Annotated in this window: 87 protein-coding genes (1 of these 87 running past the window's edge); 36 read left to right on the top strand and 51 right to left on the bottom strand. The window is 56.6% G+C overall.

Annotation, left to right across the window (positions count from 1 at the left end):
- On the top strand, positions 1–1,301 hold the 3' portion of the coding sequence (locus GOW40_RS17710; protein WP_171133142.1) for an O-antigen ligase. The gene continues 40 nt to the left of window position 1, outside the view; 1,301 of the gene's 1,341 nt are visible here — the last part of the coding sequence; its start codon lies off the left edge, out of view; its stop codon occupies positions 1,299–1,301.
- On the opposite strand, the gene GOW40_RS17705 is transcribed toward GOW40_RS17710, so the two are convergent.
- From GOW40_RS17705 to GOW40_RS17685, 5 genes are all read right to left on the bottom strand, one after another.
- Positions 1,292–2,212, bottom strand: a complete 921-nt coding sequence (locus GOW40_RS17705; protein ID WP_171231110.1) for a sulfotransferase — start codon at positions 2,210–2,212, stop codon at positions 1,292–1,294. The genes GOW40_RS17710 and GOW40_RS17705 overlap by 10 nt on opposite strands.
- Positions 2,213–2,215: 3 nt before the next feature.
- Positions 2,216–3,619 (bottom strand): oligosaccharide flippase family protein, encoded by a 1,404-nt coding sequence (locus GOW40_RS17700; RefSeq protein ID WP_171136734.1) that lies wholly within the window; start codon positions 3,617–3,619, stop codon positions 2,216–2,218.
- A 164-nt stretch (positions 3,620–3,783) separates the two neighbouring features.
- Positions 3,784–5,046, bottom strand: a complete 1,263-nt coding sequence (locus GOW40_RS17695; protein ID WP_171133145.1) for a hypothetical protein — start codon at positions 5,044–5,046, stop codon at positions 3,784–3,786.
- Positions 5,047–5,213: 167 nt separating this feature from the next.
- Complete coding sequence (locus GOW40_RS17690; RefSeq protein WP_171102136.1) at positions 5,214–5,756, bottom strand: polysaccharide biosynthesis/export family protein; 543 nt, start codon at positions 5,754–5,756, stop codon at positions 5,214–5,216.
- A gap of 239 nt (positions 5,757–5,995) precedes the next feature.
- A complete protein-coding gene (locus GOW40_RS17685) occupies positions 5,996–6,682 on the bottom strand; it encodes a sugar transferase (RefSeq protein ID WP_171133146.1) in 687 nt (228 codons plus the stop codon).
- Between the two features lie 790 nt (positions 6,683–7,472).
- Here GOW40_RS17685 and GOW40_RS17680 point away from each other — a divergent pair.
- From GOW40_RS17680 to GOW40_RS17630, 11 genes are all read left to right on the top strand, one after another.
- Positions 7,473–8,432 carry an ExeA family protein gene (locus tag GOW40_RS17680; protein ID WP_171102138.1) on the top strand — a complete coding sequence of 320 codons (960 nt, stop codon included), beginning with the start codon at positions 7,473–7,475 and terminating at the stop codon, positions 8,430–8,432.
- A gap of 49 nt (positions 8,433–8,481) precedes the next feature.
- Entirely contained in the window at positions 8,482–10,008 is a 1,527-nt protein-coding gene (locus GOW40_RS17675; protein WP_171133147.1) for a hypothetical protein, read from the top strand.
- A 38-nt stretch (positions 10,009–10,046) separates the two neighbouring features.
- Positions 10,047–10,874 (top strand): CpsD/CapB family tyrosine-protein kinase, encoded by an 828-nt coding sequence (locus GOW40_RS17670; protein WP_171136735.1) that lies wholly within the window; start codon positions 10,047–10,049, stop codon positions 10,872–10,874.
- The gene (locus GOW40_RS17665) at positions 10,864–11,751 is read left to right on the top strand and encodes a glycosyltransferase family 2 protein (protein WP_171133149.1); all 888 of its coding nucleotides are present in this window, start codon (positions 10,864–10,866) and stop codon (positions 11,749–11,751) included. Before GOW40_RS17670 ends, GOW40_RS17665 begins: the two co-directional genes overlap by 11 nt.
- 22 nt (positions 11,752–11,773) lie before the next feature.
- A complete protein-coding gene (locus tag GOW40_RS17660) occupies positions 11,774–12,256 on the top strand; it encodes a UDP-N-acetylglucosamine--LPS N-acetylglucosamine transferase (protein ID WP_217352324.1) in 483 nt (160 codons plus the stop codon).
- Positions 12,253–12,810, top strand: a complete 558-nt coding sequence (locus GOW40_RS17655) for a glycosyltransferase (protein WP_171136736.1) — start codon at positions 12,253–12,255, stop codon at positions 12,808–12,810. The genes GOW40_RS17660 and GOW40_RS17655 overlap by 4 nt, the downstream gene beginning before the upstream one ends.
- The gene (locus tag GOW40_RS17650) at positions 12,800–14,137 is read left to right on the top strand and encodes a nucleotide sugar dehydrogenase (RefSeq protein WP_254444493.1); all 1,338 of its coding nucleotides are present in this window, start codon (positions 12,800–12,802) and stop codon (positions 14,135–14,137) included. Before GOW40_RS17655 ends, GOW40_RS17650 begins: the two co-directional genes overlap by 11 nt.
- 450 nt (positions 14,138–14,587) lie before the next feature.
- Positions 14,588–24,931 (top strand): non-ribosomal peptide synthetase/type I polyketide synthase, encoded by a 10,344-nt coding sequence (locus GOW40_RS17645; RefSeq protein ID WP_171133152.1) that lies wholly within the window; start codon positions 14,588–14,590, stop codon positions 24,929–24,931.
- Between the two features lie 2 nt (positions 24,932–24,933).
- Positions 24,934–25,590, top strand: a complete 657-nt coding sequence (locus tag GOW40_RS17640) for a 4'-phosphopantetheinyl transferase superfamily protein (protein WP_171133153.1) — start codon at positions 24,934–24,936, stop codon at positions 25,588–25,590.
- Positions 25,591–25,607: 17 nt separating this feature from the next.
- Positions 25,608–26,414: a class I SAM-dependent methyltransferase gene (locus tag GOW40_RS17635; protein ID WP_171133154.1), complete on the top strand. Its 807-nt coding sequence runs from the start codon at positions 25,608–25,610 to the stop codon at positions 26,412–26,414.
- Between the two features lie 22 nt (positions 26,415–26,436).
- A complete protein-coding gene (locus tag GOW40_RS17630) occupies positions 26,437–27,258 on the top strand; it encodes an alpha/beta hydrolase (RefSeq protein WP_171133155.1) in 822 nt (273 codons plus the stop codon).
- Between the two features lie 3 nt (positions 27,259–27,261).
- Here GOW40_RS17630 and GOW40_RS17625 read toward each other — a convergent pair whose 3' ends face one another.
- The 10 genes from GOW40_RS17625 to GOW40_RS17580 all read right to left on the bottom strand — a co-directional run bounded on the left by GOW40_RS17625 (position 27,262) and on the right by GOW40_RS17580 (position 46,107).
- Complete coding sequence (locus GOW40_RS17625; protein ID WP_171133156.1) at positions 27,262–33,387, bottom strand: type I polyketide synthase; 6,126 nt, start codon at positions 33,385–33,387, stop codon at positions 27,262–27,264.
- A gap of 35 nt (positions 33,388–33,422) precedes the next feature.
- A complete protein-coding gene (locus tag GOW40_RS17620; RefSeq protein ID WP_171133157.1) occupies positions 33,423–37,895 on the bottom strand; it encodes a MupA/Atu3671 family FMN-dependent luciferase-like monooxygenase in 4,473 nt (1,490 codons plus the stop codon).
- 231 nt (positions 37,896–38,126) lie between these two features.
- Complete coding sequence (locus tag GOW40_RS17615) at positions 38,127–39,332, bottom strand: glycosyltransferase family 4 protein (RefSeq protein WP_171133158.1); 1,206 nt, start codon at positions 39,330–39,332, stop codon at positions 38,127–38,129.
- 5 nt (positions 39,333–39,337) lie between these two features.
- Entirely contained in the window at positions 39,338–40,072 is a 735-nt protein-coding gene (locus tag GOW40_RS17610) for a glycosyltransferase family 2 protein (protein WP_171133159.1), read from the bottom strand.
- Positions 40,065–41,924 carry a hypothetical protein gene (locus tag GOW40_RS17605; protein WP_171133160.1) on the bottom strand — a complete coding sequence of 620 codons (1,860 nt, stop codon included), beginning with the start codon at positions 41,922–41,924 and terminating at the stop codon, positions 40,065–40,067. Before GOW40_RS17605 ends, GOW40_RS17610 begins: the two co-directional genes overlap by 8 nt.
- A complete protein-coding gene (locus GOW40_RS17600) occupies positions 41,924–42,358 on the bottom strand; it encodes a GtrA family protein (RefSeq protein ID WP_171133161.1) in 435 nt (144 codons plus the stop codon). The genes GOW40_RS17605 and GOW40_RS17600 overlap by 1 nt, the downstream gene beginning before the upstream one ends.
- Positions 42,355–43,488: an FAD-binding oxidoreductase gene (locus GOW40_RS17595; RefSeq protein WP_171133162.1), complete on the bottom strand. Its 1,134-nt coding sequence runs from the start codon at positions 43,486–43,488 to the stop codon at positions 42,355–42,357. The genes GOW40_RS17600 and GOW40_RS17595 overlap by 4 nt, the downstream gene beginning before the upstream one ends.
- Entirely contained in the window at positions 43,485–44,297 is an 813-nt protein-coding gene (locus tag GOW40_RS17590; protein ID WP_171133163.1) for a sugar phosphate isomerase/epimerase, read from the bottom strand. The genes GOW40_RS17595 and GOW40_RS17590 overlap by 4 nt, the downstream gene beginning before the upstream one ends.
- Positions 44,294–45,067: an NAD(P)-dependent oxidoreductase gene (locus GOW40_RS17585; RefSeq protein ID WP_171133164.1), complete on the bottom strand. Its 774-nt coding sequence runs from the start codon at positions 45,065–45,067 to the stop codon at positions 44,294–44,296. Before GOW40_RS17585 ends, GOW40_RS17590 begins: the two co-directional genes overlap by 4 nt.
- Positions 45,064–46,107, bottom strand: coding sequence for a hypothetical protein (locus GOW40_RS17580; protein ID WP_171133165.1), 1,044 nt, complete (start codon positions 46,105–46,107; stop codon positions 45,064–45,066). Before GOW40_RS17580 ends, GOW40_RS17585 begins: the two co-directional genes overlap by 4 nt.
- 325 nt (positions 46,108–46,432) lie before the next feature.
- Here GOW40_RS17580 and GOW40_RS17575 point away from each other — a divergent pair, with 325 nt between their 5' ends.
- The 7 genes from GOW40_RS17575 (at position 46,433) to GOW40_RS17545 (ending at position 54,578) form a co-directional block, all read left to right on the top strand.
- Positions 46,433–47,755: a Rieske 2Fe-2S domain-containing protein gene (locus tag GOW40_RS17575; RefSeq protein ID WP_171133166.1), complete on the top strand. Its 1,323-nt coding sequence runs from the start codon at positions 46,433–46,435 to the stop codon at positions 47,753–47,755.
- Positions 47,756–47,826: 71 nt separating this feature from the next.
- Positions 47,827–49,878, top strand: coding sequence for a radical SAM protein (locus GOW40_RS17570; protein WP_171133167.1), 2,052 nt, complete (start codon positions 47,827–47,829; stop codon positions 49,876–49,878).
- A gap of 295 nt (positions 49,879–50,173) precedes the next feature.
- Positions 50,174–50,947 (top strand): glucose-1-phosphate cytidylyltransferase, encoded by a 774-nt coding sequence (gene rfbF, locus GOW40_RS17565; protein ID WP_171133168.1) that lies wholly within the window; start codon positions 50,174–50,176, stop codon positions 50,945–50,947.
- Positions 50,948–50,949: 2 nt separating this feature from the next.
- A complete protein-coding gene (gene rfbG / locus GOW40_RS17560) occupies positions 50,950–52,041 on the top strand; it encodes a CDP-glucose 4,6-dehydratase (protein ID WP_171133169.1) in 1,092 nt (363 codons plus the stop codon).
- On the top strand, positions 52,041–53,282 hold the full coding sequence (locus tag GOW40_RS17555; RefSeq protein WP_171133170.1) for a class I SAM-dependent methyltransferase: 1,242 nt from the start codon (positions 52,041–52,043) through the stop codon (positions 53,280–53,282). Before rfbG ends, GOW40_RS17555 begins: the two co-directional genes overlap by 1 nt.
- Complete coding sequence (locus tag GOW40_RS17550) at positions 53,279–54,196, top strand: NAD(P)-dependent oxidoreductase (RefSeq protein ID WP_171133171.1); 918 nt, start codon at positions 53,279–53,281, stop codon at positions 54,194–54,196. Before GOW40_RS17555 ends, GOW40_RS17550 begins: the two co-directional genes overlap by 4 nt.
- Positions 54,186–54,578, top strand: a complete 393-nt coding sequence (locus GOW40_RS17545; protein ID WP_171133172.1) for a GtrA family protein — start codon at positions 54,186–54,188, stop codon at positions 54,576–54,578. The genes GOW40_RS17550 and GOW40_RS17545 overlap by 11 nt, the downstream gene beginning before the upstream one ends.
- Here the strand turns inward: GOW40_RS17545 and GOW40_RS17540 are convergent.
- Positions 54,575–55,525 (bottom strand): glycosyltransferase family 2 protein, encoded by a 951-nt coding sequence (locus GOW40_RS17540; RefSeq protein WP_171102164.1) that lies wholly within the window; start codon positions 55,523–55,525, stop codon positions 54,575–54,577. The two genes, GOW40_RS17545 and GOW40_RS17540, sit on opposite strands and share 4 nt — an antisense overlap.
- A gap of 237 nt (positions 55,526–55,762) precedes the next feature.
- On the opposite strand from GOW40_RS17540, the gene GOW40_RS17535 reads away from it, so the two are divergent.
- Positions 55,763–57,607 (top strand): DUF6798 domain-containing protein, encoded by a 1,845-nt coding sequence (locus tag GOW40_RS17535; protein WP_171133173.1) that lies wholly within the window; start codon positions 55,763–55,765, stop codon positions 57,605–57,607.
- Positions 57,608–57,610: 3 nt separating this feature from the next.
- Here the strand turns inward: GOW40_RS17535 and GOW40_RS17530 are convergent, their stop codons facing one another.
- Positions 57,611–59,035, bottom strand: coding sequence for a hypothetical protein (locus GOW40_RS17530; protein WP_171133174.1), 1,425 nt, complete (start codon positions 59,033–59,035; stop codon positions 57,611–57,613).
- Positions 59,036–59,196: 161 nt separating this feature from the next.
- On the opposite strand from GOW40_RS17530, the gene GOW40_RS17525 reads away from it, so the two are divergent.
- From GOW40_RS17525 to GOW40_RS17515, 3 genes are all read left to right on the top strand, one after another.
- Positions 59,197–60,720: a glycosyltransferase family 39 protein gene (locus GOW40_RS17525; RefSeq protein WP_171231109.1), complete on the top strand. Its 1,524-nt coding sequence runs from the start codon at positions 59,197–59,199 to the stop codon at positions 60,718–60,720.
- Positions 60,707–62,179, top strand: coding sequence for an oligosaccharide flippase family protein (locus GOW40_RS17520; protein WP_171133176.1), 1,473 nt, complete (start codon positions 60,707–60,709; stop codon positions 62,177–62,179). The genes GOW40_RS17525 and GOW40_RS17520 overlap by 14 nt, the downstream gene beginning before the upstream one ends.
- 96 nt (positions 62,180–62,275) lie before the next feature.
- The gene (locus tag GOW40_RS17515; protein WP_171133177.1) at positions 62,276–63,787 is read left to right on the top strand and encodes a PepSY domain-containing protein; all 1,512 of its coding nucleotides are present in this window, start codon (positions 62,276–62,278) and stop codon (positions 63,785–63,787) included.
- Between the two features lie 9 nt (positions 63,788–63,796).
- On the opposite strand, the gene GOW40_RS17510 is transcribed toward GOW40_RS17515, so the two are convergent.
- Genes GOW40_RS17510 through GOW40_RS17460 form a run of 11 tightly spaced genes read right to left on the bottom strand, consistent with a single transcriptional unit; the run spans position 63,797 to position 75,897 of the window.
- Positions 63,797–64,507 carry a methyltransferase domain-containing protein gene (locus GOW40_RS17510; protein ID WP_171102170.1) on the bottom strand — a complete coding sequence of 237 codons (711 nt, stop codon included), beginning with the start codon at positions 64,505–64,507 and terminating at the stop codon, positions 63,797–63,799.
- Between the two features lie 12 nt (positions 64,508–64,519).
- Positions 64,520–66,058: a polysaccharide pyruvyl transferase family protein gene (locus GOW40_RS17505; protein ID WP_171133178.1), complete on the bottom strand. Its 1,539-nt coding sequence runs from the start codon at positions 66,056–66,058 to the stop codon at positions 64,520–64,522.
- Positions 66,055–66,810 carry a methyltransferase domain-containing protein gene (locus GOW40_RS17500; protein ID WP_171136741.1) on the bottom strand — a complete coding sequence of 252 codons (756 nt, stop codon included), beginning with the start codon at positions 66,808–66,810 and terminating at the stop codon, positions 66,055–66,057. The genes GOW40_RS17505 and GOW40_RS17500 overlap by 4 nt, the downstream gene beginning before the upstream one ends.
- Positions 66,807–67,565, bottom strand: coding sequence for a polysaccharide deacetylase family protein (locus GOW40_RS17495; RefSeq protein WP_171133180.1), 759 nt, complete (start codon positions 67,563–67,565; stop codon positions 66,807–66,809). Before GOW40_RS17495 ends, GOW40_RS17500 begins: the two co-directional genes overlap by 4 nt.
- A 4-nt stretch (positions 67,566–67,569) precedes the next feature.
- Complete coding sequence (locus tag GOW40_RS17490) at positions 67,570–68,997, bottom strand: FAD-dependent oxidoreductase (protein ID WP_171231108.1); 1,428 nt, start codon at positions 68,995–68,997, stop codon at positions 67,570–67,572.
- A gap of 4 nt (positions 68,998–69,001) precedes the next feature.
- A complete protein-coding gene (locus tag GOW40_RS17485) occupies positions 69,002–69,976 on the bottom strand; it encodes a lysylphosphatidylglycerol synthase transmembrane domain-containing protein (RefSeq protein WP_171133182.1) in 975 nt (324 codons plus the stop codon).
- A 1-nt stretch (position 69,977) separates the two neighbouring features.
- Positions 69,978–70,880 (bottom strand): glycosyltransferase family 2 protein, encoded by a 903-nt coding sequence (locus GOW40_RS17480; RefSeq protein ID WP_171133183.1) that lies wholly within the window; start codon positions 70,878–70,880, stop codon positions 69,978–69,980.
- A 27-nt stretch (positions 70,881–70,907) separates the two neighbouring features.
- The gene (locus GOW40_RS17475; RefSeq protein WP_171133184.1) at positions 70,908–71,849 is read right to left on the bottom strand and encodes an NAD-dependent epimerase/dehydratase family protein; all 942 of its coding nucleotides are present in this window, start codon (positions 71,847–71,849) and stop codon (positions 70,908–70,910) included.
- 36 nt (positions 71,850–71,885) lie between these two features.
- A complete protein-coding gene (locus tag GOW40_RS17470; RefSeq protein WP_171231107.1) occupies positions 71,886–72,893 on the bottom strand; it encodes a glycosyltransferase family 2 protein in 1,008 nt (335 codons plus the stop codon).
- Positions 72,890–74,377: a hypothetical protein gene (locus tag GOW40_RS17465; RefSeq protein WP_171133186.1), complete on the bottom strand. Its 1,488-nt coding sequence runs from the start codon at positions 74,375–74,377 to the stop codon at positions 72,890–72,892. Before GOW40_RS17465 ends, GOW40_RS17470 begins: the two co-directional genes overlap by 4 nt.
- Positions 74,378–74,424: 47 nt before the next feature.
- On the bottom strand, positions 74,425–75,897 hold the full coding sequence (locus tag GOW40_RS17460) for an NAD(P)/FAD-dependent oxidoreductase (protein ID WP_171133187.1): 1,473 nt from the start codon (positions 75,895–75,897) through the stop codon (positions 74,425–74,427).
- Between the two features lie 299 nt (positions 75,898–76,196).
- Between GOW40_RS17460 and GOW40_RS17455 the strand changes: the two genes are divergently transcribed.
- The 4 genes from GOW40_RS17455 (at position 76,197) to GOW40_RS17440 (ending at position 80,685) form a co-directional block, all read left to right on the top strand.
- Positions 76,197–77,159, top strand: coding sequence for a UDP-glucuronic acid decarboxylase family protein (locus GOW40_RS17455; protein WP_371731865.1), 963 nt, complete (start codon positions 76,197–76,199; stop codon positions 77,157–77,159).
- 182 nt (positions 77,160–77,341) lie between these two features.
- Positions 77,342–78,706 (top strand): MBOAT family protein, encoded by a 1,365-nt coding sequence (locus GOW40_RS17450; protein ID WP_171231106.1) that lies wholly within the window; start codon positions 77,342–77,344, stop codon positions 78,704–78,706.
- Positions 78,678–79,748, top strand: coding sequence for a hypothetical protein (locus GOW40_RS17445; protein ID WP_171136743.1), 1,071 nt, complete (start codon positions 78,678–78,680; stop codon positions 79,746–79,748). Before GOW40_RS17450 ends, GOW40_RS17445 begins: the two co-directional genes overlap by 29 nt.
- Positions 79,749–79,890: 142 nt before the next feature.
- Positions 79,891–80,685, top strand: a complete 795-nt coding sequence (locus GOW40_RS17440; protein WP_171133190.1) for a sulfotransferase family 2 domain-containing protein — start codon at positions 79,891–79,893, stop codon at positions 80,683–80,685.
- A gap of 720 nt (positions 80,686–81,405) precedes the next feature.
- On the opposite strand, the gene GOW40_RS17435 is transcribed toward GOW40_RS17440, so the two are convergent.
- Complete coding sequence (locus GOW40_RS17435) at positions 81,406–82,176, bottom strand: transporter substrate-binding domain-containing protein (protein ID WP_171133191.1); 771 nt, start codon at positions 82,174–82,176, stop codon at positions 81,406–81,408.
- Positions 82,177–82,294: 118 nt separating this feature from the next.
- On the opposite strand from GOW40_RS17435, the gene GOW40_RS17430 reads away from it, so the two are divergent.
- Genes GOW40_RS17430 through GOW40_RS17420 form a run of 3 tightly spaced genes read left to right on the top strand, consistent with a single transcriptional unit; the run spans position 82,295 to position 84,153 of the window.
- A complete protein-coding gene (locus tag GOW40_RS17430; protein WP_171133192.1) occupies positions 82,295–83,035 on the top strand; it encodes an amino acid ABC transporter ATP-binding protein in 741 nt (246 codons plus the stop codon).
- A 9-nt stretch (positions 83,036–83,044) separates the two neighbouring features.
- Entirely contained in the window at positions 83,045–83,803 is a 759-nt protein-coding gene (locus tag GOW40_RS17425) for an amino acid ABC transporter permease (RefSeq protein ID WP_171133193.1), read from the top strand.
- Between the two features lie 11 nt (positions 83,804–83,814).
- Positions 83,815–84,153, top strand: a complete 339-nt coding sequence (locus GOW40_RS17420) for a carboxymuconolactone decarboxylase family protein (RefSeq protein WP_171102187.1) — start codon at positions 83,815–83,817, stop codon at positions 84,151–84,153.
- On the opposite strand, the gene iolG is transcribed toward GOW40_RS17420, so the two are convergent.
- The 5 genes from iolG to iolD are packed head-to-tail and all read right to left on the bottom strand — an operon-like array spanning position 84,150 to position 89,672.
- Positions 84,150–85,139, bottom strand: a complete 990-nt coding sequence (iolG, locus tag GOW40_RS17415; protein ID WP_171133194.1) for an inositol 2-dehydrogenase — start codon at positions 85,137–85,139, stop codon at positions 84,150–84,152. The genes GOW40_RS17420 and iolG overlap by 4 nt on opposite strands.
- 3 nt (positions 85,140–85,142) lie before the next feature.
- Positions 85,143–85,970, bottom strand: a complete 828-nt coding sequence (locus GOW40_RS17410; RefSeq protein ID WP_171133195.1) for a class II fructose-bisphosphate aldolase — start codon at positions 85,968–85,970, stop codon at positions 85,143–85,145.
- Complete coding sequence (locus GOW40_RS17405; RefSeq protein ID WP_171133196.1) at positions 85,967–86,809, bottom strand: 5-deoxy-glucuronate isomerase; 843 nt, start codon at positions 86,807–86,809, stop codon at positions 85,967–85,969. Before GOW40_RS17405 ends, GOW40_RS17410 begins: the two co-directional genes overlap by 4 nt.
- An 11-nt stretch (positions 86,810–86,820) precedes the next feature.
- Positions 86,821–87,801 (bottom strand): PfkB family carbohydrate kinase, encoded by a 981-nt coding sequence (locus GOW40_RS17400; protein WP_171133197.1) that lies wholly within the window; start codon positions 87,799–87,801, stop codon positions 86,821–86,823.
- Positions 87,801–89,672 (bottom strand): 3D-(3,5/4)-trihydroxycyclohexane-1,2-dione acylhydrolase (decyclizing), encoded by a 1,872-nt coding sequence (iolD, locus tag GOW40_RS17395; protein WP_171231105.1) that lies wholly within the window; start codon positions 89,670–89,672, stop codon positions 87,801–87,803. The genes GOW40_RS17400 and iolD overlap by 1 nt, the downstream gene beginning before the upstream one ends.
- Before the next feature lie 123 nt (positions 89,673–89,795).
- Between iolD and GOW40_RS17390 the strand changes: the two genes are divergently transcribed.
- From GOW40_RS17390 to GOW40_RS17380, 3 genes are read left to right on the top strand one after another with little or no spacing between them, the layout of a single operon-like run.
- Entirely contained in the window at positions 89,796–90,899 is a 1,104-nt protein-coding gene (locus GOW40_RS17390) for a Gfo/Idh/MocA family protein (RefSeq protein ID WP_171133199.1), read from the top strand.
- A gap of 13 nt (positions 90,900–90,912) precedes the next feature.
- Positions 90,913–91,800 (top strand): sugar phosphate isomerase/epimerase, encoded by an 888-nt coding sequence (locus tag GOW40_RS17385; RefSeq protein WP_171133200.1) that lies wholly within the window; start codon positions 90,913–90,915, stop codon positions 91,798–91,800.
- Positions 91,801–91,825: 25 nt separating this feature from the next.
- On the top strand, positions 91,826–92,959 hold the full coding sequence (locus GOW40_RS17380; protein WP_171133201.1) for a Gfo/Idh/MocA family protein: 1,134 nt from the start codon (positions 91,826–91,828) through the stop codon (positions 92,957–92,959).
- Between the two features lie 6 nt (positions 92,960–92,965).
- Here the strand turns inward: GOW40_RS17380 and GOW40_RS17375 are convergent, their stop codons facing one another.
- The 15 genes from GOW40_RS17375 to GOW40_RS17305 all read right to left on the bottom strand — a co-directional run bounded on the left by GOW40_RS17375 (position 92,966) and on the right by GOW40_RS17305 (position 107,793).
- A complete protein-coding gene (locus GOW40_RS17375; RefSeq protein ID WP_171133202.1) occupies positions 92,966–93,964 on the bottom strand; it encodes a LacI family DNA-binding transcriptional regulator in 999 nt (332 codons plus the stop codon).
- A 17-nt stretch (positions 93,965–93,981) separates the two neighbouring features.
- Positions 93,982–94,218: a hypothetical protein gene (locus tag GOW40_RS17370; RefSeq protein ID WP_171133203.1), complete on the bottom strand. Its 237-nt coding sequence runs from the start codon at positions 94,216–94,218 to the stop codon at positions 93,982–93,984.
- Positions 94,208–94,981 carry an ATP-binding cassette domain-containing protein gene (locus GOW40_RS17365; protein ID WP_171133204.1) on the bottom strand — a complete coding sequence of 258 codons (774 nt, stop codon included), beginning with the start codon at positions 94,979–94,981 and terminating at the stop codon, positions 94,208–94,210. Before GOW40_RS17365 ends, GOW40_RS17370 begins: the two co-directional genes overlap by 11 nt.
- 10 nt (positions 94,982–94,991) lie before the next feature.
- Positions 94,992–96,074, bottom strand: a complete 1,083-nt coding sequence (locus GOW40_RS17360) for an ABC transporter permease (protein ID WP_171102199.1) — start codon at positions 96,072–96,074, stop codon at positions 94,992–94,994.
- Between the two features lie 94 nt (positions 96,075–96,168).
- Positions 96,169–97,107 carry a sugar ABC transporter substrate-binding protein gene (locus GOW40_RS17355; RefSeq protein WP_171133205.1) on the bottom strand — a complete coding sequence of 313 codons (939 nt, stop codon included), beginning with the start codon at positions 97,105–97,107 and terminating at the stop codon, positions 96,169–96,171.
- 412 nt (positions 97,108–97,519) lie between these two features.
- Entirely contained in the window at positions 97,520–98,809 is a 1,290-nt protein-coding gene (locus GOW40_RS17350; RefSeq protein ID WP_171133206.1) for an MFS transporter, read from the bottom strand.
- A gap of 1,027 nt (positions 98,810–99,836) precedes the next feature.
- Positions 99,837–100,082 carry a CcdB family protein gene (locus GOW40_RS17345; protein ID WP_254444491.1) on the bottom strand — a complete coding sequence of 82 codons (246 nt, stop codon included), beginning with the start codon at positions 100,080–100,082 and terminating at the stop codon, positions 99,837–99,839.
- Between the two features lie 126 nt (positions 100,083–100,208).
- Positions 100,209–101,015, bottom strand: coding sequence for a 5-deoxy-glucuronate isomerase (gene iolB / locus GOW40_RS17340; RefSeq protein ID WP_171133207.1), 807 nt, complete (start codon positions 101,013–101,015; stop codon positions 100,209–100,211).
- Between the two features lie 22 nt (positions 101,016–101,037).
- Positions 101,038–101,820 carry an aldolase/citrate lyase family protein gene (locus tag GOW40_RS17335; RefSeq protein WP_171133208.1) on the bottom strand — a complete coding sequence of 261 codons (783 nt, stop codon included), beginning with the start codon at positions 101,818–101,820 and terminating at the stop codon, positions 101,038–101,040.
- Positions 101,821–101,827: 7 nt separating this feature from the next.
- The gene (hpaH, locus tag GOW40_RS17330; protein ID WP_171133209.1) at positions 101,828–102,628 is read right to left on the bottom strand and encodes a 2-oxo-hept-4-ene-1,7-dioate hydratase; all 801 of its coding nucleotides are present in this window, start codon (positions 102,626–102,628) and stop codon (positions 101,828–101,830) included.
- Entirely contained in the window at positions 102,625–103,479 is an 855-nt protein-coding gene (locus tag GOW40_RS17325) for a fumarylacetoacetate hydrolase family protein (RefSeq protein ID WP_171133210.1), read from the bottom strand. Before GOW40_RS17325 ends, hpaH begins: the two co-directional genes overlap by 4 nt.
- Positions 103,476–104,873: a pyridoxal-dependent decarboxylase gene (locus GOW40_RS17320; RefSeq protein WP_171231104.1), complete on the bottom strand. Its 1,398-nt coding sequence runs from the start codon at positions 104,871–104,873 to the stop codon at positions 103,476–103,478. The genes GOW40_RS17325 and GOW40_RS17320 overlap by 4 nt, the downstream gene beginning before the upstream one ends.
- A 9-nt stretch (positions 104,874–104,882) precedes the next feature.
- On the bottom strand, positions 104,883–105,866 hold the full coding sequence (hpaD, locus tag GOW40_RS17315) for a 3,4-dihydroxyphenylacetate 2,3-dioxygenase (protein ID WP_171133212.1): 984 nt from the start codon (positions 105,864–105,866) through the stop codon (positions 104,883–104,885).
- A gap of 33 nt (positions 105,867–105,899) precedes the next feature.
- Positions 105,900–107,408 carry a 5-carboxymethyl-2-hydroxymuconate semialdehyde dehydrogenase gene (hpaE, locus tag GOW40_RS17310; protein ID WP_171133213.1) on the bottom strand — a complete coding sequence of 503 codons (1,509 nt, stop codon included), beginning with the start codon at positions 107,406–107,408 and terminating at the stop codon, positions 105,900–105,902.
- 4 nt (positions 107,409–107,412) lie between these two features.
- Complete coding sequence (locus GOW40_RS17305; RefSeq protein WP_171133214.1) at positions 107,413–107,793, bottom strand: 5-carboxymethyl-2-hydroxymuconate isomerase; 381 nt, start codon at positions 107,791–107,793, stop codon at positions 107,413–107,415.
- Positions 107,794–107,897: 104 nt separating this feature from the next.
- On the opposite strand from GOW40_RS17305, the gene GOW40_RS17300 reads away from it, so the two are divergent.
- On the top strand, positions 107,898–108,371 hold the full coding sequence (locus GOW40_RS17300; RefSeq protein WP_171231103.1) for a MarR family transcriptional regulator: 474 nt from the start codon (positions 107,898–107,900) through the stop codon (positions 108,369–108,371).
- Here GOW40_RS17300 and GOW40_RS17295 read toward each other — a convergent pair.
- Positions 108,368–110,455, bottom strand: coding sequence for a tetratricopeptide repeat-containing sulfotransferase family protein (locus GOW40_RS17295; protein WP_171133216.1), 2,088 nt, complete (start codon positions 110,453–110,455; stop codon positions 108,368–108,370). The genes GOW40_RS17300 and GOW40_RS17295 overlap by 4 nt on opposite strands.
- A gap of 292 nt (positions 110,456–110,747) precedes the next feature.
- On the opposite strand from GOW40_RS17295, the gene GOW40_RS22480 reads away from it, so the two are divergent.
- Positions 110,748–114,023, top strand: a complete 3,276-nt coding sequence (locus GOW40_RS22480) for an autotransporter outer membrane beta-barrel domain-containing protein (protein ID WP_171133217.1) — start codon at positions 110,748–110,750, stop codon at positions 114,021–114,023.
- A gap of 174 nt (positions 114,024–114,197) precedes the next feature.
- On the opposite strand, the gene GOW40_RS17285 is transcribed toward GOW40_RS22480, so the two are convergent.
- Positions 114,198–114,611 carry a hypothetical protein gene (locus tag GOW40_RS17285; protein WP_171133218.1) on the bottom strand — a complete coding sequence of 138 codons (414 nt, stop codon included), beginning with the start codon at positions 114,609–114,611 and terminating at the stop codon, positions 114,198–114,200.
- Between the two features lie 119 nt (positions 114,612–114,730).
- On the opposite strand from GOW40_RS17285, the gene GOW40_RS17280 reads away from it, so the two are divergent.
- A complete protein-coding gene (locus GOW40_RS17280; RefSeq protein ID WP_171133219.1) occupies positions 114,731–115,300 on the top strand; it encodes a hypothetical protein in 570 nt (189 codons plus the stop codon).
- The last annotated feature ends 43 nt before the right edge of the window (positions 115,301–115,343 follow it).

Genomic DNA, 115,343 nt, shown 5'->3' with positions numbered 1-115,343 from the left:
AAACACGCGACACCGGGGCAAAACTCAATATCCTGGTGGTCTTTTTTCTGTTCAGTCTTTTGGTGCCTCTCACGATCGAACTGGCTGGAATAAAGCTGCTCGCGTATCGTGCGGTCGCTCTGCTTTTGTTTTTTCCCGCGTTTATCGCATGGTGTCGAGGGCAAGCCGGGCCGCGAAATTTCGCAGACTATGCGATGATCGGATTAAGCGCCTGGTTCATCATCGCGATGGTCGCAAATCATGGATTGGGTGTTTGGCAAACTGTTGGCGTGCATACCGCCGAATTGCTCGGCTGCTACTTACTCGGACGCGCGTTCGTTAGGACGCCAGAGCAATTTTTCAAAGTTGCCAAACTGCTTGTTGTCTGCTTCTCACTATTGTTGCCATTCGCTCTGATCGAAGCTCTAACCGCACAAAACGTTCTGCTCCAATTGTGGAGCTATGTTGGTAGTGCATTTCCTGATGTCGACCACGAGCAGAGGCTCGGCTTCGATCGCGTCCAAGGTCCTTTCGAACACCCGATCCACTTCGGGGTCTACGGCGGCGCTTTGATCGGACTTGCGTGTTATGTTTACGGCTATGGTCGTGATGTGTGGGGCCGAATTTGGCGCACAGGTCTCGTTGCACTTACAGCGTTCTTCTCCTTGTCTTCAGGGCCCCTCGCGGCAATGACTGCTCAGTTCGGTTTGATCGCCTGGGACGTTGTTTTGCGTGACGTAAAGAGCCGTTGGTGGATACTCGCAGGGCTGGTGGCAATATGGTACGTAGCCGTCGATATTCTGTCCAACAGGACACCGATTGAAGTTATGATCAGCTATTTCGCGCTGAACGCTCAAACGGGTTATGGGCGAATTCTGATTTTTGACTACGGCATGCAGAATGCCCTGGCTAATCCGCTTTTCGGAATTGGGTTTGATGACTGGGTTCGTCCAGCTTGGTTGACAGACAGCGTCGATATGTTCTGGATTTACTATGCAATGATTGCTGGGTTGCCGGCAGGCTTCCTAGTCTTGGCTGCGTATTTCGGCATGATGATTTCTATAATCAAACGACCACTGACTGATCCTAAAATGCGTCAATACCGAATGGGATGGATAGTTACGATGGTCGGTCTTTTTATGGCGGGCTGGATGGTACATTTCTGGAAGGTACCGTTTGTTTTGTATAGTTTCCTACTTGGCACCGGTGGCTGGTTTCTGAGTTATCAACCGAAAGAAGATCAAAACGGTTCCAAAGAAACTGAAAGCAAAAGAAAAATCAACTACACGCGGTTTCCGGTTCGGCAGGGCCGTCAATCATAGTTACTGAGATCTGTCTGTTCACCAACCATAGACCGTAAACGGTGATTGCTGTCAGAATAACGACCAGAGAAGTGACCTTTTACAAAAGACGTAACTGGTTTTTTTCGACCCAAGAGCTTTTTAGCCAATGGGCGCTTTAGCAAATATCCGGCGCCACGATACAAACCGTTTGGTGTATGCCCCAAGTGAAGAAACGGATTGGGGTTTAGAACCGAGCTTTGCACCTGATTAATTCTGCGCAGGACCGGTACAGCATATTCGGGGTAACTTGGCGTATGCGCTGCGCGAGCGTCGGGGTGTATGCTTTCAAACCGCTTGTTATCACAGAACTTGGCCAGACGTTCTGCTGCTTCGTCCATATCCTGCCTTAGGCTCTCCTGCGTCAACACATAGACATGCTCGACACCGAAAAGAGACTGGTAAAGTCCGATCAACCGGTCATATTCGAAATGCACAGCAGAAAACGAGAAAAAACCAAGGTCATTTTCTTCTCGAAAAAACCGGTCATAGGGCATCGTGCCACCGCGCAACAGATATTGCATATAGACTGATGGCAAGATGCGCATTTGATTTCTGATAGACACAAGGATACGAGCGTCTGGGAAGATTTTCTTCAGGCGGCGCGCATAAAGGTCACTTTCGCGACCACCGAAGAAGGGATGGCCGCTTAGAATCTCTGACGAGATCACCGGAACTTCGCCAGGTTTCAGTGTTTGCCAGGCCTCTTCAATATGGGCCTGCATCGGCTTGGGCGTAAACGTCAGCCCATGTGGAGTTACGACTTTTTCAAAAATCGTCTGGTGCCCGGCCAGTTGGCGAAACCCGTGACGCGGAACGAACAGTTGGTTCTGCATCCATGTCGTTGCGGTCTTGTGATACCCAATATGAAGTAACGGCAGGGGATTGGTCAAAGTTCACTCCACATATTGCGTGAACACACGCTGGCTTACATAGCGTCGAAGGTTCTTCATCACAAAAAGGGCAACCGCCATTAAGGTCGCGGTTACGACCGTAGTCAAAAGAAGGTCTAAGCCTGAGAACCAGATTTGTTTTGTCATTGCCAAAGCCAGCAAAACAAAAGCGATCAGAACCGGAATACCCATTGGGCCAAGCGAAAGATTTACGCGCGTCTGAACAAGGCGCAGTGACGCAATGAACCCCAAAAGCTCTCCTGTAGATGCTATGAGAATAATGACAAACAGACCGTATCCGTGAACGGCCGCATACCATGAAACGGGTAGTGACATGACCCGAAACATGTTTGCGATCATAGCGTTGCTCGTCCGGCCTTTGGCCAGGGCAACGACCGCGCTTCCTGTTTTGAAGACTCGCAAGGCATGCAACAAAGCCAAGGGGATGAGGTAAGGGACAAGTGCTGCGTACTTGTCGCCGAGAACAAAATGAACAAAAACCGCGCCAAACACCACGATGCCCGCCATCAGAAACAGACCGTTTGTCAGGCTCGTCTGCATGGTTGCATAGGCTAACTGCTCAAAACGCTCTTGATCGCCTTTGGCTGCAGAAAGCTGCGGCAGAAAAAAGCTTTGCGTGCTTTTGGCCACGATCAATGTTGGCGTGAGCGTCAAGGTGAAGCCCATAGCAAAGATCGCCAGTTCAGCCATGCCCAGTTCGCGACCGACAACCAGCTTTTCACCCTGCAGGACAAGAATAAGCAAGATGTTGTTAATCAAAAGCGGCCAACCGAAATGAAAGGCTCGTCCCACCAACTGGCGATCAAGGCGCAAAGAATAAGGACGGATCGACACCAGATGAGAAAAGAGTACCGTCGCGACACCTTGCGCAATCACCGCATACAGCATCACACGGTAATCGCCAAAATACTGAAACAGAGGCCAGGTTAGAACCACCGAAAGAAACGCAGGCAGGCTGGTGCTGAGGATCAGCGGGCCGAATTTCTGTTGCCGTTGCAAGCGATAGACATCGAAATGGATAAATCCGTTCAAGAGCGGGACAATAGCCAGAACCTGATAGGCCCAGGCGACTTCCGGTATTCCAAGGAAATTTGCGATCGGATGGGCCAGGAAGAAAAGCAGGGCTGCCGAAAACACGGCGCGTACGGCGTGAAAGCCTTGTAAGCCAGATTGAAGCTTTGTGTCGTTTCCGTCTTTGTCCTGCACGATCAGTTGTTGCAATCCAAAGCTAGAGGTGAGCTCGACGATTGCCATGCTGATGGCGAAAGTCGCCGCGATGCCATAGTCTTCAACACTGACCAACCGGGCAACAAGGAGGTTGCGCAGAAAGGTCATCGCAGACCCGAACGCGTTCCCGGACAGGATCAGCAGTGCAGATCGAAACATTGTCCGGCCTTCCCAGAGACTTGGTTACACAAACAAGAAAACTAATGAATCAACGCCATCCGGCAAACAGAACAATAGATGATCAGCTCAACAGTCGCGAGAAAAAACAGGAAACCATTTCTTTTGGAAAGAAATCGTTTCCTGTTACTACACGATCAATCCGTTCAGCGTTGAACGACGAAAAACCTGTCCAATGAAAAAAAGATTTCGTTGGATTTGGCTGACCCAACACCTTCTTCGAAACGGTGCCGGTATTCATAACCTGCAGACAGGTTCCAATCGGCGTTCAAGGCGCGGATGTAAGTTGCTCGGAAAGTAGTATTGTCGGTATCGGTCACGCTACCATTGCCGGCGTCGTCCACTTGTCCGTATCCAACACGAAAATCCAGGCTGGACACCGGATTGATGTCAGTTAGGTAACTCAACGTTGCGCGTGTCGATCGAATGTCATTACCCTGAACGTCGTTCCGGAAGTCTCGCACAAATGCGGCACCGATCGACCCGTTCGCCAAGGTATAGTTGTATCCGATCTGTCCAATCGGATCTATATCGCCCGACGGCCCACGCGTGACACCCAGCGTTGCATCAAAGGAACCACCCTTTAACAAAAACGATCGTGTAACGTCGAAATTCGTCCGACGGCCAGTGATCGCCACACCGGTGTCAATTCCAATTGCCGCAAAGCCATTGGTCAGGCTTCGTGTAACGGTCAGCCCACCAGTAAGACCATCTTCTTCAGTGGTGAATGGCGTAATATCTGTCTCTTCGATATCAGCGTAGCCAACCCGTACGGAAACGTCGGTGATCGGATTGACCGCATAGGTCAAATCAAACAACAACTCTTGTGTTTCGCGTTCTTCCTGAAGCGTGTCATCGGCCTCATAATCGATCCGCGAATAGCTGAGGCGCCCGGTTGCGGTCGATGTGAAGCGGAACGTGCCAAATACCTCAGAGCGCAATTCGTCGTTATCGAAAAGGCCGGGATCCGTTGTATCCTCAAAACTTTCATCTAAGTATTGCAGGTCGAACCCATAGCCGACCGCGTCGTTGATCCCATTTTCCCAAGCGAAATTCAGCCTCGATGTGGTCCGCGTTCCGTCATCAATGATCAGGCTGTTCGAATTCAACTGGTCTTGAACGCGCAGCGGGTCGTCGAAATTCAGATCGACCCGACGAATCCGTGCATCTGTCGCCAGACGACTATTGGCGCCATCGCGCGTATAGGCAAAGAACGCATTGGGATCGTCGACATCGACATTCTGGGATTGTCCCGGAACCTCACCCAGCCGCACGATGCCGCTCAGATCGAATTGCAAAGTGTCAATCTGGGTTTCTTTCAACAACCCGTAGGACAATGTGGTGTCCAGAATGGTTGTCGTCTCCTGCGAACTTCCGACATCAAGTCCGAAATTATCGTTAATACGCAATGAAGAACTGATCCCATACGTGTAAGTCAGCCCCCCCGGGGCTGACTGAGCGCTTGGTACTGCTTGGCCTGCAGCTGTGTTGGCTGAACATATGGCGGTCGTTGCCGCGAGTGCCAACGTCAAACTTTTGTTGTTTTTCACCTGGGCCCCCTGCTCCTGGGCGATGGTTATTCAAATAGCTTCCTCTGTGGGATCACAATAACGTCACCAGCCTGAAGCGCAACATTGCCGGTGTTGTCATAGTAATTGTAGCTGTAAACGTTGCTTCCCCGACGCAGTTGGATGCGTTTTCCGGCTGCGAAACGGGTCAAACCACCAGCTTCCGCGATAACTTGCAGAATTGTGGCGTTGTTTATGATCGGGACACGGCCTGGGATCGTGATCTCTCCGGTAATGAATACATCGTTGCCGGTTGCAGCAGTTGCAGCCACGGTTGGCGCGGCAAGTGCACCAACTGAAACAAAGACGGTAGGTGTCGTGGCAAAGTTCGGCGCCAAACGACTTGTCAAAGTGCCACGAAGCTGGCCAACGGATGAACCCGCTGCCTGAACAGAGCCAACGATCGGAAAGTTGATAGATCCGTCTGGCAGCACAAGTGCTTGGCGGTTAAGGCTGGCATCTTCCAGCACTTCAATTTGCAAGATATCGCCTGGTTGAATGCGATATCCAGCTTGTGCCGATGCCTTGGTTGCAGTCAGACCCGTGGCCATCAAAGCAATGGCGAAAAGGCTGCAAAGGAGTTTATACATCTGGTCTCCCCCGGTTGTGAAGTTGTTGTCAAATTTAACCCTTAGTCGGGCCGTACGAAGATTATTTTCGAGCCGGAGAAAAACCTGAGACAAATTTGCTTCAGCCTCTTCTAAATTTTACCAACTCAGCATTCCAAAAGCTCTCTCTTTTTTCACAGCGAAACCAAATACTTGCGCAATGGCGCTATGAAACTCCCTGTTCAGTGGCCTGTGCAGCGCAACACGGCGCCGACAGTTTTGAACAAGATCATCAGGTCATTTTTGAAAGAGAGGGTTTTCCCATATGTAGTGTCGAATCGCGCGCGATCCGCAAAAGTCGATTCGTTGCGATCCGAAACTTGCCACAAGCCTGTAATTCCTGGGCGCAACTCATAATAGGTACGCCCTGGGTACAAGGCCTTTTGGCTCACCATCATCGGTCGCGGACCAATCAACGACATGTCGCCACGAAGAACGTTAAGCAGCTGCGGTAACTCGTCCAAAGAAGAACGGCGCATGAACGTACCGATTGCAGTGATGCGCGGGTCTTTTTTAAGCTTTTGCGTGCTGTCCCATTCGATCCGTGCACCCGGATTTTCGGTCAGATGTTTTTCAAGACGGGCATCTGCGTCGCTCACCATAGTGCGGATTTTATACATGGTGAAAACGACACCATTACGACCGACCCTGGCTTGGGTATAGAAAGGTGAGGCTCCATCGCGGGATGCAACCAACGCAAGAATGGCGACAAGAGGCAGAGCGATCGGCGAAACCAATAGGATGAAAGAAATATCCAAAGCGCGCTTCAAGTAGTCACGATAAAGCCGTGTGGCCGGTCGCCCGAGCGCACGCGCACTTCTTACAGATCCGTCCGGGGAAACTTTTTCCACGGCATCGAAATTATGCATCTGTGTTACCATTACAAACTTCACTCCAAAACCGGACGCTAACACACACGCCCTGGCATTACTCACTACTCGACGAACAACGCATCTTTATGAAAATTTTCCAAATGCTGTCACCCTGTTTTCTCAGGTTTTGACCAGCTTTGTCGCCATAATTTTTACTCGTTCTGGCAAAAAATTTTAATTTTCGCGTTAAGCCTTTGATAACCTGTACATTACTATCAGCATCACTGTACATCTTCAAGGCCGAATTGTTTCCGTTGCTTACGCAATACTGGCTAAGATATATCATTGATGCACAATATGTCGGCGCAACTGTTGTACAAGGCACAGTTCTGACAGAATCTTTCCCACTTTGCCCTACCGTATTCCAGGCACTCGACGTCATTGGCTAAAGGCGATTCTACCTATAAGATATCCAGCTATCGCAAGTACTACCGGCAGCGCCCGACCGCATACCCTTTTTGTCTAGAATTCTGATCCACAAGATACTTGAGCCGCGAGCAGGTGATTCACTGTTATGCTGTACCGCAGAAAAATCTCTCGCTTCGGGCGCGATGCTGGCATAGGCAGTGGCCTAGTATTGTTTCCAGAAAGGATTATATTTGACGCATCCAGAAGAGATTGAGTGGTAATCGTGTATCAGCCGCTGGACAATTTGCATCCAGCAAATGAATCATTCAGAAAGTTGAGTAAGATGTTGTGCTACGGCTCGTGTATCCCTGACTGTCGTGGATGCGTGCTATGTGTTGGTAAAGATCGTCGTGGTTTCGGAGAAAGTCGGTAAAACGAGATGAGTTCGGGAGAGTTGTATACTGGCTTTTTTGGTCTGAATGAGCGCCCCTTCACGCTTATTCCGGACCCAAGCTTTTTGTACTGGTCGACCCAACACCAACGCGCTTTCTCTGTCCTCGAATTCGGCATTATGTCCCGCGCTCCGATTACTCTGGTCACAGGTGAAATCGGTGCTGGCAAAACAACACTGGTTCAAAAGCTGCTGTCCAAGGTGGACGACGGACAGGTCTCGATCGGCCTGATCTCGAACGCTCAGGGTGGGCGCGGTGAATTGCTCCAATGGGTTCTCAACGCGCTTTCCGTGCCTTTCGTGCAAGGCGAAAGCTATGTCTCGATGTTTCAGCGTTTTCAGGAATTCATGATCAGCGAATATGCTGCCGGGCGACGCGTCGTCCTGATCATCGACGAGGCGCAGAACCTGTCTTCAGAAGGGCTGGAAGAACTTCGGATGTTGACCAACATCAACAGTAATAAAGACGAGTTGATCCAGCTCATCTTGGTTGGTCAACCAGAGCTGCGCGATATGGTGCGTTCACCCAGCATGCGCCAACTTGCACAGCGTGTGGCGGCCAGTTTCCACCTTGACAAGATGGATCAGAAAACGGTCACCAAATATATTTCACACCGCATGGAAACCGCTGGTGGTACCGGCAAAGAGTTCACCTCAGGTGCCTGCAAAGCGATTTTTCAAGCCACTCAGGGTGTTCCCCGACTGGTAAACCAACTGTGTGAATTTGCGTTGATGTACGCCTGGAGCGACGAGACAAATGTTGTGTCGTTGAGGGTGGTGAAGTCTGTGTTGAAAGACGGCGTGTTCTTCGGTGGCTTCGCGCTTGAGAGCGACGAGGACGAAATTAAAGACGACGAGAAGAGCACCGCAGAAAAAGAAAAAGACAATAGCGAGTTGCTTTTCCTTCGGTCATCCGACCGCATCATTCCGGAAGGTCAGACAGGATAATGCCACAATTGGGTGGTAGAGGCATCTAGGGTAAAAGGTTCTTAGGCTAGTGTTGGACGTACGTTACTATTTCTCATTGTTCATGCGGCGGTTTCCTCTGCTGCTGATTATCGCCGTTGCGATTTCGGCGGTCGCGATCACTGTTGCTCAAACGTTGCCCCCTTCTTACGTGTCGGCGGCCAAGCTGGCAGTTGAACGTCCAAAGATCGATGACCCGTCAGGACAACTTGCCCCGGAGCTAGCGCAGCTGCAGATAGCGCAGGGCAAGTTGATGACCCGGGCCAACCTTCTGGCAATCGCCGACTTAGTACAGCCGGTGCCGGATCAAGCAAATAAAAGCCCAGATGAAATTGAAAGTTGGATGCGCAGCAAGACCTATATTTGGGCGCGTGCACGGCGCGGTGAAGCCACATTCATGGATATCAGCTTTGAGGCACAACAAGCCGAGCATGCGGCGTGGGTTCTTGAAGAATACCTGAAAATCATCAATCAGATCAGTATTGATGAAGGCGTTGAAAACGCAGCACAAAAACTTGGTTTCTTCGAACGTCTTGAGACCGAGTTGCGCGAAAAGCTGGCCGACCAGAACGCCCGCATCCTGGCATTCAAAAGCGAGAACATTAACGCTTTGCCCGAAACGCTGGACACTCGGCTGGGTCAGCAAAGCACTCTTTTGGACCGGATCGCACAGTACGAGCGTGATCGCTCGGTCCTGCAAGATCAGCGTGTGCGTCTGATCCAGATATTCGAGTCGACGGGACAAGTTAGCGGTGCTGCCGTGACACAGAACCTGACGCCAGAACAACAACAGTTGAGAGTTCTTCAAGCGCAGCTGAATGATGAACTGGCGGTTAAGTCGTCAGAACACCCTCAGGTCAAAGTGTTGATCGCGAAGGTAAGGCAGTTGGAACAAGTGGTAAGCCTGCAACCCGCTCCGCAAGCACAGCCGGGAACAACCGGCAACCCGCTGCTGGATAGCCAACTGGCCGATATCGATTCGCGCATTGCGGATATCGAAGCACAAAAAACAGACGCGTTGCTGCAGCTGGAAAGGATCGAAGCCACGATCGACCAGACACCAATCAACGCAATTCAACTGGAAGAACTTACGCTGGAGCGCGACAATATCCAGCGACAGTACACTGATGTTCGCGCAAAACTGGCGGACGCCGCTGCCAGCAAAGAGATTGTCGAAGGCAATCAAGGGCAACGCGTCGTCGTTTTGGAGCCACCGTCGATCCCTGATGCGCCCAGCAAGCCCAATCGGTTGCTCATTGCAGTGGGCGGCAGTTTCTTCGGCATCATGACGGGCGCTGCTTTGATTATCTTGCTGATGCTGCTGGACCAATCGGTGCATCGCCCGCAAGACTTGGTTTCCCGGCTGAATGTAACGCCACTGGCGACGATTCCCTACATTGAAACAGCTGCTGACCGTTTACGTGCACGGTTGCGCGTCGCCGCCTGGCTGATCGCGATCGTGGTTGGAGTGCCCGCGCTGCTCTATGCGGTTCATGTTTATTATCAACCACTTGATGCAATTGTAACACCTATTGTCGACAGTCTGGGGGCGGCTTGATGACGGTGTATTTGGTATTGGGGCGAAAGGACTAAGAAATGGAAAAGCTTCAGGCCGCGATTGAAAAAGCGCGGGTCCAGCGCCAGGAATCCCAGACGATCAATGGACACCCGGTTCAAAAACCGGAAGTGGTCAACGAACCCGTCAAAACGCCGGAAGAGGCCGTAAATTCGGCCTGGGCGTCATTGGCACAGGCGGAGCTGAACCCGCGAATTTTGCGAAAGAACCGGATGGTCGCCTATTCCGGAGGCGAACATGCAGCCCCATACGATATGCTGCGGACGCGCATCTTGCAGCTGGCGCAGCTGAATGACTGGAAACGTATAGCGATTGTGTCGCCGCACAGCGGATGCGGAAAGTCCACGACGGTATCCAACCTTGTTTTCAGCTTCGAGCGACAGGCCGACCTGCGCACAATGGTTTTAGACTGCGATCTACGCCGCACGAACCTCGCGCGATTGCTCGGATTGCAGCCCAAATCGAACATGAAGTCTGTTTTCGAGGGCAAGGTCGACTTTGCCGAACACGGTATTCGCATCGGTGAGAACGTCATACTTGGTGCGAATGATGCACCGGTCGGAAGCTCGGCTGAGGTTCTGCAATCGCAATCGACTGGACGCGTGCTGAACACAATTGAAGCAGCGTACAAGCCAGACATCATGCTATTTGACATGCCACCTTTGCTGGTCAGCGACGATAATTTTGCTTTCCTCAAGAATGTCGACTGCGCGTTGCTTATGGTCGAAGCCGACAAGACATCGGTCAAACAAGTTGATATCGCAGAACGTCACTTGGCTGAGCTGACAAATGTGATGGGTGTCATTTTGAACAAATGTCACTACAGCGATACGGCTTATGGCTATTAATGACACTCAAATAAGCGCTTCGATCATTATCCCGCACTACAATGACGTGGTCCGCCTTGATCGCTGCTTGGCCTCGCTTATGGCCAACGACCTATCGGAGGTCGAGATTGTTGTTGTAGACAACGGATCTGACCAGTCGTTGGACGAAATTCGCGCCAAATATGAGAACGTGCGCTTTGTTGCCGAAGGCGAAAAAGGAGCAGCCGCAGCGCGCAATCGCGGTGTGGCTGAAACTTCAGGGGCGTATCTGTATTTCATCGACGCCGATTGTGTTGCTGCCGACGATTGGGTTGAAACAGCGCGGCGGGTCCGAACTGATGCAGACATGATCGGTGGGCGCGTCGATGTGTTCGACGAAACTCCTCCTCCTCGTAGCGGTGCGGAAGGTTTTGAGACGGTGTTTGCGTTTAACTGTCAGTCCTACATAGAGCAAAAGGGATTTTCGGTTACCGCAAACCTGATCACACGCCGAGATGTTTTCGAAGCCGTCGGCCCGTTCAAGGCAGGTGTTTCCGAGGACAATGACTGGTGCTGGCGCGCCCGTGACAAAGGCTATTCCCTGATCTATGTGGATGCGCTTGCGGTGTCACATCCCAGCCGTTCGGATTGGGACGCACTGCGCCGTAAATGGCAGCGCCTCACCAATGAAAGTTATCTATTGTTCCAAAAGAACCGGCCCGGTGTATTGGGCCGCGCAAGCTGGATCGGACGGGCCTGTTTAATGCCGCTCAGCGCGGTCGTACACATCCCAAAGGTCCTGCGATCACCACGCCTACAAGGGGCCAGAGAGTATTGTGCCACGGTTGCAACGCTGTTTCGACTCAGGCTTCTACGGATGTTCTGGATGTTGAGACAAGCATTGGGTTTACCAGTTTAGAGGCCGCTATGCGGAGAAGAGTATGAGTAAGATGCCACATGTCATGGCAATTTCATCTACAGGCGGGCATTGGGTGCAGTTGATGCGCCTGCGCAAGGCCTGGGACGGAATGAAAGTGACCTATGTAACCACCGATCCCGGCTCGGGCGAGCTACTGAGACAACAGGCGCAAGAGGCGGGCGAAGCTGCGCCCAACTTCGCAACGGTGACCGAAGCGAACCGCTGGCAAAAAATTCGCCTGATCAAGCAGTTACTTCAGATCACCTGGGTTTTAATCCGCTATCGCCCGGATGTGGTTGTCAGCACCGGAGCAGCTCCGGGCTATTTCGCCATTCGCTTGGGCGGATTGTTGGGCGCACGCACCATCTGGATCGACAGCATGGCCAACGCCGAAGAGCTTTCGCTCTCGGGTCAGAAAATCGGCAAACATGTTGATCTGTGGCTGACTCAATGGGAGCATCTGGCCAAGCCCGAGGGCCCCCACTATTTGGGGGCGGTGCTGTGATCTTTCTGACGATTGGGACGCACGAGCCGTTTGAACGGCTGATCCGCGCGATCGATGAATGGTGCGGGACGACGCCCAACCCCCCCAAAGTGTTCGGTCAGATCACCGATGAAGGCATGGCCCATCACCGCCCAAAGAATTTCGAGGCGGTCGCGCGCATGACGCCAAAGGATTACAATCTGAAATTCCAGCAGTCGGATCTGATCATCTCCCATGCCGGTATGGGGTCGATCCTGACAGCGTTAAGCCGCGGTAAACCCATTGTTGTGATGCCCCGCAGGGGTCACTTGCGCGAAACCCGCAACGACCATCAGTTCACCACCGCCAAACACTTGGGGGATCGGCCCAACATCTTTGTGGCGAAGGATGAAACCGAACTGCCCGCTTTGCTGGACCGCACCCTTGAAACGCTGGGTCAGCACAAACAGGCACCCGTGTCTCAGGACGCACCCCCGCAGTTCACCGCTGCTCTTCGCGAGTATCTCATGACCAACACATTTGCACCGAATGGGATCGCCCACGGTCAAAACGGGAAAAAATCTTTTGAAACATGATCGCTTTCAGGACCTCTGGGACAAGCTAAAAAACAAAAGCGCCCAGGTCGGCATAATTGGGCTTGGCTATGTCGGGCTGCCGCTTGCGGTGACGGCGGCCAAAAAGGGTATGCCTGTCACCGGGTTCGATATCGACCCGTCCAAGATTGACGCTCTGCACAAATCCGACAGCTATATCGAAGCTGTGGCCAGCGAAGACCTCAAATCGCTGCTGGATGCGGGAACCGTGGCCTGGACCGCTGACTTTTCGCAATTGTCAGCCATGGATGTCATCGTCATCTGCGTGCCGACACCGTTGACAGAACACCGTGATCCCGATTTGTCATTCGTGACCGAGACCACAGAGGTTATCGCCAAGCACATCAAAGCCGGTGCGATGGTTGTGTTGGAATCAACCACTTATCCCGGCACCACGGCCGAGGTTCTGACACCAATCCTGGCGAAGTCCGGCCATGTCCCGGGGGAAGAGATCTTTGTTGGCTTCTCACCAGAACGCGAGGATCCGGGCAACAAGCATTTTCGCACCGCCACCATTCCCAAAATCGTTGCCGGCGACGGCGAAGCCGCTGGCAAGCTGGTCACGCGGTTTTATGAGAATGTTGTGGACGCGGTGGTACCTGTCTCGACCACCCAAACCGCCGAGGCGGTCAAGATCACCGAGAACATCTTTCGGGCTGTGAATATTGCTCTGGTCAATGAGTTGAAGGTGATCTTTGACGCGATGGGCATCGACGTATGGGAGGTAATCGACGGCGCAGGGACCAAACCATTCGGGTTCATGCCCTTCTATCCCGGTCCCGGCCTTGGCGGGCACTGTATCCCAATCGACCCGTTCTATCTGACGTGGAAAGCGCGCGAATTTGAACTGTCGACGCGCTTTATCGAGCTGGCGGGCGAGATCAATTCGAACATGCCGAACTATGTTGTCGCACGTCTTCGCGAGACGCTGGATCGCGAACTTGGCATCGGCCTGTCGCGCGCGCGGGTTCTGATCATCGGAATAGCCTATAAGAAAAATGTCTCGGACATGCGCGAAAGCCCTTCGGTCCGGTTGATGTCATTGCTGAACCAGGCCGGATCAAAAGTGGCCTTTCACGATCCGCATGTACCGGCGATCCCGAAAATGCGCGAATATCCCGAGTTTCTGGGCTGGCAATCACTGCCGTTTGACGACATTCGCGCCGAGGATTTTGACGCCATCCTGATTTCGACCGACCATGACGAGGTTGACTATGAAGCGTTGGTTAACCTCGGGATTCCGGTGATCGACACTCGCAACGCGATTGCGCGGCGACAGCTTTCAGAAAAGAACGTCACCAAGGCGTAAGACATTTTGGGGGGCTCTTTGCCCCCCCAGTTTAACCGGAAAACGTTCAACCCAAGCGGCACTAAAACACCGATCCTGTGGATAACTTCGCCACTCAATGCCTGTTTTTTCTAAAAAAATATTAAGAATTTCCTGCTCGGTGAACTGAAATTTTTGCAAGATTCCACGGTGCTCTTTCAGGTTAATGCCTGAAATGGAAACAATATCTTAAGAACACCTCATAATGTTGAAAATAGCGTTTGAAACACATAAATATTGACGGCTATTGGCTCGCTGGATGCGATTTCACTACGATTCGCGGCTGATGCGGGCTAGAGTTTAAGTCCAGGTTGATGCGGGATTCTTTTTGTGGACGTCGCGCGACGTCAGCACCCCCAGTTCCCCGAATCCATACAACCTGAAGCCGAGTAAGGTGTGTTTTGAGTGTAGGTTTATTGAGTTCTCAGTTTCATGAATAGACAGATCTTCCCCGAAGTAGCCGAAAGCCAACCTTTGTCTGGGACAGTAGAGGATTTGCCGGTGTCGGGGCATAGCGACGTTGTTCAAAGGTTTCGCCAAATCGCGAATGAACTGAGCAAACGCACTGCCGTGCGGTTTGGCGATGAAGCTATGGATTATGCCACTTTGGATCGCCGTTCTGATGCGCTGGCTCTTTGGCTGATCGATCAAGGGGTGCGGCCCGGTGATCTTGTTGGGATCTCGTCGCAAAGATCTCTGGCATTGCCCCTCGCAATTCTGGCGGTTTTGAAAGCTGGGGCAGGATACGTACCCTTTGACGTGACATTGCCTGCTGAGCGTCTGAAGTTTATGGCCCAGGACACCGGCATCTCGGTCTTGTTGGGTCATTGCGCGACGCTCGACGATCCGGGCCTAACCATACTAGCCGCCGAAGCTTTCCCAGGGGAAACAGACGTAAGACCCGACGCGCAGATCACCGGTGAAAGCATCGCCTATGTGATGTATACCTCAGGCACTACGGGCACGCCAAAAGGTGTAATGGTTCCCCATAGATCTGTCATGCGACTGCTTTGCGATGCCGACTGGCTTGCGCTTGATCGCGATACCGTGACGCTGCATTCATCGGCCTTTGCCTTTGACACCTCGATCATAGATTTCTTTGCACCACTGCTGAACGGCGGCACAGTTGTCATCCCGCAAGACGGGCGGCTTTCGATCTCGGATCTGGTGGACGCGATTCATAGTAACGGCGTCAACACGCTGTGGCTGACATCCGGCTTGTTTCACGCCATTGCTGACCTGCAACCGGAGTGTTTTGAAAAGGTAAAGCAGCTTGTTGTTGGTGGCGACGTGGTGTCGCCCAATCATGTGGCCAAGGTTCAGGCGCTTTGCCCGGATTTGAGGGTCATAAACGGCTATGGGCCAACCGAAAGTAACGTGGTCAGCGCGCATCTGATTACTCCTGATGATCTTGAGACAGGGCAGGCGATCCCGATAGGCAAAGCGGTCAAGGGCACGGACCTGTTCGTTCTGGACAAGGATCTGAACCAGTGCATGTCGGGCCAAAAGGGTGAGCTGTATATCGGCGGCGCCGGGCTTGCCCTGGGCTATTGGAACCGCCCCAATCTGACACAGGAGAAATTCATTCCCGCCCCTTGGGACGCAGATCAGCTTCTTTATCGCTCGGGCGATTTGGTCGAAATGGACGACGCAGGGGTCGTTCGGTTCTTTGGGCGTATCGACACTCAGGTCAAGATCCGGGGTTTCCGGGTGGAACTGGACGAGGTCGAGATTGCGCTTGAGGCGCATCCCTCAATTGCCCGCGCGGCTGTGGTTGCCCGTGCTGGTGCGGATCAAGCTGACAAGTCCTTGATCGGTTTCTGCGTTGTTCAAAAGAATACGGGTTTTGACGCTAAAGCCGTTAAATCCCATCTGCGGGATACGCTGCCTGAATATGCCTGCCCCGCACGGCTTGAGGTCGTTGAAACACTGCCATTGAACCATAACGGCAAGGTGGATCGACGGGCATTGTTGGCCAGCTTGGACAAGCCGAAATCTGCTGCCCCAAGTGCCAAAGCCCCCAATGTAGGGGCTGACATCGCAACGCTCATCTCGGGCTTCCTGAAAGATATCCTTGAGTGTGAAACAGTCGATCCAAATGTGAATTTCTTCGATCTGGGCGCCTCGTCCCTTCAGCTTGCGCGGTTGCATAACCAACTTGAAACTGCACTGAATCGGCGTTTTCCAATCACGCTCTTGTTCGACAAATCCAGCGTGCGGTCTTTGGCAGCAGGGTTAAGTCATCACACGGAAAGCCGCGACAGCGGCGAGACCACCGTAACCAAGCCCGCCGGATCAGGAATGATTGCGATTGTGGGCATGGCCGGGCGGTTCCCCGGTGCCAGGGACATCGACGCGTTCTGGCAAAAACTGCTGGCCGGGGAAGAGCTGATCTCGCACTTCTCAGCTGACGAGCTTGAGGTCGATCCGGCGAACGACGACCCGCAGGGCACCTATGTGGCCGCACGGGGCATTATGGAAGATGCCGATCTGTTTGACGCGCGCCATTTCAACATCCCGCCGCAAGAAGCGAAGGCTCTGGACCCGCAGCACCGGATCATGCTGGAGCTTGCACAGACGGCTTTGGACAATGCGGGCCATGACCCCGAGAGGTTCGCTGGGCGCATCGGGATCTTCGCCGGATCGGCACAGAATTCATACCTGCTGAACAACGTGCTGTCCGCACCTGGTGCTGCGCGCAATTTCGCGGCAAGCTATCCGGTCAAAGATTTCTCGGCCCTGTTTGGAAATGACAAGGATTTTCTGGCCACACGCGTTGCCTATAAGCTGGGTCTGACCGGGCCTGCGGTAAATGTTCAGTCAGCCTGTTCGACATCGCTGCTGGCCGTGGCGCAAGCTTGTGACAGCCTGCGCATGGGGCGTGCTGATATGGTCCTGGCGGGAGGTGTTGCGGTGACATTCCCGACCAAACGGCCCTATGCGTATTTGCCCGATGGCATGGCCTCGGCCGATGGCCATTGCCGCACTTTCGATGCGGACGCGACAGGGACGGTCTTTGGAGATGGCGCCGGGCTGGTTGTACTGCGCCGTCTGGAAGATGCCGAGGCCGATGGCGACAATATCATCGCCGTGATCCGGGGCCATGGGGTCAACAATGACGGGGCGCAAAAGGCAGGCTATGCCGCGCCGTCGATCGCCGCTCAGGCCGAGGCCATTCGCATGGCCCAAGCTGCAGCCGGGGTCGCGCCGAAAGACATCGGGTATGTCGAGGCCCATGGCACCGCCACCCCTCTGGGGGACCCGATCGAATTTACCGCCCTGTGCCAGGCTTTTGGCAACACCGGGCAAACCGGGCGTTGCGCAATCGGCTCGGTCAAAACCAATGTGGGTCATCTGGATGCCGCTGCGGGCGTGACCGGTTTGATCAAAACCGCACTTTGCCTGAAACACGGCAAAATCCCACCGCTGCTGCACTACACAAAACCAAACCCACGTATCGATTTCGAGAACTCCAGCTTCCGGCCCGTGGCCGAACTGACGGAGTGGCCCGCGGGTGAGGAACCGCGCTATGCCGGGGTTTCGTCCTTTGGCGTGGGCGGCACGAATGTGCATGTGGTCCTTGGCGAAGGCACGGCACAAGTGGCCAAGCCGAAACCCAAAACGCGCAAACCCCGTCTGTTCCCTGTTTCAGCCTCAAGCCCCGAAGCGTTGGGTTTGGCGATGCAAGACCTTGGCGCATGGGCTTTGGCCAATCCCGATGCGGACCCTGATGGTGTAGCCACAACATTGCGCGAACACCGCCATGCCTTCCAAACCCGCGCGGTGCTTGCCGCCCTTGATATGGCTGAACTCGCCAAGGCAACCCAAGATCACAAGGGGCAGGGGCAAAAGGCCGGAACACGCGAAAAACTGGTCTTCATGTTTGCCGGGCAGGGGTCTCAGCACGTGGGCATTGCCCGTGACCTTTACGACAACGAACCAGTGTTCCGCGACGCGTTGGATCAATGCCTGGCCCCGCTGGAGCAGGCGATGGGCCTGGATCTGCGGGCTGTGCTTTATGCCGAAGGCGATCAGATTGCAGAGGCGCGCGAAAAGCTGAAAAGCACCGATTTCGCCCAACCAGCCATATTCGCCTGTAGCTATGCTTTGGCCAAGCTGTGGGAAAGCTGGGGTATTCGCCCCGACGTGATGGTCGGGCATTCCATCGGTGAATTTGTGGCCGCTACGCTGGCCGGTGTTTTCTCGCTAAAGGACGCGCTGAACCTGATCGTTCTGCGCGGTCGTTTGATGGCAGATCTTCCGCGCGGCAAGATGCTGTCGGTCCGCGCGTCCGAGGAAGACTTGCAACCGTACCTTGGGGATACGGTCGATCTGGCCGCTGTGAACGGTGCCAAAGCCTGCGTGCTGGCTGGGTCGGATGAAGCCATTGCGGCTTTGATCCCCGTGCTTGAGGAAGCGGGCATCGCCACTTCGGAACTACATACCAGCCACGCGTTCCATTCCAGAATGATGGACCCGGCGCTTGAGCCATTCCGAGCTGAGCTTGCTAAACTGTCTCTGGCGGCGCCAACTCGTCCGATCCTGTCCACCGTCACCGGCGACTGGATGTCCGAGGATGAAGCAACCGATCCCGACTATTGGGCGCAGCATATGCGCCGCCCTGTCCGGTTCTTTGATGCGATGCAGGTGCTGTGGGCAGATGGGGAGTATATCTTCCTGGAATCAGGACCTGGCAGAACATTGTCGGTTCTGGCCGCCCAGAACCCTGATCGCGCAACGGCCTCTCCGGCATTGTCATCCTTACCGCACGCACATGAAGAGCAGGCAAATGCGCAACTGACAATGTACCGCGCCTTTGGTGAGCTGTGGGCCTGTGGCTATCCGTTGGATTGGTCCGGTATCGGCGTCGATACCGAGACACCGCGCCAGCACGGGATGCCCAGCTATCCCTTTGTCAGAAAGCGGTTCTGGATCGAACCTGCTGCCTTTACCTCTGACCCTGAAACAGCCGATGTGCCGGATACGGCTCCCACCGAGGTGATTGCAAAACCCGATGCGCTTAGCGCGGTGCAAGCCTTGCTCTCGGATCTCAGCGGTTTGGACGCTGAAGAGATCATTCCAACCGCAGGCTTTATGGAACTTGGCTTTGACTCTTTGCTGCTGACACAGGCCACACGTGAGTTGAGAGATCAGTTCGGCGTTGCGGTTTCGCTGCGCGAACTGATTGACGGTTTCCCGAATGTTGGCGCTTTGGCTGAACATATCGAAAAACACGGTGAGATCGGTACCGAAGGCCCGTCTGATCAGGAGTTCACCCCAGCCCCTGCCGCGCCCGAGGCTGCCAAAGCGGATCCGCAGATTTCCGCGCCCGTTACCCAAATCTCGACCACGGATGAGGCGCTGACACCGCGCCAACAGGCACATATCGACAAGCTGGTGGCCCGGTTCAACGCGAAGACGCCGCAGTCGAAAGCGCTGACACAAAAGCACCGCCCAAGACATGCCGATCCGCGCACAGCATCGGGCTTTAACCGGCTGTGGAAAGACCTTGTCTATCAGATCGTATCGGTCAAATCCAAAGGCTCGCGCCTTCTGGACGTGGATGGCAACGAATATGTCGACATCCTGAATGGCTTTGGTCCGGGCTTTCTGGGTCATTCCCCGGACAGTGTTGTAAAGGCTCTGCACACACAGCTGGATGACGGATTCGAAGTTGGGCCGCAAAGCCTGTTGGCAATGGAAGCGGCCGAGCTGTTCTGTGACGTCACCGGCAATGACCGGGCCAGCTTTGTCTGCACGGGGTCCGAGGCTGTGTATGCTGCGATGCGTCTTGCACGCACCGTGACCGGGCGCGACACGATTGTTCTGTTTGCGCGGGATTATCACGGCAACTTCGACGAAGTTCTGGTGCGCGGGGTTGAAGGCAAGGACGGGTTGCGCAGCCTGCCTATCGCACCCGGTGTGCCACGTGATGCGGTCAAGAATGTGGTCGTGTTGCCCTATGGCTCGCCGCAGGCTCTGGATTACATCCGTCGCAATGCGGGCAAACTGGCGGCTGTCATGGTCGAGCCGGTGCAAAGCCGTCGGCCCGAATTCCGCCCGCACGAATTCATTCGCGAAGTGCGCCACATAACCCAGAAACACGGTGCGCTATTCATCTTTGATGAGGTCGTCACCGGATTCCGTTTCGGGCCACGCGGCGCGCAGGGTTATTACAACATCGAAGCTGATCTTGTGACCTATGGCAAAATCGCCGGGGGCGGGATGCCGCTTGGTGTTGTTGCCGGTAAAGCCCAATACATGGACACCTTTGATGGGGGTCAGTGGGATTACGGGGATGACAGCTTCCCCGAAGCTCCGGTGACGTTCTTTGCGGGCACCTTCGTGCGCCATCCTCTGGTGATGGCTGCCACCGTCCAGATGATGCGGTTCTTCAAATCACAGCCCGCGTTTTTCTGGAAAACCATCGATGCCAAAGGCGACAAGGTCGCGGGCACGGTCGATCGTTGGTTCAAAGAAAACGACATGCCGTTCGAGATGCCGAACTGCGGTTCGCTGATGTACTTGCGGATCGACAAGAATGCGCGGTTTGGCGGCCTTTTGGGTCCGCATCTGCGCGACCGGGGCGTGTTCCTTCTGGAAGGTTTCCCCTCTTACATGACCGCCGCCCATGATGATGAGGATATCGATCACATCATCAACGCCATCAAGGACAGCGCTGCGGAAATGCGCGCTGATGGGCTGATCGACGGACGGGCCGACAGCCGCGACTATGACCCACAGATAACCGCGGCTCCGCCTCGGCTGAGTTTGCCGGGTGGCGAAGCCCGCATCGCGCAAGATATGGCCGCCCCTCTGGCACCGCTGGCCTGCCCGACTCTGGAAGCGCAGCGCGAGATCTTTGCCGCCCAGGTGGTCACGCCCGAAGTCGCTGCCGCATATAATGAAAGCGTTACGCTGAAAATCCGGGGTGCGGTGAATACCGATGCGCTGCTTGAGGCCATTCAGGCCTGTTACGCGCGTCACGACGCGTTGCGCGCAACCTTCTCCGAGGATGGGCTGACTATGTTCATCCAACCCGAGATGCACCACAAAATCGGGCAGATGGATCTGAGCACACTTGGCCAGCAGGACCGCCGGCAGAAACTGCAAGAGCTGTTGGACAAGCATGTCTCGGAACCCTTCGATATGCAGAACGGCCCGTTCCTGCGCACCGATCTTGTGGATATGGGCGAAGAAGATGGTCAGGCGCTGCATCATCTGGTGGTGACAGCCCATCACATCATCTGTGACGGCTGGTCGATCGATGTGATCATGCGCGACATCGCGCGCCTCTACCGGATGATCATCGACGGCAAGCCGGCAATTCTGGACGCGCCGCACAGCATCATCGACTATGCACGCCACGAGCAGGATTGGGCACAATCCGAGGGTGCGCAGCGCGATAAAGCCTATTGGCTTCAGCGGTTTGAGACGCAAGTTCCCGTGCTGGACTTGCCCTTGGATCACCCCCGGCCTGCCATCCGCAGCGTCCGTGGGGCCCGGCTTGACGCGGCATTGGATGCCGAGCTTGTGGCCGGTTTGCGCAAAACGGCCGAGCGTCAGAACAGCAGTTTCGTAACCCTGCTTTTGGCAGCGTTCAAAACCTATGTCGCGCGGATTTCGGGCAATCAGGATCTGGTTGTTGGCGTGCCCTCAGCAGGGCAGGCGGCCAATGTTATGGAGTCGATGGTGGGTCATTGCGTCAACCTGATGCCGATCCGCACTCAGCCCTCAGGCGACAAATCCTTTGGCGACTATCTCAAAGAGGTCAAAACCGCCCTGCTGGACGGCGCGGATCATCAGAGCTTTACCTATGGGGCCCTCACACGCGCGCTCAAGCAGAAACGCGATCCGTCGCGGCCCGGCTTGATCTCGGTTGTGTTCAATGTGGACAACGGTATCGACCTGTCGGCACTGGCCGTGGGGTCTCCTGCAGATACGTTCACCTCAAACCCGCGCGCGTTTGAGAATTTTGAGCTCTATCTCAATGTCACCGAGATTGACGGCGGCGTCACAACCGAGTGGAGCTATAACCGTGATCTCTTTGATGCCGAGACCATCGCGCGGCACATCACCGGGTTTTCCGAGCTGCTGACCAGCATAGTTGACAGGCCGGACGCCCCACTTGGGCAGCTGATGCAGGTTCAAGGTGACCCAACTGCGCCGCAGCAATCACCGCAAACAAGCCCTGCAGACTATGACGGAGGCATCACGCGTGCCTTCAAAACACCGGCTTCGACGCATCAAAACCGGCAAGCGGTCGGTTGCAATGGGAAGACTTTGACCTATGCCGAACTCGACCGATGGTCGGATCGGATTGCGGCGCATTTGTTGGGCAAAGGAGTAACCAAAGGGGAAAAAATCGGTCTCAGCTATGGGTCTTCGCTGGAACAGATCGCAGCGTTGCTTGGCATTCTGAAGGCCGGTGGCGCCTACGTCCCGCTGGATCTATCGCTGCCGCCAGAACGGATCGAGTTCATCGTCAAAGATACCGGTCTAAGCCTGGTACTTGGACCTGATGCGGGTTTGCCCAGGATCCAGACACTCGATGTCTCGGTTCTACCCGAGGTCGACCCAATGCCAGATTTGCCCGAGCTGGGTGGCGAGGACCTTGCCTATGTGATGTACACGTCCGGCTCGACCGGCAGACCCAAAGGTGTAATGGTTCCGCATCGTGGTGTTTTGCGTCTGGTCAAAGGTCAGGATTTTGCCGATCTCGGGCCCGATCAGCGCATCCTGCAGAACTCGCCCATCGCCTTTGATGCCGCCACCTTCGAGATTTGGGGCGCGTTGTTGAATGGTGGTGCGCTGGTGCTGCGCGATACACAAACGCCCGCGTCGCTGGACGGTTTGGGCGACATCATAGCGCGTGAGAACATTACCACCCTTTGGCTGACCGCTGGATTGTTCCACGCGATGGCGGATGAGACGCCCGTGGCCTTCCGCCCCTTGCAGCAGCTTTTGACAGGCGGGGACGTAGTTTCTCCGGTCAAGGCTGCACAGGTTCTGACGGCTTGCCCGGATTTGACCTTGATCAATGGCTATGGCCCGACCGAAAACACCACGTTCACTTGCTGCCACAGGATCACTTTGACGCAGGCGCAAAGCGGGCAGGCGCTGCCGATTGGTCATGCGATAAACGGCACTCAGATCCATGTGCTGGATGCTGATCTCAACCCATTGCCGGATGGCGAAATGGGTGAGCTTTGTGTATCGGGCGACGGGTTGGCCCTGGGCTATCTGGGCCGCGCGGACCTGACCGCTGACAAGTTCGTGGCCGCGCCCTGGGATGAAAACCTGCGGCTCTATCGCACCGGAGATCTGGTGCGCCGCGCGGCCGATGGTGTGGTGCAGTTTTACGGTCGCGCCGACCTTCAGGTCAAAATCCGCGGTTTCCGTATCGAACTGGGCGAAATAGAAACCGCGCTCGTCAAACACCCTGGAATTCGCCAGGCGGTGGTCGAGGCGCGCATACCTCAGGGTCAAAGCGACAAGGTTCTTGTGGCCTATTATGTACCGCAGGATCAGGCCCTGAGCCGCGCCGAGTTGGACGACCATATGCGCGACACGCTGCCAGCCTATGCGCGACCCACGCTGTTTGTAGCACTGGACAGCCTGCCCCTGAGTCACAATGGTAAGGTTGATCGCAAAAGGCTGCCGGCCCCTGTCAGAGGTGTTCAAACCGAAGACCCGGTTGCCGCTGAATCTCCTGAAGAAACTCGACTGCTGGCAATCTGGGCCGAGGTTCTGGGGACCACCCAACTAAATGTCGATGATGACTTTTTTGAATTGGGCGGACACTCTCTTCTCGCCGTGCGTCTGTTTGCTCGTATCCACGAAGAGTTTGGATCAAAACTGCCCATATCGACATTGTTCCAGCATTCCACGGTGCGTGAACTGGCGCGCCTGTTGCGGGTTCAGGATGCTGATGGCGAATTTGATCCTGATGCCGATTGGGATCCAAGTTCGGTCATTCACCCCGGACCAGAAGATGGGGGTACACCTTTGTTCGTGGTCGGCGGCGCCGGTGGCAACGTCAACAACCTTCTGGATTTTGGCGCGATTATGGGAAGCCATCGCGCGGTCATCGGTCTGCAGACGCGGGGCATTCTGGGCCACAGGATGCACACCACCATCGAGGCGATGGCCAAGGACAACATCCGATACCTGCGCCAACACCAGCCCAAAGGTCCTTATCTACTGGCCGGATACTCCGGCGGAGCGATCACCGCTTTTGAGATGGCCCGCCAACTCGAAGCCGCAGGTGAAAAGGTTCGTCGACTGTTCATTCTGGACACCTATGCGCCGGGGTTTGCGGAAAATTTCCGATCCCCTGTTCATCTTGGGCCGCGTGAATGGGTTCAGAACGAGATCGAGCTGATGCGCGCGCGGGGCCTTAGCTATTTCAAGGAGCGTCTGGATGCGCGTTGGCGCCACGGTCTGGGCAACAAGCTGCTGAAACGGCTACGTCCCGATAGCCCCGAACTGGCGCTGCTTCAGCAAGTAGAACAAGGATGGTTTCAGGCTGCGCAAAGCTATGACGGGGGCATTTTCGGCGGCAAGACCAGCCTGATCTTTGTCGAGCCCGCCTGTCTGAAAGAACGCAAAGCCTTTGACATCGAACCCTCACTAGGATGGAGTCGCTTTCTGCTGGATGGGCAGTATCGTTCGAGCTTCCTCAGCGGGTCTCACCTTGGGATGGTTGTCGGGGATGAGGCGCGCGTCTTGGTCGGCACGATGGAAGCACATCTTCAAAATCCGAACGAGACTTAGCCATGGCGTTAGTGGACCAAATATCCACTACACTGACCGGGTTGGACATTTGGTCCGCCTCATTGGACGATGATGCCACAATAGATTTGGACATTGCGCTGCGGTCGCTCAATCTGGTCGAGCGAAGTCGGGCTGACCGTTTTGTCTATGATCGAGACCGCCATCGCTTTGTGCGGGGCCGGGGGTTTTTGCGGCAGGTATTGGCCGGGTATCTCGACTGTCCCGCAAAGGATGTGGCCTTCACCGAAATCGGTAACGGTAAACCGGCGCTGGCGTCTGGCCCTTATTTCAATCTCAGCCACAGTCGTGACCGCGCGGTTCTGGCTGTTTCGACAGATAGACCGGTGGGCATTGACCTTGAATTCAATGACCGCCGTCTGGCGAGCCAAGGGATTGCGCAAAGTTGCTTTACCGAGTCCGAATGCGCTGTTCTAAACATCGTCTCGGGCGTAGCTTGGAACCAAAGGTTCTTTGCGTTCTGGACCGCCAAAGAGGCGCGCATGAAACTGACCGGTGAAGGCCTGTCACTGGCGCCAAAATCAATTGAACTTGAACTGGAAGACGGTTGGCCCATCGGGATCAAGCACCCAAGCCAGCCCAAATGCGAAGTACGTTTCTTGGACATATCACCTGAGGTCACCTGCTGCATCGTCAGCTAGACCGGAAAGGGTATTCTATGAATAGACTACGAAAGAAGTTGCGCATCGCTCTGGGAACAACACTGGAATACGCCATGCCTTTGAGCGAAGACAGAGGCGGTGCCTTTAGTCGCAAGGCGCGGGAATTGATCACATGGGCTCGGGTCGAGCGGGCGTCGAGACGTGGCAACGAAGAGGAACTGCAAACGGCCTTTGCAAACCTCTGGCAGGATGGCATCAATACGCAATATTATGATCGCTACTCTGACCGCTTTCAGATGTGGTTCCGCAGCACACATAAGGATTTTTTCAAAGACCTGGTGACGTTTTCGCGAGCACGGCAATTCGAGAATATGGTCGAAATCGGCTGCGGTGACGGGCGCGTCCTTGACTATTGTGCCCAGAATATGCCGCAGGGCATGACGTTTACCGGTATCGATATCAACAAATCGATCATCGATCGCAACAAACGCGCCTTTTCAAACAAGCACAGGTTGGAGTTTACCTGTTTCGGTGCTCAGCGATGGCTCAGACAAAACTTAAAGCGCGATCTGCTGGTACTCGCCTATGGCGGTGTTCTGGAATATTTCTCGGAAAAGAAGCTCCGAGATGTCTACGGTCTGCTGGCGTCGAAACCCGGGACCGCCATGGCTTTGGTCGAACCGGTGGCCCAGGCGCATGCTATGGACCGCACAACCGAAAGCTTCAGCCACGGAGAGGAGCATTCCTTTTCGCATAACCATCGCTATTTATTGGAGCAGGCAGGCTTTGACGTGATCTTGAACAGGACATCTGTCAGCGGGCCCATCAACTGGACCGAAATTATTGCCATGAACAGGGCATAGCAGCTTCAGGAAATTTGGTACGATGGACGGCGCGCGTCTTCTTGTTTTCGCCCTTGCGGGGCTTGTGGTACTGGCAATCGCTGTCATGGCAGGGGTGCTGTATTGGTCGAAATACAAGATCTACCGGTTTTCAGCCGAACCTGCCCGTGCCGAAGCGTTTGAAGGCGTCGAACGTGTGGTGTTTCAGGCAAGCGACGGCACCGAGTTGCGGGCCTTTGCGGTGCCCGGCCTGCCGGATGCGCCCGTCCTGATCAGCTTTTATGGCAACTTCACTGGCCTTATGCCCTCGTTCCGTCGCCTTCAGCCGATCATCGATCAGGGCATCGGAGTGGTGATGCTGGAATATCGCGGCTCAGGGGACGCGCCGGGCATTCCGTCCGAGGCAAATTTCACCGCTGATGCAATGGCGCTGTACGACCATCTGGACACTTTGATTGGGCGGTCGACGTCACCCGAACAACGTTTTGTTCACGGATACAGCCTTGGCGTCAGCCCGGCCACAGCCTTAGCGGCACAGCGCCCGGTGGGTGGTTTGATCATCGAAGCAGGCTATGACAGCCTGTGCCGCTTTCAGCAAAAACGGTTGCGCGGTTTTCCCATGTGTCGGCTGATGTGGGCCGAGCGCCATGATGTCATCGCCCATGCCCCAGACCTGAGCGCGCCGATCTTGCTGGCGCATGGGCAAAAAGATCGCGACATTCCGGTGGTTTGGGCAAACCTGCTTTATGACGCGTTGCCCGAACCCAAGCGGCAGATGATCTATCCTGACGGCACCCACACCAACCTGATGACGCAGGGGCTGGCCGAAGATATTGTAACCTTTATCGTCGGTCCCGACACCTAACCGTCAGGCCACGCTGCCCATCTCATCCGCTTCGGGCTCAAGGCCAAGCAACCGCTGGTTCAACTCACGACCGATCAGGGCGATGGCGGGTTCGGCCATCATGGTGAAATGGTCACAGTCGAATTCACGCGTGGTGATCTGCCCCTGGACATATTCGCCCCAACCCAGATCGTCCCCTGCCGCAATGAACAGCGCGCTGGCGCGACGTGCTTTGAACAGGTGGATATCCACGTCCAGTTTGGGTGTGTCGTAAAGGTTTTGCGCCTGCACAAAACAATGGGTCATGCGCGGACCGATCAGCTCATCCGGCAGCGGTTTTCCCGACTCCAGAATGGCTTTGATCTCGGACAGCTTGTCTCGATTCTCCTGGCCCGAACGCCGTCGGTTCATCCAATCCAGCGCATAGGCCAGATCCCATTTTCGCGCCGCCCACAGCTTTTGGCCCAGGCTCAGCGGGCGCTGCGACATATGTGGGGCGATCGTGTCAAAGAAAGTCAGGCTGTCGACGTCTTCACCATCTGCACGCAATTGCCGGACCATCTCAAAGGCCACAACGCCACCGCCCGAATATCCAGCCAGACGGTAAGGGCCTTTGCCATAACGTTCGCGGATCGCTGTGATATAGCGCGCTGCCATCTCCTCGATCGTGGCATCGACTTCGGCACCGCCATCCGAGCCGAGGGCCCGCAGCCCAAAGAACGGGATGGACGGATCAAGGAACCCGGCCAACGGACGGAAGTTCAGGATGTTGCCCCCTGCGCCGTGAATACAGAACAACGGGCGGCTTTTCTCGTCGCCTTTGGTGATTTGAACCAGAGGGCTCCATGAGGTGGCAAGGCTGGGCGTGGGCACATCCTCGTCCTCGCTCAAGCCTGCGGTTTGCAGCACCAAAGCTGTCAGCGCCCCAAGGGTCGGCGTTTCAAAAAGCGTGGCCAGCGGCAGCCCCACGTCAAATTCCTGCCGGATCCGCGTGAAAAGGCGAACCGCGTTCAAGGAATGGCCGCCGAGGTCAAAGAAGTCATCTTCGGGCTGCAAATCGGGCGCACCCAGAATGTCCTCCCAGATCTCGGCCATCTTGGCGCTGTGAGGTCCCAATTTGGATTTTGAAGCGTTGTCTGATTTGGCGCGCGCTTTGGGTTTTGGGCGCGCCTCGACCATCATCAGTTTAACCAGATCCAGCGAGACCGGCGAGATGATCTGATGGCGGCTGGGATGGCTAAAGATCTGTGTGAACAGCGCGTCAGCCTCACTGTCCCGGATACCGGTCGCCAGCAGTTGGTTGCCCAATTGCGCGGGGGCCGGGGCGGTGGACAGCGCCTCTTGCGACAGTGCGCGCAGGGCGAGATGTTCAAAGATCATCAGCACAGCACCCGCGCTGTCGCGGATCACCACGTCAAAGGCTGCGAACTGACCTCTGGTTTCCGCCACTTTCACCGATTGCGCGGTGATCGCTTGGGACAGCGGTGCAAAGACCCGGATGCGGGCCACCGACATCGGAGCGTATAGCGGGGCTGTGGCGTCGCGTTGCAGCCCGTTCAGACCAACGGTGGCGGCCATATCCAGAAGGCCGGGATGCAGCGGATGGGTGCTCAGATCGGCCAGATAGGCCTCGGGCAGGGTGAACTGACCCTCACACCAATTGCCCGCACGCCGGGCCGGGCCAACCGTGTCCCAACGTGGACCAAACCCGATCACGTCATCTTGTTTGACCAGATCCGCATCCGCGATAGGCGACATCGCCGGGATGGCATCAAACCCGTGTGGCAAGGCTTTGTCTGCCTTGCGCTTTGTCAGGATTTGCATCTGCACATGGTCCTCGGCAGGATCAGAGGTGCTGAGCATACTGCTGATTTTCAGCTCGAACCCGTCTTGGATCGGCGTCAGTGTAACCCGCATCAGGCGCGGCAGGTTCTCTGCAAATACCATCGGCTGGTTGAAAGACAGGGCGGAGATTTCAAATGGTGACGATTGCAGAACCTCTTTGGCGGCACTTTGCCCTAGCTCGATAAAGGCCGTACCGGGCAGGACGGGCAGGCCCGCTACCACATGATCTGCGATCTCCCAATCCTCTTCGGGATGCATCAGCCGTTCAAAGATGACCTCACCGCTGTCTTCGCTGCGGCGATGACGCAATAGCGGATGTCTATCCGTTTCCGCTTCAAAACCAGCATGGCCAAAGACCCGCGCGGCCATGCCGCTGTCGCGCCAGGCACCCCAGGCCAAAGACAGCCCATCACTGCGCCGCGCCGCCAGTGCCTCAAGCGCTGCATTGGCACCGACATAGCCCACCTGTCCGGCGGGTCCGGTCTCGACCGAGGTCGAAGAGACAACGGCAAACGCGTCAAGGCTGCCATCGGGCAGCAATTCGTCCAGGATCTGCGCGCCTTTGACTTTCGGCGCAATGACTGCGTGCAACTCGTCCAGAGATTTGACGGACAAGGGGCCGTCATCCAGGACGCCCGCTGCATGCAAGACGCCACGCACCGGCCCAAAGCTGCTTTGCAGATAGGCGATTGCGGCAGCCATGGCGTCTTTGTCCGTCACATCCGTTTTCAGGAACATGACATCACCGCCCGCCGCGCGGATCTGGCGGGCCAGCGCCTCATCCTCATGGGCAGAGCGGGACAGTAGCCCGATCTTAGCCTGATAGGTTTCACCCAGCCAACGGCCAAACTGACGCCCGATGCCACCGGTGCCGCCGGTGATCAACCAGGTGCCACCGGGTTGGATGCGGGACTCCACCGTCTGAGTGGGCATGGGGCTGGAAACGCGTTTGCGCGTCAGCCTGACGTCGCCGCGCCAAGCGACCTGATCTTCCGGACTTGTGGACAGCGCCTCGTCCAATATCCGGCGCGCATCCGTAGCGATTGCAGCAGGTTCCGAGGCCTGCGCGTCCAGATCAACCAGCACGGCTTCCAACTCGGGCACTTCGCGCGGGGCAGATCGGATGACGCCCGCCAAAAGCGCCAGTTCGGGATCGCGCGTATCCGGGCCAGTGGCCCCCCGTGCGGCAACAACCAATCGGGTTGCGCCCGTATCAGCCTGTTGCAACAGGCGCGCCAGCAGAACGGTGCTGTCAAACGCTGTTGTGCTTGTGTCGGCCAAAGGCCACAACATCAAGATCCGCGCTGGCAAAGCCTGACCGATTTCAGCCAGCAATGCATCAAATTCTTCAACCGCGTTCGGGCGCAGCTGATAGCCGTCCTCGGTTTTGGCAAATGCAGACCCGACAGTGATTACGGTGGTTTCTGCACCGGCGCGCGACAGGTCTTTGACCACCGCACGCGACAGGGTGTCAGACCCGGCAAAAACCAACCATGGTGATCCGTCAATTGTGGTCGCACCCAACGAGGCCACAGGCGTGGGTGCCCATTCGATGGTTTCGAACCAGTCATCCATCTGCGCGATGCGAGGCAGGGTCAACGGGCCCTGATCATCAGCATCAGCTTTGCCACGGCCCGGTTCGATCCAGTGTCGTGTCTTGTCAAACGCATAGGTTGGCAACGAGATCCGGCGACCGCCCTTGGGCACCGCCTTGTCCCATTCAACGTCGCAGCCATTGGCCCAGAGCGCGCCAAATGCTGTCAGCATTACCCCAAACTCGTCGCGTGGCTCGCGCACGGAGGGTGCGGAATAGACCATTGCGCGTGGTTTGTGAGGCAGCTCCATCGCCTCGACCAACGGACCTAAGGTCTGGCCAGGGCCCACTTCGATCACGATCCGACCCGGCGCGGAAAGCGCCTCTTTCGTGGCATCGGTAAAGCGGACCGTGTGCCGCAAATGCTGCACCCAATAGTCAGCCGAGGCCAGATCACTGGATTGCGCGGGGGCACCGCGCAACGACGACATCACCGGGATCTTAGGCTCAGCAAAGGTCACGCCCTCAAATCCGGCACGGAAGCGATCCAGCTGACCGTCCAATTGGCGCGAATGTGCGGCCACGGCGATGTGGATCCGTCGCACCTCGTGATCTTGTTTAGCAAGCTCGTCCTCAAGCCGTTCGATGGCTTGCAACGGGCCGGATACCACTGTGCGGTCCGGCAGGTTGAGCGCGGCGATATCCAACTCGGCCCCGGTCCTCTGTATAAATTCGGCAGTGTCGGCTTCGTTGAAGGGCACGGTGGTCATCGCACCTTCGGGTGCAGCTTCCATCACCTGACCGCGCAGGGTGACAATTTTCAGCGCATCCCCCAACTGCATCGTGCCAGCGATGACGGCAGCCGCGTATTCGCCCACGCTGTGGGCAAAGATCACGTCGGGCTTGACGCCCCAACTGTCCCACAGCCGCGCATAGGCATATTCAAGAATGAACAAAGCCGGTATCGCATAATCCGAGCGCGACAGCTTGGCCGAAGCTTCAGCATCCGAGCGATCCCGCGCGAACATCATTTCTTCGAGGTCTGCAGGCGCGTCTGCGGGCAACGCGTTCAGGCATTCATGCACGGCGGCGTCAAACACAACCGATGATGTGCGCATCTCGGCGCCTGCACCGGGATATTGCGCGCCTCCACCGGGGAAGAGGAACACGATCTCGGGCGTCGTATCGCCCTCGGTGCTTTTGCCCGTTGCACCAAGCGGATGCGCCTTGGCTTGCAAGACCGACCGCAGCTCTGACGGATTGCGCGCGGCGACCACAAACCGTTCGGCAAAGGCGCGGCGGCCATCGCGCAGCGTGGTTGCGATGTCGGGGCTGGCCGGAGAATGGTCGGACAGGTAATCAACCCATTTCTCGCGCAGCGCGGACAATGCGCCATCTTTGCGGGCTGAGAACGGGAACAACCGCCACTGGTTGTCTTCCTGTGTCTGTTGTTGGGCGGGGGCCTCTTCAACAACCACATGCGCGTTGGTACCGCCCACTCCCAACGAGTTCACAGCGGCGCGGCGGACCCGTTGTCCACGCGGCCAATCGCGCCCGCGCGCCTCAACCTGGAACGGGCTGCGGACGAAATCGAACCGGCTGTTGGGTGTGTTGAAATTCAGGCTCGCAGGCAAGCGTTCATGGGTCAGGCTTTCGACCACCTTGATCAAACTGGCCGCCCCTGCGGCGGTATCTGTGTGCCCGATATTGGTTTTCACCGACCCGATACCAATCGACCCAGCCTGCACACCGCTATAGACATCTTGCAATGCGGTCAGCTCAATCGGGTCGCCGATTGGCGTACCCGTACCGTGGGCTTCAATATAATCGACATCGCCCGGCTCAAGCCCGGCCAGGGCCAGGGCTTCGGCGGCAGCTTCGGCTTGTCCGTCAACCGAGGGTGCAAGATAGCTGGCCTTGCCGACCCCATCATTGTTGATCGCTGTGCCCAGAATGACGGCTTTGATGTCGTCACCATCCCTAACCGCATCCTCATAGCGGCGTAGGGCCAGAACAGCAGCGCCCGACCCGAAGACAGTGCCCTGACTGTCATCGTCAAAGGCGCGACAGACGCCATCAGGCGACAGGATCTCACCCGGGGAAAAGCCATATCCGACGCGGTGCGGAAGCTCGATCGTGACACCCCCAGCCAGAGCCATGTCACATTCGATGTTCATCAGTGCCCCGCAAGCCAGATGGACGGCCACAAGCGAGGTGGAACAGGCGGTTTGCACCGCAACAGAAGGTCCGGTGAGGTTCAACAGATAAGACAGCCGAGTGGTCAGGAAATCCTTATCATTGCCCGTATGGCGCAGCAGGAACATCCCGATCTCTTCGACCAGATCAGGGTTACTGAGAAGATTGAAGGGCAGATAGCTTTGCATGCCAGAACCGGCATACACACCGATACGCCCGTCAAAGCTTTCAGGCATCCAGCCCGCGTCTTCCAGCACTTCCCAGCCGCATTGCAGGAAATGGCGGTGCTGCGGGTCAAGAATGGAGGCCTCACGCGGGGAAAATCCGAAAAAGCCCGCGTCAAAGTTTTCCATATCCGGCAGGATATGCGCGACTTTGACATAGTTCGGGTCGGCCAATTCTTTGCGTGTTACACCGCGCGCCAAAAGATCTGCGTCAGACAAACGCGCCGCACCTGTACGACCCTCGGACAGCAGTTTCCAAAAGGCATCAATGTCAGGCGCACCCGAAAACCGGCCTGCGCGGCCGATGATGGCGATGCGGTTGTCAAAACTGCCTGTTGCGTCGTTACTCAATTGCTCGTTCTCCAGACGGTATACCAGCCTGCGCCTCAGCGTCGTTTCGTGTAGGCCAGACGGGCCCGCGCGCGCGCAGCCCCTCGGCTTGCAGCTTTGCTGGGTTGGTTGCCTGTGTCCGTCCCAGATTGCCCCAAATGCTCAGCCAGCCCTCGTACAGTTGGAAAGCGGAAAATATCGGTCACAGCAACATCCAGGCCCAATTTGTCTTTCAACCTGCGTCGCAATTGCACCACCAACAACGAGTGCCCACCCAGATCAAAGAAGTTCACCGTGACCGGGACGCTTGGCACATCCAGTGCTTCGGCCCAGATTTCTGCAATTCCCGCCTCAAATTCGGTGGCGGCGGATGCGCCGTCCTCAACCTGTTCCAGTACCGGTTTGGGCAACGCTTTGCGGTCGATCTTTCCATTTGGGGTCAGCGGGAAATCCGCCATGACCATGAATTGGCTGGGCACCATGAAATCGGGCAGCTCCTGTGCCAAGGCTGTGCCCAAGGCCGCTGGGTCAGGTGCCGGTCCGCTGGCGGTGACATAGCCCACAAGCCGGATATCGCCCGGTCCGAACTCAACCGCTTTGACCACGGCCTGCCGCACACCAGCAACAGCACCAAGCGCGCCTTCGATCTCACCCAGCTCCATCCGATAGCCACGGATTTTGACCTGATTGTCCTTGCGGCCCAGGAATTCCAACTGACCGGACGCACCCCGCCGCACCAGGTCTCCGGTGCGATAGAATTTCTGACCAGCGGCTGAGACAAAGCGTTCGGCTGTCAGGTCGGGGCGCTTCCAATAGCCGTTAGCAACGCCTTCACCGCCAATCCAAAGCTCACCCTCGACCAGATCGGGCAGTTCGCGCCCGGTGTCCGAACGGATCGAAAGTGTCGTGTTGCGGATCGGGTCGCCCAGCGGGATCAGCGCTTGCGGGTCATCCAGCCGCGCGACTGACGACCAGATCGTCGCCTCGGTGGGGCCATACATGTTCAGCAACAGCCCGTCCTTAGCCATAGCGTCGCGGATGCCGCGCGCCAGATCGGGTGGAAAGGCTTCTCCGCCAACCATCATCACATCCAGCTGCCCCAAAGCCTGCCGTCCGACACCATCAGCGGCCAACAACGAGGCCATGGGAGGCGTGCATTGCAGGTGGGTGATTTCCTTGGCGATGATCTCTTCGGCCACGGTGGCCTTGCGATCGACGCCGCCCTGTTGCGTAAGGTTGTCCATCAACGCTTTGATATGGGGCAGGTTTTCCATGACCACATCGGTGTCGATCCCGAAGTCGATCAGGCAGGCGATTTCATCCACACCGACCTGCGCCAGCTGACGCACCATGTCACCAGCGCTGTCGGGCGTGCCGAACAGGCCCGAGCTGTGGTAATACCGCTCGAACGCATGATCCAGCAGCGCGTCCAGCTCATCCTCGCTGAGTTCCTGCTTTTCGAACATCTCTTGCGGGTTCATGCCCGACTCGCGCGACCGTTCCGCCATCAGGGGCGAGGTCCATGCGGCCTTCTTCAGCAGATCCACGGAAGAGCGCAGATATTGCTTCATCGGCTCGCGGGCTTGGGTGCGCACTTTCTCGTCGTCGTCTGAAACAAAAGTGTGCAGCATCAACACAACATGTCCGTTTCCGGGATGCCCGGCAGCGCGCCAGGCGAGCCGATAGGCACGGATCTTTTCCGCCACCTCGTCAAAGCTTTGCCCCAGAAGGTGGGTCAGAACCCCGCACCCAGCTTGGGCCGCTGCAGCAAAGGTTTCGGGATTGCCCGCAGCGGTCAGCCAAAGCGGTATGTCCCCACGCACCGGGCGCGGGTGAATTTCCAGCGAAACCGGTTTGTCGTCATGTCCCGGAAAGCTGCGCTCTTCGCCTTTCCAGAGGGCGCGCAGCGTATCGATGCCTTCGATCATCACCTCTTTGCGCCTGGCAAAGGCTGATGGGTTCAAAACAAAGTCATTGGGCTGCCAACCTGACGCCAAAGCAATGCCCGCGCGCCCGTTCGACAGGTTATCAACCAGCGCCCAATCTTCGGCCACTTGCACGGGATGGTGCAGGGGCAACACGGCAGAGCCTGCGCGCAATTCAATATTGCTGGTGATACCCGCCAAGGTGGCCGCAGCAATAGCCGGGTTAGGATAGAGCCCGCCAAAGGCGTGGAAATGCCGTTCCGGTGTCCAGACCGCCTTGAACCCGTTCTGATCAGCAAATTTGGCCCCTTCGATCAACAGGCGATAGGCGTGATGGCCGGTTCCCGAGGCCTCGGACGCGAAGTAAAACAATGAGAAATCGGGAAGGACGGTTTCGCTAGCCCCATCGGTTTGCAACACCAACGTGGCGCCGCGCGACAGGATCCAGAAAATCTCGAGCACAGAGATGTCGAAGGATACCGAGGTTACACCGAACAAACGGGATCCGGCGCGCAGTGGCACTTCGTCATCCATACCGGCCATGAAATTCAGAACAGAGCGATGCGGGATCATCACCCCTTTGGGCCGACCTGTGGATCCTGACGTATAGATCAGGTTCATCAGATCGTTTTCGGCTCCAAGATCAGGAAGCGGCGCGCCGCTTTGATCACGTTCCGACGCCATAACGGTGATCTGAGGGGGCAGGGCAAGGCGCGCCGCCGCAGAAGGGCTTGAGACGATCAGCCCAGCCGCGCTGTCTTCGATCATATAGGTGATACGGTCTTCGGGGTAAGACGGATCCAGCGGCAGATAGGCGGCACCGGTCTTGAGGATGGCCAGCATCGCAACCACCAGATCGGCGCTGCGCTCCAGACACAGGCCGACAATCTGCCCCGGCTGCGCCCCGCGCGCTTGCAAGACGCGAGCCAAAGCATCCGAGTCTGCATCAAGCTGGCGATAAGTGAACCGGCGGTCTTCGACCTCAAGGGCAGTGGCATCCGGGGTGTCCACGACCTGACGTCTGAAAGCGGCATGGACGCTGGCCACGCCATCTGATGCCTCATCCGAGCGCGCGGCGATAGTGGGCGTGCCCAGTGGCAAATCGCCCAGAGCGGCCTCGGGCCTGTCCAGCATCGATTGCAAGAACGCCGCGAAATCACGCGCGATGGCCTGCACCACCGCATCAGTCATCAGGGCAGGGGATACACTCAGCTTGGCGGGTAGATCTCCTTCGGCGGGGATCAGCACAAAGTCCTGTGTGGTCGTCGCTGGACTGGTGCGCAGATCGACAGCGACGGACAGGGCATTCAACGCCTGATCGCGCTGCGCACCCATCCGCAAGGGAAGGTCGACCGCCATGGGGCTGGCTTGGGTCACACGCTCCCATTCGGCCCTGGCCTGCGCCAGAAACTGCTCCACTTGCTGCTCGGGATCGATGTCCAGTCCCATCGGGCGGTCGCCCGCAAACAGCGCCGAACCCGGCGTGGACAGGACAGAGATCGAAGCGTTTTGCGCACCGTTCAAGCCCGCATTCCACGCAAGCCAAGCTGCTGTAAGCTGCATCGCATCGGCTTTGGCGGGAATGTCCACCAAAATCCGCTGCTGTACCGCATCGTTGCGCATCGTGTTGCGCGGATAGGGCGGAATAGCGGGTTTTGCAGACAGTAGAGCCGCGGCCCAGTTGCCCTCTTGCTTGGCGCTGCCTTCTGACAGGCCGATATCAACATTCAGAGGAGGAGGCAGGATATGCCCCTGCTCAAGCCCTTTGGGCGCGTTCCCGTTTGCGTCTTGCAGGCCGTGCAAAACCAGATCGCTATCCTGGCAGGACACGGTGATTGTGTCGCCTGTGACCTCGATCAACTGACCGGGAACACCACTCGCTGCACCGGACAACTTGGCAGAACGGATCATCAAAACCTGCTGTCCGGTCCAAAGCTTGGGCAAAGCCATCGGGTTCTTGTAAGACCCATGGTCCAGAGCACGGATCTGGCGCATCAGGTCCGACGCGGACAGTTGCAGATCAAGCTGCCCGTCATGGGCCGGGCGCTTCGTATGATTATAGCGTTGACCCGTACCTGCTAAAATGATCGCGGGCTCCGGGGTCTGCTCTAACAGAGTCAAAAGCTGCGGAAAGGTCTCAAGCGCTATTTCATAACAGCGCGCATTTAGGCTGAAGGCGGTATCTTCCGGGGCAATGTCGAACTCGCGGATCAGATAGGCACGCGTCGGCGCCAAACCCGGCTGCATCGCATGCCAGGTGATTGCGTGGGCCGTCTGCCCTTCATAGATCGACCAGACCGGAACGTTGACACCAATTCTGGCAGGCAGGGGTCCATCATGCAGGTTGATCGCAGCAAGCCGAGGCAATTCAATCAGATCTGCGGACAGTATCTGTGTATTGGCAATGCTGAACAGAAAATCACATTGCGCCGCGGATTGGACCGCCTCTTGGTCGCTTGCAAAGACCGGCAAATCCCGTTCAACCGCCCAAGACACAACCCTTGGATCCCGCGATAGAACACCCGAAATTTCGCCGCCGCGATCCAGAAAAACCTGCGCAGATTGTAGCAGCAGCGCTTCATTGCCACAGAAAATGGCCTTCACCGAACTCTCTCCCTTCAACTCACTAACCACCGAAGAATCTTCACCCCACCGGAATGCCCCGAAACATGCGGGACAAATTTGTCAACAATAGGGAGTCGCCCCCACAAACTGGGCCTTTCAGGTGGATAATGATATGTTCGCAACACTGGAATGAAAATAGCTGAGGGTTTAAATAAGATATTAAGTTTTGATCATACGGGCTCAGATGGGCCGTTCAACCCAAAAGCGTCTTCAAGATCGCTGTTCTCTCAGATTTTCGATGATTTCAAAATAGGCCGTCAGGGCAACGTCTTCTCGCCAGTTTTCATCAAATCCCCGAAGCGCTTTCTGCCCCAATTTGGCTGACAGGGCGGGATCATCCGCAAATTGCCGCAGGATTTTCGCAAGCTCATCGGTTGATCGAAACAGAGCCCCACCCCCGGTGTGATGAACAATCTCCGGATAGGGACCAAGATCGCGGGCGATGATCGGCGTGCCGTCGCGAAACGCCTCAAGCACAACCAGCGGGAAGACCTCATAGCAACGCGAAGGTGTAATAGCGGCCAGTGCGTCGCGATAGTATCGCCGCAGATCTTCGGGCGGTAGTCTACCCAGGAAATGCACGTTGGATTTCCCTTCGGCCAGACGGCGCAGTTCAGGTTCATATTCGCCATCGCCTGCAATCAGCAGATCGGCATTCAATCGGTCGTCAAAGGCGGGGATGACGTCCTGCAAACCTTTGATCACCTCCAATCGACCGGCGAAAAAGAAAAACGGGCGCGGGTGGATCGAGGGTTGCTCGGGCAGTTCGGGCGCGTCAGGCAAGAACGAGGGGATCACTTGCGCAGGCGCTGTGAACCCAAAGCGGCGATGGTTGTCCAGGCAAGACTGGCTGAGCATCAAAAACGCGTCCACATGGCGCGCCTCGCGCGCCACAAGGTCGGTCGCGCGCCACAGCTGCGGCGGTCGCTTGTGGCGCAGCACGCAACGCAGGCAACGCCTTTCGTCACAGATCTCACGGTTGTCGCGCCACAATATATGCGAGGGGCAAACCATCCAGTGCTCATGTGCGGTATGCAGCTTGATCCCGGTGCCAATCTTCCAGATCCCAGGCCCGCCGATCAGCGAGATGTTATGGTAGTGGATGACGTCAAACCGGTCCGTCAAAAGCTCTTGCAAGGCGCGTCTATGCGACAGTGGCTGGCCGGTCTGCTGCACAGCCAAAGCGCCAAGCATCGGAAAGCGCGAGCCCAGACGGTGCACAATCACCCCATCCTCTGATGGCAGATCGGGGGTGCGGCCTGACAGCTGGCGGAACCCGTCAGTGTCGTGAATAACCTCGACATGATGCCCCCGCGCGGCCAGCGCACGGGCCAAACGCTGCACATAAATCCCGTCACCGCCGAAATTGAAGGGCGGGTAAAACGTTGTGACCATGGCAATTCGCAAAGGTTTCATGGCAGTTACCGACGCACAGACATAAGGTAATTGCGCAGCAGGCAATACAGCAGAGTGGCCCCATACGGGCGGATCAGCTTGAGAATGCTAAAACTGGACTCCCCGCCATCCCTCTGCCGCCAATCGTTGGGGACAACCGAATAGTTCCAACCGCCCAGAACAGCCTTAAGAGACATTTCGATCGTGATGTTGAACTGACCGGCCACCAGCGGCTGCATGTCGTCGATTACTGCACGACGATAGCATTTGAACCCGTTGGTGAAATCCCGGTAGGGCGCGCGAACCATCCAGCCGATCAGCGTATTTGTAACCCGGTTGATTATGCGTTTGACGGGTGGATAGCCCACCACGGTGCTATCCGGCCCAAACCGTGCGCCAAAGGCGCAATCGGCCCCATCCGCGATGCATTTGAAATAGGCCGCCACATCTTGCGGCGCATCGGCCCCGTCCGAGGTGACAACAACCGCAGCATCGCCCTTATACACCTCAAGCCCCTTGCGGATCGCAAATCCGTACCCGTTCGGGCCTGCATTGTGGATATTGCGCAGGTTCGGATAATCCCAAACCAGCTTCTTCAGAATTTCGGCGGTGGCATCCGAACTGGCATCATCGACGACGATCAACTCATAGTGGAACTCGGTCGTGTTCAGATGCTCACACAGATCGCGGATCGTATCTTCGATCACGTCCTCTTCGTTATAGGCAGGCATGATGATGGAAAAGAGCAATTGATTAGTCATCTTTTTGCTCCATCAAAACGTAAGGCCCTGACTGGTCGAACAATTCGAAGTCCTCTACCAGATCCACCCCCAAAGCCTGTTGCCACATGCGAAACTCGATTTGGTTTTCCAGTTTTGATTGTGAGGCGACGTCGCCGATAATCCAAGGCAAAAGCCCTGATTTGGCGACCTGTGTCTTGGGCTCTGTCCCGGTCTCTGCTGTCAAGTCCGCTAGGTCATCTGCGCGAGCGACAATAATTGTGCCCTCTGCACGGGCGGTCTGGGACAGCGGGTTAAACGGGTCGGTATATAGGATGTCATAAAACGAAAATCCTGCCGGGCAAGTGCCTGTTTCGGCCGCCATTTTCCAAAGATTGCCATAGAAGATCACAGGCCGCCCAGCCAAATCCGGCGCGGCGAGGCGGGCGGCCATATCAACACGCGCTGGTTGCGCCTTGGTGCGGAACGCCTGTGTCGATGGTCCGCGCGCCTCAATCGCGCCTGCGGTGTCGCGGCCTGTCACCTCATGGAACAGCCCCCGCAGGTTGCTGAACAGAACCCAGCGGCCCAGAGGCGCATGACCCGCCAATTGCGCGCAGGCCGCCAATGCAATCATCGCAACCCCAAACCGTCTGAGCGGCAGGGATACGCGAAACAAAGCGGTCTGTTGGCCCGCAAGCCAGACCAGGATCAAAGGCACAAACGGCACGGCGAGGTGTAGAAAATCGGCCCGTTGCAGCGCAATCTTGAGCGTGATCACAGCAAATACGCCCGAACCCATCAACATCAGATCCCCTTCGGTTGCGTGCGTGCCCGCCAGTCGCCGCACGCCCGACCCCGCCGCCACACAGGCCGCCGCCAGAAGGCCGAACAAGGCGAGGCTATGTAGGCTCCACCCAAAGGAAAACTGACCCAGACCCTCGGCGCTGGCACGAGACATCACCTGCAAGGTTTGGGTGAAATAGGGTGCAAGAGTGCCGCCAAGCGCCCAGGACACAATCAGCAACCAAATGACAATTGTCAGGGCGGTCAGCCCCAATACCCGCAGAGCCAAAGCGCGCGGCTGGTCCCAGCCATCGAGCACCAGAATGGCAATGGCAGCAACCAGACCTGCTATCGCATATTCATGCGAATACCCGGCACCGATCCCCAGAAGAACCGCAACAAGCGCCAGCATTGCCGGTTTTCTGGGCGCATGTGCAACAAGGACAATGGCCAGAATGGCGGGCAGATAACGCCACGCGATCCAGTTCAGCCCAAGCAAGACATCGACCCAGAAGGGCAGCAGCAAGACAAATGCCAGCCAGCGCTTGCCGGTCTGCGGAATCAGCCGCTGAAGCACCGCCATGACGATGATCAGCAACGCCGCCTGTAGACCCAGATAAATCCAGTAATAGCCAAGCGGTGAGAAATCGTCGCCTATCAGCATCGCGGCCGGGATCAGCATCAAAGGGCCATAGAGGAACTCGAAATCCTGATAAGGGAGTTGCCCGCAGGATATCCGGTGCAACGCGGCGATGAAGTAACTGTCTTCGATATGCGGGCCAAAACGCGCAATGGCCGAAGGCCAATAGAAAACGAGAAGGGGCAGGGTAACCACCAGACGCTCTACCCAAGCCTGCACAAGCGAAACGGGCCTTTGCGTGGCTTGGGCCTCAACCGCATGGGTCCGGGCGGGCAGGCTGGTTAGCAAGATCACCAAAACCGCCCAGACAAAGATCAATATCCAGGCCAGTCCAATATTATACCCCTGCATCGCAGCAACATTTGGCAGCGTTGGATCCGGGGGGAGCAATCTGGGGCCCACAGCCAACATCCCGATCAGGATTGCCAGAGAACCAAGCGCCAAAATCAATTGCATCGCAGCGCGCATCAATAAAGCCCCTCGGTATCTGGGTTTGCGGACTGGTTTCTGAAAATAAGCCGGCTGCAAATCAAATAGCTGAAGACAAAAGACAGGCCTGCGGCGATGCCCAATCGGATGGTGGGGTGCAGATAGGCCTGCATCCCGTAGGCCTCCATCGCCCACAAAAGCCCAATGCGGAACACCAGCACCACGCCGACACCCACTGCAAAACGAAGGAAATGACCGAATGAGGCCCGTTTGTTCTGATCTTTGAAGGTCCAGCTGAGGTGAACGAAGTAATTAAAGACCATGCCGCAGCCAAGGCCAACAAACGCGGCGACAGGGTCGCTGAAGGCCCAGATCAGGATCATCGAGCTGGCGACCGCCAGATCCAGAACCAACCCGCCGGCTGCGGTGGTCAGGAACCGGGCCATCTGACCGATTTCCGAGGGTTTGATCATGCCACGCCACCCCGCTCGATGAACCCGGTATGGGCGTTTTGGGCCAGCCCACCGTCGCTTTGCAGACGCTCGAACAGGTCATAAATATTGTCGATCTTGCCCCCCATGACCATCATCAGACCCGGATGGCGCGTGTCTCGGTCCAGCAGGATCGGACGCCCGTCATCGCGTTCATTACGCAGCAGAACCGTCTTTGTTTCATACAAAGACTTGCGCCATGTGGCCCCTGTCAGAGAGGGCAGGTAACGGCTGGCGTCGCGCAACATATGCATCCAGTGGCTTTTGCACGCCGCCGCTTGAGGCGCCTGCCCGGCCAACCAGGCGCGATGCGGGGTATAGCGCACATGGGTCAGGGAATAGGCATCCTCGGCCGGAAAGGGCATGGTGGAAAAGAACGGACCATCCATCATGGTGACGCCCACGCCCTTCAGCGCCGCAGGCGGGTCGATCAGGGCAACCTCCGCCAGTTCGTATTTGAAGCCCAGCCTGTTGCCGCTGTCGCTTTGGCCTGCCAGATGACCATAGGTGGCATCAATGACGATTGGCGCGCGGATCTCTCCATGGCCGTCCACAGCAACGCGGATCGGCGCATCAGGGCCGTCCGGGGTGACCGCGACAACCTTGGCCCCGATCGCCACCGAGACACCCTGTTGTGCCAGACGGTGTTCCAGATCCTTGCGCAAAGCCGCTGCGTTGAACGCATATTCCTGACAGCGCCAGACCTGCGCGACCTCAGCGGGATTGAACAGCGCGACCTCTGTCGGATTGGCCCGCTCAATCGGTGCGCCCAGATCGGTAAACATCTTCTCAAATCGCTGCGGCGTCACGCGTGAACCATGCCGCGCGACGGCATAGAGCATGGTGAAATCGCCAAATACGGCTGACGGAAAATCCGCAATGAACCGCTGATACAAAGACAGCGACCGGCGCGCGGTCTTGAAGTTTCTGGGATAGTGGAACCCGGTGTGAATGCGCGCCTGATTGACGTAAGAGGCGCGCTCCAGCAGACCTCCGCGTTCCTCAAGCACCACGATATTTTCAGCGACGGAGCGATAGAACAAGGCCAGACAAGCCCCATAGAACCCGCCACCAATGATGATGACATCCGCCGACTGAGGCAGTTGCGTCATGCCATAGCCTCATCCAGTTCCCAGCGCAGGAACGCCAGGTTTTCCAGCAAAGGCGTCAGGCTGTCTGTTTTACGCATCTCAAGCGTGACATAACCAGCATAACCTGCAGTTTTCAGGCCGCTCAGAACCTGACGCAGAAAGGCGGCATGCTCTGCAATCGGGGCCAGTTGCGGGGCGCTGAAATGGACGTGCTGAACCAACGGCAGGACCGGTTCAACGGCAGTTACGTCTTCACCGGCCATCAGCATATTACCAGTGTCCAGAACCATCCGCATGTTGGGATGATCAACGCGCCGCACCATCTCGGCGGCCTCTGATAGTTGCGTCATGAAATCACAGCCATATCCTGTGGCGTTGGCTTCAAGACAGAAATACGTGCCTGTTTCAGCGGCGATCTCTGCAACTCTGCGCAGCACCGGTAGCGCTGCGTCATAGGCTTGATCCAGGCTCAGCCCCCCACGCTTGCGATTGCCCGGAGAGCCAAAGACCAGCGGGCCACAGCCCAACTCGCCAGCGCGTGCCATGACATGCGCCAGATAATCTACAAAAGCGTCCTGATCCCGGGCGGTACCGAACAAGCGCAGGTCGGGCTGCCCAAACAAAAGTGCCTGCATGGACACGATCGGCAGGCCCTCTGCGGCCCAGTCCGCCTTAACCGCAAGCGCATCCTCAGAAGTGGCCGCGGCAACATCGGCAAACACCCGCGACGGCGCGACTTCTAGCGCATCCACCCCTGCATCCCGCAGATGCTGGGCGATCACGGCATCCTCTTCTGCCGTCCAAGCGATGTTCGAAACCGCAAGTTTCATGGGTGTTCGCGCCGCCACTCATCCGCAAATGCGGCGATATCGGCCAGACAATCTTTAGCCGAGACCAGATATGGCTCGTCTTGGCCCCAGATACCCCCGTGGCACGTGCGCATGTCATATTCCACTGGCGGGCGCGACAGCTCCAGCGTGTGGGATTGCCCGTTGATGCTGTGAATGACGTCTTTCACTGACACCGGCTCGGTCGCCAAATTCAGCTTGTGAATACCCGTCTCGCACAGGCGGTCGATATCGGATTGAAGCCGTTTCAGGTGATAGAACTGAAACTCGGATCTTGCGTCAAAGCCGGACAGGTCCCGCGCCATCAGCGTGTCAAAGATCAGGTTCTTTTTCAGACCTGCGCCGTAAAGACCGGGCAGGCGGATAATACGACAATCGTCGAACAGGGCGTTCAGGCGGTCTTCGACCTGCAAACGATGCAGCCCGTAAGGATGGTGCCCGTCCACGGGCGTGGGGCTGTTTTCGTCAACGCCCACTGGTGTCTGATAGACATCCACCGAAGAGATCAGGATCATACGGCGCGTCTTGACCGTGCCCAACAAGTCCAAAAGCGGCGCTATGCCGTCCCAATCGGCTTGAGGGTTCTGGTTTGCCCACCATTTCTGCGCCTGCACCCCGGCGCAGGTCACTGTGTCAAAGCTCTGGCCTTCCATGTCTCGGAAATTCTTGGAGTTGAAACCAACGTCATAGCGGCCTGTGCCCCAAAGCGTGCCGCCGACAAAACCGGTATGACCGATCAAAGCATGTGTCATTTGCTCTCGTCCGATCCTTCTACGTTCAACGCGGCGCTGACGTGATAGAGGTCACCGCCACTGATTTCCGAAACCAAATCCCTTTCGCGCCGACGTCGGCCCTGTCTCAGCAATTGCAGCAGTCCAAGGCAGATCGCAGACAACACGCCAAAATTCGCGGCAAACAAGGCCGAGAACAGCACCGCAAGCGAGGCCCAGCCGGGGGCCACATCTTGCAAAACCAAGCGCGTGATGATCGCCCCGAGCGTGGCCAGAATGCTGAGCAGCGACAGGCACAGGCAGACCAGCGCAAAGCTGCGTACCAGCCGTTCAGAGGACAGCGAGACCAGCTCGGCGCTCAGCCGCGCCTTGTCGCTGAACCCTGCCAGAAAACGGCGGCGGGGCGGGCGCGAGACAAAGACCCGTTTCTGCGACAGATGCGCAGACAGATCCAGGATGCGGAAAAACTTGAGGATATCACCCATCTGTTCCAACCGCGACATGGCGGTGCGGGTCAGCACAAAAGCGCGGGCTTGAAAGGATTCGATCTGTTGGCCGGTAACTAACCGCATGACCCCTGCCATCACACTGGCAGTCACACGGTCGCGCCGCCGGATCTGTGCGGGGTCAAAGACAGCTTTGACCACATCAAACTCACCCCCGGCGATATGGTCGAGCAGTTGGTCCAACTCGGCCTCGGAAGCAGCGTCCGGGGCCATGCACAGGATGTAATCGCCGATGGCGTGGTGCATGGCGTGAATGACCATGTCTTCATAGTCGCTTTGACGGTCAACGCTCAGCACACGCAGATGTTCGATTTCCTGACCGATCTGCCGCAACCGATTGTCCCAATCCGGCGCACGGTCCGAGGCGATAATGATCAGCTCATGATAGTCGAAGCGCGCATTGGCAAAGCGCGATATCGATCGCAACCCATGTTCGTCGACGGCAGTGTCGCCTTCGCCCACCAAGATCAGCGAAACAAGATTGTCTCGGCAAAGCTGTTCGTAAGCCGGTTTTCGTGCAGCCGTGTCCGGACCGGTTTGGCCAATCTGGGTCATGTCTTGTCCCGCGTACTCAATCCAAAAAATCTTAACTGCAATCGCAATCCGGTTATGCACAAAGCTTAGAAACTTCCGAAGAGCTTTGCCAATGCCACAGCAACCTGCCGCGAAATTGTCTCTTGTTGTGCAACAATTATGTATCTGAGCCGGATTTGAGGCTCAAGAATGCCGAAAAGATACCCGGAGTCGGGGAAGGGAATTGCATGAAATGGGTTTTTTCGTGCAAAAACATGTTAAGATAACAAGGATGCCATCGCTGTTCATTTAGATGGTGCGGCGTTTGGTTGATTCGATTTCGAGTGCATTGAAAGGTGAAAGTGTTATGGGGTACCACGATCTGCGTTTTGATCAGGGCGAAGGCCTGAACCGGTCGGGAATGCAGCAAAAGGTCCTGGATGGCGAAGTATACGTTTTCCGTCAGGCCCTGCAGGCATTTGGTCTCTATGACATGTGGCACGAAGCGACGATCCGCGGGATAACTGCTTCTGTCGGCAAAGAAGCCGCAGACCGCGCCGAACGCGACGGGTTTCACCGCATTCACGAATGGGTCTCGCCGATTGATATCCCCAAGGTGACCGACGCGGTCTATGCCGAGATCGAGCCGTTGACCCATGATTTTCTTGATCGTTTCATGAAGGGCACTTTTCCGGATGTGGAAACCTTCTTTTACGAACGCGCACCCAATGTACGGTTCCATATTCCTTATGACATTGCCCGCAGCCACAAGGACGAGTTCAACAAATTCGCCAAAACCTATGGTCAGGGCAAAATCGCGGCACATGGTCCGCACCGCGACAGCTGGCTGGATTGCCCATCGAACGGGATGAACCTTTGGTTTGCAATGGGCCGCATCCGACCCGGCAACGGGTTGACCATCTATCCCGACGACTATGTTGGCGAATACAAGTTCGAAACCTCCGGCAATATCTCTGATGGTGAGAAGCTGCACAAAACCTGGACCTTTGACCTGCATCCCGGCGATGTGGTCATTTTCCACACCGATCACGTGCATGGATCCGAGCTGAACCGCACGAATGAAACGCGCTTTGCCATTTCCTGCCGCCTGTCTGTCGACCGTCCGGTCTTTCCGCAGCTGCACCACCACAATTACGTCTATTCCGGCTGGAGCGGCTCTGGCGCGCTGAACCCGTTGGCAGAGTGGCCGGCAAAGCTGCAATCCAGCTATGTCACCAGCCTTGCGCTGCGGGCGCGCAACAAGTTGATCCCCTCAATGGCGCCCGAAAACCCCGAGCCAAATCCAGCCGAAGCCATCGGAACAAAGACCGACCGCGGTATTGAGGTTCCCCTGTCCGAGGTGCCACCGGGAACGGTACGTGGCGCATCTGCTGCGCTTTGCGTGGCTCATCTGTCCGAAGGCAACGTTGTTGCGCTGACACGGCGCTGCCCCCATGCGGGTGGTGATCTAGCCAATGGCTGGGTCGATGGCGACAGTGTGGTGTGCCCCTGGCACAACCTGCCCTTCAAGGCAAAGACAGGTAAATCCGCCTGCGAAACTTTGCCAAAGCTGAAACGCGTCGCCTGCCATATCGACGGCGACACCATCATCATTGACCCAAAATCTGAAATCAAAACAAACGAGGATAGTGAGATCGAACAGTTTACGGAGGCGGCAGCCACCTCATAATTTAGCATAAAAAAACAAAAAAGACGGCACGAGACGCTGCCTGCTGCTTCCACTCATTGAGAGGATTGCAGATGAAAATTTTTTTGGCCGACCTAGGACATAACCTGGTCACCGAAACTTCGGATACTTACCCATTGGGGGTTGGTAACCTGGCGACATATGTAACGGCTTACGCAAAAAGCCGAACACCGGTAACGGTCGAGATCTTCCGCAACCCGTCGGAGTTCAAGGATGCTCTTGATCGTGGAATACCGGATATCGTGGGCTTTTCCAGCTATTCCTGGAACCACCGTCTGGCCGAGGAATTTGCGCATTACGTCAAAGCCCGCGCGCCAGAGACACTTACGCTGATGGGCGGACCAAACTTTCCGCTGACCCATGATGAACAGGATGACTGGATCCGCACCATGCCGCAGATCGACATCCATGTGCGCGGGCCCACCTATGAAGGCGAGCGCGCCTTCCTCAATACCGTTCAGCGCTATATCGATTGTGATCAAGACCTGAAGGCGGCGCAGGCAGAACCCATCGACGGCGCGCTTTGGTATGATCGTGCAACAGGCGCTGTGGTACGCGGCGCCGAGGTGCCCCGCATTCGCGATCTCGATGAGATCCCGTCGCCTTATCTGGCAGGCTATATGGACAAGTTCTTTGACACCGGGCTTTTTGCCCTGATGCAGCTTGCCCGAGGATGCCCGTTCACCTGCACCTTCTGCAACTCGGCCGTCAAATCCAACTCGAAAGTGTTCCGTCATTCGTTTGAACGTACCAAGGCGGATCTGGACTATCTGGTCAGCCGTATCGACCGGTCCAGCCCGCTGTGTTTTGCCGATGACAATTTCGGAATGTATGTGCAGGATGAAGAGGTTGCCGATTATCTCGGCGGTCTGATGGATGAATATGACTGGCCCAAATACATCCGCACCACCACCGGGAAAAACCGCGGGGATCGCATCCTTAAGGTGATGAACAAGGCCCGTGGGCGCTTGCCGATGACGTCATCGGTTCAATCTCTGAACCCAACCGTGCTGAAGAACATCAAACGCGACAATATCAAGCTGGAGACCTACGCCGAAATTCAACAGGACCTGCATGCAAAAGGGATGCAATCCTATGGAGAACTGATCCTGTGTATGCCCGGCGAAACCAAGGCCAGCTTCATGGATGCGGTGGACCAGTTGATAGAAACCGGTGTCAGCCGCGTTGCGGCGCATCAGTTGATGCTGCTGCATGGCGCGCCTCTGTCCAATCCGGATTCGCGCGAAAAGTTCGGCTTCAAGACCCGGCACCGCGTGGTGGCCCGCTGCCTGGGCCGTTATACCGGCAATACAGTGGTCGAAACCGAAGAGATGGTTGTCGAAAGCGAAAGCTTCTCGTTCCAGGATTATCTGGACACCCGCGTGTTCCACCTGCTTCTGACGATTTTCTATTACGAAGGAAATTTCGAAGAGGCGTTCCGGTTCTGCCGCGCGCAGGGCATTCGCCCCTATCTGGTGGTCCGAAAAATGCAGGAGCTTTTGGATCAGGCGCCTGAAGGGTTCCAGAAAGCGATCGACGATTACCTTACCGAAAATCAGTCAGAGCTGTTCGAAACCCGCGACGAATGTGTGGAGTGGGCCAAAGAGAACTATGATGCTCTGATCTCGGGCGATCTGGGTGGTAACCTTCTGTCGAAATACGCCATGATCGGCCGTTTCATCATCGTGGAAGAGGCGCTCGACTTCCTGCATCGTGCGATTGCCGAACTGCTTCCGACTGACGATAGTGATGCGCTGACGCAGCTCTACAGCATTATCAGCTATTACCGCTCGACCATGCTGAGTGTGCCTTTTGCAGAAAGCCTTGAGGATACACCGATCTGGTCTACCTGGTACGATATTGAGGCTTGGCAGAACAGTGATTTCGACACGCCGCTGGATGCGTTCCGGTTCGATCAGGAAATGGGCTTTGACACCCAGGTCGACCCGCGCATCAAATCGGTGCTTCTGTCGCGCCTTGAAACTTTTGGTGAGCACCCGACAGGTCTGGGGCGGTTCACGCGGACCATGTTCGCGCGGGATTTCCGTCGGATGGTGATCACGCCCGAAGCCGCGAGCAGTGGGGTTTCAGACAGGGTTCACTGACGCGATCCGGCCTGGCGTCAGCGGCCAGTAAAGAATCAGCAGGCAGTGGAGCTGAAGGCTTGCCAAAGCCTTCGGTCTACGTTTCGGTATTGCTCTGAAGTGCTGATTTCCTTGCCTTTTCTACCTGCGTTTCGCACAACAAACTCCGATCCGCATAGCTATTGTCAAAAATTTTGATCCAATTTCACCGACAGGTCAGCTCGTCATTTCCTCATATCCGACGTTGGGTTAAGGTGCCGCCATTACGTGACGGCTCTAGCCGGGTTAAAGTGTTAAAAAGTAAGAGAGGGTTTTCATGAAATGCGTCATTCTAGCCGGTGGCCTTGGCACTCGCCTTGCCGAGGAAACCGTGCGCATTCCCAAACCCATGGTCGAAATCGGTGGCCGTCCCATCCTGTGGCACATCATGAAGATCTATGCCGCGCATGGCATCACTGATTTCATCGTTTGCCTTGGTTACAAAGGCTATGTGATCAAAGAGTATTTCGCCAATTACGTCCTGCACATGTCCGACGTCTCCGTCGATCTGTCGACGGGTGAGATAGAGCTTAGCCACAGCGCATCCGAACCTTGGCGGGTCACAATGATAGACACCGGCGCCAATAGCATGACCGGGGGCCGTCTGCGCCGTGTTCTGCCCTTGCTCAAGGACGAGGAAGCCTTCTGCCTGACCTATGGGGACGGTGTTGGTGACGTAGACATCTCAAGCCTAATTGCGTTTCACAAAGCCCATGGCAAACGCGCGACCGTGACGGCCGTTCCGCCACCGCGCCGCTTTGGACAATTGATCACCCAAGGTGACAAAGTCATGGATTTCTCGGAAAAACCGCTTGGCGATGGCGGATTGATCAATGGTGGGTTCTTCGTGCTGTCGCCCGAAGTGGGTGCATATCTCGACGGGGATCGCACGATCTGGGAGCAGGGGCCGTTGCAAAAACTGGCCGAAGATGACCATTTGCGTGCTTATGCCCATCCCGGGTTTTGGCAACCGATGGATACGATCCGAGAACGCGAAGAACTTGAAGAACTGTGGGATTCCGGCAAGGCACCCTGGAAGATCTGGGACTGACGATGCAACCCCGCGACGTGAACCCGAATTTCTGGACAGGCAAACGCGTGCTGGTGACCGGACATACCGGTTTCAAAGGCGCATGGCTGACACTTTGGTTAAATCAAATGGGGGCTGAGGTCACCGGCGTAAGCCTTCTGCCTGACAGCACACCCAACCTGTGGGATTTGAGCGGTCAGAGCGATGTTGAACACCACCAGATCGATATCCGCGACAGATCCGCTTTGATCAATGTGGTGCAGGGCACCAAGCCGGATATCGTCTTGCATCTGGCCGCTCAGTCCCTTGTGCGTCGGTCTTATCAGGACCCAGCCGGAACCTTTGCCACCAATGTCATGGGCACTGTGCATTTGCTTGAGGCCATCGCAGCGGCAAAGACTGTGCAGGCCTGCGTCATCGTAAGTTCGGACAAATGTTATGAGAACCGCGAGGACGGTCGCAGTTTTGTCGAAACCGACCCGATGGGGGGCCTCGACCCCTATTCAGGGTCAAAAGGTTGTACCGAATTGGCCACGCAAGCGATGCGCCACAGTTTCTTTGCTCCCTACGCGCAAGGTGGCCATCCCTGTCGGATCGCCTCGGCCCGTGCGGGTAACGTGATTGGCGGGGGGGATTGGTCGGAAGATCGCTTGGTCCCCGATATCATTCGGGGGTGTCTGGGCGATGAAGGCCGTGTCGAGATCCGCTCGCCCAACGCCGTGCGCCCATGGCAGCACGTGTTGGAGCCGCTGCGCGGTTATCTGATGCTGGCCGAAGGGCTTTATGCCCAGCATGACGGGCATGACAGCGGGTGGAATTTCGGCCCGGATCAATCGGATGAGCGACCAGTCATCGATGTGGCGCAGGCTTTGACAAGTGCCTTGGGGCAAGGGCGGATCGAGATCGATATGCCCGAGGATGCGCCTTACGAATCCACCACGCTCCGGCTGGATAGCAGCCGCGCCCGTCAGATCGGCTGGGCGCCCAAATTGAATTTTGAAGAAACGATACGCATGGTTGCGGATTGGTACGCGGGTTGGTCGCGGGGCGATGACGTCACTGCGCTCTGCCTGTCGCAGATTAACGATTACCAGAACAGAGGTTCGAAAGTATAATGCAAACGTCCCCGACTTGCCGCCATTGCCACGCGCCGTTGACCCGTACTCTGGTCGATCTGGGGATGTCTCCGCTGGCAAACTCGTATGTCAAACCCGAAAATGCAGGGGTCAAATGCCCTGAATACGAATTGCATGTCCGCGTTTGTGATAAGTGCTTTCTGGTTCAGGTCGAAGATGCGGTTCCGGCGGGGGATATCTTTTCCGAAGATTATGCCTATTTCTCCAGCTTCTCGGAAAGCTGGCTGGCCCATTGCCGCAATTACGTGGATACTATCACCAATCAGCTGAAGCTGGACAGCGATGATCTGGTCATCGAAATCGCGTCGAATGATGGCTATTTGCTGCAATATTTTGTGGAACGTGGCATTCCCGTGCTGGGGATCGAACCCGCAGCTGGGGTCGCTAACGCCGCCATCGAAAAGGGCGTGCCAACGCGGATCGAATATTTCGACAGCGCCTTGGCCAAGCAACTGGTGGCCGAAGGGTTGCGCCCGTCATTGGTGGCCTCGGCAAACGTGCTGGCGCATGTGCCTGACATCAACGATTTTGTTGGTGGTATCGCCACTTTGCTGGACGACAACGCCGTTTGGACGGTTGAATTTCCGCATCTGTTGAACCTGATCGAAAAGGTCCAGTTCGATACCATCTATCACGAGCACTACACATATCTGTCCCTGCTTACGCTTGAGACTATCTTTGCTGCCGCCGGGCTGCGGGTCTTCGACCTTGAGACTTTGCCCACCCATGGCGGATCACTGCGTTTGTATATCTGCCAGCAAGAGGCCGACCGCACCGAACGGCCCATCGTGGAAGGGATGCGCAAAAAAGAGCGTCAGGCCAATCTGGACAATCCCAAAGGCTATGACGGGTTCGATGACAAGGTCCGCGAGATCCGGCAGAACCTGTTGACCTTCATGCGTGCGGCCAAACAGGGCAAGCGCAGCATTGCCGCCTATGGCGCAGCCGCCAAGGGCAACACCTTGCTGAACTATTGCGGCATCACCTCAGACGACATCCTCTATTGTGTCGATCGCAACCCAGCCAAGCAGAACAAACTGCTGCCGGGCTCTCATATCCCGGTCAGCCCGGTTGAGCGCCTGCGCGAAGAGCGGCCCGATTTCGTGCTGATCCTGCCCTGGAACCTGCGCGATGAAATTGCTGAGCAACTGAGTGATCTGGCCGAACAGGGCACGCAGTTTGTGGTGCCGATCCCATCACTGGAAATCTTCTCGCGATGAAACCCCGCGTCCTGATGACGGGGGCAGGGGGGTTGATCGGCCCCCATGCGCATCGGGCTCTGGAGCAGCGCGGCTTTCAGACTGTCACCTTGGGACGCGGTGCGGGAAACGATATTCAGGCTGATCTGTTGGATGAGGCGCAGCGCCGGGATGCAATCCGCGCGGCAGAGGCCTCGTATCTGATGCATCTGGCCTGGCACGACGACCCCAAAGACCGCTGGCACGCGCCTGAAAACCTGGATTGGGCGGCAGCCACGATTGATCTGGTGCGCCAGTTCGCAGCATCGGGGGGCCAACGCGTGCTGTGTGCGGGCAGCTGTGCCGAATATGACTGGTCGCCAGAGGCATTGGGCGACACGGGTGTTTTGCGCGAGGACAGCGCATTGGCTCCGGCCAGCCTTTACGGCAAAGCCAAAGCCCATACCGGAGAACTGCTGACTGCGGCGCAAAAAGACCTTGGCCTCACCCTCAGCTGGGCACGGATCTTCTTTTGTTACGGCCCGAATGAGGCCCCTGGCCGCTTGCTGAGCGATATCACCCAAGGTATTGTAAACGCAGAACCCGTTGACTGTACCGATGGCCTACAGCGACGTGATTTTCTCTATGCAAGTGATCTTGGCGAAGCTCTGGCCACAGTGCTGGACAGTCAGCTTGGCGGTGCGGTCAATATCGGCTCGGGCACTGCTAAGCCAGTGAAAGACCTGATCATAGGAACCGCTACGCTGCTTGGCCGTCCCGATCTGATCCGGCTCGGCGCACGGTCTCGGCCCGTCTTGGACCCGGAGGTGATTTGCGCAGATACGACAAAGCTTAACAGCATCGGGTGGAGCCCGCGATATTCTCTGCGCGACGGTCTGAAGGACTGTCTGCAACGTCAAAATCTGCTGCCGAAGGATGTCAAAGATGCGCAGTGACTCGCGCAGGTTTATTCATTTCGTGTTGGTCGGGTTGCTGAACACTCTGGTCGGTTACCTGATCTACGCCGCTTTGGTGTTTCTGGGCCTGCCACCGCAACCCGCACTGGCGCTGGCGTTCTTCTTGGGTGTGTTGTGGAACTTTTTCACCCACGCCAAACTGGTTTTTTCCGAAACCGCGCAAGGATTCAAAAGGTTCCCCGCCTATGCGCTATGTTACGGCGTGATCTACCTGTTCAACGCGTTTGGCTTGCAGCTTGCCCTGGGCACCGGCCTGTCGCCCTATCTGGCACAAGCGATTATGGCGCCCGCAGCGGCAGTGCTGTCCTTTTTGCTGATTGGCAAAGTTCTGACCGGGCGGTTCCCGTTCACCAAAAGCTAGCTGACGTCGTCATCCAAATTGATCCGCTCGCGTTCCACCACGATGGGCCCGCGACGGACCTGGTTGTGGATCGAGGTCACGTATTCGCCAAGCATCCCGATAAAGAACATCTGTATGCCCGACAGGAAAAACAGCGCCGTGATGATCGTGGTTACCCCGCGGGGGGCAAGTTCGGGGTTCAGAAGGAACAAGATCACGTTCAGAAGCGCGAAGGCGATACAGAAGATCGAGATGAACAGGCCCACGATGGTGCAAAACCGCATGGGCGCGCGGGTGAACGAAAAAATGCCGTTCAGCGCCTGATCTACAAGCATCGGCAGATTGTGTTTGGACAGGCCGCGTTTACGCTCTTTCCAGACATATGGCACAATGATGCGCTTGAACCCAAGCGAAGCGATCATGCCACGAATATAGGGATATTGATCCTCATGCGCCATCAGCGCATCCATCACCTTGCGATCCAGCAACTGGAACTCGCCCACATTCTGCGTGATCTCAAAATCCGACAAACGATTGACGATCCAGTAAAACGCCTTGCGAACCGAGCGCATGGCAAAGCTTTCTTCGCGCACCGTGCGCGCGCCTGCTACAACCTCATATCCGTTTTCCCAAAGCTTGACGAATTCGGGCAATAACTCGGGCGGATCTTGCAGATCAACCGGCAGCATGACCAGAACCGCATCGCCTTTGGCGTATTTTAAACCGTTGAAAACCGACCGGAACACACCAAAGTTTCGCGCATTGACCACTACTTTGACGGCCGGGTCCTTGGCTGCAAGCCCCCGCAGGATTTCAACCGTTTCATCCTCGGACGCGTTGTCGACAAAGATATGCTCGCGCTTATAACCGGGCAATTCGGCCTCGAACAGATCACGCACTACGCTGTAGCAGCGTTCTACATTCTCTTCTTCATTATAGGCGGGGGAGACTATCGAAATCGTCTTCATGTCAATGAACTTACTCGTCAAATCGGGCCCAGAAACTGCGTGCAGCATAAACAGGTTTCGCAAGGTGCGCCAAGCTTGGAGGGTATTCGTCGCGGCGGTGAAACAAATAGGGCACGCATTCGCGGATTGATCAGAAAATCAACGCAATGCGCGCGAAGCTCTGGGTTGGGCGTGCAAGCTGAGGTATGAATTGGGTGTCAACATGTTCGGCGATTTGAACAAGTTCTTATAGGTAAGATGTCAGCGCAGCCCAAATCCCCACAGCCCGGCCCATTCCAGATTCTATTGCTTTTGGCGATGCTATCACTGTTGCCTCTGGTGGGCGCGTTGTTTGGTCACGGAAATCAGGTCGAGCAACTGCCGATCATCGCCCGACTGCTTGATCCCTCGGCCATGGCCGGGGATTTCTATACCGATCATGCCACCGCGTTTGGCCCGCGGATCTATTACGCAAAAGCGATGGCGGCATTGGTCAGCCTGATGCCTTTGCCCATCGTCGTACACAGCCTGATGTGTCTGTTCGCCTTTGTGCTAGGAGCGGTCACTTATCTAGGAGCGCGCAATCTGGTGGGGGCCAGCAGCACCGGAGCACTATTTGCCGCAGCTTTGGCGATCACGAATGGCAGCTTCTCACTGGGGCTGGCCGGCTTTTTGCGCTTTGACAGTTTTCAGCCCGCGAATGTCGCCATCGCGCTGGCGTTGGGTGGGATGGTTTTGCTGTTCACAGGACGGGTTTGGCTTTCAGTTGTCGCCTTTGTACCGGCCGCTCTGATGCATCCTTTGATCGGGACCGAGATTGCCATGATGGCTTTTCTGGCCGCCGTTATCGTGGGTCTGTTGACGCCTGAAACCCAGCCCCGTCTGCGCACCGTCGCACCCATTGTTGGTGCTGGGGTTTTGTTTGTTGTGCTGATGGTGGTGTTCTGGGCACTGCCCGGGGGTGGGCATGAGAGCGCAAAGCTGACGGATGCAGAGTTCTTTGACATCCTGATCAGCTTCCGCGCGCCGCATCACTATCTGGGTACTGAATTCTTTCGCCGCTCGTGGATCGAGGCCGGGCTGTTCGTCGCCCTGACAACTTGCATTTTCCTCTGGTTCGCCGCGCGCCGAGCCCTGCCGGGCAAGCAAAGCCTGATGTTGGCGCTCGTCTGTCTGATGGTGCTGGTCGGATGTGCGGCAAGCCTGTGGTTTACAGATGTCCAGCACAGCCGCCTCTGGGCCACGGCGCAAGTGTTTCGAATGCTCATGGTGGTGAAATGGGCCGGGTTTCTGTTGCTAGGCCGCCTGATCGGAGATCTTTATACCCGAGAACAAGCAACGGCGCTGATCTGCGCGCTGATCCTGCTGCTGGCCAGCGCGGACGCGCAGCCCTATGCGGTGACGCTGGTTTTGTTGGTTTGTCTTGCGGTCTGGATAGTGCGCAAGCTTTTGAAAACCCGCGCTGAGATCGTAATTTGGCTAGGGTTGGGCTTCAGCGTTCTGATCGCAGCGGCATTGGCCTGGCGTTATGGCGTGCCAATGCAAACATTGCGTGGTGTTGCGGCGTTTGCCCTTTTGGCGCTGGTTCTATTGCGACCTTTTAGGGGTAGTGTGATGCTGGCCGTGATCCTCAGCATTGGCCTGCCTCTTGCCCTCGCCATGGTGGCCAAATCATCAACAAGCGGGCCGTTGGCAAAAACGGCCTTTAGCTGGTCCGATCACCGCGATGCCGAAGCGGATATTGCCCGTCAGGCCCGCACAATCAGCCCCGAGGGCGCGATCTGGGTTGTGCCACCTGATCAGGAACGGTTCAGGCTGTTGGCCAATCGCGGCGTTCTGGTCAGCTTTACCGCAATCCCTTTTGACGACGCGGGGCTGATGAACTGGCGCAACCGGCTAGAGGCGCTCTATGGACCCTTTACCAAACGCGGCTTTGGTGCCTTGCGGGAAATGCGTAGGGCCCATCGGGAAAACACCGATTGGATACCGGCTGCCACTCAGTTGGGTGCAAGTTTCGCTGTTCTTTACGCAGATACGCCATGGGACGGGACGGTCCTATACGAAAACGACCAGTTCAAAGCAGTCGCTTTGGACGGGTCTTGAGCGTCAGGGCGCGGGATAAATCGTCACTACAGAATTGGCCGGCACCGATAACGTAGCTTGCGCCCCCTCAACAGTCAGCGGTGGGAGTTCGCCTGTCACCACGCCCGCGCCAGAATAGCTGACACCATAACGCCCGTTGGGCAGGCCGTTTACAGCTACCTCACCCGCACGCTGGCTGCGAATGACCACAACCGCTCCGGGGTAAAGCGCATAATCGGGGTTTACAAAGGCCAGGCCCAGGAAATCCCCGTTATCTGTGACAGCACCAATCCGTTCGGCCCCCCGGCGGACATAGCGGAAATACTGCGCCAAACTGCGCCCCTGATGCGAGAGTCCGATCTTGCCATCCTCCGGCGCACCATAGAACAATACGCTGCGCGCCACCTCGGATGATGCGGGCGGATGCCGCGCGATGATCGAATAAAGCTGCCAGGCGCTGGCTTGCGCAACTGTCATATCCTGGATCAGATCCGCTACCTTGCCATTGGTGTATTCCAGCATCTCCACCCGGATCCCCCGCCGCGCCGCCGCATTGCGGATATCGCCCATAACCGAAGCCCGACGCCCGGCATAGCGGTGATAGGTGATCGCACCCGTGCGCGGGGCCACGCCCGGAACACTGATCGCAGCCTCGAAATAACGCACCGCATTGCGCGCATTTACAACCGAGGGCAACAACAACTCGGGCGCCATTTGATGCTGGTTCAGACGATCAGACGCCGCTGCTCCGGCACGTCCGATATGAAAACCGCGCCAGCCATTCGTATTCTCTGGCTCCAACATGACCTCAAGCGCGTCTGGCACAATCCCATGAGTATTCTTCAGATGCAGCATCGCTTGCGTGACAAGCTCTGCGTATTCCTGCGGGTTACTGGCCAGGTTGAAATTGCTCTGCTCTTCGCCGCCCCATTTGAAATCCACCACGCAGAGGTTGATATAAAGCGTTTCTCCCCGTGCTTGCAGCCGTTCTTGCATCGGTTTGATGATGTTTTCGATCTGAAAGTCGAGATATGAGAAATGGAACCCATCTGCTCGCGCCTTAAAGGGATCGCCATTGTCGTTAACTTTATGATAAAAATGGCTTTTCACCTTCTCATAGCCAATTTCACCACGTTCAAACAAAGCCCAATAGTCAATCGGGTTTTCCATTCCGGACCGGATCTCGATCCGAACGCGGTTGATACCGGCTTGCTCGACCAGAGCGTCCATGATGCGGTCATGCAGCGCCTTGTCCTGATACCAGCTGCCATCAAACCGATCCGCGGCCTTGTCGTATTCCCATCCACGGGCCAGAACCTCCCAGCCGTTGATCGTCTGGAATTTCTGATCGGGGTAAAGCTGGATCGTGGCGTCCTGCGCCTGGGCCGCTTGTCCCGTAGCCGCAACACAGAAAACAAATAAACAAACGCGTTTGAAAAAACCGAACATGAATGCCCTCACATCACTGAGTCACCAAATACTCACCCACCTTAGACCGCACCCGCGTGTTCGAATAGTCGGAAACAATTGACGCTTGCGTGACATACTGGCCGCAAGCTGGGCACGTCCAATGACGATGCTGGCTTTGGACCAAGATTTCCGTTAGTCCAATGCAGGATAGTGTTTGCTATTTTGGTACCATGAACCGGTTTCGTTCCTCAGATCAGCCTCTGGCCCCTGCGATTTCGCGCAATGAATATCTGATCCTTGGGGGGATCCTGTTGGTTGGGCTGGCCTTGCGTCTGGCGCGGTTGGATGCCGCGCTTTGGTATGATGAGGTCAACACGCTGGTCGATTACGTCCGCCTGCCGCTGGCGCAATTGTTCACGCAATATGACAGCCTGAACAACCACGTCTTCTTCACACTACAAGGCAAAGCTTCAATCGGACTGTTCGGGGAAAGCGCCTGGGCCCTCAGGCTGCCCGCGGTTTTGTGGGGCGTAGCCAGCCTTTGGGCGCTTTGGCTGCTGGCACGCCGCGTTGTACCCGTGCCCGAGGCTTTGATGGCCACAGCATTGATGGCCGTGTCTTACCACCATGTCTGGTTCTCACAAAACGCGCGCGGCTATACCGGGCTTTTGTTTCTAGGGCTCATTGCTTTGGTGCTTGTGCTGGAAGGGATGCGCAGGCCCAGCTGGCGCATCTGGTTGGGCTTTGGCTTTGTCTTCGCCTGCGCCATGTATACCCACCTGTCGGCGGCGTTTTACTTTGCAGCGCTGGGGCTGACCTGGATTTTGGTCTTGGCGCTGATGCGGATGCGCGGGCAAGAGATCCCGCGCGGATCGATCCTGATGCCTTTGGTCGGTGCGCTTTTCGGTCTTGCCCTGACAGCCGCAATCTACCTGCCCATGATCGACTCGATGATCACCACATTCACTGCCGTACAATCCGGGCCCGAAGATGCCGTACGGGCCGAGTCCATCGCCCAATGGAAAAACCCGCTTTGGACTCTGGCCGAGATCGTGCGCGGGCTTGGCCCGATCCTTGGGCCCGCTTTACCGGTGGCTCTTGCGGTCATGAGCATTGCCATGGTCCGGCTGTACCGAACCGCGCCCGTCTTGCCGCTGGTGCTTGTCCTGCACATTGCGTTGACCATTGCTTTGCTGGTCGCTTTGTCGTTCCGGGTCTGGCCGAGGTATTTTCTGGGTGATCTTGGTTTGATCTGTCTGTTCCTTATCCATGGCGCCACCGGGCTGGGGGATTGGTTGGCCACCAGGCTGAGGCTTTCGATCGCCAATCCGGGACAGTGGCTGGCCCTGTTGGGAATAGTGTCGACGCTGGTTCTGTTGCCCAAGAACTATCTCTATCCCAAACAGGATTTCACCGGCGCGCGTGATTATGTCGAAACCCACCGCGCCGCAGATGCTCAGGTCATTGCCCTGGGCCTGACCGTGCCGCCATACCGGGATTATTTTGCGCCGCATTGGGCCGGGGCGGACAGTCTGGCCGAGTTTCAGTCGCTTCACGATCCCGAACAGGAAACCTGGATCGTGTATACCTTTCCATCTGTAACCCGACGGAGGCACGCAGATATCCTGAGCACCATTGAGGAGAGTTTCTCCGAAGCCGACTATTTCCACGGCACCTTGGCGGGCGGCGGTATCGTCGTGTTGAAATCAAATGCCCCCGAGTGATCAACCGACGAGTTGGCTGGGCAAGTTCTTCTCGCAATCGGGCCCCAAATTTCTGCGCGATCTGTTGTCGTTGGCCGGAGGGCAGGCGCTGAGCATGGTCGTCGGGTTCATCACCTTCGCCTATCTCGCACGGCAGCTGAGCCCCGAAGATTACGGAACGATCGAGCTGGCTATTTCGATTGCTGCCTTTGCGGCCATCGTCATCGAATGCGGTGTCGGGCCTATCGGGGTCAAGGCACTGGCTGTAAAGCCCGCAGACGCCGGCGTTCTGGCCAGCCAGATCCCGGTTGCGCGGTTTATCATGGCCCTGTTCGTCATTCCCGCGGCCTTTTTGCTGTCACTGCTTGCCAATCTGACACCAACGGGCCAGACGCTCTTGTGGATCTATATCGCCAGCCTGATTTTTGCGCCCTTGAAACAGGAATGGCTGTTTCAGGGGCTCGAACATATGAATCTGGCGGCTCTGGCGCGCCCGATCCGTTCGCTTGGCTTTGCCGCAGGCGTGTTTCTGTTGGTGCATCCGGGCACCTCGATTGCAACAGTGGGCTGGATCGAATGCGCCACGTTGCTGCTGGTTTCGGTCTATTACATTGCCGGTCAGTATTATCTGGGCCTGCCGTTTCGAACCGGTTGGCCGATCCGCGAGTCGCTGACTTTCCTCAAAACCGGAGCGGCGGTTGGTCTGTCGAACATGCTTTGGGCCTTCATGCTTTATGCGCCGATGATGCTGCTGTCGGTTCTGGCCGAGCCCGAACAATCGGCCTGGCTTGGTGCGGCTCAGCGGTTGGTGATCTCGCTGCTGGTGCTCAGCTTTATCTATCACTTCAACCTATACCCGGCGATCACCCGCAGCCTGCACAATGACCTTGCCGGATGGGAACGGATGATGCAGTCCTCAATCCATGTGATAGCCTGGGGAGGTATTTTTGTAGCACTCAGCCTGACGCTGTTTGCCACGCCGATCATGACTCTTGTGTTTGGCGAGGCCTTCGCCACGGCCGCCCCCGTCTTGATCTGCCTGTCCTGGGTGTTTCCCTTGCGGTTGCTTAGCGGCCATGCGCGGTGGTCCCTGATTGCCAAGAGCAAACAAAGGCTTCTGCTGCGCGCCGAGATCGTAGGCGCACTGGCCCTGATCACCGTAGCCCTAATAAGCATTCCTCATCTGGGCGCAGTCGGTGCCGCCCTAAGCTTTTTCGCCGCAGTTTTCGCCAGCGCTTGTATTACGCAGTTTGCTGTGAACCGTCAGATCGGAGCGATGTCCCTGATCCGTCCGAGCGTAATACCGGGCCTTGCGGCGCTGGCGGCGCTGACTGTGTGGTTCGCGCTTGGTACGGGGGTTCAGGCCGGATTTGCCGGTTTGGTGGTATTTGTTCTGTGCGGATTGGTACGTAGAAAATCCCTGTTTTCCGACCTCGTGCGCGTTGCTTATGCCAAGCCACCCGAGCGCGCCTCAGACTAAGTTCAAAGCACATATGCCGCAGGGTCGCGGCATAGACTCAACGCGGATTGGGCATATACTAACCCGAGCGCCGAGCTGCGTTTATCAGGACCTATTATGAGCAACCGCAAGTCTTTTCGTTCTTTTTTGTTTTGGCTGCATACATGGTTTGGTCTGAATATCGTTCTGTATCTGACACTCATTTTCCTCTCGGGCACCGTTCTGGTTCTGGCACCTGAAATCGAAGCGTTGGTTGATAGTACACGCCGCGCGGATGCGCCGCGCGCACCACTGCCCGTAGCTGCAATTTATGACAATATCCGAACCGAGTGGCCGCAAGCCAGAATCGAGAGGATTGAGCGTGAGGCTTCGGGCTTCGTAGCGGATAACACCACAATTCTGACCCCTTGGGGAGAAAAGGCGCTGGTGTGGACCAACCCGCAAACCGGTGAAATTCAAGGCATTACGGGTAAGCTTGACTTCAAAGAAATCCTCCGATCGTTCCACGACAGCCTATTGACTCGGCACGTGGTCGGAACTCTTGTTGTGACATTGGCCGCACCGATAATGATCATTCTGATTATCACCGGTCTAATAAGCTACCGCAGGTTTTGGCGCGGCTTTTTCCGCTGGCCGAAACGGGAGATGAATGCGCGATCCTATTGGGGAGGTATGCATCGACTAACAGCGCTGTGGTCACTTCCTTTTCTTGTCGTCGTGGCGCTGACCAGTTTGTACTATTTTGCTGGGGTGCTCAGCTTGACACCATATCATTATCCTGCAGCTGAAACGATCGAAAAGCGCCAGCAACCACTGCCTTCAAGCTTTGATGGGGCTGATGTGCTACGAGCCGTCAGCGTAGCGCAGGATGAGATCCCAACCTTGGAACCTGAGCTGGTGATCTTACCGTCATTCCCAGGGCAAAGCATCGTTGTGCAAGGTCAGGCTGACGCGTGGTTGGTACGCGGGCGGGCCAACAAGGTGACATTGGATCCATCGAATACGGCAGTACTCGGTGCGTTCACAGCGCAAGAGCTGGGCCCCATGACCCGCCTGCGAGAAGCAGCAGATAGCCTGCATTTCGGCATATGGGGCGGTATGGCAACGCGCATCTTGTGGTTTGCTTTTGGTGTGATGCTGACCGGGCTGGCCATCTTCGGAATGCTTGTCTATGCGCGGCGGATCACAACTGCGCTGGATGGTCCCACCCCCAATGCACCGACGCTTGTGTGGCACGGCATGGTCCGCCTGAAATGGTTGTTGCTCTTGGGCATCGTTCTGGGACTGGGAGCCGGTATCTATGGGTTTGCCTTCAAACCAGATCGCTGGGCGCGCGTCCCCGCCTATGATGCACCCCTGCAACTGGATGGATCGGCCCGACTGTTCGCCAAAGGCAAACTGCGCGCGGGTGAACCGCTGGATCTGCGGTTGCGATTGGCCGATTATGAAGGGGCTGAGGCACAAATTCTGCTGAACGGTCAAGCTGCGAAGACAGTGCAGCTTGAATCCGTTCCCGACTGGCAGCAGGCCCGGTTCCAGATGATCGCAGGAGACAGCGACAATCTGGTCACGGTACGACTACCTGATGGCACTAGCTTAACCTGGAACCTTGGGCGTCCGGTCTTTTGACCGGACACTTTACTTGATCGCCAGGAAGCCTTCGAAACAGATATATTTCTGAATGCTCATGATGTCCTTGAACCCGGCGCGGCCCAACAGGTCCAGATTGCCTTGGGTGGAAAACGGCTCCATCACGCCTTTCAACGAGCGCGACTTTTCAATGATCTCTTCCGGTGAGAACCCGTTCTTGAGCTTGAAGTCGTTGTAAAGCTGCGTGACGATGTCCTGAAACCGCGCATCCGGTCCACGCACTTTTTCGAACATGATGAAGGCGCCGCCCCAATTGAGCGTTTCATAGATCTTGTCAAAGACCGCTTGCCGGTCGCGCGGTGAGATGAACTGCATCGTATAATAGCTGACAATCAGATCCGCCTTTTCCAGCTCCATCAAACGGATGTCTTCGTTCAGGATCTCGATCTGGGGGATATCGGCGCAGTGTTTGCGCGCGGCTGCAATCATCGCCTCTTCGACGTCCAGACCGATCCAGCGCAGATCAGGCTTATGGCTGTTATGTTCGGCCAGTTTGCGCAGCAATTCTCCGGTCGAGGTGCCGATCTCATAGGCGACACCCTGCTTTTTCACGAAATAATCAGATAGCTGACAGACCAGATCATGGCCGCTTTCATATAGCGGGACCGAAACCTTGATGTGGTCCACAAACGTGTCGGGCACGTCGTTGCCAAATGTCCAATCTGCATTGCCCGCAGTTATATTCTGTCCAACGCTCATAACATGTCTCCTCTAAACAATACCCTCGGCGCTTTGCTTCATATCCTTGTGCTCCGGTGATGCGTTCAGTTGCTGAACCACCGCATCCAGGCCGTCTTGCAGCCAATCTGCCTGCACTTGATCCATGATCCGAACCCGCGCGCTCAGATCATTATCCGTGAACAGTTGTTCGACCTTACCGCCCTGACCTGGGTAGTAATCGATCCCGAAAGTGGGGATCTGTTGCGACAGGCAGAAGATACAACCATGGAAGCGCATTGCGATGGCCGCGTCCAGTCGGCGGAGCAGATACAGCACTCCATCCACGTCCGGGTCAGCTTCAAGCACCCGGAAATCAATCTGATCTTCTACGATCTGATGCAGGATAAAGGCCGATTCCAGATCCGATGCGCCCAGCTGGATCGGGTTCATCGGGAAAAACACAAACGTCACCGGCTGGGTGCTGGTTTGCGCCAGTTGGATCATCGCCTTGCTGCATTCCTCATAGCACCGCTTTTCGGCCTCGCGTGAAAATGCCTCACCACGGTCAGACCAATCATGCCGAATGGGCCGTATATTGACGCCGATTAGCGTCCGCCCTTTGGTGCCGTCCAGCAGCTGATCCACCGATTGCTGTTCGGGCGCCGTCAGCTTGCCCAGGTCAGCAGGTCGGCTGTTGAGATAATCAAAGGCCGGATCATGGCCGATCTTGACGTCGATCCCCTTAAGCTCGGGCGCTTTTGCGGCCTTGCTGGTGCGTACTGTGAACACAGCCGCATGCATGGCAATCTGCCGCGCAATCCAGCGAGAGAGTTTGCGTTTGAACGGTCCAACGCCCACATTGCGCACCACAAATGGAACCTGATGGATTGCTGCAAGGCGAGCAGCTTTCAGATGCATCACCAACATGCGCGGCAGATCCATCAGCGGGCCACCGGCAAAGACAAGCCCATCGCTGGCCGCGATTTCCTTGCCAATTTCACGATGCCCATAGGGCACTACGGTCACCTCAACCGGAGTATCCAGCGCTGAGGCCAAGCGCCGCGTGTGTTCGGGGCGTTTGCTCATGATCGTAGCGTGGACAGTGCCGTAGTCATGATGCAGGCCCAGCAAAACGCCGCCCAGAATGGCCGCATCTCCGACATGTTCGCCCCCATAGGCTCCAATCAGAACCACCGATGGCATGGTCTTTCGCTCGGGTACCGGGCCGGGGCCCAGCGTCAAAAACGCCATTGTGCCATGGCACAACAAAGCCATTGCATCCGACAGCATCGAAGACGGGTTCGCCTCTCCTGGAGGGGCTGATTTCAGGAAGAAATGTTTGAAGTCGTGGACAAATTCCTCTTCCCGCGCGTTCAACCCTTCCGAAGGCATCAAGGACGGCTTCAGCCCTTTGTCGACCAACAGCCGCCAGATGCCTTCGATGTGGAACACCGTCTCAGGCGTGACAGGCAGCTTAACGGTCCGGCCGGGCTCGGCCTGATCAAACAGCTGGCCCAGAACGGTTGTGTCACCGCCAAGATAGTCATGTGCACCGCGCATCTGCTCGGGCGTCAGGATGATCTCTGTCATGCGCCCTCCTTTTGCAATCGTGCGGTTACGATGACTTCGAAATCCTCATCTCGGTGGTCCAGTTGAGCGGGCAAAAGTTCCTCAGCGGCCAGGCCCTGAAGGAAGGCACATGCGGTCATTACATTTCCATAACTGTGAATGGTGATCCCGTCTTCGGCCCAGAATTCTAGGGCCATTGCGTTTAGGGATTGAGCGGTGAAGTGCCAGTATTCGCCCCAATCGTCGCGACCAAGGCGGCGTCCGATCTTGGCGATTCCTGCTGATGTTATCAAAGCCACGCCACCCGGTTTCAGAATCCGGTACAGAGTCTGAAATGCGGCGCGCGGCTCATAGATCATCTGAATGGTTTGCGTGAAGATGATGCAGTCAAAACTGTTGTCGGGAATATGCGGCGCGTTGGTCAGATCGCCCACAATGGTGGCCTGCGGGTTGCCTTCGACATAATGCAACACATCCGCTTGCGAGACATTCTGGCCATATTTCTCGATATAGGCCGGGTCACCCAGCTCCAGGCAGCGGCCCGTGATGTCGGCGCGGTTCTGGCGCAGAAACGCCTCGATGTAATAGCGGTCAATGGCTTGACCGCGATCAAAGCCAAAGATGTTGGACACCGGGGCCAGCCGATCGAAATCACCAAAATCGATGGATCCCGCGCGCGGCCATTGCAGGCGGTGCTTCTGACGCTGAACGGTGATCCAGCGGCGCGTGCTTTCTGGCAGCACTTTGCGGGCGATGGATTGCAAAGCGCTCATGTTGTCCGCTCCCAGGGTTTGGAACTCAGGTCTCGCACTGCGCGCAACCCACGCCGCAACCCCAGATAACTGCGCCCGCGTCCACGCAGATGCGCGCGCAGGCGGTTGGGGTCGCGGTAATAGAACATCTCAAGCCGGGGCAGATCATGCAGGTCGCCGGATGCTGCCGCACAACCCAGTCGCGTGCCGACCGAGGTATCATAATGCTGCGCGATCCGGGCTCGCACGCGCGCCTGTGCCCGCCCGTAAGGAGGGGCGAAATGGCGGATTTGGCGGCCAAGCTTGTCTTCAAGCGTCGCTTTGGATTGAACCAGCTCTTGTTCCAGCTGTGCCTCATCCAACCCATCCAGATCGGGATGCGCCACCGTATGGCTGCCAAACTGCACGCCGTCACTGGCCAGATCACGCACCGTGTCCCAGTTCATCAATGGGCGGGGTGGCGTATTGGAGCCGCGCCAGTTCTCGGCACCGCCCATACATCCGGTCGGCAGATAAACAATGGCAGGAACGCCGAGCTTGGCCATGGTTGGCCAGGCGGTTTTGGCGAAATCTTCGAACCCGTCATCGAAAGTCACAATGCAAGACCGCGCAGGCAGCTTTGCATGATCCGCCAGATCATCCAGCGTGATCAGCGCAACGCCGGAATCGGCCACAACCTGCATCTGCGCCGCAAAGATATCCGGCGCAATCGACGTCGGCCCGCCTGCGTCGGAAATCGAATGATACATCAGAATATCGATCACCGGGTTTGCCAAGCGTCTAATCCTCCACCACGTGATGCGAGAATTTTTCGCGGTATTGCGTCCACTTCGCCTGATCAAAGGACCCATCGGCCCCCAGACAATCGGCGATGCCAAAGGACATGGCAAAGGCGTGGTGCGTATTGTCATGGGCAAAAAGGCCCTGACGGCCAAAATTGACCAACCCATCCAGCGATTCCAGCCAGTCATCGACCACCGCGAAGTGATCGGCATAGTCCACATCATAGACCGGATAAGCATGCGACAAACGCCGCGTGATCACTTTGCGCACTGGCACATTCACCGGAAGATCGACGCTGCCCAGCCATTGCTGGAAATGCGCGCCCAGCTCATCATCAGACATCTCCCACCAGGGATCGGTTGGGTCGCAGGGCAGCTCGGCGCACAAAACGGTCAGGCCTTCGGGGGCGGTCACGTTGTTGTAGTTCTTGGTCTCTGACATCCGACTGATCGGGATCGAGATCTCGGGGAAATAATGTGCGTCATATTCCGTGAACTGGCCGGTTTCGAGCACCATGTAGATTAGGATCATGCTGCGGAACCGGATCGCCTCGGCGGCCGCGACGATCTCGGGCGGTGGCGCCGGATGCATGGCTTTCAGAAGCGCGGTCAGCGGAATGGTTGACAGTACCTGGCTGCTTTCATGCCGCGTCTCAACCCCGGCCTTGTCTTTGGTGATCACAGCGGTGACGGTGTTGCCGTCACGCTCGACCCGTTCGATGCCTTCCTCCAGACGGATTTCAGCCCCGTTTTGGCGCGCGCTTTCTACCATCGACTCGCAGATCTGGCCAAACCCTTTGCGGGGGTAGAAAAACCGCCCCGTGGTCTCGCCGCGCAACCCGGGCAGCATACGCACCATCTTCATTACGATCTTTGACACGGATGAACCCGACACGCGTCGTTCAGCCAATTTGACCGCCAGCGCACTGGGATCGAGCCCCCACAGCTTGCGCACATAAGGGAAGTAGAAATTTTCCGAGATCGTAGGTCCCAGACCTTTCAGCAATACGCTGGAAAAGGTCGCCGGACCCTCGGGCGCGCGGCGCAGCGGGCCGGTGACCATGTCGCGGACCAAGGATGTGGCGAAAGGCAGGGGGAGTGATTTCAACGCATTCCCCAGTTTGAGCGGAAAGTGAATCCAACGTCCCCCCAACCGGATCCGGCCATGGCGCGGGCGCAGCAAAAGGTCATCGCCCAAGAGCGATTTGACCTCATTCATCACATGGGGGTCCGCCGCCGGGTGAAACCGGTGCGAGCCATAGTCGGTGATAATGCCTTCGATCTTAAAAGATCCGGCATTGCCGCCCAGCTTCGGCGCGCGGTCGATCAAGGCGATCTCGGCCTCGGTGTCGCGCGCCAGCAGATGTGCCGTCGCAAGCCCTGCGGGGCCGCCGCCCAGAATGGTGTATTTGGGTTTTTGTTCCACCGGTTTATTCACTGCTGATAATATCCTCTTTGCGACCAAAGCTCAGGCCCTGGCCGGTCGAAACCAATATCATTGCGCCCAAGGCGCCGGCGGCAAACAACACCGCTTGCCAGATCAGGCCCGCGGCCACCACCGCAGGTGCATGGGCCCCGAAGGGCAAAAGAAAGCCGGCCAGCGTGGCCTCACGCAGGCCCAGACCGTTCAGTGACACCGGCAGAACGGCCACCAGTTTCGCCAAAGGCCAGGCAAACAGCCAGGGCCAGAAGGCCACACCAGCGCCAGCGGCAACAGCCAGCCACCAGGCGATCGAGACCAAAACGATCTGCACGACGCTTGAGGCGAGAAACACGCTGACCAGCAGGGCTGGACGTGCCGCCAACAGGCGGAAACTGTCGGCCAGCCGTTCGCCAAAGCCGCGCCCGGGCAAAGCGGGGATCACCCTCCAGATCATCGGCAAGAGCCGGGGCAGGGCCAGAAACCCGGCGATCACCAGAGCAAGCACAACCAGCGTTTGCAAGATGATGGCCAAGCCGGTCTCATGCCCGCGCGCCAGCAACAGTCCAAGTGCCGACAGCATCAGCAAGGCGACCATGTCGATCACCCGGTCGATCATCGCCACAGCTACAACCCGAGGCCCATCGCGCAGCTGCGCCTGTGCCATCGCAGCACGCACGGCGTCGCCACCAACGGCGCCCGGCAAGCACAGATTTGCGGCCAGCCCGGCAAAATGCGCGCGAAAAGTGGTACCGATGGGCATATCCGGGCCAAGAAGCATCCGCCATTTCAAAGCCGCCCCCAGATGAGCCAGGACGAAGATCGCCAGAACCGCCGCAAAGACCCACAAAGGTGTGGCCTGAAACCCGGCCCTGATCGCATCCCAGGGCAACAGCCAAAACAGCACCGCCAGCAACAGGCCGGAACCTGCGGCACGGATCAACCATTTGCGGCTGAAACGAGGGCTATGCGGGGCTTGCGTCACGTCACGGCCTCAGATGCAGGCGCGAGATCATGTCGGCGATCAACCCAAGCGACCAGATCATTATCGCGGCCAGGAAGGCAAAGATCGCACTCTCCGACAGGTTGCCGACAAAGATGTCATAGATCAGCTTGATCAGACCCAGCCCCATGAACACCAGCCCCAGCGGGATGAACACACGCAATGGGTTGAACAGGGTTGAGATGCGCAGAATCAGAATGATGAAATTGATGAAATCAATCGGTTTGATCTTCGATTTGCCAACCCTCTTGCCGTATTCGATGGGCGTATAGACCATGCGCTTGCCGTTTGACGTCATGCAAAGGGTGATCGTTGTGGTAAACGAAAAGTTCTGCGGCAGCAGTGGCAGGAAAGGGATCAGTTCGGACCGTCGGAACACGCGCAGGCCCGAGTTCAGATCATTGATCTTGCGCTCGGCCAGGAATGAAGCGAAGGCAAAGAGGAATTTCTTGGCCGGGCGCCGCAACAGCGGGACGTTTTTCATCGCCGCACCGCGATCTCCGACCACCATATCCTGATGGCGGCACATCTCCAGCATCTCGGGCAGATACCGCGCGGGATAGGTGCCATCGGCATCCAGAATGGCGACATACTCGTATTTCGACCGGCGCACACCGCGCTTCAGCGAGGCCCCGTAGCCAGAATTGACCTGATTGCATTCGACAATCGCGCCGCTGGCCTCGGCTTCGGCGCGGGTATTGTCTTCGGACCCATCATCCACAACGATGATCTCATAGTCGATCCCCAAGGGGGCCAGATGTTCGCGCACATCTTCCACCGTCGCGCGGACGGCATTTTCCTCATTATAGGCGGGGATCACAACGCTGAGCGTTTGCGGTGCGGCGTCCTGTCCTTCTACCTCGGTCGGGGTGGTCTGTGTGGTCATGTTCGGAACTGCTCCTGCCATCGCGTGCTATTCGGCAACTGCATTATCTTGTGCCTTGAACCAGTCGATCAGCTGGGCCAAGCCTGTTTCAAATTCTGTTTGGGCCTCAAACCCCAATATCTCGCGCGCCTTGTCGGGACACCCGCATGAGGCGTGGATCTCTCCGGGGCGGGCAGGGGCAAAGTCATAGCTCAGCGCGCGGCCTGTGATGCGGCCGATGCCATCGGCCAGATCACGCACGGAAACCGAAGTGCCCGCGCAGATGTTGAACACATCGCTATGTCCGGCCTGAGCATGGGTCATGGCCCGCATCAGCGCCTGCACCACATCGCCCACATAGATGAAGTCACGGGTCTGGGTGCCGTCACCATAGATCACCACCGAATCCCCGCTCAGCCAGCGGTCCAGAAAGATGGTGATCACCCCGGTATAAGCTGATTGACGCGATTGGCCGGGGCCATAGATATTGAAGAACCGCAGCCCCACCGCATTCAAACCCGCCGCCTCGGCCATGGCGCGGGCGTGGTATTCGCCCGACAGCTTATCCGCCCCATAGCCCGAGATCGGGTTGGGTTGGCTGTCTTCGCGGATCGGTAGATCGGTTGCAGCACCGTAAATGGCCGCCGAACTGGCATAGACAACCGGTACATTCGCGCCCGCCGCAGCCGAGAAAACCGAAAGCGTGCCCCCCAGATTGACCCGTGCCGAGCCAGTCCAATCGCTCAGATAGGTCTGCACCGAGGACACTGCAGCCAGATGATACACTCCGTCGATCTCTTGCAGCACATCGCGCAGCAGTTGGGTATTGTTGATGTCGCTTTCATGAAACCGAACCCCCGGCGCCAGGTTGGCGCGGCGACCGGTCGAGAGATTATCAAGAATATCAACCTCATGCCCGGCGCCCGTCAGGGCGTGGGACAGATGCATGCCGACAAATCCGGCACCGCCGGTGATCAGGAATCGAGCCATCGAGGATTCCTTTCACACCAAAACAAGCTGCGGAAATCAGGGCACATGCAAACGATTCCTTCGGCCAAGAACATGATACTCAAACAGACACCAAACAAAGGCGCTTGCGGAATATACGTAGTAAAACTGATGATAAAGCAGCGCCTTGATGGCAAATGTTGGGCCACCTGCCTGCCACATAAAGCGGAAAAGCTGGCTGTTGACGGCGAAAACGGCCACCAAAAGCAGGATCAGAACCGGCCACAGCGAGGGCTGCGCGATCGTGGCCAAAAACGACAAAAACAGAAGACCCGCCAGACCGGCCCGCACACGCTCCATGATCCCGGTATTGAGATCATCTGTCAGACCTTCGCGATTGATGATCAGCCGCGACCAAGGCAGCGCACGACAGAAGATATCGGTATGGACCGAATTGCGCACCGACCAGATCTTGAGATGTTTGCCCTGAAGCTCGGGATCCACCACGATGTCACCACCAGCTGCATGTATGCGATAACCCAGCTCGATATCCTCGATGGAAGGAATGCGATAGGTTTCGACATCAAACCCACCGACACGCTTGAACATATCCGCCGAGATCGCACCGCACCCCGCCCACCATGTGCGGGCCTGACGGCGCGCTGTCTGATGATAGAACCGGTGCATCAGGTTCTTGTAGCGTGAAAACCAGGGGCCTTCGGGGCTTTCATCATAAGACCCAAATGCCGCCGCCACATCACCCTTGCCAAAAATCTCCTGCAAGCGCTGGGCCCCGTTGTCCTTGGCAATCACGTCCGAGTCGACAAACCACAATACATTCCCGGTGGCCTTGGTCGCAGCGAAATTGCGGGCCGCACCCGGGCCTCCGTTCTTGTCCATGACATAGACATCCGCACCCATCTTGCGCGCAAGATCAGCGGTGTTGTCGGGTGAGACATCGTCGATCACGATCACCTCGGCTACCTCGCCCCGGTCGCGCATCGACAACAGCGGTGGCAACACGCGCGGCAACAGATGCGCGGCTTTGAAGGCAGGCATGATCACGCTGATCTTTACGTCGCTCATTGAGGTTGCCCCATTGTTCCAGATCTCAAAACCTGCGCCCGCGAGACGCCAAGCAAAATCACGGCCATAAGCGGTAGCAACCAGATCACCCGCGCGCCATAGCGCGCCGCTGGTTGCGAAAGTCCTCCGCACACAAAGGCGTTGATCAAAATGCCCAGTACAAGCATGGCCGCCACAGCCTTCATCCGCCCGGAGACGGGCGAAGGTTTGATCAACAGCGCAAGAATAACCACCAGCGACACCGCATAAAGCGCGGTCTGAAACACATAGACCGGATTGTTCCAGCCCTGGTCACGCCTTAATCGCCCATCGATAAAGGTGTCGTCCGGGATCTTGGCGCTTTCCAAAACATTACGCCGCGCATTGTCATTGGGGATCGTCTGATAGACTCCAAAATGGCTGGCTTGTTCCAGCGTATTGCCCAGTAGCGCGCCAATCGTATGCACAGGTCGGTTTATCAAGACCGAAAAGAAGAACCGGTATTGCTCATCCCCGATGGCTTTCTGGGCCTGGTCATCCAGATGACGCAGCGAACCCAGCTGCTCAGTTTTCTCAAAAATAATATGGCTCGCCGTCAGGCGCATCGGATCGTCCGAGTTCTGCAACGCCTCATACAATGCGCAGGTGGCGATGGCGGCATCCGGGCAATGATCGGCCAAATATGCATAGGCAGGTCCGTCCTGGATCAACCGCGCGGTGATATAGGGGTTATAAACCACAGCCGAACCGGTGCGTTCGGTCACTTGCGATTTGAAAACCTGTCGTTCGGCAACCGCACCCAGCACCAACACTCCGATCAGAGCCGGAGCAATCCAGAAGCTGCGACGCTGAACAAAGGCTGCAATTACGGCGACCACCGGAATACTAAGGCCCGCAATCGCAAGATGAGAGGGGTGCGATAGAACGGCAGCAAAGCCCAGCACTAGCGCCAGAGCCAACTCCCACACGTTCATGCGATTTGCGTACCCAGCCAAAAGCGCGATAACCAGAATAAGCACCGGTGCCAGAATGTCGGGCATCACATAGGCCAGATAAAAGGGCAGGGCACCAAAACAGGCCACGAAGACCGACGCCCCGGCAACCGCGATCGGAGACAGAGCAACCTGATCGGCGCGCTGAACCACGCGCAGCAACAACCAAACCGACGCAAAGATCGTCGCAAAGCCCAAAACCATGATCAGTTCTAGTCGGGCAAAGCTGGTAAGACCGGCCACGATCAAACCATAAAACAGTGACCGCGATCCGTTGACCGTGTTACCCGTATCGACCTGAGCTCCACCGCCGCCACCGCCTTCACCCGCCGCAGCTTGCGCAGGCAACAGGTTCAGAATCTCAAGAGTATTCAGCCCCTGAATCATGTATCCGGCCGTATCGAAATAATACAGCAGACCGCCGTTCAACACATAGACCGACAGGCTCATGACCAATGCGGCCAAAAGCCAAAGCCCACCATATCGGAATGGTCCTGATACCTTGTCACTCATACCATTTTTCCCGGTGTCCAAACACTGGGCAACCAACTAGGTCCATGTCAGGCCGCGCTGGCCGACTCACCCCGTTCATAAGGTTTTGTCTGAAACTCCTCATGATAGGAACGTTCGACATTCACGTTCCACACGTCGTAGTCGGCACCCAGCATGTTACGCGCCGCATAAATCGACGACAGCATGGAATGGTCTTGGTTATTGTAACGATGCAAACCATTGCGTCCGGCGGTTTCAAAGTTTTCCAGCTGTTGTAGCCAGGTCTGGATCACCTCAAGCGCCTCCATATACTCGGCGTCATAGACAGGATAAGCTTTTGGCTGGCGAATAATCGCCCCGTCGATCACCGATTTTGCAGGTGCAAGACCCACACGCTCCAACTCGCGTGCAGCCATCGCCACCAGCTCTTTGTCGTCGGTGTGCCACATCTCTTCATCGTCGTTGAGGAAATACTCCATCCCGATCGACGCTTTGGTCTTGTCGGCCATCATGTCCTGAGACCATGCGCGGAAATTCTGAATCCGTCCCACACGTACTTCGGGTTCGTGGACATAGATCCAGTTGTCCGGGAAGGGGTCGGCATGATCGAGCACCAGCGTCACGATCATGAAATCGCGGTATTTAAGCCGATCTGCTGCTGCGACCACTTCGGCCGGGGGTGGAGGATCCATCGAATGAATCAAATCGCGCAACCCCATCGAATTGAAGAAGGTATCACCCTCTTCGATATAAGTGCGCGTTTCTCCGGTCTCGGGGTCTTGTGCCACCACTTCGACACCTGTGATTCGCATCCCGTCCCGGATTACCCGTTTGACATAGGATTGCATCCGCACTTCGCCGCCCTTGTTTTCCACATGCTCGGCCATCAGTTCCCACATCTGGCCGGGGCCAAGGCGCGGGTACTGGAATTCTTCGATCAGGCTGGACGAATCATTGGCGCCCGAGATCGCGTTCCACACGACCTTGGTCAGCGACAGGTCCTTAATGCGCTGAGCGGCCCAGTCGGCGCGGATCTCGGAACAGGGCACGCCCCAAACCTTTTCCGTGTAGGACCGGAAGAAGTGGTCAAACAAGCGCTTGCCGAACCGGTTTGTCACCCATTGGTCAAAAGTATCTTCCTGTTTGCTCGGGAAAACACGCCATTTTGCAAAGCTGGCCATGACACTCAGGGATTCGAAAATACCCAGATTATACAGCGCATTGGTCAGTTTCAGGGGGTAGTCGTAGAACTTACCCTGATAAAAGATCCGGCTCTGCCGCGGGACGGTGATGAATTCCTTGCCGCAGATCTCATGCCAGATGTCGTCGATCTCTTTGATCTTGGTGAAAAATCTGTGACCACCGATGTCAAAGCGAAAACCTTTGTAGCTTTCGGTACGGGCGATTCCACCAACCAGCTTGTCGCCTTCCAAGACAACAGGTTTGCAGGTGGGCTCAAGGCGCAAAAGCTCATACGCGTTGGTCAACCCGGCGGGGCCACCGCCAATAATGATGGCCTTTCTTGTATTTGAATCCGTCATATTTTGTTCAAACCCTGATCACTAAAAAACATGCCCTTACATGGAACGTTGCCCGAACTCAGCAAGGCGTGGCGACACTTGTCAGCTAAAATCACTCATTTTTGCGGCAATATCACCCCTTTTTACCATTTTCGCCCGAAAGATCACCAGCCAGGAAACAATCTTGAAAACTATACCGATTTTGTCTCAGGTATGAGACGTATTATCGAGTATACCGCAAAAATCGCTCGCCTTACTCGGGCAAAGATGATTTTTTGCGACTGTCAGTTGTTTAATGGGTAGAACAAAGTTTTAAGGTCGTGACTCAGATTATTCAGGAAAAACTCACTCCAAAACGTGTTTTGGTGACCGGCGGCGCGGGCTTTTTGGGGTCTCATCTGTGTCGAAAGATCTTGGACGGTGGCGACGAGGTCATTTGCGTCGACAATTTCTCGACCGGGCGCAGGCGACATATTGTCCCGCTGATGGACAACCCCGCATTTGAACTCGTGCGCCATGACGTGTCTTTTCCGCTCTATCTTGAAGTGGATGAGATCTATAACATGGCGTGTCCTGCCAGCCCGATCCACTATCAGAACGACCCGGTCCAAACGATTAAAACGACCGTAAACGGAGCCATGAATATCCTGGGTTTGGCCAAGCGCACAAACGCCAAGGTTTTGCAGGCGTCGACATCAGAAATCTATGGTGACCCGCTGGTTCATCCGCAGCCCGAAGACTATCGCGGCAATGTCAATCCGATCGGCTTGCGTGGTTGTTATGACGAAGGCAAACGCTGTGCCGAAACCTTGTTTTTCGACTATCACCGACAACACCAGGTCCGCATAAAAATCGCCCGTATTTTCAATACTTACGGGCCCCATATGCATCCCGATGACGGACGCGTGGTATCGAATTTCATCGTGCAAGCCCTCAAAGGCGAAGAGATCACGATTTATGGCGATGGCAACCAGACCAGGTGCTTCTGCTTTGTCACCGACCTGATCGACGGGCTCAGCCGCCTGATGGCCACCGGAGACGATGTGACCGGCCCCATCAACTTGGGCAACCCGGTCGAGATTTCGATGACCGAACTGGCCGAAACCATCCTGTCGCTGACCGGCTCCAAATCCAAGCTGACCTACCTCTCGTTGCCCCCTGATGACCCAACCCAGCGGCGCCCAGTTATTGAGCGCGCGAACGATGTTTTGGGCTGGAAGCCAAAGGTCGACCTGAAAAGCGGGCTGGAAGCCACGATTTCATATTTTGATTCTCTGTTATGACGGCTTAGAAACAATATAGCTTAGGCAAGTTTGCGTTTTTGAACAAACATTACAGAAAGCTATGAAACGTTGCGAAGACCAAAAATGTAGAGGACCCGTTGTGACTGAGGCCACTGACAGCCATGGTCTTTAATAGTTACCTTTTCATCTGCTTTGCAGTCGTACTGTTCTCGATCTATTTTTTGAATCTTGGTTGGCGGATCAAGAAGCTGATCCTGCTACTGATGAGCTATTTGTTCTATGCTTCTTGGAACGCCCCATATCTGTTGTTGATCTTGTTATCGACCGTCCTCGACTTTGTCAGTGGCTACAGAATTTCAAAAGCACTTACCCAAAGACAAAAGCGGTTTTGGCTGATTATCAGCCTTGTCGGAAATCTTGGCGTACTCAGCTATTTCAAATACGGCAGCTTCTTGTTGGAAGGGTTCGTGCAGTTTGTCGCTGCCTTTGGTATCACCTATGAGCCGGCACCATGGAATATCCTGCTACCCGTAGGGATCTCCTTCTATACGTTTCAAACTCTTAGCTATACGATTGACATCTATCGCGGCCGAACCAAGCCGACTCGATCGTTCTTGGATTTTGCGCTGTTTGTGACCTTCTTTCCCCAGTTGGTTGCCGGTCCGATTGTTCGTGCACGTTTCTTTCTACCGCAACTCCTTAGGCCACCTGTCGTCACGCGCGAGCGTTTCGGCTGGGGGGGAACGCTTGTGCTTATCGGCTTCTTCGAGAAGATTGCCATCGCAGACGGGCTGATGGCTCCTGTCGTTGACAGCGTCTTTGCACAGTCCGGGACGCTGCCCAGCGAAACGGTGCTTTTGTCAGCTATGGCGTTTGGGGTTCAGATATTCTGTGATTTTGCGGGGTATTCGCTTATTGCCATCGGTGTGGCAATGATGATGGGCTTTAGTCTGCCTGAAAACTTTCGCGCTCCATTTTCAGCAATTGGCATGCAGGATTTCTGGCAACGCTGGCATATCTCGATGTCCAGTTGGTTCAGAGATTACCTTTACGCACCGCTTCGCGGTAAAAACTCATCTTTTGGTTACAAGCTTTTCGCCCAACTCATGACGATGACAGTGATCGGCCTGTGGCACGGAGCAGGAGTTACCTTTGTTCTTTGGGGTTTCCTGAATGGCCTTGTCATTGTGATCGAGATATTGCTGCAAAGATCGATAGGGTCCTGGAAAATCTGGAAAACACGTTTCGCGACGATCTTGTTCTCGGGCATGACTCTGATGACCATGATGTTGCTGGTCATCATTTTTCGGTCACGCAGCTTCCAGCAGGTCATGGACATGTATGCGAGCTTTTTCACCTCGCATCCCGAAACGGCGTTTTATCTACCGACAACTGAAAAGCTCCTCGTACTGATTTGCTCAATTTCCCTGGCCAGCATTCACTGGACAATGCGTGGTCGACGATTCGAGGATATAGTGAGGGCGATACCGAACTGGTGTCGCGTATGCGTCGGCGCGTTCATGGTGGCAATGATTGGTCTGATGGGAGGGGAAGCGTATGACACTTTCATCTATTTTCAGTTCTAAGCGCTGGACTCCTCTCGGCACCCTCATCTTATCTGCTGCCCTTGGTTTTGGTCTCATTCTTTCTATCGAGTATTGGATCCGATCACTTGGTGCAGTGCCCAGCGTCGAGAATACGATCGCACGGTGGGCGCTTGTTCGATCTCAGGTTGAAAAAGATACCTCGTCTCAAGCCGTGGTACTGTTGGGCGCGTCACGCGCGCAAAGCGGCCTGTCACATGACGTTTTGCGCAAAGCCATGCCTGGCGCAAACATTTACAACCTCGCCTATGTTGGAAAGGCGCCATACGAAGCTCTTGCAGATATTGCAGATAATACCGACTTCAGCGGTCTCGTCATTGTTTCATTTCTTTCCACGTGGCTATTGCCTGATCAGGGGCGTCACGATCAGGTGGAAATGGTTCAATATTATCATAGCCACTGGAATCTCGCCCGTGCCGCTGAGACCAAAATGGGCAATGCCGTCGCAAGCCATATGGTGCTGCGGAACAACAACCATTCGTTCTCGACGATGGTTAGGAATATCGCTCAGACCGGGCGACCCATTCGGACGGACAACAGAACAAACATAATAATTACCGGTGATGATAGGCAGCAATACCTTACTGTAATCGACGTAGATCGGGCGCAACAGCGGGCCACGGACTGGGCAGCGAAAGTCGTCGCCGAGGGAAATTCGGTCCCACAAGATTTCGATTGGGACGCAGCCTATGCAGATCTGTCTGAAAAAATAGGTAAAATACAAGCACGCGGCGGCAGCGTCATTCTCGTTCGGATGCCATCGGCCGATATCGTGTACGAAACCGAAAGCCAGTTTTTTCCAAGAGCTCAATATTGGGACAAAATGATAGAGGCCATTCCTGCGAAGGGTATTCATTTCGAGGACGTTCCAGGCGTTGAAACAATCGACATACCTGACTTTTCTCACGTCCCAGCTTCTGAACGTGATGCTTTTTCGGAACTCATGGTCGAAGCGATAGTGGACACGCTTCGGGCAGAAGGAAGCACGAGATTTGATTTCCAAGTCGGCAACAATAGTGACTAAATAACTGATTTGAAGCTGATTTCCGCGCACCTGTTCAAAAATTTCTGTAAGCCGTAGACTGAGCTACCCGGATTTACTAACACATCTTCAATACGGAACGTTTTGTTTCGTTGCTTGAAGGTGTTCTTGTCAAAGGTTTCCCATGCCGTTTTTCCGAACCGGGACTCAGCTCGTATACTATGCGCATGTACCAAAATGCGGCGGTTCCACAGTCGCGGACTATATAAACAAACGTTTTGGTGGGCTCGCCTTCTCAGACAATCGATATTACATGATTGACGAAAAAGAACGTTGGTCCAAGACATCGCCCCAACATATTAACCTGTCGGCGCTGGACCGGCTTTTTCCAGAAAACTTCTTTGACCGTTCATTCGCAATTGTACGCCATCCAGTTGCACGTGTCGTCAGCGCGTTTCACTTCCAGAAAGAAGTCGAAGGTAAGATCAATGACATTTCGTTTGGCGATTGGTTGGAAACACTGCCCGACAACCCTCGCTATGCATTTGATAACCACCTTCTTTCGATGGATGAGATCGTACCTCCTGAGGCTGAAATCTTTCACCTCGAACATGGGCTCGACGCACTGATCCCATGGTTTGACCGAATAACCGGAGAAAAGTCAGGACCTCGCGTTCTTCCACACGTGAACAAGCGCGGTGACTATCGGTCGGTTTCAACAGAAAAGGTAAAACCGTCACAGGCCGAGATACGTTTGATCACCGAGCTTTATCACATCGATTTCGATCGTTTTGGGTATGACCCCGACTTGTCGCAGCCACTGGCCGCCGCGCCAGAGCTTAGTGATGAGTACCTGGCGGATCGCGAGCAGGCGTTGGCCGAGCAAGCGCGCCCGAAGAATCGTCTGATGAGCAATTTGCGTCAGACCAAACGAATGATCAGCACTCGAATCGCTCGTGAATTCGACGGAAAGTCCTGATCGGCATAGCTTTGCTGCTTACTCTTTTTTGGATACGGAATGAGCTCTGGGCACAAATTTGCCCGGGGTTCAGATGCATTCTGGCGCTGGAATTTATAGTTTAAGCTTCTGTAATTGCTGGTCTAATCCCTGTTTGTGATAGCCATAGATTAGTGAGAAGTGGTAGGTCGCGAACCGCGGCAGACCACTTGCCAAGGCCAAATCTCACCACTTTCCCTTAATAAATTAGTCAGCTGTTAACACTTGGCTGCCACACTTTAGCCAGAAACTCTGTAAATCATAATCGCAAAGGTTGTGCACTCAGCGACTGGTTTCGCTGAAAAACTCACTGGCACAGCTTGGGATGGAGATGGAATACATGCTGATTGTAGTGTTGGGATTGGGGGTAGTCACGGGCCTTACGACCTTTATCACAGCATTGATCATGGGGCATGGCATACTGATAGCGTTCAGCCTCTACATGGCTTCTGGCTTCCTAGCGACACTGATTGGAGGCTTGGCGCTTTACGCCAAGTGCTCCTTTCAAAGAACGCCCGAAACCCAACCAAGTTTCTGAGACCCCAAACACCGGCGCGTCCGTCGCGGGTGAATAAGGCTGTTCATCATTACTTTTTCAAAGCGCCGCAACCGTTGGCAGAGCGGTCGCTTCGCGACCGATGTACTTTGAAAAAGAATACGCCCGATCCAAAGACCGGGCGTTCGGAAGCGTTGGGAATGAACTTACAGACCCCACTTTTCCTTGTTCTGTTCAAAGAACCCTTGCGCTTCTTTGACCTCGATCCAGTTGTTCACATAATTGATCCAGACCTGATCACTTTGTGGCAGGATCATCGCGATGGGTGACGGCGCGCGCGGCCCGGCATTCTTGACCCGAACAACCGGGAACTTTTCTTCAAGGGTCGAACCTTCGATATTCGAAGTGATAAACACATCCGCCCGACCGGCAATCACTTCCTGAAATCCACGCGCCGGGGCCTCGACAACCTTGATCTCAGCCTCGGGGAACCACTCACGCACACGTTTTTCGAACGTGGTGCCCAAGGTTGTGGCCACCGTTACACCGGGCTTGTTGATCGAGTCATAGCCATCAAACTTATCCGCTTTGTCTTCGGTGGTATAGGGAAACAGCTCGACCGAAATGTAGCTGTCGGAAAAGCCCGCAACCTTCATCCTTGGCGGTGAAATCGAGGCCGAGCCGGTCAGGTGGTATTTCCCGGCCACGACGCCGTTCACCAGAGTTTTCCAATCGGTGGGCACAAATTCGACCTCAACCCCCAAATCGGAGGCGAGTTCGTTCATGATGTCGATATCATAGCCCTTATAGCTGTTGGTCGCCGGATCGCGCAGGGTCATTGGGTTCCAGTCGCCCGTTGTCCCTACTTTCAAGACGCCGCTATCCAGTATCTCGTTTAGCGCGGATTGAGCATGCACAGCGCCTGACAATACCAATCCAAGTGCCGCTGCTGCGGCAGCTTTCAAAAAAGTGTTCATCTGTTTCTCCCGTTGGGGCGGATCGCCTTGCTGCCCTAATGTTCATTGATTTAAGCCTAAAGAGAAAGATAACCTCAAGATAATATTATCAATAGCAAAAGCAGGGGCAGATCCTCATATGCCAGACGCCGCGATCGAGCTTGTGGGCGTAAACAAGTGGTTTGACACGTTCCATGTGCTCAAAGACATCAACCTGACGGTCAAGAGCGGCGAAAAGGTGGTGATCTGTGGCCCATCCGGGTCGGGCAAGTCCACTGTTGTGCGCTGCATAAACCAGCTGGAAAAGCACCAGAAAGGCACCATCCGTGTGGATGGGGTGGAGCTGACCGATGATGCCAAATCTATCGCTGCGATCAGCTCTGAGGTTGGCATGGTGTTTCAACAGTTCAATCTGTTTCCGCACCTGACCGTTCTGGAAAACCTGACGCTTGGCCCGATCAAGGCCCGTGGCCTTTCACGGCATGACGCGGAAGAGAGGGCGCGTCACTATTTGGATCGAGTGCATATCCCCGATCAGGCCCATAAACGCCCGCTTCAGCTGTCTGGTGGGCAACAACAGCGCGTGGCGATTGCTCGGTCGCTATGTATGGAGCCGCGCGTGCTGCTGTTTGACGAACCAACCTCGGCGCTGGATCCCGAGATGATCTCGGAAGTTCTGGATGTGATGGTCGAGCTTGCAAATGACGGCATGACCATGGTGGTCGTCACCCATGAGATGGGATTTGCGCGCAAGGTGGCTGACAAGATGATCTTTATGGACGCCGGAGAGATTGTCGAAGAAGGAAAGCCCGAACATTTTTTCACCAATCCCAAGTCCGAGCGGTGTCGCAAATTCCTCAGCCAGATCTTGCAGCACTAAGGGGCGATGATGAGAAACTTTCTTCTGTTCGCAGTTTTCGCTCTTCTGGCAGGGTGTTCGTCCTCCCAAACCTGGGGCTGGTATGTGATCAACCCGACAACGGATGCGGGCTGGACCAACGTCAAGTTTCTGATCTCGGGAATGGGCGCAACCATTCTGATTTCTCTGATCGCAGCGGCTCTGTCGATTGTGATTGGCTTGCTGGTGGCACTGCCCGGCCTTTCCGAAAAACACGGCTGGCGCCTGGTCAATCGGGTCTATGTCGAATTTATCCGCGCCATCCCCTTGCTGCCTATGCTGTTCTGGGTGTTTTACGGGCTGCCGATTGTTTTCAAGTCCGTGGCGTTGAACATCCCCATCGATCCGTTCTGGGGGGCGATCATCACGCTGGCCATTTCCGACAGCGCCTTCACCGCCGAGATCTATCGCGCTGGCATACAGTCCATCGCGCGCGGTCAACGCGAGGCGGCGCAGACAGTTGGGCTGAATTATGTGCAGACCATGCGCTATGTGATCCTGCCGCAGGCGATCCGACGCATCCTGCCGCCTCTGGCCAATCAGTTCATCTACATCGTCAAGATGAGCGCTTTTGCCAGTGTCATCGGTATGCAGGAATTGACACGCCGCGCGAATGAGCTGGTGGTGACGGAATACCGCCCGCTCGAGATCTATACACTGCTGATTTTCGAATATCTGATCCTAGTGCTGATCATCAGCGCCGGAGTACGTTGGTTGGAACGCCGCATGGGCGCGGATGAGCGTGGATAAGGGGGGACCTGATGGACTGGAAAGAGTTTATGGCCGAGACCGAGGCCAACCTGGGCAGCTTAACCAAAGAGGTGCCGGATACCGCTCGCGGGTTCGGCATCATGGGCAAAGCCGCCAAGACTAATGGCGCGCTGAGCGAAAAGACCAAAGAGTTCATGGCCCTGGGCATCGCCATCGCCACGCGCTGTGACAGCTGCATTGGCTTTCACGTCAAATCACTGATCCGCTTGGGCGCGACCCGCGAGGAACTGTGCGAGGCACTGGCCATGGCCACCTATATGGGTGGCGGACCATCCTACGCCTATAGCGCCAAGGCGCTCAAGGCGTATGACGTGTTCTCAGTCGATTAACCAAGCTCGACCGGCTGACCGCTTTCAAGTGCCGCACTGGCCGCGTCGGCCAGTATCTGCGCCTGCAACCCGTCCTGAATACCGGGAGTGACCGATGTTCCTTCGGTCACCGCAGAGACGAAGGACGCCATCTCGGCTTCAAAGGCCTGACCGTAGCGTTCAAGGAAGAAATGCTGCGCGGGTGCACGGCGGAACCCGTCCGAGGTTGCGTATTCCACCGTCGTCTCCAACTGGTTTTCGGCCCGCAACATGCCGTTCTGACCATGCACCTCGATCCGCTGGTCATAGCCATAAGCCGCACGGCGCGAGTTTGATATCTGGCATATCTTGCCGCTGGCCGTGGTCAGGATCACGGCGGCTGTGTCCACATCTCCGGCCTGACCAATGGCCGGGTCCACTAAATTTGACCCGGCCGCGTGAAGGCGCACAAATTCTTCCCCCATCAGGAAACGCGCCATGTCGAAATCGTGGATCATCATGTCCCGGAACAATCCGCCTGACCGTTCGATATAAGAAACAGGCGGTGGCGCAGGGTCGCGAGAGGTGATGCTCACCAGTTCAACCGCGCCGATATCCCCTGCGGCGATGCGGGCGCGCAGATGGCCGAAATTCGGATCAAACCGCCGGTTGAACCCGGTCATAAAGGTCACGCCTGCCTCTTCGACCGCTTTCATGCAGGTGCGGATATTGTCCACCGACATATCGATCGGCTTTTCGCAGAAAATCGCCTTGCCTGCGGCTGCGGTCTTGTGGATCAGGTCGAAATGCGTGTCGGTGGGAGTGCCGATGACCACTGCATCTACATCCGCCGCTGCGATGATCTCATCTGCAGTAGAGACCCGTGCACTTGCGGTCGCTGCCAATGCGTCTGCCGCCTTTGGGACGGCATCCGCCACGGCCACGACCTGTGCATTGTTCAGCGCTTTGATGCTGCGTACATGCACCTGACCGATGCGACCGCAGCCCAGAATCCCGATCTTTACCATCTCTCACCCTTTGAGCGTTTGCAGAACGGTCCGCGCAGCCGCGACAACCGGATCATGTGTTTCTTTTAAGATCGTCACGCGATCAAAGCGGTCGGGATCTGCGTTCACAGCTGTTCGCAGCGCTTGACCAAAGGCCATCCGCAGCTCGGTTCCGATGTTGAACTTGCAGATATTTGTGTTCTTTGCCAGCGCTTTACGCTGCGCCACAGGCACGCCCGAACCACCGTGAATGACCAAAGGCACCGGTGTCAGCGCTTGAATTGCGGCGATCCGGGGTTCGTCCAAGCCGCCTTCTTTATCCTGTTGCAGATGCACATTGCCGACCGAAATGGCCATTGCGTCGATACCGGTCTCGCTTGCAAACGTTGCCGCCTCGCTGGGGTCGGTCCCGGCCGAGGCCTCGCCGCCGGAATAGCCGACAAACCCGATTTCGCCCTCGCAGGAAATCCCCGCCTGATGCGCCAGGTCGGCGATCTTGCGAGTCTCGGCTATGTTCTCGGCCAGCGGCTTGCGCGAGCCGTCAAACATCAGCGACGTAAAACCCGAATCCAGCGCCTCGGAACACTCATCATAGGTGTATCCGTGATCCAGATGGGCCACCACGGGCACACTGGCCTTATCTGCCAGATGCCGGAACATCTTTCCAAGTATCGGCAAGGGCGTATGTTCCCGGCAACTTGGCCCGGCTTGCAGGATCACGGGGCAATTTTCAGCCTCGGCAGCGGCCACATAGGCGCGCATATCCTCCCAGCCCAGACAAACCAGCCCGCCAACCGCATAGCCTTGCTGCAACGCGGGCTGTAGGACGTCTTTCAGTGTGACAAGGGTCATTTGAACTTCGCGATCATGTCCTTGATGCCTGGAATCGTCTCGATCTGATAGGCATGGGACGGCTGGAAGAACTGAACCAGGCTGCGCTGCGACAGGCCGCCAAGAATGGTGAAGTAATACATCTGATATCCCGGCAACACCGCGCAAGGATGATAGCCGCTGTCCAGACAGATCGTCGATCCGTCGACGATGTGATAGGCATCGCCAGGTTTACCATCCTCGCGCTGCAACATCTGCACACCAGAACCATGGTTCGGCTTGAAGCGGAAATTATAGGTCTCGTCATGGCGAGTTTCGTCGGGCAGACGATCCGTATCATGCTTGTGCGACGGAAAGCCCGACCAGCCGCCTTCACCCACTGTAAACAGCTCGGACACCAACAAGCGCCCGACCTTGTCGTGGTATTTGGTGCCCAGGATATGCTTGATCTTCCGGTGCGTTTTGGTCTCGTCCGAGCCGTATTGCACCAAATCCAGCTCATCCTTGCGCACGTCAAACGCGTCAAGAACTTTGTCATAGCGCGCGCCACAGACAAAGATCTCGGCCTCATCCGACATACAGACCATCTCGGCCTTGGCGGCGGTGGGCACGTAAACGCCTTCCGGCTCGCCATCCCAAACGTCTTCGACACGCTCGCCCAAGCCTTGCGATTTGAACCCTTCGATATCCACATCGATGGTGCCCGTGGCCGGGACAATGCAAGTCTCGTACCCCGGCACCGCGTATTCAAACGCCTCGCCCTTTTTCAACTTGACGATGTTGAAATAGTTCAGCGGAACACAGGGATCATCCACATCGACGATGGGTTTGTTCTGGTTGTCAAACGGTGGAATATGCATCTGGGGTCCTCTCAGGCGTCAGTCGGGCCGGGATGTTCGGCCATGAATTTCGTAAGTGTCGGAGTGTCGGCCATCGCGGGCGCGCAGCCGGGGCGCGAAACGGTGACCGAGGCGCAGGCCGACCCGCGCAGGATCGCGGCACGCAAGTCCTGGCCTTCAGCCAGACCGGTCACCAGGCCTGCCATAAAGCTGTCGCCAGCGCCGGTGGGCTTCAGCGCCTCAACCGGCCAAATCCCGGTATGGATTTCGGTACCGTCGGCAAAGGTAACGGCACCTTTTTCGCCCATCTTATAGATCACGATGGTCGCGGTGCTTTCGGCCAGCGCCCGCGCCTTGTCCAAGCCCTTGTCGATCCCACCTGCCATAAAGCCAAACTCTTCATCATTGCCGACGATCATGTCAGAGGCTGCCGCCGCGCGGCTCAGTACCTCTTCGGCCACCTGAGGTGAGGGCCACGAATAAGGGCGGTAATCCACGTCGAAGATAATCGGCAGCCCTGCGGCTTTCGCGCGGTCAAACGCCTCAAACGTTGCGCTGCGCGAGGGTTCGGCGGCAAAAACCGTACCGGCGGTGATCAAAGCCCCGAACTTGGCATAATCCACAGCGGCCACGTCATCGGAATTCATTTGAAAATCCGCAGCCCCGTTGCGATAGATCACATTCCGGTGGCCTTCGACGCGGCTTTCGTAAAACGCCAGCGAGTTGCGGTATTCGCCGCCCACCGGTGTGACATACTCTGTGCCTACACCATAACGTTTCAGCTGCCCGATGCAGTAGCTGCCAACACTGTCATCCGACACGCGCGTGACCAGCGAGGCCTGACCGCCCAGTTTGCAGATACCTGCCGCGATATTGGCCGAAGACCCGCCCAGCCCTACGGTGACCGTCTCGGCATCCTCAGCCGCAACACCGGGATCGGTGAAAAAGTCGATCCCCGCGCGGCCAACCACAACAAAGTTGTTCTTTTTGATGCCGTCCAACAAAGCTGACATCAAACGCCCTTTCTTTGCTTGGGACGCGTGGATTCCCAATCCACATGCGCTGCGCGCACTTTGTCTGATGCGGTGACATGGGGGGTGCCCACCTCCCACCAGGCATGGCCTTCGGTGGTCCAACCTTCGTACGCATCAACCTTCATGCTGATCACATAGGTCCGGTCGGCGGCCTTGGCGCGCTTGAACGCCTCTTCCAACTCGGACGGAGAGCTGACGGTTTCCGCCTCGGCCCCCATGGCGCGGGCATGCGCTTCGAAGTCCACTCCAACCTGATGGGTGGCCGTTGGCGTATCGGCGATCAGGTTGTTGAAGCTTTCATTGCCTGTGTTGTTCTGCAATTTGTTGATGACCGCAAAGCCGCCATTGTCCAGCACAAGAATGATCAGCTTTTTGTCGGTCAGAACCGACGAATAGATATCCGAATTCATTAGCAGGTATGAGCCGTCGCCGGTGAACACGATCGTATCCTGGTCGGGCTCCATCTGCGATTGCGCGATCCGCGCGCCCCAGCCGCCTGCGATCTCATAACCCATGCAGGAAAAGCCAAACTCAACATCCACCGTTCCGATATCCAGCGTTTTCCAGTTTGCGGTGACTTCGGCAGGCAGACCACCTGCTGCCGCAACCACACGGTCGCGCGCATCGCACAGGCGGTTCACCTCACCAATGGCTTGCGCGTAAGAGGCCGGTCCATTTCCGACGCGAGTGTTTTCGGCGACATATTCGTCCCACTTGGCCCGCTCGGCCTTGGCTTTGGCGGTCCAATCTGCGGGCGCTGCATAGCCTGCGATTGCATCCGCCAAGGTGGGCAGGGCCAGTTTGGCGTCACCCACAACCGTGGTCGACATGTGCTTGGCCGCATCATGGCGCCCGACATTCAGGCCAATGATCTTTGCGTCATGGGCAAAGGCGGTCCAGGACCCGGTGGTAAAGTCCTGCAAACGCGTACCAACCGCCAGGATCACATCCGCCTCTTCCGCAATCGTATTGGCCGAATCCGAGCCGGTCACCCCAATCGGGCCAATGTTCAGCCCGTGATCATGCACAAGGTTGGCCCGTCCCGCGATGGTTTCAACAACCGGGATACCTGTGCTGTCGGCAAAGGCGGTCAATTCAGCCACCGCGCCGGAATATTGCACACCGCCGCCCGCGATGATCATCGGGCGTTTGGCCGATTTCAACAGCGCAGCCGCGTCGGCCACTTCAAGCGCATCCGGGGCCTGCCGGCGGATCCGGTGCACCCGTTTTTCAAAGAAACTGACGGGATAGTCATAGGTCCAGCCCTGCACATCCTGAGGCAAGCCGATAAAGGCCGGGCCACAATCTGCGGGATCGAGCATTGTCGCCAACGCTGCGGGCAGGGACTGGATCACCTGTGCGGGATGGGTGATGCGGTCCCAATACCGGCTCACCGCCTTGAACGCATCATTGGTTCCAAAGGTGGGGTTTCCGAAATGCTCCAGCTGTTGCAAAACCGGGTCGGGCAAACGTGTCAGGAAGGCGTCACCACACAGCATCAGCATCGGCAGCCGGTTGGCATGGGCCAGCGCGGCAGAGGTCAACAGGTTTGCTGTACCGGGCCCCGCCGATGCGGTGCAGAACATGAACCGACGGCGCAGCCAAGCCTTGGCATAGGCCGCTGCGGCAAATCCCATACCTTGTTCATTCTGACCCCGGTACAAAGGAAGTTCGTCTTGATGCCCATACAGCGCCTCACCCAGACACGTCACGTTGCCATGCCCGAAAATACCGAACCCACCACCGCAGATTCGTGTCTCGACGCTATCGATTTCGATCCATTGGTTGGCCAAATACCGAACAATGGCCTGCGCTGTGGTCAGCGTCACGGTCTGCGCCGCGTGCCCCATGGATTTCCTCCCTTTTGATAGTGCAAATTCTGCGCTGGTCACGATTGTATGTTGACCTTGGTGGTAGAGTAAGGATATCCGTTTTGCAACCGGTTGCAAGAAAATTTTAGGGAGGGCGCTGGGATGTCAGAAATCGGGATAGGCATCATCGGTGGCGGCTATATGGGCAAGGCACATGCTGCCGCCTATAGCGCGGTCGCCACATTGTTTGACACCGAACTTCGGCCACGGCTCGAAGTTGTGTGCGCGACCTCCAAAGCCTCGGCGGAACGCTATCGGCACGCCTATGGCTTTGCACGGGGCACCGACAACTGGCGTGATCTGGTTGATGACCCCAAGGTCGAGGCTGTCGTCATAGCCTCACCGCAAGGCACGCATCGCGAGATCGCATTGGCAGCCTTTGCCAAGGGCAAACCGGTGTTCTGCGAGAAACCTCTGGGCGAGAACCTGGCCGATTCGATTGCGATGAACGATGCAGCCGTGGCCAGCGGACAGATCAATATGGTCGGGTTCAACTATATCCGCACGCCCGCGTCGCAATATGCACGGCAGCTGGTTGCCGAAGGCCGGATCGGGGAAGTCACCTATTTCCGCGGCGAACATACCGAAGATTTTCTGGCCGATGCGGACCTGCCCGGCAATTGGCGGACCGAAGGCATGGCCAACGGATGTATGGGGGATCTTTCACCCCACATGATCAATGGTGCCCGGGCGCTGATCGGCCCGATCACATCTCTTTGCGCGCAGGTCGAGACGGTCCATGCCACACGCGGTGGTGTTGCGGTGACCAATGATGATCAGGCGCAGTTCATGTGCCGGTTCGAAAACGGCGCGCTGGGTCATCTGTTCTTCAGCCGTGTCGCGACGGGCCGCAAGATGGGCTATGCCTATGAAATCCAAGGCACAAAAGGGCAGATCCGGTTCGATCAAGAAGATCAGAACGCCCTGCATCTCTATACGATGGAAGGCCCCGAGGCCGAGCGCGGTTTTCGCAAGATCCTGGCAGGGCCTGCCCATCCCGACTACGAGCCCTTCTGTCAGGGCCCCGGGCATGGGACCGGCTATCAGGACCAGATCATTATCGAAGCCAAGGATTTCCTGACAGCCATCGCAACAGGAAAAAACATCTGGCCGACCTTTGCGGAAGGCCTGGAAGTCAATCGCGTCGTCAAGGCAGCGCTTGATTCAAGCGACAAGAACGCTTGGGTCAACGTGGCCGACTATTAGAAAGTACAAAGACATGATCAAGATCGGCAACGCACCCTGTTCCTGGGGTATCGAATTTGCATCCGACCCGGCCTATCCGACCTGGCAATCGGTGCTCAGCCAATGTGCGCAAGCGGGCTATAAGGGGATCGAACTTGGCCCCATCGGTTATATGCCCGAAGATCCGGCCGTCCTGCGGGATGAATTGGACAAGAATGACCTGTCCATCATCGGTGGCGTTGTCTTTCGTCCCTTCCATGATCCCGACAAATGGGATGAGGTCATGGATGCCTCGTTGCGGACCTGCAAGGCGCTTGTGGCCCACGGCGCCCAGCACCTGGTGTTGATCGACAGCATCTCACCCCGCCGCGCGCCCACTGCCGGACGGGCGGATGAGGCCGAACAAATGGACAAGGCCGAATGGACCGCGTTCCGGGACAAGATCGAAACCATCGCAAAAATGGGGAGCGAAGAATACAGCCTGACCGTTGGTATTCACGCCCATGCCGGTGGGTTCATGGATTTCGAGCCCGAGTTGGAGCGACTGCTATCCGAAGTAGACGAAAGCATCCTCAAAATCTGCTTTGACACCGGCCATCATTCTTATGCGGGATTCGACCCGGTCGCGTTCATGAAGCGGAATGTCGACCGCATCAGCTATATGCATTTCAAGGATATCGATCCTGCGGTGAAAACCGATGTCGTTGCCAACCGCACCGATTTCTACAAGGCCTGTGGGCAGGGTATTTTCTGCAATCTGGGACAGGGCGATGTGGACTTCCCCGCCGTCCGTCAGGTTCTGCTGGATGCCGGGTTCGAGGGCTGGTGCACCGTTGAACAAGACTGTGATCCGTCACTGCCCGGCACCCCGCTGGAAGACGCGGAAAGCAACCGCAAATATCTGGAATCCATTGGCTTCTAAGGCCAGAAAAGGGAAAGACCTCCTTATGAAAAGACTGCAATGGGGCATGATCGGCGGCGGTGAAGGCAGCCAGATCGGACCGGCGCACCGGATGGGTGCGCAGGCGGATGGCAACTTTGTTCTGGCGGCTGGCGCGCTGGATCATGACGCGGAACGCGGCAAGGACTATGCCCAACGGCTGGGCGTCGCGGCAGATCGCGCCTATGGCAACTGGCAAGAGATGCTGGAAGGTGAAAAAGCCCGCGAAGATCGGGTCGATCTGGTTACTGTGGCCACGCCGAACTCGACCCATTTCGAGATCACAAAAGCCTTCCTTGAGGCGGGGTTTAACGTGCTTTGCGAAAAGCCGATGACCATGACCGTGGAAGAGGCGGAAGAGGTCGTGAAGATCGCCGAAAAGACTGGGCAGATCTGCGCGGTCAACTACTGCTATTCGGCCTATCCGATGGTGCGCGAGATGCGCAACATGGTCGCAAAGGGCGAGATCGGCCAAGTACGCCTGATCGTGACCAATTTCAGCCACGGACACCACGGCGACGCAGCGGATGCCGATAATCCGCGCGTCCGTTGGCGTTATGATCCGGAGATGGCCGGGGTCTCGGGCCAGTTTGCCGATTGCGGCATCCACGCAATGCATATGGCCAGCTTTATCGCAGGTGACGAGGTGCGCTCTTTGTCCGCGGATTTTGCCTCGACCATTGGCAGCCGAGAGCTGGAAGACGACGCGATGGTCAATTTCCGAATGGAAAGCGGTACGGTCGGGCGGCTTTGGACCTCATCGGTGGCGGTTGGCCGTCAGCATGGGTTCGAGATTCAGGTATTTGGCGAAACCGGTGGTATGAAATGGTTTGCCGAACAGCCCAACCAGATCATGTATACGCCCTTGGGTGGTCGCACCCAGATCATCGAGAAAGGTGAGAGCGGTCTGTCCGACGAGGCGGCACGCCTCAGCCGTGTTGCCATCGCCCACCCCGAAGGGTTTCCGATGGCAGTGGCCAATATCTATGTGGATCTGGCCGCAGCGATCCGGGGCGAAGCCCATGGCGCGTTCCCGTCTGCCACGGATGGGCTGCGCTCGATTGCGGCGGTGCATCAGGCTGTCGCTTCGGCCAAGGCTGACGGCGCGTGGCTGGATGCGCGTCCACCAATGTTTCGCTGAACAACGTTAGAGCAGGGGGCGCAATGTGCCCCTTTCCACAATCGTACATGCAAAAAGCCGCGCCTCAGGCAGCCGGTTTTCGTCTTTCAAACAGGCCTCGATCAGCTCGATAGACGAATTGATAATCTGCCCGATCGGGTTGCCGATGGTGGTAAGGTTGATGTTCTGCCAGCCGGCCATTTCCATGTCGTTCAGACCAATGATCCCGATGTCCTCTGGTACGCTCAGTCCGGCCGTTTGAATGGCGGACAGAGCCCCGATGGACAGCACGTCGTCCCCGCAGAAATAGGCTTCGGCGGGTTCGCTTTGCAGCAGGTTCAGCATTTCCGCACGGCCTGCATCGAAAGAGTAATTGCTGGCAAAGCTGACCGACCACTGCATCGATGGATGCGCATCTAAAACCTCGGCAAAACCTTTCAATCGGTCTTGTGTCGAGGTGGCGCTTTCGGGGCCACCCAGAAACGCCACGCGGGTATATCCCCGAGCAATCAGGGTACCGGCGGCCAGTCGACCAGCCTCGATATTGTCGATCCCCAAAACGTTGACCTTGGGGCTGGGCGAGTGGCGGCCAAAGGAATGTACAACCGGGATGCCAACATCCTTGAACGCCTCGGCAAAGGTTGCAGGCAATGTTGATGAGGCCACGATGACCCCATCCACGGAATAGGCCTGCAGCATGCGCAAGGACGCAGTGGGCTCGGTCTCATCCGTCAGGTTTACCAGCAAGGGGCGCAATCCGCGCTGCTGTAGTCCTTTGGTGAATTGGTCGAACACCCGCAGGAAAATGGGGTTGTGAAAGTTGTTTGACACCAACCCGATCAGCTTTGTGCGCCCCGTGGTCAGGGATGACGCCAAAGCGTTGGGGCTGTAACCCAAAGCAGCAGCGGCCTTTTCCACCTTTGCGCGGGTCTTTGGGCTGACAGAGGCGCCTTCGGTGTAGGTGCGCGAGACAGCAGATCGGGACACGCCCGCACGTTCTGCAACCTCTTTCAATGTCACCGGCACCAAGAACGCTCCTTTGCCTATTCCTTATCTTCGGCTTCAGCTGCCGCCCGGACCGCATCCCAATCCGCGATATACAGCTTCCAACCGGCGATGCCACCGAGCCCCAGGAAGATCAAGCCCCAAGCAAGCGCGCCGGTTGAAAACTCGAATATCGCCCAAAGAACAGGCACAATCACAACCAGAACGCGCCGCCATACGGGCAGAAAGAAAGGTATGTCGAAATCGAGTAACCTTGCTTGCTTCTTAGGCGGCACCTTCGTACTCGGCTCCTGTCTTGGCGCCCGTGATATAAGCCACGATGTCCTGACCGTCGGTGTCTTCTTTTTTGAGGTTCGCAACGATCCGCCCGCGACGGAAAACGATGATCCGGTCGACCAGATCCATCACCTGACGCATGTTGTGGCTGATCAGGATCAAAGGCTCACCTTGTTCCTTCAGCGTGCGGATGATATTTTCGACCTGAGCTGTTTCCTGCACGCCCAGGGCCGCAGTAGGCTCATCCATGATCGTCAGCTTCGAATGGAACGAGGCCGTGCGCGCGATGGCAACACATTGGCGCTGACCCCCTGACATGTTCTGGATCGTGTTGCGAATATTGGGGATCTTGACGCCGGTCTTTTCCAAAGCGGCTAGCGTGTCGTTCCGCATAGCCTTGTAATCCAGGAACCGGAACGGACCCAACCAATCGAATTTGGTCTTTTCGCGCCCCAGAAACAGGTTGTCAGGCACGTCCAGCGCATCGGCGAGGGCCAGGGTTTGGAACACGGTTTCGATCCCGGCTTCGCGGGCATCAAGAGGGCCCGAGAAATGAACCTCTTGACCATCAAAGATCACCGTGCCGCTGGTGCGTTGTTCCACGCCGGTGATTTGACGCACGAAGGTCGATTTTCCGGCCCCGTTATCACCCATGATTGCCACGTGTTCGCCCTTGTGCAGAACAAAATTGGCGTCGTTCAAGGCATGCACACCACCGTAGTGTTTTGTGAGGCCCTTGGTTTCAAGAATGATTTCACTCATGTCTGCCTCCTTAACTGCGCGCTGCCGCACGTTCTTGTCGCATCTTATCCAGCACCACAGCGGCGATAATGATCCCACCCATGGCCATGAGCTGATAGAAGGCATCAAGTTTCACATAGGTAAACCCGGACTGGATCACGCCAAAGACCATCGCACCCAACACTGTTCCTGGGATCGATCCTCTCCCGCCGGTCAGACTGACGCCGCCGATAACGGCCATGGCAATGGCGTAGAGTTCATAGAAAATACCCATGCCCGATTGTGCCGTCAGGTTCTTCGAGCTCAGCACGATGGCCGCAAAAGCCGCCAGCATCGAGGCGATCATGTAAACGCGCACCTTGTGCCGTTTGACATTGATCCCTGACATCCGCGCAGCATCCTCGTTCGACCCAATCGCGTAAGTATGTTTGCCGTGCAGAGTATATCGCATGACGATATGCATCAGGATGGCAAGCCCAACGAACCAGAAGACCGGCATCATACCCTTGCCCAAGGCAGCAAAGCTTTCGGTCGGGAACGAAACCGGCTGACCGCGTGTCCAGGCCTGGGCGATGCCACGGCAGATCAGGAACATGCCCAGAGTGGCGATGAAAGGTGGAATGCGGGTATAGGCAATCAGCGCCCCGTTGATCGAGCCTATAATGGCCCCGAAAGTCAGCCCGACCAACACCGGTATGATCACCGGCAAGTCAAAGGCCCATGGTCCAAAAACCGCTTTGGGGTTGGGGTTGCCGTTGACCAGCTCGGTCTGGGCAAAGGACATCACGATCATTGCTGTCGCGCCCACCAAGGGCCCCGAGGACAGATCGATCCCGCCCGAGATGATCACCTGCGTCACCCCAAGCGCGATGATCCCGATGATCGAAACCTGAAGGATGATGATGCGCAACCGCGCCTCATTGAAAATGGTGTCAAAGCGGTCCTGCGTATCAAACAGGAAGCTTTGTCCGTTCATATAGGGCAGGACCTGACCCAGAATCTCGAAGATAACCACAATTATGATCATCGCGAGGAAGATGTTCAGCTCTCCCGGCAGTGATCGTTTCTTTTTGTCGTAGGTTAACCCGCCAATTCCGTGCGACGTATCGGCCATCGGTCAGTCCCTCCCTCTATACTACTCGTGTCTCGCCCGGATCGGGAGAGGGGGCAGCACCGCAGGCGCTGCCCTCTGTTCTTGCGTACTGTCTTTACTGGAATTCAGCGGCGTTTTCGGGTGTCACCAGAATGAAGGGGATGAACACGGTCTTGTCGACATCTTCCCCAGCTGCCAGTTTCAGCGCCGTATCGATCGAACCCGCGCCCTGACCGGCCAGATCCTGGAACACAGTGACGTCAAGGTCACCAGCTGCCATCGCCACCAGAGCATCCGGGGTCGCGTCTACGCCGCCAACCTGCACGTCTGCCATGTCGATGCCACCGGCCTTCATCGCCTGAATCGCGCCAATCGCCATCTCGTCATTGTTGGCGATTACAAAGTCAAACGGCTCGCCCGAAGACATCCAGTTGGTCATAAGGTCTTGTGCTTCATCACGCGACCAGTTTGCGGTCTGCTCGTCGATCAACTCCATAAAGTTGCACATATCCATACCTATCACGTCATGCACGTCTTTCGAGCGCTGCACCGCAGCCTGGTTCGAAAGCTGACCGTTCATCAGATAACCGCGCGCACCGCCCGATTTGCCTTCTGCGCGCAAGTTGCGGCAGATCTGGAACGCTTCCAGTGTACCGGATTCGATCTCGTTCGAGGCCACAAAGGCCTGGCCATCAGGCAATGTGTCCATGTTGACCGGCTGGCGGTTGACATAAACCAGAGGGACACCCGCAGCAGCGGCCGCGTTCGACATCGCTTCGGTTGCATTGGTATCCACAGCATTCACGATGATTGCGTCAACGCCGGATGCGATGAAGTTGTTGATCTGGTCCAACTGGCGGGCAACGTCGTCCTGCGCATCTTCCATCTGAAGGTTCACACCATCCAGTGTTTCGATATGCGCGGTCATGCCGTTGCGCATGATGGTCAAGCCGTTGTCGTCAAAACGCGCGATGGATGCGCCGATATTCTGCGCCATCGCAGAGCCGCCCATCATAAGCGCGGACAGGCCAGCGGCCAAAAAGATCTTTTTCATGGTTCTCTCCCGGTTTTCGTGCAAGCGCACGTCTTTGTCACGTCTGGCCAAGACCACACCGGACATTCGACTCTACCAGTATCGAACACCCGGCACTGCCCGATCCAAGATCATTCTTAGAATCTGGGCCATCCTTCGCCGAGCATCAGTGTTGTCTATTTTGCAACCGGTTGCAATATTTATTTGTGGCGACATTGCATATCTTTTGCCTGGGCCGTTTTAGGGGACCATGAAAACGAACGCATTGGTTGCGGGGTCTGAAAGCTAACGAGTGGCTCTTATTCGCTTCCGCTTCACTTCTAGAAAAGCCGTGGGCCTTTTTCTAGATTGGCCAAACAAACCTTTGGCGCAAAACACCGCAAACCTTGGGAAAAACCTCAAGGACGAATACTGCATGATGCCTGAATGGCCGTTATTCGATCCCTGCGCCAAGCCGTTTGGCCATGATTGCAATCAGGACCACGGAAAGAACAAGAAATACCGCACCGACGATCCAAGCCGTAGGAGTAGAGTAGAGCTCGGCAATCGCTCCCGCCAAAATCAGGCCCAAAGCTGCACCAAGCTGTTGTATCAGCGACCGTAAGGACAACATCGTGGATCTTTGGTGATCTTCCACACAATTATGCAAAACACTACTGGCAGGCGTTTCAGAAACACCAAGGGCAACAGAATATACAATGAAGACCAAAGCAAACCCGACGATATTTGCCTGCAGAGCCAATGCGATCTGAACAACCGCCATGCAAGCAAAAGCTGCAGCAAGTGTCATTGCGTGTTGTCGTTTGAAAAACCGACTGATGTGCGGCGACAACCACGCGCCAAAGGCGATTGAAAAGAAGTAGGTTGCAGTCAGGACACCGATGATTGTGTTGGCATAGCCTTCCTGCAGCATGGGCTTTGCATGGGTCGGCCAGATCACCTCGACGGGGTTGGTCGCCATCAGGTAGAACGCCAGTGCAGCCAGAAGTAGCGACAATGCCGGATGCTTCAGGGCAAGAAGACCTGCGTCTTTGATCACCAATGGAACAGTGGTGAACCCTTGTTTCAAGGCTTGGGGATTCAACTGGCGCGGTTTTTCCTCGATGAAATACAGAGTATAGACGAACACCCCAAGCATCACCGCCAAACTTGCTGCGTAAGACGCATCGTAGATACTGACGCCCAACCCAACCGCCACTGGACCCAAAAGATCGGGCAACACGCCCCCTAACACTGCGCCAATCGCCAGACCCATTGCATTGGCCCAATGTGCTTTTGCGAGGGCGGGCTGAACATCAACATTTGGCGCAGCGGCTTTGAAGGTTTCAACAAACCACGCGTCGAGCGTACCCGACCTTAGAGCCCGCCCAAACCCGATGAAGGCAAATGACAACGCGAGAACATAGAAATCGCTTGTCGAAAGAAAGAGTGCGAGCGAGATCACGCTCGCGACGACCGCTGCCAGAAAAACCGGCTTGCGTCCGATATTGTCCGCCAATCCGCCAAATGGCAGTTCCATCGCCATGGTCGTGAGTGAATAGACCCCAAAAAGCAGCGAAATCTGGAAGATATCCATGCCGCGATCGGTCAAGGCCAGTGCAACAACCGCTACCGTCAAGCCCATCGCGAAACGATCGAGAAATTGGTGAACCTGAAACACCCGGATATGCCGTCTCGCTGGACCGCTCAGCGCTGCGATGGAAAACTCAAGTTCGGTTGCCATGGTCGCACCTTCGGCTTTGCTGGCAACTTGTGCAAGACCTCAGAAAGTGTTTGCCAGAAGGCGAAATTCCCGCGTGTCTCGTTAATGTCGCGACCGTACGTCTTCAAATCATGATCCGCAATCGCTGCAACCTCAAGGTTCTGCGGTGGACTACTTCGAGCTTGACGATTTATTCGACGCTAATCATTTGCGGGGGACGATGCGGGGCCGCAAAACAAATCAGCGGCCAGATCTCAGCCGTTAGATGTGGCAATGCGACGACCATGTTCCAAAGCTTCGGACGCTTGATGGATTTGTACTGTATGGGCCGATATATTCTTGTCTGGATATCAATCACAGGCCCGAGCTCATCCTCATACCTTTTGAAGAACCCATCACGGGTCCAGAAAACGCGCTTCATTTCTAGACGTTAGGTTGGATTGGCGCCCGATCTCACGACAACCGTAGAACCCGCTGATTTAGCAGGTTTGACATATGCTGCGTGTTTTGAAACATTTCTGCCATTCGCAGAGGAGATTCTAACAATGGACCAGCAAACTCTCTGATACAGCCGCGCACTGACCCGGAATGTCAGAATGCGCAATGTAACGCTCCTGCGGAGGACTCTGACAATGGACATACGACGCTAACCCCTCGTGGGTGTTTTCGGTCGTGCATCTGCACGATTTCAGCTTCTTTTTGTCATGAGGTGCAACATGCCCTTCAAACCACCAAAAACCACCTTCGGGCGGACCCTTCCTGCCGGGGAGGAGTCCCCAAAATCCGCCAAAAGTTTCAAAGCCAAATCTAAACCACCGCGCGACATGCGAATAAAGCCCCAACCGCGCGCGGCCAAACGAATGGATATCCCTAGCAAGGCAAGGGGGCGTTAAAAACAGCAGCGGGGCGTGTCATGCGCCCCGCATATGCGATAGGGACGGTCAACTGACAAGCACATGTGCGCGAGAAAGCGGCGGCGACATGTTTGTTTTGCGGATACAAATGAAGTCGCGCGTAATGAAGATTATGGTAAATGCTCAGAAACCCTTCATCTGTATTTCGAAGGCGACTGTAATCTGGTCGTACTGACCCGCAAATTACCAATCTTCTCTTTCAAAATAGCTGTCGGAACAGCCGCAAGGAACCGTGTCACCACCCCCATCTCTTGCCTGTCGACCAGAAAAACCGGTTTCAATCGAGTGGTCGGTTGGGGTGCAACATTGGGTGAAAGCAAGGGAACCACGACACGTGTGTTCGGGTCGGTCAGCAAGTCGGTCTGGGTACCCAGAAGCATCCCTTCACCCGAAAGAATGGTTGATATACGTAACTGAGAAGTTATAGCGCACGCCCCTTACCCGAATTCAATACCTAGGAAACATGCGCATGACATATGAAGGTCACCACTCAAAACAGTGCGCTGTCAGGCGTCGCGCTCCATGATCCACTCGACCTCGGGGGCCGGAACAAAGCGCCATTTGCGCAGGGGCCCGGCCATGACATTCAGGTAATACATCTCAAACCCGTAAGGCGCGCCGCAGGGGTGGTGCCCGCGCGGAACCAGCACAACATCTCCGTCCGAAACCGCCATGGTCTCATCCAGCTGCCGATCATCGGTATAGACGCGCTGAATGCCAAACCCATCTGCCGGGCTCAGACGATGGTAATAGGTTTCCTCAAGATAGGTGATCCGGGGGAAATCATCCTCATCATGGCGATGGCTGGGATAGGACGACCAATGGCCCGCAGGCGTGAACACCTCGGTCACCAGCAGGCTGTCACAAAGGTCGGCATCCTCCATCGCGATATTGTTGATATAGCGCGTGTTGTTGCCCTTACCGCGTTCGGTCAGGGTGATGCCCTCGGGGCCGATCCGGCGCGGCCCATGCCCGCCCTTGCCCGGAGCGGCACAGACGGCGATGACGCAATCGGTCACCGCCTCGGCGCGCCAATCGCAACCGTTGGGTAGATAGAGACAATGGGGCGCGGTCTTTTCGAACACATCCATACGATCGCCCAGCTCACCCCAGTCCTGCCCGGCCCCGGTCAGCCGCGCCTTGCCTTCAACCATGACCAGGATCACTTCGGTTTCGCCCGCCACTTCGGTGGCAATGTCTCCGGCCTTTAGGTGATAGAGACCAAACCCGACATAGCGCCACCCGGCAGAGCTGGGTGTGATATCATGCACCTTGCCGCGTTTTCCAAACGGTTTTCTTAACAGATCTGCCATATCGCCCCCAAGCTCTTGCGCCTCAGCTGCCGCCTTTCAGCCCTTGCGCCGCCTTGCCCGCAGCGCGCATAGATCCGGCAAAAACAGTGACATCGATATTGGTGGCCATAACCGTGGCTCCGGCCGCAATACAAGACGCCTGCATCCCGGGGTCCAGTGTCAAAATACCCGCAGCCTTACCGGCAGCGACGGATTTACGCATCACATCCAGAATGGCCGCGTTGACCTCGGGCGCATCAGGGCGACCGGAAAAGCCCATATCCGCTGCCAGATCCGCCGGGCCCACAAAAACGCCATCCACACCGTCCACTTTCAAGATCTCGTCCAGAGCCTCCAGCCCCTTGCGGTTTTCGACCTGCACCAACAGGCAAATCTCGTCCCGCGCGGTCGAAATGTAATCGGGTATGCCGCCAAATTGCGAGGCACGTCCAAGCGAGGCCCCGACCCCGCGAATGCCTTCGGGCGGGTAGGTCACCGCCCGCACCAACTCGCGCGCCTGCTCGGCGCTTTCGACCATCGGAATCAGCAGGGTCTGCACCCCGATATCCAGCATCTGCTTGATGATCCAGGCCTCTCCGATCGGCGGGCGCACAACCGGATGGCAGGCATGGGCCGCCAGCACCTGCAATTGCGCCACGGTTGATCGCAGGTCATTCGGCGAATGTTCATTATCGACCACAACCCAGTCAAACCCCGCCGAGGCGCTGATTTCCGCGATATAGGGATCGGCCAGGCCCAACCAGCAGCCGACCTGCAATTCGCCCCGCATCAGCGCGGCTTTGAACGGATTATGTGGGGCGGGCATTTGTACCTCATTCAAACGTGATACCGATTTGGCCAAACGGGCCGAAATCGGCGTGGATCTCTGTGCCCGGCGGGCATTCGACAGGGCGGATGAAGCTGCCCGACAGGATAACCTGCCCCGGTGCGATGCTCTGCCCGTATTGAGTCATACGTTGCGCCAGCCAAACGACACTTTCAACCGGATCGTTCAAAACCCCTGCCCCCAGTCCGGTCTCTTCGATCTGCCCATTGCGGAAGGTCATCGCCCCGACCCAGCGCAAATCATGGGCATCCACCGCGTGGCGCTGTGGGCCCAGCACGATCCCGGCATTGGCCGCATTGTCGCTGATCGTGTCAAAGGCCGAGCGCGTCTGGCCAGATTCCGGGTCACGGCGCAGGATACGTGTGTCGAGGATCTCTAGCGCAGGCGCGACATAATCGGTTGCGGCCAGCACCTGATCGCGGGTCACATCCACACCGCTCAGCGGCGCTTTCATGACAAAGGCGATCTCGGCCTCGATCCTTGGCTGAATGAACCGGCCTTTGGGCACCTGTGCGCCAGATTCAAACAGCATATCGTCAAACAAGATCCCACTATCGGGGATGTCGATATTCAACGCATATTGCATTGCTTTCGAGGTCAACCCGATCTTCCACCCGATCACGCGGCGCCCCTGCGCCAGCTTGGCATGATAAAGCGCGTTCTGAATCGCATAGGCATCATCCATGCCCATCTCGGGATGGCGCAGGCTAAGCAATCCGATCTGCTGCCCGCTCCGTTCGGCCTGCAACAGATCTTCGGCTGCACGGGCGTGGTCTTCGGGCGTCATGGTGCCTCATCCTCGACCGTATTGCGCAACGTGCCGATCCCCTCGACCGACACCTCGACCACATCGCCGGGGGTCAGAAAGCGGGGCGGATCAAACCGCGCGCCCGCGCCGGTGGGCGTGCCGGTGACGATGATATCGCCCGGCTGCAAGGTCATGAACGTCGAGATATATTCGATTTGCCGCCGGATCGGAAAGATCATGCGGTTCAGGCTGTCGTCCTGTCGCAGCTCTCCATTCACGCGGGTCTGGATTCGCGCCTCATCCAGCTGCGCCGCATCGGTGAACGGCACCAGCCAGGGCCCCATCGCGCCCGAGCGATCCCAGTTCTTGCCCTGGGTGACGTTGAACTTGGCATGACGCACCCAGTCGCGGATCGTGCCTTCGTTGCACAAGGTCAGTGCCGCGATATGGTCATAGGCCTGCGCCTGAGGAATCCTGCGCCCCCCCTCGCCGATCACGATGGCCACTTCGCCCTCATAATCCAGCTTATGGCTTTCCGGCGGACGGATCAGCGGCCTGTCATGGCCGGTAAACCCGCTGGCAAAACGCGGGAACAAGGACATGTTGTCCGGCTGCGCGGTGCCGTCCTTGTATTCGGCATTCCGGTCCGGGAAATTGACCCCGACACATAGAATGCGCGAGGCATTGGGCAAGACCATCTCATAGGTGAAGTCAGTATGCGAAACCAGCCGCTCCTCAGCCGCCTTGGTAAGTGCAGGCAACCCCCCTGCCCTGACCGAATCCAGCAGCGTCGGCCAGTGCGGGCACACCGGATCCAGCGCAATCATCCCCTGATCAGTGACGGCCCCATAATGGGTCTGATCGCCCACGGAATAGGTGGCGAATTTCATGTCAACGACCTCCAGACGTCTGCGATCACCTTGGGCGCCATCATCACCTGTTCGCGCGTCGTGTCGAACTGCCCGACCGAGAACCGGATCACCTTGCGCCCCTCGAACATGCCTTGGGTCAGATAGATCCGCCCGTCGTCATTCAGCGCATCCACCAGTTCTTGTTGCATCGCATCGTCTCCGGGGCAGCGGAAGGAAAACAGGCTCAGGATCGGTTCGGTGACAATTTCGAACCCGTCCAGAGCGCGGATCGCCTCACAGGCCTCGCCAGCCCAAGTAATGTGATTGCGAATACGGGCGCGCAAGCCTTCCAGCCCATAAGCGCGGATCAGGAACCAGATCTTCAGTGCACGAAACCGGCGACCCAGCGGAATGGTCCATTCCGAATAATTGGTCACCTCGGACCCGCTTGTCTTCAGATATTCCGGCTCGATCTTGAGCGTGTTCAGCTGCGGCTGCGGATCGCGCAGGAACTGGACCGAGCAATCAAACTGCGCGCCCAGCCATTTGTGCGGGTTAAAGACAATACTGTCATAGCCTTCGACGCCATCCCAGAAATCCTGGCGAAACTCGGGGCAGATCATCGCGGATCCCGCCCAAGCCGCATCCAGATGGGTATAAAGGTCTTCGTGTTGTGCAACGACCAGCACGTCGCCCAAACGGTCACTGGCCCCAACCCCGGTGCCGCCGGTGGCCGCGATGATCCCGGCAGGGATATGACCTGCGTCGTGATCCTTGGTGATCGCCGCCTGCAACGCACCAACATCCATCCCGTGACGCGGCCCCTGTGTTGGGATCTTGATCAGGTTTTCCTGCCCGATCCCGGCCACCCAACAGGCTCGATCAATCGATGAATGCACCTGATCCGAGCAATAGATGCGCAACGCGCCCTTGCCGTTCAGCCCGTCGCGATTGCCGGTAAAGCCGGTGGCCCGCTCGCGCATGGTCAGAACCGCAGACAAAGTGGCCGAGGACGCGCTGTCCTGGATCACACCGGTATACCCCTCGGTCAGGTCCAGCGCTTGCCGCAACCAGTCGATCATCACCTGCTCCATCTCGGTCGCAGCCGGAGAGGTCTGCCACAACATGCATTGCGCTGCGATCGTGGTCACCAGCATCTCGGCCAGCATTGATGGTGGGGCTGCATTGGCCGGGAAATAGGCAAAGAACCTGGGGTGCTGCCAATGGGTTATAGCGGGCATGACGATCCGCTCGAAATCACCCATGATCTGCTCCATTTCTTCGGCGACCTCGGGCGGGTGGCCCGGCAATTGCGCTGCAATCTCACCCGGCGCGGTCTGCGCCCGCACGGGACGGTCGGGCAGAGATTTGTGATACTCCGCCGCCCAATCCGCGATCTTCTTGCCCCAGTCGCTGAAATCCTCCCAGTCCATAGACCCCCCTTATGGTGCGATGATCGGTGTAGCGTTGAGATCAGGCTCTCGCACATCCGTGCCCACAAATCTTGTGCCATGTTCGAACCAGCTGCGCGGCGCAGGCGCCCCCCACAAGGTCTGACGCTGCGGGTCCTTCAGATCCCATTTCAACGGTTCATGATCGGGATCGACCGTCTGGTAATCCGAGCTGTAGATTTCAATCCGATGCCCGTCCGGGTCAAGGATATAGAGGAAAAACGCGTTCGAAATGCCATGCCGCCCCGGCCCGCGCTCGATATTGCTGACATAGCCAGTGGTCGACATCACATCGAGCAAGTCGATGATGTGCAACGGGTTGGCCACCCAAAAGGCCACATGGTGCATCCGAGGGCCCGTCCCGTTGGTGAAGGCCATATCATGCACCCCACCTTTGCGATGCAGCCACGCGGCCCAAAGCCGCTTACTCTCCTCGTCTTCGGTATATTCGGTGACCCGGAACCCCATCTCACTGTAAAAGGCGACGCTGTCATCCACGTTGGGGCTGAAACAGTTGAAATGATCGATCCGCAACGGGCGCACCCCGTGATAGCGGGCATAATCCTGATGGATCGGCGTCAGGCGGTCCATCTTGTGGTAAAACTCCAGCGGAATGCCAAACAGGTCCGAGGTCAGCAGCGTCCGCCCCTGATGCGGGCGCTCGATCCACTCTGTAGGGCGCCCCTTTGCCTGAAACCACGCCTCAGCTCTGTCCAGATCCTGTTCATCAAAGACCTTGAACCCCATCACCTCGACCGTGCCGGGCTGATCGGATTTCTGAAGGATCACGCTGTGATGCCCACGCTCTTCCAACGCGCGCAGATAGATATGGCTGTCGCTTTCTTCAGACACCTGCAAGCCAAACAGATCGACGTAAAAAGCGCGCGATGCGGCCAGATCGCTGACATTCAGGCACACATGGCTCAGACGGATGGTGTTGAAATCCGGGTATTGATTCGGAGCGGGTACGGGCATGTCAAACTCCTGAGCTGACAATCGGCATGAGGTCTAAACCCCCAGCCGGGTGATCTTGTGTTGACCGGTGGCAAAGCCGATATGTTTCTGTTCCATGTAAAACTCGAACGACCAATCCCCGCCATCGCGCCCGATGCCGCTGGATTTGACGCCACCAAACGGGGTTGGCAAATGGCGCACATTCTCCGAGTTCACCCAGATCATCCCGGCCTCAAGCCGGTCGGTAAAGCGCAGCGCGCGGGTCAGGTCATTGGTCCAGACATAGCCGGTCAGGCCGTAAGGCGTGTCATTGGCCAGTTGCAACGCTTCGTCCTCGGTCGAAAACGGGATCGCGGTCAGCACCGGGCCAAAGATCTCTTCCCGGGCAATGCGCATGTCATTGGTCGCGTTGGTGAACAAGGTGGGCCGCACGAAAAACCCTTCATCGCCAACGGTCTCGCCCCCGGCGGCAATGGTTGCGCCATCCTGTTTCGCAATGTCGAAATAGGCGGTGACCTTGTTGAAATGCTCTTCAGAGATCAAAGGCCCAATTTCCGTCTTCGGGTCCAGCGGATGGCCGACGCGGATGGCGTTGACCCTCTCGATTAACCTGGCCTCAAACTCGGCCCGGATCGAGTCTTGTACGAGCAGCCGGGATGAAGACGTGCAGCGCTCGCCATTGATCGAATAGATCATGAAGATCACCGCATCCAGCGCCCGGTCCAGATCAGCATCGTCAAACACAATGACCGGGTTCTTGCCCCCCAACTCCAGATGATTGCGCTTGAGCGTGTCCGCCCCCTGTTTGGTGATCAGGCTGCCTGTGCGGCTTTCACCGACAAAGGCGATGGCGCGGATTTTGGGATGTTCGCACAGCGCTTTGCCTGCCTCTTCACCAAACCCGTTTACCGTGTTCAGCACGCCCTTGGGCAACCCGGCCTCTTCGGCGATTTCGACCAGAAGTCGCGCGGTCAATGGGCTGGCCTCAGCCGGTTTGTGAACCACGGTACAACCCGCCGCCAGCGCAGGCGCGATTTTCCAGGTGGACAGCATAAAGGGCGTGTTCCAAGGCGTGATCACCCCAACCGGTCCGATGGGGACGCGGGTGGTGATGTTCATCAAGGTGGGTGATTTCAGATGCTGCCCATCGCGGGCCTGCACAACCTGATCGGCGAAATACCGGAAATTCTCGGCCCCGCGCAGCGCCGCCTTGGACATGAACTTGAACGCCTGCCCGGTGTCCCAGCATTCGCACAAGGCAATCTCTTCCGCGCGGGCCTCAATCGCCTCGGCCACGCGGATCAGGATGGCGCGGCGTTCTTTGGCGGGCATGTCGCGCCACCCTGCAAACGCGTCCGCTGCTGCCAGCGCCGCGGCGTCAATATCCTCAGGCCCTCCTCGCGCTGCCTTACAGATAAGGCTTTTGTCCACCGGCGAAATCGTGTCGAACACACCGCCCGATCCGGGCCGATCTTCACCCGCAATGCGGTTCTGAATCCCGCCCTCACGAAACCGCGCCAGCAACACTTCAAGCTTTTTGATATTCTCGTCGCGTGTGGTCATGTGCCTACTCCAGATGATCCCGGATCGTGCCGCATTTCGGCGAATACCGGGCATCAATGTCGCGCAGTTCAGCAGACAAGGCCACCGGGCGTTTGGCCATCACCGGGCCCAGAAAATCCTGTGCCGCCTCAAAGATCTGGGTCACCACGTCCTGCTTGACCGCATTCGGGCGCCCTTCGCGGATACGCACACTGATATCGACAAACCCATGCTTTGGATCCCCATCCGCAATGGCATAGTGATCAACCCGCACAGCCCGCACCCGAAGACCAGGCATCGGCAACGCCTCGATCTGCACAGCCCGCTGCCGGATCGCCTCGCACAGGGCCGACATGTCAACGATCCTTTCAAGGTTCCCTGAATACTCGATCTGAATATGCGGCATGGCGTTCAGCTTTTATTTTACATGTTAACTAATGACAGTCATACCCAAACTTGCAGAGTCGAGTCAATCGATTTATTTAACATGTGATGTAATCACGGTGCCTCATGACCAAACCCGCCCCCTCTCATCAACGCACTTCCCTGCCCCCGTCCCGCAAGTCTTTGCCCGTGTCGCTGATCCTGGCGCGCGAGGCGGTCATGGCTCCTATCCGCAAAATGCTGCTCAAGGCTGGCATCACCGAGCAGCAATGGCGGGTTCTGCGGGTGCTCAGCGAAAGCGGGCCGATGGATGCGGGCAATCTTGCCAAACGCGCAGGTCTGATGTCGCCCAGCCTGACGCGGATCGTTCAATCCATGCAAAGCAGTGGCTACGTCCAGCGCGAAACCGACGCCGATGACCGGCGACGCCACCATATCGCGATCACCTCGCAGGGTCAGGCAATCATCGACACGCATCTCAGCGAAGCGATTGAGATCGCAGAGCACTATCGCACGCTCTTGGGTGACAAAGATCACGACAAGCTGCTGACCCTGCTGCAAAAACTGGCCGACAAGCTACAGGATCAGGTCAGGCCCTAGATCCGGTTGTCACCGATCGTGTCGATCAGCGGTTGCAGATGCGTCTCATAGCGCCGCCACTTCTCTTTTGAGCTGCGATACAAAGGCTGGCGCACCTGTTGCACGCTGGCTGTGCGCACGCGACGTTTGCCGGAATGAAAGCTCAGACAATCGTCGGCCCAGTCCAGCCCGCAATACTCCAACATCCCGCGCGTGACGGTTTCAATGTCATCCACCAGCTCTTCGTAGCGGATAGAATAGAACGCGTCACTTGGCAGAACATCCTGCCAATGGGACATGATCCGCGCGTAGTTGTTGTAGTACCGCCCCAGCTCGACCAGGTCATAACTGTGCTGTTGGCTGCGTTCGAACAGACGGGTGTAACAGGACAGGCAGATGTCCAGCGGATCGCGGCTGATATGAATGATCTTCGCATTTGGTATCAGCGCATGGATCAGCCCGATCATCTGGAAATTGGCAGGCATCTTGTCGACAACACGGGGCGCGTCGCCACCCACAGCGGTCAAAACATCCACAAAATCCTCGGCCCGGCGCGTCAATTGATCCGCAGACATGGTGCGGATTGCAGCGGCCACATTTGCCTGACCCGCGCCAACCGAGCCAAACAGCGCCTGTAGATCGTTCAACTCACCCGCGCCAAACACGTCGGGATGCGAATCCAGAATAGACTCGGTCAGAGTGGTGCCCGACCGTGGCATTCCCACCACAAAGATCGGTTTGGCGCTGGCAATGGCGTTCTGCCGCAACTGCGCAATCCGGTCGGCGTCGAAGGTTGAAATCAGATCGTCAAACATCCGATCCGTCGCATCCGCATCATAAGACACCAGGCCCCGCTTGATCCGGGCGCCCTGCTGGAACTGTGCAAAAGCGTCGTCATAGTGCCCCAGCTTGTCATAGCATTCGCCCAAGGCGTAGTGGAATGCAGCCGCCTTGGGGCGTACCATCTTGTCAACATCGGGCAGTGCCGCCTGAAGCGCCTGAAAAGACGGGCTATCTTCGGTGATTTTGCCCAACCGAACCAAGGCAATATGCGCGCTCAGCGCATCGTCAGGGGATTGAGCCGCCGTTTCGAAATAGTCGCGCGCTGTGTCGAAATCTCCCTGCTCGACGGCCAGATGACCCAGCGCCAGACGGCTTGCCATCAGCTTGGGCTTTTGCGCAATCGCCTTGTTGTAAAGGGCCGTGGCGGCCTCGACATCGCCCAGATGCGCCTTGACCAGCCCTGCCTGATGACAGGCCGCAGCGTAGTCGGGCTCAAGCCGCAGGGCTTGCTCTGCTTCGATCAGCGCCAGCTTGGGGTGGTTCTTCTCAAACAGGACCTGAGACAAGCCGACATAGGTTTCCGGCTTACGATCATCCAAAACAAGCGCGTGTCGAAACGCCTGTTCGGCACGATCCAGATCATTCTCCATCACGCAAATCCGGCCCAGATTGCGCTGAAATTCGGCATCCTTAGCAAAGCGCGCACCCTGCCCTTCTGCAAAGCTTCGCGCCTCTGTAATCCGCTCGGCCTCGATCAGAACCGAAATCAGGTTGTTGGAGGTCTCGGCCGAGCCCGGATTGACCCGCAGCGCTGCGCGGTACTGCGTGATTGCCGTGTCGCGATCCCCTTGATCCCGCGCAATACTGCCCAGATTGTTCAGCGCCCGGTCGAAATCGGGCGACACGGCAATCGCACGCTCTTGCGCGGTTTTGGCCTGATCAAGAAGCTCCAGATCGTAGTAGACGAGCCCCAAATTGGACTGCGCCGCCGCGTTCCCCGGCTCCAGATGTACCGCGCGCTCACCAACCGCCCGAGCCTGGTCCAACCGACCGGCCTGGCGCAGCACTTCAGTGAAATTGGCCAGGAAATGCGCATTATCTGGCTGTATTTTCACAGCTGTTTCCAATTGCGAAACAGCTGGATCAACCTGCCCGGCTTGAAACGCCACGAGCCCCAAAAGATGGTGTGCCTGCGCATGTTTCGGCACAAGTTTGACAATCTCGGAAAACAACGCCGCCGCCTGCTGCAAACGGCCAGCCTGATAGTGCGAGACCCCAAGCTCAAACGCCTGTTGAATCGAAAGCTGTTTTTGTTGCGTCATCGCCCTGCCTCTGGATCGCCGACGTTATTCAAGGATCTAGGCCAGCCCGCTCTCGTAGCCCAAACACCAAAGCGCGTCCATCCTTTGCCACTCCGATAGGTGCGATCTAACCCCAGCATATGTGTGTTCTTTATGCCATACTACAAAATCTTCGAAAGTTTTACGCAAAGGCCATATTTGCGCCCACCTTGAGCACTACGCTAACGGATCAGTAAACGTATAAGTGAATTTCGGGGTTAATCTTGATATGAAGGGTTGCGCAGCTACAAACACGCCGTCGCGTGGTGGGCGAGTGGTGAAGTGGAAGGGGCAGATCGCAAGCGTCGCACCTTCAGTGTTCCTGGCAAGCGTATCGGTTGCGGCATTGTCGGCTGGTATCGCAGCGGCCCAGGTAATCTCGGCTCCGCAGACCACACAGGAAGTGGTTGTTGTCGACAACGACATCACGATCACGCCGACCGGAGCAATCAACCTGACCACAACAAGCGGTCCGTCGCTTTTTGTCGTTCCCGATTATGGCAGCACCCTCACAAACAATGGCACGATTTCCGGCCCATCGGCCGGGGGTAGTGTTGGGGTGGGTGCGTTCTTTGACGGGCAAATCCTGACCAGCGGCCAGATCATTAACAATGGCACCATTGACATCAACGCAATGGGCTCCGGCGTTTCTGCGGGCGGTTTGGTGTTCGACGACGGTGTCGAAGGCGCGGTAACCAATACCGGCACGATCACGGCTATTGCCGACAGCGCCGGTGGTGGCGCGAACGCCGCAGGCCTTTTCTTTGATGACGGCGCCGAATCCACCGCCACGATCCGAAATGACGGCATCATCACCGCCCAGGCCGACAGCGACGGCTCCAGCTTTGCAGGTGCGTTCGGGTTTTCGTTCTTTGATGACGTCGATACATCCGTTGTCAACACCGGCACCATCACCACGCTTGCTCGCGATGCCAGCTCGGTCACGGCCATGGGCCTGTTTTTTGCCACGGATGTGAATGGCAACCTCAGCAATAGCGGATCCATCACGGCAACCGCCAACCAAGGCACCAGCGCCCAAGCCATAGGTGTACGCGTCAACAATGATATTAACGGCAACCTGACCAACAGCGGCACCATCAGCGCAACCGGCAACGGTTTCAGCAGCGCAACAGGCTGGGGCTATCACATCATCGGTGATCTGAACGGCAACCTGACCAACAGCGGAACGCTCCAGGGCATCGCCAACTCCACTGGCGCCTCAGCCGACGGTGCAGGCGTCTATATCCAGGGCGACACGACGGGCAATATCACCAACACCGGAACCGTGATCGGCAATGCCCAGGGCAGCACATCCGCAACGGCGGCAGGCCTCTACCTGTCCGGCGATTTGAATGGCAGCTTCAACAACTCGGGCACAATCTCCACTTCGGCAAACGCGACCGACGGGGACGCTGAGGCAAACGGCCTTTTCGTGTCTGGCGCGACAACCGGAAACGTTACAAACAGCGGCTCGATCTCTGTGAGCGCAAAGGGAGACGCTTCGGCGACCGGATACGGGATCGATCTGTCGGGTGGTCTGACCGGAAACCTCAACAACTCGGGCACAATCTCTGTTTTTGCGGATTCAGTGGCAGAAGAAGCCGAGGCATACGGCCTTTCCGTCTCAGGCGGTACGACCGGCAGCGTGAAAAACTCGGGTGATATCACCGCAATCGCACGCGGTGAGACCGAAGCGACTGCTGCCGGTCTTTACCTCCTTGGCGGCGTCGGTGGAAATATTTCGAACTCGGGCTCAATAACTGTCGAATCTGTCGATATGACGAGTTCAGCCGAAGCCTTTGGCATCTACAGCAGCGGTGGCGGCACGACCGCAGGCGACGTGACCAACTCTGGCACGATCAGCGTCACTGCGCGCAGCCCATCTTCGGCAAGCGTCGAAGCGCAGGGTATTGCGATCAAGAACATCCTGAGTGGATCCCTGTCGAATACCGGCTCAATCACGGCGATCGGTACCTCAGCCGGCAATAGGGCCGTGGTGCAGGGCATCTACCTCGATGAAGACACAAGCGCGGCAATCCGCAACAGCGGCTCGATTGTTGCGCGGGCCAATGCCAGCACGAATGGCTCGGCGCAGGGCATCCAGCTTGAAAGCGCCTATGGAGGTACACTGAGAAACTCGGGCTCGATCACGGCCTCGGCCGTATCCGCCGGAAATGGGCCGTCAGATAAGGTCAGCGCCGCGGGCATCTGGGTCGAGGATATGCAGGGCAGTTTTGCCAATACCGGCGTTATCTCGGCCAGCGCTTCGGGTGCCGAAACCTCGCAAGCCTTTGGTTTGTATTTCGAAAACTTCGACGGGGTGATCACCCGGATGGGCCAGATCTCGGCCAGTTCGGACACCGGAGATGCCTATGCCATCTTCTTAGGCACAGGTACCGGCACGCTGAACATTGTCACCACCGATCAGGTCAATGGGCTGATCCGGGTGCAGGATCACAACGTCAATCTGGATGCAGTCAGCGGTGGCGCAGTGTTCCGCTTTGAAGACGCAGCCCCGAGCAGTGGCGCCTTTGTGACCACTGTCTCGGACGACCGGTTCGCCTGGTTCATCGAAGATGAAGGTGGCACTGATCCGATCTATGCCAGCGTCGATGCGGTTGACCTGCTGGCCCAGGCCAACCTGACAGCCTATTATGGTGAGTTGATCGGCCGTTCGGCAGATACGCTCAGCTTTGAGCCCGAGGCGCAAGTGACTCGCAACGCTGCGGGCGGTATCTCACGCTTTTCGATCGGTGGGTTCCGTCCCTTTGCCCTGATCGAAGGGGAATCGCGCGAGTTCGAGAATGTTCCGGGCAGCGACACAGATGTTACCGTCTTCAACGGCAGCGCCGGGTATTCCGGCCATCTGGAAAACGGTTTGGCCCTTTCGGCCGGGATCGGCGTTTTCCGCTCTGACGGGGATACCAGCAATATCGATTTCGACACGGACGGATTTTACGTCAACGCTGCTGTCGGGCGTCAGTTCGGCGCCTATCAGGTCGAGGCGGGCCTTGGATACGCGTGGCTGTCCACCGACCGCACGCGTCAGATCAGCGGCAGCAGCGATGCCCAGGCCGATTTCGACAGCACCTTGTGGACCGTCCATCTGGGCGCTCAGCGTGCCTTTGACGTCAGTGACAATTTTGGTCTGCTAGGCTTTGGAGAGGTGCGCTATAGCAACCAGGACGATGACAGCTATACCGAAACCGATTCACTGGCCAACGTCACGGTTGGCGACAGTACGACCGAGGTTGTCGAAGCACGGTTGGGTATCGAGATCGACAAGGTTCTCAACAGCGGTGGCACAATCTATGGCCAGCTGAGCGGAGTGGTGCGCGAAAACCTTGATGACACCAGCGCAGCGGTGACACTCTTCTCGACGACCCAGACCCTGTCTTTTGCCGCAAATGACTTTAGCGGTGGCAGCATCGAAATCGGCTATGAGCACGAGTTCTTCGACAATATGCGGTTCGAGGCCAATGCCGAACAAGAGTTTGGATCTGATGCACAAGGACCGAACTTTCTTGCCGGGCTGCGCTGGTCTTTCTAACCCTTTCAAGCCTTGAGTCCTTCGATCCGGGCCAGAGCAATCCGTGTTCTGGTCCGATCAGAACCCACAGCTAGGACCACCAGCCGAGCTTTGTTCACTGCCCCCAACTGAAGATCCGGCGCTTGGCACTCGGCCTGCCGCAGGTTCTACACCGGTTTAAGGGTGCTCAGTTTTTCATACGCGCGGTCCAAGACAGGTCACGCCGCACGGCTCTAATTGCAAGTACGCCATTTCAAGTTTCCGGCCCTTGGCAATCGAAGTAATATCTCGCGTTTTACTTCCATAGTTAAACACATAACTCAGTTGCCCGTTATCGCGGATTCGCAGGTCCTCGGGCAGATCGATCCATTTGATCTTTGCCAGATCAAGCGCTCGACGCACTTGTTTGTCTTGCATTTTTTCGTCCCCGCGCCCGGCGACATAAATCACTTTGCCTTTCTGCAAAACAGCCGGCCCACCTGTTTCCAGCCGTTCTATCACGTCAACACTTTCTCCTGGCACAATGTCCTCATGCCAACCGGCAAAGGCCTCCCGGAAGGCAAGCTCGAACAGATCAGCTCCAGCGAGATCAAGGGCTGCCGTTGTCATGTTCCGACACCGTCCCCTTCCTCTCGCAGGAGCCGCCGAATGGCGGCCTCCGGTTCCCGGTTCCGACGCGCTGCGGCGATCAGCTACCACAGATCCTGGCGATGCGGAATGATGGCACGATGGAGGTTGTCGACATCGCGCCGATCATCATCCGTCCAGATGACGCCGCCGCGCTTGGCCGATTTCGCGAGCTGATTGAGGTTGGTGTGGCTCCCCTGAACCTGGCGCAGATGCTGCTGCTAGAGATCCACATGGGCCGGGTCGGGACCGAGATATCCGATCAGCCGATAGACCAGTCGCTGGATAATTTGGTTGCGGCTCATGGCCCCGAGCGCACCCAAAGCCGCCTCCAAACGCTCCAGCGCATCCACGGCAGACGTACGGAAAAGACAATGGTATCGGTGGGCTTACGCAATGCATACCTTAGATTGTATTTTAGGCTTGAAACACAACTAGCTTATCCTGTCATCCACTCCAAGAGGAAACCGGGGTTGATTTTAGAAATCCGCATTTTTTCAAATTGCCCTCGGAACCGTTTTGCTCTTGGAGGCAATCTCCACGCCGGGAAAAGTATCCCGCCCCTTTTTTTCCTGCCAGCAGGCATGGGTGCCGGTCGACCGGCGCAGGGCAATCATGCTCGGATCTGGTGCAAACTTTTAACTGTTGACGCTCTTAGGTGCTTCGAGTGATTGAATATCGAAATATGGAAGTTGAACGTTTGTTTTTATGATC

The organism is Ruegeria sp. HKCCA6707, from assembly GCF_013033515.1.
In the GTDB taxonomy this organism is placed as follows: Bacteria; Pseudomonadota; Alphaproteobacteria; order Rhodobacterales; family Rhodobacteraceae; genus Ruegeria.
The sequence above is the reverse complement of the archived record's forward strand: the minus strand, read 5'-3'. Positions and strand labels throughout refer to the sequence as shown.

What these genes read in the sequence shown, in the direction of transcription:
- GOW40_RS17700 (WP_171136734.1), bottom strand. Translation starts at nt 3,619, where the DNA reads ATGTTTCGATCTGCACTGCTGATCCTGTCCGGGAACGCGTTCGGGTCT.
- GOW40_RS17690 (WP_171102136.1), bottom strand. Translation starts at nt 5,756, where the DNA reads ATGGCCACGGGTCTGACTGCAACCAAGGCATCGGCACAAGCTGGATAT.
- GOW40_RS17685 (WP_171133146.1), bottom strand. Translation starts at nt 6,682, where the DNA reads ATGCATAATTTCGATGCCGTGGAAAAAGTTTCCCCGGACGGATCTGTA.
- GOW40_RS17680 (WP_171102138.1), top strand. Translation starts at nt 7,473, where the DNA reads ATGAGTTCGGGAGAGTTGTATACTGGCTTTTTTGGTCTGAATGAGCGC.
- GOW40_RS17670 (WP_171136735.1), top strand. Translation starts at nt 10,047, where the DNA reads ATGGAAAAGCTTCAGGCCGCGATTGAAAAAGCGCGGGTCCAGCGCCAG.
- GOW40_RS17665 (WP_171133149.1), top strand. Translation starts at nt 10,864, where the DNA reads ATGGCTATTAATGACACTCAAATAAGCGCTTCGATCATTATCCCGCAC.
- GOW40_RS17660 (WP_217352324.1), top strand. Translation starts at nt 11,774, where the DNA reads ATGAGTAAGATGCCACATGTCATGGCAATTTCATCTACAGGCGGGCAT.
- GOW40_RS17645 (WP_171133152.1), top strand. Translation starts at nt 14,588, where the DNA reads ATGAATAGACAGATCTTCCCCGAAGTAGCCGAAAGCCAACCTTTGTCT.
- GOW40_RS17640 (WP_171133153.1), top strand. Translation starts at nt 24,934, where the DNA reads ATGGCGTTAGTGGACCAAATATCCACTACACTGACCGGGTTGGACATT.
- GOW40_RS17635 (WP_171133154.1), top strand. Translation starts at nt 25,608, where the DNA reads ATGAATAGACTACGAAAGAAGTTGCGCATCGCTCTGGGAACAACACTG.
- GOW40_RS17630 (WP_171133155.1), top strand. Translation starts at nt 26,437, where the DNA reads ATGGACGGCGCGCGTCTTCTTGTTTTCGCCCTTGCGGGGCTTGTGGTA.
- GOW40_RS17615 (WP_171133158.1), bottom strand. Translation starts at nt 39,332, where the DNA reads ATGAAACCTTTGCGAATTGCCATGGTCACAACGTTTTACCCGCCCTTC.
- GOW40_RS17610 (WP_171133159.1), bottom strand. Translation starts at nt 40,072, where the DNA reads ATGACTAATCAATTGCTCTTTTCCATCATCATGCCTGCCTATAACGAA.
- GOW40_RS17605 (WP_171133160.1), bottom strand. Translation starts at nt 41,924, where the DNA reads ATGCGCGCTGCGATGCAATTGATTTTGGCGCTTGGTTCTCTGGCAATC.
- GOW40_RS17600 (WP_171133161.1), bottom strand. Translation starts at nt 42,358, where the DNA reads ATGATCAAACCCTCGGAAATCGGTCAGATGGCCCGGTTCCTGACCACC.
- GOW40_RS17595 (WP_171133162.1), bottom strand. Translation starts at nt 43,488, where the DNA reads ATGACGCAACTGCCTCAGTCGGCGGATGTCATCATCATTGGTGGCGGG.
- GOW40_RS17590 (WP_171133163.1), bottom strand. Translation starts at nt 44,297, where the DNA reads ATGAAACTTGCGGTTTCGAACATCGCTTGGACGGCAGAAGAGGATGCC.
- GOW40_RS17585 (WP_171133164.1), bottom strand. Translation starts at nt 45,067, where the DNA reads ATGACACATGCTTTGATCGGTCATACCGGTTTTGTCGGCGGCACGCTT.
- GOW40_RS17580 (WP_171133165.1), bottom strand. Translation starts at nt 46,107, where the DNA reads ATGACCCAGATTGGCCAAACCGGTCCGGACACGGCTGCACGAAAACCG.
- GOW40_RS17575 (WP_171133166.1), top strand. Translation starts at nt 46,433, where the DNA reads ATGGGGTACCACGATCTGCGTTTTGATCAGGGCGAAGGCCTGAACCGG.
- GOW40_RS17570 (WP_171133167.1), top strand. Translation starts at nt 47,827, where the DNA reads ATGAAAATTTTTTTGGCCGACCTAGGACATAACCTGGTCACCGAAACT.
- rfbF (WP_171133168.1), top strand. Translation starts at nt 50,174, where the DNA reads ATGAAATGCGTCATTCTAGCCGGTGGCCTTGGCACTCGCCTTGCCGAG.
- rfbG (WP_171133169.1), top strand. Translation starts at nt 50,950, where the DNA reads ATGCAACCCCGCGACGTGAACCCGAATTTCTGGACAGGCAAACGCGTG.
- GOW40_RS17555 (WP_171133170.1), top strand. Translation starts at nt 52,041, where the DNA reads ATGCAAACGTCCCCGACTTGCCGCCATTGCCACGCGCCGTTGACCCGT.
- GOW40_RS17550 (WP_171133171.1), top strand. Translation starts at nt 53,279, where the DNA reads ATGAAACCCCGCGTCCTGATGACGGGGGCAGGGGGGTTGATCGGCCCC.
- GOW40_RS17545 (WP_171133172.1), top strand. Translation starts at nt 54,186, where the DNA reads ATGCGCAGTGACTCGCGCAGGTTTATTCATTTCGTGTTGGTCGGGTTG.
- GOW40_RS17540 (WP_171102164.1), bottom strand. Translation starts at nt 55,525, where the DNA reads ATGAAGACGATTTCGATAGTCTCCCCCGCCTATAATGAAGAAGAGAAT.
- GOW40_RS17535 (WP_171133173.1), top strand. Translation starts at nt 55,763, where the DNA reads ATGTCAGCGCAGCCCAAATCCCCACAGCCCGGCCCATTCCAGATTCTA.
- GOW40_RS17530 (WP_171133174.1), bottom strand. Translation starts at nt 59,035, where the DNA reads ATGTTCGGTTTTTTCAAACGCGTTTGTTTATTTGTTTTCTGTGTTGCG.
- GOW40_RS17525 (WP_171231109.1), top strand. Translation starts at nt 59,197, where the DNA reads ATGCAGGATAGTGTTTGCTATTTTGGTACCATGAACCGGTTTCGTTCC.
- GOW40_RS17520 (WP_171133176.1), top strand. Translation starts at nt 60,707, where the DNA reads ATGCCCCCGAGTGATCAACCGACGAGTTGGCTGGGCAAGTTCTTCTCG.
- GOW40_RS17515 (WP_171133177.1), top strand. Translation starts at nt 62,276, where the DNA reads ATGAGCAACCGCAAGTCTTTTCGTTCTTTTTTGTTTTGGCTGCATACA.
- GOW40_RS17510 (WP_171102170.1), bottom strand. Translation starts at nt 64,507, where the DNA reads ATGAGCGTTGGACAGAATATAACTGCGGGCAATGCAGATTGGACATTT.
- GOW40_RS17505 (WP_171133178.1), bottom strand. Translation starts at nt 66,058, where the DNA reads ATGACAGAGATCATCCTGACGCCCGAGCAGATGCGCGGTGCACATGAC.
- GOW40_RS17500 (WP_171136741.1), bottom strand. Translation starts at nt 66,810, where the DNA reads ATGAGCGCTTTGCAATCCATCGCCCGCAAAGTGCTGCCAGAAAGCACG.
- GOW40_RS17480 (WP_171133183.1), bottom strand. Translation starts at nt 70,880, where the DNA reads ATGACCACACAGACCACCCCGACCGAGGTAGAAGGACAGGACGCCGCA.
- GOW40_RS17475 (WP_171133184.1), bottom strand. Translation starts at nt 71,849, where the DNA reads ATGGCTCGATTCCTGATCACCGGCGGTGCCGGATTTGTCGGCATGCAT.
- GOW40_RS17470 (WP_171231107.1), bottom strand. Translation starts at nt 72,893, where the DNA reads ATGAGCGACGTAAAGATCAGCGTGATCATGCCTGCCTTCAAAGCCGCG.
- GOW40_RS17465 (WP_171133186.1), bottom strand. Translation starts at nt 74,377, where the DNA reads ATGAGTGACAAGGTATCAGGACCATTCCGATATGGTGGGCTTTGGCTT.
- GOW40_RS17460 (WP_171133187.1), bottom strand. Translation starts at nt 75,897, where the DNA reads ATGACGGATTCAAATACAAGAAAGGCCATCATTATTGGCGGTGGCCCC.
- GOW40_RS17445 (WP_171136743.1), top strand. Translation starts at nt 78,678, where the DNA reads ATGACACTTTCATCTATTTTCAGTTCTAAGCGCTGGACTCCTCTCGGC.
- GOW40_RS17440 (WP_171133190.1), top strand. Translation starts at nt 79,891, where the DNA reads ATGCCGTTTTTCCGAACCGGGACTCAGCTCGTATACTATGCGCATGTA.
- GOW40_RS17435 (WP_171133191.1), bottom strand. Translation starts at nt 82,176, where the DNA reads ATGAACACTTTTTTGAAAGCTGCCGCAGCAGCGGCACTTGGATTGGTA.
- GOW40_RS17430 (WP_171133192.1), top strand. Translation starts at nt 82,295, where the DNA reads ATGCCAGACGCCGCGATCGAGCTTGTGGGCGTAAACAAGTGGTTTGAC.
- GOW40_RS17425 (WP_171133193.1), top strand. Translation starts at nt 83,045, where the DNA reads ATGAGAAACTTTCTTCTGTTCGCAGTTTTCGCTCTTCTGGCAGGGTGT.
- GOW40_RS17420 (WP_171102187.1), top strand. Translation starts at nt 83,815, where the DNA reads ATGGACTGGAAAGAGTTTATGGCCGAGACCGAGGCCAACCTGGGCAGC.
- iolG (WP_171133194.1), bottom strand. Translation starts at nt 85,139, where the DNA reads ATGGTAAAGATCGGGATTCTGGGCTGCGGTCGCATCGGTCAGGTGCAT.
- GOW40_RS17410 (WP_171133195.1), bottom strand. Translation starts at nt 85,970, where the DNA reads ATGACCCTTGTCACACTGAAAGACGTCCTACAGCCCGCGTTGCAGCAA.
- GOW40_RS17405 (WP_171133196.1), bottom strand. Translation starts at nt 86,809, where the DNA reads ATGCATATTCCACCGTTTGACAACCAGAACAAACCCATCGTCGATGTG.
- GOW40_RS17400 (WP_171133197.1), bottom strand. Translation starts at nt 87,801, where the DNA reads ATGTCAGCTTTGTTGGACGGCATCAAAAAGAACAACTTTGTTGTGGTT.
- iolD (WP_171231105.1), bottom strand. Translation starts at nt 89,672, where the DNA reads ATGGGGCACGCGGCGCAGACCGTGACGCTGACCACAGCGCAGGCCATT.
- GOW40_RS17390 (WP_171133199.1), top strand. Translation starts at nt 89,796, where the DNA reads ATGTCAGAAATCGGGATAGGCATCATCGGTGGCGGCTATATGGGCAAG.
- GOW40_RS17385 (WP_171133200.1), top strand. Translation starts at nt 90,913, where the DNA reads ATGATCAAGATCGGCAACGCACCCTGTTCCTGGGGTATCGAATTTGCA.
- GOW40_RS17380 (WP_171133201.1), top strand. Translation starts at nt 91,826, where the DNA reads ATGAAAAGACTGCAATGGGGCATGATCGGCGGCGGTGAAGGCAGCCAG.
- GOW40_RS17365 (WP_171133204.1), bottom strand. Translation starts at nt 94,981, where the DNA reads ATGAGTGAAATCATTCTTGAAACCAAGGGCCTCACAAAACACTACGGT.
- GOW40_RS17360 (WP_171102199.1), bottom strand. Translation starts at nt 96,074, where the DNA reads ATGGCCGATACGTCGCACGGAATTGGCGGGTTAACCTACGACAAAAAG.
- GOW40_RS17355 (WP_171133205.1), bottom strand. Translation starts at nt 97,107, where the DNA reads ATGAAAAAGATCTTTTTGGCCGCTGGCCTGTCCGCGCTTATGATGGGC.
- GOW40_RS17350 (WP_171133206.1), bottom strand. Translation starts at nt 98,809, where the DNA reads ATGGCAACCGAACTTGAGTTTTCCATCGCAGCGCTGAGCGGTCCAGCG.
- GOW40_RS17345 (WP_254444491.1), bottom strand. Translation starts at nt 100,082, where the DNA reads ATGCTTCTGGGTACCCAGACCGACTTGCTGACCGACCCGAACACACGT.
- iolB (WP_171133207.1), bottom strand. Translation starts at nt 101,015, where the DNA reads ATGGCAGATCTGTTAAGAAAACCGTTTGGAAAACGCGGCAAGGTGCAT.
- GOW40_RS17335 (WP_171133208.1), bottom strand. Translation starts at nt 101,820, where the DNA reads ATGCCCGCCCCACATAATCCGTTCAAAGCCGCGCTGATGCGGGGCGAA.
- hpaH (WP_171133209.1), bottom strand. Translation starts at nt 102,628, where the DNA reads ATGACGCCCGAAGACCACGCCCGTGCAGCCGAAGATCTGTTGCAGGCC.
- GOW40_RS17325 (WP_171133210.1), bottom strand. Translation starts at nt 103,479, where the DNA reads ATGAAATTCGCCACCTATTCCGTGGGCGATCAGACCCATTATGGGGCC.
- GOW40_RS17320 (WP_171231104.1), bottom strand. Translation starts at nt 104,873, where the DNA reads ATGGACTGGGAGGATTTCAGCGACTGGGGCAAGAAGATCGCGGATTGG.
- hpaD (WP_171133212.1), bottom strand. Translation starts at nt 105,866, where the DNA reads ATGCCCGTACCCGCTCCGAATCAATACCCGGATTTCAACACCATCCGT.
- hpaE (WP_171133213.1), bottom strand. Translation starts at nt 107,408, where the DNA reads ATGACCACACGCGACGAGAATATCAAAAAGCTTGAAGTGTTGCTGGCG.
- GOW40_RS17305 (WP_171133214.1), bottom strand. Translation starts at nt 107,793, where the DNA reads ATGCCGCATATTCAGATCGAGTATTCAGGGAACCTTGAAAGGATCGTT.
- GOW40_RS17300 (WP_171231103.1), top strand. Translation starts at nt 107,898, where the DNA reads ATGACCAAACCCGCCCCCTCTCATCAACGCACTTCCCTGCCCCCGTCC.
- GOW40_RS17295 (WP_171133216.1), bottom strand. Translation starts at nt 110,455, where the DNA reads ATGACGCAACAAAAACAGCTTTCGATTCAACAGGCGTTTGAGCTTGGG.
- GOW40_RS17285 (WP_171133218.1), bottom strand. Translation starts at nt 114,611, where the DNA reads ATGACAACGGCAGCCCTTGATCTCGCTGGAGCTGATCTGTTCGAGCTT.
- GOW40_RS17280 (WP_171133219.1), top strand. Translation starts at nt 114,731, where the DNA reads ATGGAGGTTGTCGACATCGCGCCGATCATCATCCGTCCAGATGACGCC.